This is a genomic window from Providencia sp., from assembly GCF_003533305.1.
Taxonomy (GTDB): Bacteria; Pseudomonadota; Gammaproteobacteria; order Enterobacterales; family Enterobacteriaceae; genus Providencia.
In genome coordinates, this window is the sequence record NZ_DOEH01000023.1 from 164,310 (window position 1) to 279,652 (window position 115,343).

Below are 115,343 nucleotides of genomic sequence, written 5' to 3' on the forward strand. Positions count from 1 at the left end.
CCTTTGTATGCTCCTCGGGATAGGTCTACCTACAATTTGAATTATTAGGGTATAACCCGTCATACAATTTAAATTACATCGGGTAATAATGTTGTAATTATCGGCCTTATGAATGCCAAAAGGCAAAGCATATTGTCAGCTTTTACGCTCAATAATGAAATTAGCTAAAGCTTTCAGCATTTCTATATTATAGCCTTGCGATTGGATAGTCTCTAAAGCTGCAATTGAATTATGATAAAGCTCACGTGCTTTTTGTTGTGCAGATTCAAGGCCTAACAGGGATGGATAAGTACTTTTCTCATGTTCAGCATCTGCACCTTGACGCTTACCTGTCACCGAACTGTCGCCAATAACGTCTAGGATATCGTCTTGAACCTGAAAGGCAAGGCCGATAGATTCAGCATATTTATCTAAAGCCGGTAATAATAAATGACCTTTTTCACCTGCAGAATATGCGCCTAAACGAATTGCTGAGCGAATGAGTGCGCCTGTTTTATGTTGATGAATACGTTCTAGGGCAACAAGATCAACGCGTTTACCTTCTGCATCAAGATCTAAAGCTTGCCCGCCACACATACCCGCGAGGCCACTTGCATAAGATAGCTCTGCAATCATTGCAATTCTGTCTTTGTCGCAAACATCTGGCATTTGTGCTGATGACAATAATTGAAAGGCTAATGTTTGTAGGGCATCACCCGCTAAAACTGCATTACCTTCACCAAACTTGATATGACAAGTCGGTTGACCTCTGCGTAGGTCGTCGTCATCCATAGCAGGTAAATCGTCATGAATTAACGAATAAGCATGAATGCATTCAACGGCAGCAGCGGGCACATCTAAGTTTTCTTGGGATACACCCAGCATTGAACCTACAGCATAGGTTAAAAATGGGCGTAAACGTTTTCCACCCAATAACGTGCCATATTTCATTGCTTGAGCTAAAGGTAAATCAGCAAAAGGTAATGCATCTAAGGCTGTTAATAAATATTGATTAACTCTTTCGTGGGCTTGTTGCTGTTGCTGAACGAAATTATTTAGGTATTTTTCGGACATAATTTATTCTGTATCAGGTGAAAAATCATCAAGGGGTTTATTTTCATCATCACTAAGCAGAATTTGAACACGTTGTTCTGCTTGTTGTAAGACTTTTTGGCCCTGCTTAGCAATTTGAACACCGCGTTCAAACTCATTTAGCGCATCCTCTAATGGAAGATCGCCAGACTCAAGGCGAGCAACGATTTGCTCAAGCTCTTTTAGCGAGTTTTCAAAACTAACAGTTGGAACTTTTTGGGATTTTTCTTTAGCCATCATTCATTAACCAGTAATGTTAAATCACTTGTTCGAAGGTATTTTAATTGTTTAGCAGACTAACGCAGTCTCGGCGTGGTTACAATTTATTATTGGTGTTTTTAGATTCGCCGCGCAAGATAGTGTTATAATGCTTCCCATTATTGACAATCGGTAAAGTGTACGTGTGTCGCGTTTAAAATACGTTCGTTTTTCCCTATAACCTTGAACATGCCGCTATTATGAAGTTTATCATTAAGTTATTCCCAGAAATTACCATTAAAAGCCAGACTGTTAGAATACGATTCATTAAAATCCTAACCAGTAGTATCCGTAATGTCCTTAAACCGTTTGGTGAAGAAATCGCGGTTGTCCGTCATTGGGATAACATTGAAGTGCGTGTAAAAGGGGAAACACAACACGACGAAATTTGCGATATGTTAAGTCGTATTCCTGGTATTCACCATATTCTTGAAGTGGAAGATAAACCCTTCACCAGCTTGCACCATATCTATGAGATGGTGTATGAATATTATGCGCCTTCACTTGAAAATAAAACCTTTTGTGTTCGAGTAAAACGTAGAGGTAAACATGAATTTACCTCGATTGAGGCAGAGCGTTATATTGGCGGTGGGTTAAATCAACACATTGCGACAGCAAAAGTTAAACTGACTGATCCTGATACAACTGTGCATTTAGAAATTGAAGATGAAAATCTTATTTTAGTTAAAGCGCGTATTGAAGGAATTGGTGGCTTCCCCATTGGAACTCAAGAAGATGTTTTATCCTTAATTTCAGGTGGATTTGACTCTGGTGTTTCTAGCTATATGTTGATGCGCCGCGGTTGCCGTGTTCACTACTGCTTCTTTAATCTTGGTGGTGCGGCACATGAAATTGGTGTGAAGCAAATTGCGCACTATTTATGGAATCGTTTTGGTAGCTCGCACAAAGTTCGTTTTATTTCGGTTAACTTTGAACCTGTTGTTGCTGAAATTTTAGAAAAAGTTGATGACGGTCAGATGGGCGTTGTGCTTAAGCGCATGATGGTTCGCGCTGCATCTAAAGTTGCTGAACGTTATGGTGTTCAAGCGATTGTCACCGGTGAAGCGTTAGGGCAAGTTTCTAGCCAAACACTGACTAATTTGCGTCTTATCGATAATGCCTCTGATACCTTGATTTTAAGACCACTTATTTCCCATGATAAAGAGCACATTATTAAAGTAGCTCGCCAGATTGGAACTGAAGAGTTTTCAAGAACGATGCCTGAATATTGTGGCGTTATCTCAAAAAGTCCAACAGTTAAAGCGGTTAAAGCTAAAATTGAAGCGGAAGAAGCTAACTTTGATTTTAGTATTTTAGATGCGGTTGTTCAGCAATCACAAAATATTGATATTCGCCAAATCGCGCAGGAAAGCCTTGAGAAGGTGCCTGAAGTTGAAATGGTTAGTGATTTATCCGCGGCTAATGAAGTCGTCTTAGATATCCGCTCACCGGATGAACATGAAGATAAGCCTTTGGTGATTGACGGTATTGAAGTTAAACACATTCCGTTTTACCGTTTAAGTACGCAGTTCGGTGATTTACCGAAAGAAAAAACCTATTTGTTGTATTGCGATCGTGGGGTCATGAGCCGTTTGCAAGCGCTATACTTGAAAGAACAAGGGTTTGATAATATTAAAGTTTATCGTCCGTAATCGCTTATTTAAAAAGAGCAGGGGAACCAATAAACCTGCTCTTTTTAAGGTACTAATCTTCTAAATAATCATTGATCCCGTTGGGTAAAACCAATTGTGACGCAACCTCGCCAGCAATTTTTCGACCAAGTAATAATTCAATCAGTTTTAATGCAAAATCAAATGAGGTTGCAGGACCTTGGCTGGTTAACAAATTAACGCGCTCATCGAAGTAAACACGTTTATCGACCCATCTATTCGTTGGAATTTTATCTTTCAATGTCGGGAAGGCGGTCATATTACCGAATGGAAATAACTGGTGATATTCTAAAACCACGACTGGAGCTGCACAAATTGCGGCCACAATTTTACCATCAAGATGCATGCGTCGTACTTTTTCAACCACTAAAGGACTATCACGAAAAACCTCAGCACCCGCGAGTCCTCCGGGTAATACGATGGCATCAAAAGGCTCATCCGCCACATTGATTAGTGGGGTATCCGCAATAAACTTCATTCCTCTTGATGCAGTAATTTCAACGGAGCTATCTTCGGTGACGCTAGCTAGCGTCACTTGTATACCAGCTCTGACAAGTAAATCAGCCGTAGTGACTGTTTCTATTTCTTCACTACCATTGGCTACGCATATTAGAACTGAAGCCGTCATATTGTTGTTCTCTGTTTTTAACTAAGTGATATAAACGGTCATTTTCCGGCGTTTGGAGACCATGAGCTCTGGCTTGCTTTATCAAATATCCAGTAATGTAATCAATTTCTGTGCGCCGATGATTACGAATGTCTTGCAGCATTGATGAATAGTTATCTTTTGTATTATCAATGATGCCATAAATGTACTCGGTAAGTTCGGCTTTGTCGGTATGTAATCCTTCAGCGGTCATGACCTGACAAATTTCATCAATAATGCGTTCAACTTGTTTAACGTGATGAATAAGCGCACCATTTTTATCATTATATTCGACAGTGAGCGGATTTATCACGCAGTTTGCAATTAACTTTCGCCAACAGGTCGTTATAATTTGATTGTGCCATGCAACGTCAGGTAAGGCTTCATGTAGGACATCAGCAATAGGGTAATAAAATTCAGCTTGAGAATTGACGGCACCAATATGAGTAATACCATTAGCAACATGAAAGACTTGGTTGTGCTCTTGCCAAGCAGCATGAGTTGTTACCCCACTTAAAAATGGGTGTCGTAAAGCGCCGAGCTCTTCAATTGTCCCCATTCCGTTATGGAGCAGTAAAATGGGGCTAGTTTCAGGAATACTGCTAAGTAGTGGCAGCAATGCATCAGAAACTTGCCACGCTTTTAGACAGACAATCACTAACTCGCTGGTATTAAGGTGATTAATATTATTACAAGGAATGAGTTCGCGAAAAGTACGGCCATCGGGCTCATTGACATCAACAAATAAATCCGGTTGAGCAATACGTAACCAGCCTTGGGTATCATGGCCTTGCAAGGTCAGCGAAGCAAGCCAGAGCTTACCTATCGCACCGCAACCAATAAGGGTTATTTTCATCGGGCCCCTCTAAAATAATACCACTTTGAAATAGGCTATCTAAACTTTACCTTGTAAAGTCTATCAGATAGATATCCAGTATATACTCTAACGAATTCAAGTTGTAGGAAGAGAGTAAATGAATGAGACTCACAGAGCACAGATAAGTGAATAAGCGCAGCTAACAATGCAACAGCTCGCGCAACAACTTGAAGTATGGCAACTAAAAACGTTATTATGCGCACAACATTGATTATCAGGAGGCCTTAATATGCCATCATTTGATATTGTATCTGAAGTTGAAATGAATGAAGTCCGTAATGCGGTAGAAAATGCTCAGCGCGAGCTTACAACCCGTTGGGATTTTAAAAACGTAGAAGCTAGCATTGAATTGAACGAAAAAAATGAATCTATAAAAGTGACCAGTGCGTCAGACTTTCAGGTTCTTCAGTTGATTGATATTCTACGAGAAAAAATGTCAAAACGTGGTATTGATGGCGCGGTACTTAAAGTGCCTGAAGACGTTGTCCATAGTGGCAAAACCTATAGTGTAGAGGTTACTCTACAAGAAGGTATTGATGCTGCGACCGCGAAAAAAATCATTAAACTGATTAAAGACAGTAAATTAAAAGTTCAAGCGCAAATTCAAGGTGAGCAAGTCCGTGTGACTGGGAAAGCGCGCGATGACCTACAAGGGGTTATGGCGTTAGTGCGTTCTGGTGATTTAGGTCAACCGTTCCAATTTAATAATTTCCGCGATTAATTTACACGATTGATTTTCGATTAGCCCACTTTATGTGGGCTAATTTAGTTAAAAATAATGCATTTAAAAAGAATAGGTTGAAGACGAATAAATGTTAATCAGCGTGAATAATTGCTTCGAGTTGTTCTCGCGAAATCACTTTTCTATCAATTTTGACATAAACGCTCATTTCTTCATCAATTATCACGACTTCCATTACCCCTTCTTGAGACTCAAGCTGCTGCTGAAGTCGCGCTATATTTTTAAAGCGATGGGGCAATATTAAGCGAATACTGCTGACATAAGGGGGTTGTTGCATTGTTAGGCTGATAATGAACCACACAATAGTGAGCACTAACCCACTGATAAATACTGTGCTTGCACCATCAAAGTCATATAGCCATCCACCTAAAATTCCACCAATAGCGACACCTAAAAATTGGCTGGTAGAGTAAACACCCATCGCAGTACCTTTATAACCCGCCGGCGCTTCTTTGCTGATGAGCGAAGGTAAAATTGCTTCCATCACATTGAATGCAATGAAAAAGAGTTGAATACCGATAAAAATCACCCATAAATGGCTGGCAGATAACCACAACGTCACTTCCGCAAGTGCCAGAACCACAATGCAAAATAGGAAAACCTGCTTCATTTTGCGGTATTTTTCTGCGTAGATAATAAAAGGCAATACAGTGACAAAGGCGATTAACATGGTGATCAAATAGGCTTTCCAATGATCTTTAGCTAAATAACCTGCGTCGGTCATGATCAACGGAAGTGCAACAAAGCTCGACATCAAGAGTGCGTGCAAACATAAAATACCGATATTAAGCTTAAGTAGTGGCGGATGCATCAGCACGGTTTTTAAGTTACTTTTTACAAAAGCAGACTCACGGTTCACTATATGATGACTGCTATTGGGTACGACAAAAATCGTCACAACGATGGCACCAATGGCCAGTAGCGTAATTCCCCAAAATAGCCCGCTTAATCCAACTATATGCGTGATGATAGGCCCTAATACTAAGGCGATCGCAAAGGTTACCCCAAAGCTAATGCCTAAAAAGGCCATGGCTTTAGTTCGATTCTGTTCACGGGTTAAGTCTGAAAGAAGAGCCATTACGGCAGCTGAAATTGCACCAGCCCCTTGTAATGCGCGACCAATAATAATTCCCCATATAGAATCACTGAGGGCGGCAACAACACTACCAATAATAAAGATGACTAAACCAAAAATAATTAAGGGTTTACGGCCTATTTTGTCAGACATCAAGCCAAAAGGGATTTGGAATAGTGCTTGGCTTAAACCATAAATACCAATAGCAACACCCACTAAAAATTCACTGGCTCCCTGCAAATGTAAGCCATAACTGGTCAAAATAGGTAAGACCATAAACATGCCAAGCATGCGAAGGGAGAAAATAGAACCCAGTCCCCAAGTGGCGCGGAGTTCTAGGGGGGTCATTTTGTTATCATTCATTTTTATTCTTCATATTTCGTGCTGTAGCGGTGTTGGCTTCTCTTGGCTACTTAGGTCACATACTTATTATGCTCCCTAAGGTATCCTCGTTTGCCGCCTTGCTACAACACGAACTATTTTGAATAAACACGTTATGTTGTAGCAAAAATAATTTAAATCAAGCTATTAGCATTTTTAATAGTGCATTTAATATCTAGCTTATAAATAGCAAGCGGCTATTTAACCATAAAATAGATTAATATAGATAGGCAGAATAAGTAAAAGTGAGTTGCAAAAGCAGTTAGAGATAAATAAAAATGGCAGGGAAGCCCCCGCCATTTATATATGCTTATCATTAATGATGAATAAATTATCTAACGAGTGCTATAACAGTATCGCTTGAAACGATAGGGTCGATTGACATCATCACACTTAGCGAAGTTATCGCAACAATTGAGAAGATGAACAATTTTCTTGCCCAAACACGGTCATCATTTTCGGTTTTGAAACCCGAAATAGCCATGCCAAGCCACCATAAGCTCACTGCTGCACCAACTATTAAATATTTATAACCAGCGTACCCGCTGATTGCCAACATTAACGTTGCGACCATAAACGCTAGGATGTACAAGAAGATATGTGTTTTAGCGACAGATATTCCCTTGATAACCGGCAGAACCGGAATGTTAGCTGCCTGATAATCCTTAAAGCGGAAAATGGCAATGGCATAGGAATGCGGCATTTGCCACAAGCTGAAGATTAATAACAGGATAAGAGCACCTGCATCAAATTCATTTGTGACTGCGCAGTAACCGATAACCGGTGGTGCTGCGCCAGAAAGGCTGCCAATTAATGTGCCATATACTGATTTACGTTTCATATAAAGGCTATAAACGCCAACATAAACAATGAAACCAATTATCGCCAACAGCATTGCCAGTGCATTAGCTGCTACGAGTAGCAGCACAACACCCGCAATACCTAACACAGTTGCGTAAATCAGACTAACTTTCGGGTCAATCAGCCCTTTAACTAAAGGGCGATTCTTGGTTCTTTCCATGATACGGTCAATATCACGGTCAATGTAGTTGTTGAAAACACAACCAGAAGCCACGACCAGTGATACACCCAGCAAAGTCGCAATAAACAGCGGATAATCTATCGAGCCTTTTGAGGCAAGGAGAAAACCGCCGATCACAGAAATCAGATTTCCGAAGATAATTCCTGGTTTGGTCACTTGCAGGTATTTCTTAAACATAATGGCAACTCTTTAGTCGAGCATCATATTGATGTTCAGGTTGTACATAATCCACAGAGAGCCAATTACAACGATACCGACGATTAGCATAGTGAACAGGAATGCTACGAGGTTCCATCGCTCATCTGATGATGTGTTCATGTGTAAGAAGCATATAAGGTGAACAAAGATTTGCACAACAGCCATCCCAACAACAGTCCAAAGGATTGCGGCTTGTGATGCAGTACCTTCCATCACCATCCAGAAAGGAATTACTGTCAGGATAATAGACAGAATAAAACCAATCATGTAAGTCTTAACGCTACCGTGGCTTGCTCCGGTATGAGCATCTTTTGCATGACTCATTTAAATTGCCCCCAGCAGATAAACAACGGTAAATACACAGATCCAAACAACATCTAAGAAGTGCCAGAACAGGCTAAGGCAATTTAGACGCGTCTTGTTGACTTCAGTTAGACCACGGCGAGAAACTTGGATCATCATGATGATAATCCAAATCAGACCTGCGGTGACGTGCAGACCATGGGTAGCAACTAAAGCGAAGAATCCAGATAAGAAGCCACTGCGATCAGGACCAAAGCCTTCAGAGATAAGCTCATGGAACTCATAGACTTCCATAAATACGAAGCCAAGACCCAGTAAGAACGTTGCAAACAGCCATAAATTGACGAATGCAATTTTGCCTCTGTGCATGGCAATCATCGCGAAGCCGTAAGTGATACTACTGACTAACAGTAAGAATGTTTCACCTAATACGAACTTCAGACTGAAGATGTCTTTACCTGCAGGACCACCAGCAGTGCCATCAGCCAAAACAACATAGGTTGCAAATAGGCAGGCAAACAGGATCAAGTCACTCATTATGTAGATCCAGAAACCAAAGACTTTAGTTCCGCCTGCATCATGATGCCCATGCTCTGCATGGGCTAAGTTTTGATTAGTCACTGTATTAGTTGACATCGTTCACACCTGCCTTACGTAATTCTTCAAAGTGCTTATTCTCGATTTGCTCGATTTCAGCCACAGGTACGTAGTAATCAACATCTTCGTCGAAGCTTTTTGCAATCCAAGTAACAATCATGCCACCAAAACCAACGATTGCGAGCCACCAGATGTGCCAGATCATTGCGAAACCTAATAACAAGCTAAATGCAGCGATAATTACGCCAGCGCCTGTATTTTTTGGCATATGAATTTCTTCATATGAAGTTGGTTTTTTATGAGCGGTACCTTTCTCTTTCATATCCCACCAAGCATCACGCGTTTGAATATGTGGTTCAACGGCGAAGTTATAGAATGGTGGTGGAGAAGAGGTTGCCCACTCCAGTGTACGTCCACCCCATGGGTCACCGGTTAAATCACGGTTAGCATGGCGGTCACGAATACTGACAATGACTTGAATTACCTGACATGCAATACCAAGTGCAATGACCGCAGCACCAACTGCAGCAGTTACGAGCATTGCGTGGTAAGCAGGATCAATATTCTGGCTTAGGCGACGAGTCATACCCATGAAGCCTAGGATATATAGCGGCATAAATGCTAAGAAGAAACCGATAATCCAGAACCAGAATGCGCGAACACCCCATTTCTCATTTAATGAGAAACCGTATGCTTTCGGGAACCAGTAAGTCATACCAGCAAAACAACCGAATACAACACCACCGATAATTACGTTATGGAAGTGAGCAATTAAGAATAGGCTGTTATGTAGAACGAAGTTTGCACCCGGAACGGCTAATAGAACACCTGTCATACCACCAACTGAGAAGGTGATGATAAAACCGATAGTCCATAACATTGGGGATTTTAATTCGATACGACCTTGGTACATGGTGAACAGCCAGTTGAAAATCTTAACCCCAGTTGGGATTGCGATAATCATGGTTGCAACACCAAAGAAGGCATTGACGTTTGCACCAGACCCCATGGTAAAGAAGTGGTGTAGCCAAACGACGAATGACATCACGGTAATGGCGATTGTTGCCCAAACCAATGAGGTATAACCGAATAGACGTTTTTTGGAGAATGTTGCTGCAACTTCTGAGAATACACCAAATACAGGCAGTACAAGGATATAAACTTCAGGATGTCCCCAAGCCCAAATCAAGTTAATGTACATCATCATGTTGCCACCCATATCATTCGTGAAGAAATGAGTGCCAATATAGCGGTCTAATGTCAGTAACGTGAGGGTAACTGTTAAAATAGGGAAAGCTGCAATAATTAGGATGTTGGTACAAAATGCTGTCCAAGTAAAGACAGGCATTTTCATCATCGACATACCTGGTGCACGCATACGGATAATCGTCGCGAAGAAGTTAACACCTGTCAATAATGTACCTATACCGGATATCTGTAGACTCCAAAGCCAGTAATCGACCCCGACGCCAGGATTGTACTCCAAGCCAGATAGTGGTGGGTAAGCTAACCAACCTGTTTGTGCGAATTCGCCAACCCCTAAAGAGATGTTGATAAGTACAACACCAACAACAAAGAACCAGAAGCTCAATGAGTTTAGGAATGGGAAGGCAACGTCACGAGCACCAATTTGCAGAGGAACTACAAAGTTCATCAAACCAACAACAAATGGAGTTGCCATGAAGAAAATCATGATAACGCCGTGTGCGGTAAAGATTTGGTCATAGTGATGAGGGTTTAAATAACCTTCTTGGCCAGCAGAGGCTAGAACTTGCTGACCACGCATCATGATGGCATCCGCGAAGCCGCGGAATAACATAACCATCGCAACGATGATATACATGATACCAATTTTTTTGTGGTCAACAGTTGTTAGCCACTCTTTCCACAACCATTTCCATTTACCAAAATAGGTAATCACACCCAGTAATGCTAGTCCACCTAGGACAATAGCGATCAGTGTGATAACAATAATTGGCTCATGAAGTGGAATTGCATCTAGTGTTAATTTTCCGAACATGCCCTTATTCCTCAGCGCCTGCATGAGCATTATGGCCCATATGCATAGATTGATCTGTAGATTCTTTAGTCGTTTCTACAGGCGCGTGACCTTGATGGTGTTCATGACCAAACTTGAGAACAATTTCGTCATACAGTTTAGGTTTCACGCTAGAGAAGTAGGTAACAGGAACGTTAATGCTAGGCTTAGCGACTTCATCAAATGCCTGCATTGTATCCATGGTTTTAGGTGAAGTTTTCACCTTTTGTACCCACTCTTCGAAGCCTTGGCGGTCAGGAGTTGCAATTGCATTGAACTTCATATCGGAGAAGCCTTTGCCACTATAGCTTGCAGAGAAGCCTTTATAGGTGCCAGGTTCATTAGCGATTAAGTGAAGTTTAGTTTGCATACCCGCCATCGCGTAGATTTGGCCACCCAAAGATGGAATGAAGAACGAGTTCATCACCGAATCAGACGTGATTTTGAAGTTTACAGGCACACCAGTAGGGAATGCGATTTCGTTAACTGTTGCAATACCTTGCTCTGGATAAATAAATATCCATTTCCAGTCGGCAGAAATAACTTCAATGGTAATAGGTTCCTGATCACTAACTAATGGCTGATACGGATCCAGCTCATGCGTCGTTTTCCAAGTAATGGTACCGAGAATAATGATAATAATGATAGGAACAGTCCAGCAGACTAGCTCAATTTTATTTGAGTGAGCCCAGTTAGGACGATAGGTTGCTGACTTATTGGATTCACGGTATTTCATAGCAAAAATAAATGCCATAAAGATAACAGGGATCACAACAAGGAGCATTAAGCCAACTGCAATAAGAATTAGCTCTTTTTGTTTAACGCCAACGGCGCCTTTTGGGTCCATCAACACCATATCACAACCGCCTAATAGTAAGGCTGCTACAACCAGTGAGATTGCTCCAATACTTTTTTTGTAGTTCATAAGTCTCATCCACGACCCCAAATGACAAAGATTCTAATTGTCGTTTCATCAGTACGGGTATTTTACGGTAAGGTTATGCTAGTGTAAATGATTGTAAGGCAAAGAAACTGAATTGTTAGCTCTTTATGTTAATATGATCACATGTAAAGAACTTATATCAAAACAGTTAAAATTGATGCGGATTATAAGTATATATTGATAAAACGACACTAATAGTAAATTATCTTAGTAATTTTACAAGAAAAAATATATACAAAAGAGAAGAAAAAAAATGAAAACTGATATGAATGTTAAATAAAATGGTAGTGGAAAATACGTTTTTTACTACCGATAAGGAGAAAATCAGTACCTTATCGGTAAAATAGTAAAGTAATATTATTACTTTATTGATAAAAAACAGATTTATTATAATTGAATATAATTTTCTTATGGAAAGTTAGAACGTATACTTTAATGTGTAAACGATCGCATCTTGGTAAAAATTATCACCTAATTTATTATCAGCATAACGATATTGCACACCAGCGGCTAAGTTAGGCGTCGCATTCCACCAAAAAGCTAAAGCACCGTTTATTCCATCTCGACCGCCATTACCATAGCGTTTATGACGAGAAAACTCCATTTCATGCCAGTTGGTAATCATGAAATTCTCTTCAAACATCTTAAAGTTATAGCCCGCAACCCAGCCAACAACATAGCCATTGTTCCCTGAGTAATAAGTTTGATCGACATAATGAAGTGCAATAAAGGGTTTAAACCACAGATCGCCAATGACGGTGTTATAGCCTAGCCCATATAGGGTGTTTACCTCGTGAAAGTTGCCACCATATTTTGCGCCCGGCATCGACCAAGTACCATAAACATGTCCATAAAGGTTGAGTCCGCTATCACCTAAATAAACGCGTCCAGTCGTTTTGATGGTATAGCGCTGATTACGTCCAGGCTCTGTCCGACGCTGATGAAGTGGATTTTCAACATCAAAAAAACCATATAATTCTCCCCATTTAAAATTAGCTCCGCCCTCCAATTCAATATAAGCAAAGTCTTTTTTGCGTGTAGTGTGTTCAGATTTGGTTTCTGTGCGATGTGACCAATCCAAATAGTTAACATTGATATCAGCAAAGCCATTTTGATATCCGAGAAACTCTTCAGAGTTCGCATTACCTGCGAGAGACGCTATGGCAGCAGTGCAGAGTAGTTTTTTTATCATGATATATTATTTTCATTTAATTATTAACGAAGTTTATCATTTTATGACGTTTGTTTTTGACATTCAGCCATCGTCAAATTAACAAGATATTAGACTTTTAAATAACAATTAAAAAACATATTGGTTTGAAAAAGTGAGTTTGATCACGATATTTGAGCGTGGAAGATGGTTTGTATTGATGAGGCTGATTTTCATTGATGAATTAAATTACCTAAACTAATAGCATTGGCTTAGGTAATTAATGTTATGAATAGATAATTTACTGTTTGGCGATTTTACGCACAGCTAAGAAGTCTAAGCTACCACCGATGATCAAACTCAGCGCACCGATAGAAACCCCGATATTGAAAATAATATTTTGGTAGTAAGGTAAATTAAGCCAAAATGATATCTGTGTTGTAAATAAATAAATTTTTACGCCGCTAAATGAACAAACAAGCAGGGTTAGTAGCCATATTGCTAGAAAGCTCACAGCCGTAAGTAAGGTATAGACTGCAATTTTATAGCCGCTTGGATATTGTTCGCGACGTTGGAATAGCCCAGTCGTTTGCGTGTAAACTAAGGATGTTCGGCAAGCCAGAAGTAATAATATTCCTGGCACAGCGACACCAATTGAAATTAAATAAAAGAGTGGCCAACCATAGGTGCTTACAAAAATACTGGCAATAGGACCAATATAGACACGTCCAACAGCAGATAAGGCAGAAAGAAGGGCAAATTGAGTCGCTGACAATGATTTATTACATAAGGTCATTAAAAGGGCAACAAACGCTGCGGTTCCCATTCCAGAAAAAATATTTTCAAGAAAAATGATTGAACCCATACTAATGATATTCGGCGGCGTGACTGCCAGAAACCAATAACCAATATTAGAAACGCCTTGTAAGACCCCAAAGACGAATAGCGCTTTAAATAAGCTCATATTCTTCATTAAGTAACCACCAAGAAGCGCTCCAACAATTGTTGCAGCCATCCCAACTGTTTTATTGACGGTACCAACTTCACTTAAACTAAAACCTAACGCATTCAATAAGAAATTGGTATTTAGCGCCATTACAAAGGCATCACCCATCTTATAAAAAACCAGTAGCAATAAGATTAACCATGCATTGTTACGACTAAAAAATTCGGCGAGAGGCTCATAAATAGCATCTTTGAGTGAGGCGGGGGGCGCGATATTTTCGGTGGGCTCTTTGGCGAGTAATGTTGCAATCACACCGATAAGCATCAGTCCTGCCATCAGCAAGTAAAGTTGTTGCCATGTCAGAAACTTGTCAGCTAGCCAAAGGGAAAGACCACCAGAAACGAGCATGCTGATGCGATAGCCCATTACAGATGTTGCGGCTCCAAGACCACGTTCTTCGGCGCTTAATAAGTCAGTTTTATAAGCATCGAATACGATATCTTGTGATGCGGAACAAAATGCCACAATGACGGCTAATGAAGCAAGCCACCATAAATGTTGTGAAGGGTTCATAAAACCCATTGTTGCAATACTAATAATGAGTAAAATTTGAGTGGTTAGTAACCAACCTCGACGTCGACCTAAAAAGGATGGAGTGTAGCGATCCATCATTGGAGACCACAAAAATTTTAAAACATAAGCTTGACCAACGAGAGAGAAAAAACCAATGGTACGGATATCAACATTCTCAACCGTTAACCACGCTTGTAATGTGCCTGCAGTAAGTGCCAATGGTAAGCCAGAAGCGAATCCCAATAGTATTAATATAATGTTGTTAGGTAGTCTGAAGGTGGTGCGTGGCATATTCTTCCTTTTACCGACACCTGTTTTATTCGCGCTACAGGGGTCTTGGCTTCACTCATTTTCTTTCTACTGGCAACATGAAATTAATTAGAGTAATTCTCGTTATATGTCGTGTTTCAGCATATTGGTATAAAAGGCAGTACAACATTGCGCTACCCAAGTCGCATTCTTATTATATGCTTCTTGGGAGAGCTTATGTTAAACAGCGATATTTGTAATTATTAATAGCGAGAATTTTGTCTGATAAAATCAGTTAATTCTTGGTCATTCGCCATATCGGTAATTAAATCGCTAAGAGCACTGTTTATAGCCGCTTGAATTTTTGCATTCGTCGCGCCTAGCAGTTCTTGCGTATTAAAGTTACGGGTAAATGAACGTGTTTTTGTTGAGCCATTAGGGGCAGTCGCATTGACACTTACACTTGAATTGACGGTGATATTGTGGCGTAGGCTTCCTTCAGTAACTTTGGCATCTAACTTATTCAATTGAACAACTAAGTTAATATTTGCAGGTGATGTGACCATAAAACCACGTGCTGCCATCTGTTTTTCTACTGCTTCTTGCATCAAATAGCGTGGGTCACGAGACGGATTAAGTACAACTAAGCTACCATCGCGGTTAACTTCAGCTAATGATTTTTGAGTACGATTATCAACGCTACTCACACTGATTGATGTTGCATTCAGTGTTGGATTTTTAGCAGGTAAGGTAATCTTGGGTTCAAGCGATAATGTATTATTACTTGCAGTACAACCGGCAAGCAAAAACAAGGCAAAAAGAGGAAAACACAGTTTTCTTAACATAATTTTTTCCAGTTAATCTTTCCTAATTGAAAATGTTCCGCTATGGTGCGGATAGCGGCAATTATAGCAATGCAATTAGAGCAACAGCAATATGGTTTATTTTACTTGAACTGTTAGACAGCAGTTTTTGAAAAAAGTCGTATAAGCTTCGTATAAATGCGAAGCGGTCATAATATAAAGTTGCAATTATCAGATTTTTCTACAATAAAATTGCAAGATTTGGTGTTGCTCATAGTGTGATTCGCAATATAGCTTGCGGTGTAGTTTACTGGATTTATCAATACTAGATAAGCCTCTAAGTAAGGAGTTTTTTATGGTCGCCAATGTATCGCAGGATATGCAATCGCGTGTGAGTCAAAAGTTACACACGGCTTTTGAACCTGCTCATTTGGAAGTGATAAACGAAAGCTATCAACATAATGTATTGCCAGGTTCAGAAAGTCATTTTAAAGTCATTTTAGTCAGTGAAAAGTTCGAAAATAAACGAATGCTTAGTCGTCATCGAGAAATTTATGCTATTTTAGCAGACGAATTAGCGGGCAGTATCCATGCTTTGGCGTTACATACGTATACGCCACAAGAGTGGAATGGGTTAACTAACACCGCATTGAAATCACCTGCATGTCGTGGTGCGGGTAAAGCTAACGGCTAATTCGAGAGTTTATTTTTGAAAACTGATTTTATATGAATACTGAAATTCATCATTTTTAATATAACTTAGTATCAAATTGATGAATGATTTTTCTTCAATTTTGTTGAAGAAATGGAATTTTAGTCAGAAAAGTCACAAAATTAGAGGATTAATCGCTTCTTTTATCGGCTTTTCTCGACTCAGAGCGCATGCATCGGTATAATGTTGCGTCTAATTTTCAGTAAGGTTTCGGGACGCTTCTGATATCAGGGATGAGTGTTGTGAAAACAATGCCCCCGGTTCTGGAAGGGAGAAAGCCACTAATGATTTAATGGCATAACTCTGAAGTAGACCGATCACTAAGATTTTTTTTGAGGTAAGAAGATGCAAGTTTCTGTTGAAACGACTCAAGGCCTTGGGCGTCGTGTAACAATCACCGTTCCTGCCGCTGATATTGAAAAAGCAGTAAATAGCGAGCTAGTTAGCGTTGCTAAGAAAGTACGTGTTGATGGTTTCCGTAAAGGAAAAGTACCAATGACTATCGTTAAACAGCGTTATGGTTCGTCTGTTATGCAAGACGTTCTAGGCGATGTTATGCAACGTAACTTTATCAATGCAATCATTGAACAAAAAATCAATCCAGCGGGTGCTCCTAGCTATAAGCCAGAACAACTCGATGAAGGTAAAGATTTCGTTTATTCGGTTGAATTTGAAGTTTATCCAGAAATCGAACTGAAAGGTTTAGAAACTATTGAAGTTGAAAAGCCAGCTGTCTCAGTAAAAGATGAAGATCTGGAAAACATGCTGGAAACTCTGCGTAAACAACAAGCAGAATGGAAAGAAGTTGAACAAGCGGCAGCTGCTGATTCTCGTGTTACTGTTAATTTTAACGGTTCTATCGATGGTGAAGAGTTCGAAGGCGGTAAAGCTGAAGATTTCGCACTCGTTATGGGCGAAGGCCGTATGATCCCTGGATTTGAAGAGGGTATTGTTGGTCATAAAGCCGGTGAAGAATTCGACATCGAAGTTAACTTCCCAGAAGATTACCACGCTGAAAACCTAAAAGGTAAAGCGGCTAAATTTGCTATCGTTCTTAAGAAAGTTGAACAACGCGAATTACCAGAATTCACTGAAGAATTTATCAAGCGTTTTGGTATTGCAGATGGCTCTTTAGATGGTCTGCGTACAGAAGTGCGTAAAAACATGGAACGTGAACTGAAAAATGCAGTTCGTAACCGTGTTAAAGCACAAGTACTTGATGGCTTGATCGCTGCGAACAATGTTGATGTTCCAGCAGCAGTTGTTGATGGTGAAATCGATGTTCTGCGTCGTCAAGCGGCTCAGCGTTTTGGTGGCAACGAACAACAAGCGATGGAATTACCACGTGAATTGTTCGAAGAACAAGCAAAACGTCGTGTTGTTATCGGTTTGCTGTTAGGCGAAGTGATCAACAAGAACGAGCTGAAAGCTGATGAAGATCGTGTGAAAACATTGATCGAAGAAATGGCATCTGCTTACGAAGATCCATCAGAAGTTATCGAATACTACAGCAAAAATGAAGAGCTGATGAACAGTGTTCGTAACTTAGCTTTAGAAGAGCAAGCAGTTGAAACTATCCTTGCTGCCGCTAAAGTAACTGAAAAAGAAACTAACTTCACTGAACTGATGAATCAAGTTCAAGCTGGTTAATTTTTCTTTTTAGTTGTACAAAATAATAAACCCGTAGTGTTTCGCTGCGGGTTTTTTGTCAATTAAAGCTTTTTAAATTCAGACTTTTTGTGAATTACGATAAAGTCACTTGAAAATCATATTTAAACCCTAATTATAGAGTCAACACATTAGATAAAACGTGACGAGGTAATTTGTCATTTTTCAATATCAAGTAGGGATTTTCCTCGGTATAAATCCGTGTAACCCTACAGAGTTGTGTTAAACTATTTTAATGAGCGTCTTGTTTTCGACAGCAGACTTAGCTGAATTTCTACTAATTTAATTCGTTACCTTGTGCCAATCTGGTTGAAAGTACGAAATAAATGGGTGACTCAAGTAGGTAGACTCAAGAAATTTTTAAAGACAAATTGTTTGTTTGTAGCATGGTTTCTAACCCAAAATGGCGGACAGACAGCAAATTAGGCGCAAGCACCAGAAAGTTTTTAATAGGAGATTTTGATGTCACATTTTGGCGGTCAAGAGCAGCTAGCATCCCAAATGGCACTTGTGCCAATGGTTATTGAGCAAACCTCTCGAGGTGAGCGCTCATACGATATTTATTCACGTTTATTAAAAGAACGTATTATCTTCCTGACAGGTCAAGTGGAAGATCATATGGCGAATTTAATTGTCGCTCAGATGCTATTTCTTGAAGCAGAAAATCCAGAAAAAGATATTCAGCTCTATATAAACTCCCCTGGTGGTGTGATCACAGCAGGTATGTCAATTTATGACACGATGCAGTTTATTAAACCAGACGTTAGTACTATTTGTATGGGACAAGCATGTTCCATGGGGGCATTTTTGCTAACTGCAGGAACTGAAGGTAAGCGTTTTTGTTTACCAAATTCTCGCGTGATGATCCACCAACCGTTAGGTGGCTACCAAGGGCAAGCAACCGATATTGAAATTCATGCTCAAGAAATTTTAAAAGTGAAATCACGAATGAATGAATTGATGGCTCGTCATACAGGTAAATCCATCGAAGAGATTAATCGTGATACTGAGCGTGATCGCTTCTTATCTGCTAGTGAAGCGAAAGAGTATGGTTTAGTCGACCATATCTATACTAGCCGTTAATATGCTTACTTTTTGGTATAAAATATAAGTTTATATCATAAAATTTTTTAGAAATTAGTTGTCTTGTTTTACGGTTAATTAACTGAAACTAGGCGATATGAATAAAAGTGAGGTCAACTGATGACAGATAAACGCAAAGAGGGGGCAGGTAAGCTATTGTACTGTTCTTTCTGCGGAAAAAGTCAGCATGAAGTCCGTAAGCTGATTGCCGGTCCGTCAGTTTATATTTGTGACGAATGCGTAGATTTATGTCTCGATATCATCCGCGAAGAGATCAAAGAACTTGCTCCACAGCGTGAGCGTAGTGAATTGCCAACGCCCCATGAAATTAGACAACATCTTGATGATTACGTAATTGGTCAAGAGAAAGCGAAAAAAGTTTTAGCGGTAGCTGTTTATAATCATTACAAACGTCTACGTAATGGTGATAAAACGAGCGATGGTGTTGAATTAGGCAAGAGTAATATTTTGCTTATCGGCCCAACAGGTAGTGGTAAAACCCTGCTGGCAGAAACACTCGCACGCTATTTGGATGTTCCATTTACAATGGCAGACGCAACGACATTAACCGAAGCCGGTTATGTGGGTGAAGACGTTGAAAATATCATTCAAAAACTGCTACAAAAATGTGATTATGATGTAGAGAAAGCTCAGCGCGGGATTGTTTATATCGATGAAATCGATAAAATTTCACGCAAATCAGATAATCCATCGATTACACGTGATGTATCCGGTGAAGGTGTGCAGCAAGCGTTGCTTAAACTTATCGAAGGCACGGTTGCAGCGGTTCCGCCACAAGGTGGTCGTAAGCATCCTCAACAAGAGTTTTTACAGGTTGATACCTCTAAAATTTTGTTCATTTGTGGTGGTGCTTTTGCGGGTCTCGATAAAGTAATTAGCCAACGTTTAAATATACGTTCAAGTATTGGTTTTGCCGCAGAAGTGAAAGGCGAATCTGATAAAGCGACGGAAGGTGAATTATTAACGCAAGCTGAACCTGAAGATTTGATCAAGTTTGGTCTAATTCCTGAGTTTATAGGTCGTTTGCCAGTTGTGGCAACCTTAACTGAGCTGAGCGAAGAAGCACTGATTCAAATTCTGAAAGAGCCTAAAAATGCATTAACTAAGCAGTATCAAGCTCTGTTTAATCTTGAAGGAACTGAACTTGAGTTCCGTGAAGAAGCACTCAAAGCAATTGCCAAAAAGGCAATGGTGCGTAAAACAGGTGCTCGTGGTCTACGTTCAATCGTAGAAGGCGCGCTGCTAAATACCATGTATGACCTTCCTTCAATGAGTGATGTTGAAAAAGTTGTTGTGGATGAGAATGTGATTAATGAGCAGTCAGAGCCATTGCTTATTTATAGCAAACCGGATGCACAGGCTTCTGGCGATAATTAATCCCCAATGTGTTCAATAAATAATCAGACAAAATGAGGGCTTTCCCTCATTTTGTTTTTTATATTCAACTAGCCATTGAATGCTAAAATCTTGTCCCCATATAGTTTATATTCTGAGGTGTGGTTTCTTTGTTTTGATAGTGTTATATCAAAATAATAGGCTGAAACCCTTAAACTAGCATCAGCTAAACGAAGAGAGAGCTTTATGAATCCAGAGCGTTCCGAACGCATTGAAATACCAGTATTGCCTCTGCGTGATGTAGTGGTATACCCACACATGGTGATCCCACTGTTTGTTGGACGTGAAAAATCCATTCATAGTCTGGAAGCAGCGATGGATCATGACAAACAAGTCATGCTGGTTGCGCAAAAAGAAGCCTCAACGGATGAACCTGGGGTAAACGACCTATTTGCAGTTGGTACTGTCGCTTCTGTTATTCAGATGCTGAAATTACCTGACGGTACCGTTAAAGTTCTCGTTGAAGGTTTACGACGTGCTCGTATCACAAGTCTGACGGACAATGGCGAATACTTCTTAGCGCAAGCTGAATATCTTGCTCAGGAAATTACAGAGCATACTGAAGCTGTTTATGATGAAACAGCAGCTTCAAATGAGTCTAAAACAGCAAGTCTTGTTGATGAAAAAGAGCAAGAAGTTTTATATCGTACTATTGTCAGCCAGTTTGAAAGTTACATTAAACTGAATAAAAAAATTCCACCGGAAGTACTGACTTCTTTGCATTCTATTGAACAAGATCAGTTAGATAAGCTGGCTGATACCATTGCGTCCCATATGCCATTAAAATTGGCAGATAAGCAGCGTGTTCTAGAAATGGCAAATATTGCAGAGCGTGTTGAGTTTTTGATGGCCATGATGGAATCAGAAACCGAGCTGCTGCAAGTGGAAAAACGCATTCGTAATCGTGTCAAAAAACAGATGGAAAAAAGCCAGCGCGAGTACTATTTGAATGAGCAAATGAAAGCGATTCAAAAAGAACTTGGCGAAATGGATGATGCACCTGATGAACACGAATCGCTGAAACGTAAAATCGAAGAAGCGAAAATGCCAAAAGAGGCTCAAGAAAAAGCGGAAGCAGAACTGCAAAAGCTGAAAATGATGTCTCCAATGTCGGCAGAAGCGACGGTTGTTCGTAGCTATATTGATTGGATGATCCAAGTTCCATGGCATGCGCGCAGTAAAGTTAAAAAAGATTTAGTGAAAGCGCAAGAAGTCCTAGATACCGATCATTATGGTTTAGAACGCGTCAAAGATCGTATTTTAGAATATTTGGCAGTGCAGAGCCGCGTCAGTAAAATCAAAGGTCCAATTTTGTGTTTGGTTGGGCCTCCGGGAGTGGGTAAAACTTCTCTTGGGCAGTCAATTGCGAAAGCAACTGGCCGCCAGTATACCCGTATGGCACTTGGTGGCGTACGTGATGAAGCTGAAATTCGTGGTCACCGCCGTACTTATATCGGTTCAATGCCAGGTAAGCTCATTCAGAAAATGGCAAAAGTGGGGGTTAAAAACCCACTCTTCTTGTTGGATGAAATAGATAAGATGTCTTCGGACATGCGTGGAGATCCTGCATCTGCATTACTAGAGGTGTTAGATCCAGAGCAAAATGTGGCATTTAACGATCATTACTTAGAGGTTGATTACGATCTCTCTGATGTAATGTTCGTAGCAACATCTAACTCGATGAATATTCCTGCGCCATTGTTGGATCGTATGGAAGTCATTCGATTGTCTGGTTATACCGAAGACGAAAAACTGAACATTGCTAAAGGTCATTTGTTATCGAAGCAAATTGAACGCAATGCTTTGAAAAAAGGTGAGCTGACTATTGATGATAGTGCCTTAATGAGCATTATTCGTTACTACACGCGTGAAGCTGGTGTTCGTAGTTTAGAGCGTGAAATTTCGAAATTATGTCGTAAAGCAGTTAAAGCATTGTTGATGGATAAAAAGCTTAAACACATTGAAATTAATGCGGAAAACCTAAAAGACTATCTGGGCGTACGTCGCTTTGATTATGGTCAGGCAGATACCGAAAATCGTGTTGGGCAAGTAACAGGATTAGCATGGACCGAAGTTGGTGGTGATTTACTGACTATTGAAACGGCCTGTGTACCAGGTAAAGGTAAATTAACTTATACCGGTTCTCTTGGTGAGGTAATGCAAGAGTCTATTCAAACTGCATTAACCGTTGTTCGTGCTCGTGCTGAAAAACTCGGTATTAATAACGATTTTTATGAAAAACGCGATATCCATGTGCATGTGCCTGAAGGGGCAACGCCAAAAGATGGCCCAAGTGCAGGTATTGCGATGTCTACAGCGTTAGTTTCTTGCCTAACAGGTAACCCTGTAAGAGCTGATGTTGCAATGACAGGTGAAATTACCTTAAGAGGGTTAGTTTTACCGATTGGTGGATTAAAAGAAAAATTATTAGCAGCACACCGCGGAGGGATAAAAACAGTATTAATCCCTGATGAAAACAAACGCGATTTGGAAGAAATTCCACAAAATGTGATTGCAGATCTTGAAATTCATCCAGTAAAAACGATTGAAGAAGTACTCGCTATTGCGTTAGTAAACCCAGTTTTTGGTGCTGAGGTTGTAAAAACTAAAGCGAAAAGAGTGAGCTGAATCAAGAAGTTTGTATAAAACTAAGGCTGACACCTAATTTAGGACTTGTCAGCCTTTTTTTTCATCGTTAACTTAACGATGATTCTGATAATTGTTTGTATGTAATCTGTTCTCTTGCCATTGGTATTCAGGATTGATATAACGACTGCATCATTAGTTGGCTATACTAATATTGCTAACTAAGAGATAGATAGTCATAACTAATATGGGGATGATAAGAGTGAATAAGTCTCAACTGATTGATCAAATTGCTTCTGATTCAAATATTTCTAAAGCTGCAGCTGGCCGTGTTGTTGATGCGTTCGTTGCTTCTGTAACAGGTTCTCTGAGCAAAGGAGACGATGTTGCTCTAGTTGGCTTTGGTACATTTTCTGTTCGTGAGCGTGCAGCTCGCACAGGACGTAACCCGCAAACTGGTAAAGAAATCCAAATTGCTGCGGCTAAAGTACCTGCCTTCCGTCCAGGCAAGGGTCTTAAAGACGCTGTTAATAGCTAATTGATTTTTAGTTTCGTCTTTATTGGGTTTTTGCGAAAACTCAAACTGACGGAATGTTTTTAATCAGCTAATATATAAGCGCACCATGGAAATGGTGCGCTTTTTTTTCTATCTGCGTTAAGATTAGCGTATTATAGGGGCTGTTGATCCTTCTAAGCTTATTTTTTCAGCAATTTTAGATTGAAAATAGTGTAATTTTATCTTTCACGAGTATTGTGATGAATAAAAGCTGCCTGAGGGTTCGATTAAAAGACGTTCGACTCATTTTATGTTGTGTTGAGCGCTTTTTACCTAGGTGACTAGGCGGCAAGCCTCTCACCTCGATTAAAATGCTTTTATTTCGAAAAAATTCACCTTGAAAGATCGACGACCCCTAAGAAATTGAATTCAACAAAGCGGAGTTAAGCCTTTTTATGATGGAAAATTTACGCACGAAGGCGAATAGTCCTTTTCTCAAAATAGTACTAGCGCTGATTATCCTGTCATTCGTTCTGGGTGGCGTGATGATGGGGGGAGGCTTAGGCGGTGGTGGAAATAATGCCGCAGAGGTTAATGGACAACCCATCAGCAGAGAACAATTGCAACAGGCCTTCCAGCAGGAACGTCAGTCTTTACAGGAATATCTGGGAGATAAATTCTCCGAGGTTGCTAGCAATGAAGAAAGCATGAATATGCTGCGCCGCCAAGCACTGGATAGCCTGATTAATAATCAATTGATTAATCAATATGCTAATGAGCTAGGACTCTCTGCGAGCGACAAGCAGATAGAGCAAGCCATCTTTGCCATGCCTATTTTTCAAACCAATGGGCAATTTGATAGTGAAAAATATCGTGATGTATTAAACCGATATAATATCAATGCGGATAATTTTGCTGCACAAATGCGCCAAGATCTCGTTCGTGCACAACTTTCCAAGTCATTTACAGGTACTGATTTTGCGTTACCATCAGAAGTAAAGACTTATGCTGAGCTGTTCATGCAAGAGCGTGAAATTCGTACTGCAACATTATCTTTAGCACAAATTCAAGCTAAGCAAGTTATTTCAGAAGATGAACTGAAGGCTTATTATGATGCTAATCAAAATAGCTTTATTGCGCCTGAGCAAGTACAAGTCAGCTATGTAGAAATGGATGCCGCGGCAATGCCGAAGGCAACGATTACTGACGAAGAAATTAAAGCTTTTTATGAGCAAAACCTGAAAAACTATACTCAGGCAGAGCAAAAGCATTACAGCATGATCCAAGTTGCATCAGAGAAAGAAGCAAATGATATCGTCAATGAACTTAAAAATGGCGCTGACTTTATTGCAATAGCAACTGAAAAATCAACAGATAAATATAGTGCTGCAAATAAAGGTGCAATTGGTTGGATGGAAGCTTCGTCGACGCCAAGTGAACTTATTAGTGCTAATTTAACGGAAAAAGGGCAAGTTTCAGCGCCGATTAAATCACAAGATAGTTATGTGATTTTCCGCTTAGATGATATTAAACCTGAAGTTGTTAAGCCTCTTGATGAAGTTAAAGAAAGTCTTGAAGTTACTTTGCTTCAAGATAAAAGCATCAAACAGTTCTATGATTTACAGCAAAAAGTCAGTGAAGCTGCAACGAATGATAATGAATCATTAATATCTGTTGAAAATGTATCAGGTTTGAAAATTGCTACAACTGATTGGTTTGACCGTAATAATCCACCAGCAGCATTAAATTTCCCGAAAGTAGTTAATGAAATATTCAGTGAGCGTCTTGTTGATAAAAATGGTTCGACAGGCATTAACTCTGATGTAATTAACGTCGAAGGTGACCGTGCATTTGTTGTACGTGTTACTCACTTTAAAGCGGAAATGACAGAGCCATTTGAAAAAGTGAAATCAGATATTGAAGCGCTGGTTAAACGTCAAAAAGCAGATGCCCAGCTGAAAGCTGAAGGTGATAAATTGGTTGCAGAGCTAAAAGCTGGCAAAGGTGAAGAGGCGCTTAACGCGGCAGGTATTAAATTTGCTGATGTTCAGAAGGTTTCTCGTCTAATGCCGCAAACAGCAATAACTAATGCGACCATGGAAATGCCTCAACCGCTTGAAGGTAAGCCAACCTATACAACAGCGCGTGATGAACAAGATAACCTTGTTATTATTCAATTAGATAAAGTTACTTTAGGGCAACCGACTAAAGAAGAGCTAAGTCAACTGACTCGTGAATATCAAGGTGCAATGAGTGCGGCTGTTAATGAAGCACTGATCCTGAATTTACGTTCAAATGCAAAAATTGAAATACAAAATCTTGAATAATTGCGAGCAGTTTCGCAACTAAGATTGTAATCTCTATAATTAAAGGCCACCTTTGGGTGGCCTTTCCCATTCTAAAACTTCCTCAAATGCTTTTTGACTACACTTTTGACATTGTAGCGTCTCTACACATACAGGAGAGTAGCTATGCCATGGATAAAGCAAATTAAAAAAGGGTTGGGTGTGACATTGGTTATTACAATGCTATGTCCTTTTTCTTCATTTGTTTCAGCTAAAAAGATTGAGACGGAGAAGGCGACTGCATTGGTTTCACCGAAAGGAGAGAATAAGTCAGGAGTAAGCATAGACCTATCTGATAAGGTGAATATTAATCAGGCCAGTGTTGATGAGCTCGCACAAAAACTTAATGGTATTGGGGTCCAAAAAGCGAAAGCGATCGTCGAGTACAGAGAAAAATACGGTGCTTTTAATTCTATCGAGAACATTTTAGAGGTACAGGGCATCGGTCCTGCATTTTTGGAAAAAAATAAGGATAAGCTCGTGCTCTAGCTTGTTGTATTCGTCATTTTGTAAGTTGTAGGTTTTTGACCTATGAACCTGACGATATTCGCTGATCATTTGCATGCGTCTTGAATTATTGAGAAGGATAAACACCCATATAAAATTATGGGTGCTTACTTATTTAAATAATGAAAAGTTGAAATGCTGATAGATTTTTAGATTATTTGTTGTACTGAAAATGAATGGACATACATTAATTTGCGAGCTATGTCTTAGAAATGATATTTATTCAGCACATTGGCCTAACATTTGTTATTTTTATGTTATCAAAAACAAACTGGTCGGAGTAGTGATGGCGACGAAAATTAAAATACATGGTTTCCATATTGATGTATTCCAACATGTTAACAATGCGCGTTATCTGGAATTTTATGAAGCAGATAGATGGGATTGGATGAATGAACTCGATTTTATTGATTGGGCAATTAAGAATAAATTTACGATGGCCGCAGTTAATATAAATGTTAATTATTTCCAAGGTGCTGTTCTTGGCGATGAACTTACTGTTGTCACCCGCATGGAAAAATTCGGTGTGAAAAGTGCGCAGTGTTATCAACAAATAATCAGAATTAAAAATGGGCAATCTGAGGTGGTTTCTGATGCCTATGTCACTTTTGTTTTTATTGATACTGTATTAAATAAATCCGTAACCATTGAAAATGAACTCAAGGAACGGCTCGAATCATTTATTTCTCACTCAGATGGTTTCATTGACGTATAGATTTAAGAGACCAGAGAACAATAAGCTCTCTGGTCGCAATTTTGCCTTTTTATTATGGGTAGGTAATAAAAAACTAATTTTGCGATAGGTGTTGCTTTAGAGCATGTATTACCGTTTCTTTATTGGCGAGATAATAACTTAAGCCTTTGCTTCGTAAATGGCATGCAGCACATTCACCACAGCCATCACCTTGAATACCGTTATAACAAGTGAGAGTTTGTTCTCTTATTGTTTGAAGATGTCCGTAAGAGTCTGCAAGAGCCCATGTTTGGGCTTTATCTAGCCACATGAGTGGCGTTTCAAAACGAATATTCTTCGCGAGCCCAAGGTCAACGGCATGATTGAGTGATTTTACAAATTCATCTCGGCAATCTGGGTAGCCTGAAAAATCAGTTTCACAGACGCCGGTAATAACAGCTTCAGCTTGTACTTGGTAAGCGTAAATTGCAGCCAGTGTTAGAAACAGAATATTTCGACCTGGCACAAAAGTACTTGGCAGCCCGCTGTCTTCACTTTCTTGATAATCGGGCACTGGGATGTTATCTCTTGTTAAGCTACTAATTGCGAGCTCATTAAGTAGCTTAACATCTAATACTTTGTGGGCCGTAACGCCAAGTTGTTGACTTAATTGTTGAGCAACTTCAATTTCAACACGATGGCGTTGACCGTAATCAAAGGTGACACAGTGAACCTCATCATAATTTTCTAATGCTTGGATGAGGCACGTTGTTGAGTCTTGACCGCCGCTAAAGACGACAACTGCACGTTTCATAAATATCTCCTTTGTCATAAAAATTGTTTTATCTAAAATATAAGAGGCGCATGAACATTTACAGGTACATGATTATATATAGTAAGACCCACTCTATTTATAGTCGATGAGCTGTGAGCTAAGATTCAAGGCTGATTTATAGGCTTAGTAAATGGTTATGTTAGCGATGCCACTGCTTATTTAATCGTTATTTTAGATTATCATTCATTCGTTGTTGCATTATTTATACCTTAATATGCCTATTTATATAAAATAATTCTATTATACTAGTTATTAGTGACATTTTTTTGTTTTTAAATTATTTAGCCATTAATTAAGCATTATTGAGATCTGGAGAGATAACATGTTAGATAAGATAGATAAAAAATTGCTCAGTTTGCTACAAAATGATAGCAGCTTATCTCTTAATGTTCTCTCCGAAGCGGTTAACTTAACATCAACACCTTGTTGGAAAAGGTTAAAGCGCTTAGAAGACGATGGCTATATTCGTGGTCGAGTGACATTACTTGATGGTGAAAAGCTCGGTTTAGGGTTAACTGTGATAGTGATGATTAAAACTCAACATCATAACAGTGAATGGTATGAGCAATTTGTTTCATTTGTTAGCCTGCTTCCTGAGGTTCTTATGTTTTATCGTATGGCCGGAGAGTATGATTACCTTATGCAAGTTGAAGTTCATGATATGAAGTCTTATGATTTGTTTTATAAGAAATTGGTCAATGGTGTTCATGGGCTAATTGATGTAACCTCAAGTTTTGCAATGGAAAAAATTAAATACACAACAGTATTACCTATTCCTGATTAGCTATTAGATTAGAACTTTTTGAATATTATTTACATTCAAACTAAACGTTGAATGACGACCGCGGAATTAACATGACTCAAGGCAGTATTACGTGCGATTATTTTCACAACTAAGTTGGTATTTTTTAAGTGAATGGCGGCGCTATCTAGGGGCTATTGGCTTCCTTATTATCATTGCTATCTTACAGCTAGTTCCTCCTCGACTGGTTGGTATTGTTGTGGATGGTATTAGCAAAGAAACCATGACAAGAAACCAATTAATTTCATATGTTGTATTGATGCTGTTTATTGCATTGATCGTTTATGGCCTGCGTTATGTGTGGCGACTTTGGTTGTTTGGCGCATCTTATAAATTGGCAGTTCAATTAAGACAAAAATTCTATCGACAATTAAGTCTTCAAAATCAAGCATTTTATCTTAAATATCGCACAGGCGATCTTATTGCTCGTACGACTAATGATGTTGATAGAGTCGTTTTTGCTGCGGGTGAAGGGGTGTTAACTTTAGTTGATTCCCTTGTGATGGGCTGTGCAGTTTTGATTATGATGAGTGTAGAAATCAGTTGGCAGCTTACATTACTTGCACTAATACCTATGCCTATTATGGCACTAGTTATTAAACGTTATGGCGATCAACTACATCATCGTTTTAAACATGCACAAGGTGCATTTTCAACCTTAAATAATCATGCCCAAGAAAGTTTAACCAGTATTCGCATGATCAAGTCTTTCGGTCTTGAAGAAAAGCAATCAAATCAATTTGAGCAGGTAGCAACAGAAGCAGGGCGACGAAACATGCATGTGGCTAAGATAGATGCACGTTTTGATCCAACTATTTTTATTGCTATCGGTATGGCTAACTTGCTTGCGATAGCAGGTGGTAGCTGGATGGTGTTACAGGGAACATTAACACTGGGTGAACTCACCAGTTTTATTATGTATTTAGGGTTGATGATTTGGCCAATGTTAGCACTTGCTTGGATGTTTAATATTGTTGAGCGCGGAAGCGCAGCGTATAGCCGTATTCTGAGTCTGTTAGAAGAACCTTTAGTTATTAAAGACGGTTCTCAGTCTTTACAAGAGGAAAAAGGGATACTTACGGCGAATATAAAAGAATTTAGCTACCCTGAAACTTCCAGAGTGGTGCTCAAAAATGTTGATTTTATTTTAAAACCAGGACGGTTTTTGGGCTTGTGCGGGCCTACTGGTTCTGGAAAATCTACATTAATAACGCTATTACAACGTCAATTTGATGTTACTCAGGGGGATATCTGTTATCAGAACATGCCGTTATCTGAGATTCATTTAGATGAATGGCGTGCTCGCCTTGCAGTTGTTAATCAGACGCCTTTTTTATTTTCTGACACTGTAGGCGGTAATATAGCTCTTGGGCGACCTGATGCATCAATAGAACAAATACATGAAGCCGCACGCATTGCTTGTGTGCATGATGATATTTTACGTTTACCGGAAGGTTATCAAACACAGGTTGGTGAGCGCGGCGTTATGCTTTCAGGTGGACAAAAACAACGAATTTCGATTGCGAGAGCCATACTACAAAATGCCGAAATTCTTATTTTAGATGATGCACTTTCTGCTGTTGATGGACAAACGGAGTTCACTATCTTACAAAATTTGAATCGCTGGCGACAAGGTAGAACACTGATTATTAGTGCCCATCGATTATCTGCACTCGTTGAAGCGGATAATATACTCGTACTTTCACAAGGTAGTATTGCCATTCAAGGGGCACATGAGGGGCTAATTAATCAGCCGGGTTGGTATACGGATATGTATCGTTATCAACAAATTGAAGCGGCTTTGGATGGTGATTTATGAGCCAAAAAAAATCACTATGGCCGGCTTTAAAACGCTTGTTATCTTACGGTAAACCGCATCGCGGCACGATGACTATTGCAATTGCAATGCTGTGGCTTGCTGCTATTGCTGAGGTGAGTGGTCCATTACTCGTTAGCTATTTCATTGACCACATGGTTGCTAAAAAACAGATAATTATGCCATTAGCAATATATATGGCGGTGGGCTTTATCTTGTTACAAGTGATTGCTGCCTTATTACATTATTATCAAATAATATTATTTAATAAAGCATCAGTTGGTGTTGTTCAAACATTACGAGCAGAAGTCATGAATGCTGCACTCAGGCAGCCATTAAGTGCTTTTGATAAACAGCCTGTTGGACAAATTATTTCTCGCGTAACCAATGACACTGAGGTGATTAAAGATCTTTTTGTGATGGTTGTTCCCACTGTGTTTCGTAGCTTAGCTTTGATTTGTGCCATGTTAGTGGCCATGTTCTCATTGGATTGGCGAATGGCATCTGTGGCTGTGATGATTTTTCCAGCTGTATTTATTGTCATGATTGTTTATCAGCGCCTAAGTACACCGATAATTCGACGGGTAAGATCTTATCTTGCAGATATAAATAATGGTTTCAATGAAGTCATTAATGGTATGACGGTTATCCAGCAATTTTTACAGCAGGCAAGGTTTGGCGCTAAACTTCAAGATGTTAGCCAACAGCATTACTTAGCTAGAATGAAAGCATTAAAATTGGATGGATTGTTATTGCGTCCATTACTCAGCTTATTTTCGGCTATGGTTCTGTGTGGATTACTGCTGCTATTTGGTTTTGAAGGTTCCACAACAATCGGTGTTGGTGTCCTCTATGCATTTATTAATTATTTAGGCCGATTGAATGAACCATTAATTGAGCTAACTTCTCAGCAATCTATGTTACAGCAAGCTGTGGTGTCGGGAGAGCGTGTCTTTGAATTGATGGATAGTCCTAAACAGGAATATGGAGAAAGTATTGCGCCATTGCAAAATGGCTCAATAGCAATCAATCATCTGACATTTGCTTATCGTGATGACAAAACGGTTCTTAACGATATTAATCTTAATATTCCTGAAAATAATTTTGTGGCACTAGTTGGTCATACCGGAAGTGGTAAAAGCACCATCGCAAATTTAATTATGGGATATTATCCTTGGCAGCAAGGTGAAATTTTGTTGGGTGGGCGCGATTTGAATTCGTTGTCTCATCAGATCCTACGTAATGATATTGCGATGGTGCAACAAGATCCAGTGGTACTGGCGACATCATTTTTTGACAATGTGGCATTAGGACGAGATGTCACCCAAGAAAAAGTGTGGCAGGTATTAGAAACTGTGCAATTGGCAGAGCATGTTCGCTTACTTCCTGAGGGGCTTGATACGCTACTCGGAGAGCAAGGTAATACACTTTCTGTTGGGCAGAGGCAGTTGTTAGCGATGGCTCGAGTGCTTGTTATTACACCTAAAATTTTAATTTTAGACGAAGCCACTGCAAATATTGATTCAGGTACGGAGCAGGCTATTCAAAAAGCGCTACGAATGATCCGCAAAACGACGACATTGGTAGTGATAGCGCATCGATTATCGACAATTGTAGATGCAGATCAAGTGGTCGTGCTTCATCGTGGTGCAATCGTAGAGCAAGGAAATCATGCTCAACTTTTGCAGCAAAAAGGTCGCTATTATCAAATGTACCAATTACAACAGGTCGGTGAATTGTTGGATTCTCGTGATGAAATTGAACCTGAAATGTTACTAACTTAACTGTTATTGCACTCTAATAATGCATTTTAAAAGGCTATCCAATTGGATAGCCTTTTGTTTTTTTGTTATCCATTGAATTATAAAGATAATTATTCTTGGCATGTTATTTGCTCAATGACTTATGCAGTTAAACAGGGGTAGTGAGTTTATTGGATATCTAAATTATTGGAGAGGAAATGAAATATATCATCGCAATCATTAAACCGTTCAAATTAGATGAAGTTAGGGAGGCACTTTCTGATATTGGTATACAAGGACTCACCATTGCAGAAGTGCGAGGTTTTGGTCGACAAAAAGGGCATTCAGAATTATACCGTGGAGCAGAATATACGGTGGATTTTTTGCCTAAAGTGAGAATGGAAATCGCCGTACCCGATGAGCTTGCTGAAGCCGTTATTGAATCAATAGAAAAAACAGCAAATACGGGGCAAGTGGGGGATGGAAAAATATTCGTCCTACAACTCGAGCAGGCTGTCCGTATTCGGACGGGTGAAAAACAAGACGATGCACTTTAGGAGAATGAAAATGGGTAAATGGTTTCAATACTTATATTTGCTAATATTAGGTAGTTTTCCAATCAATGTGCTTGCATCTGGGGAGAGTCTTGATAAGGCAGATAATGCTTTTATGATGATTTGTACCGCACTAGTTATATTCATGATAATGCCAGGGATCGCACTATTTTATGGTGGGCTACTCAGAAGTAAAAATGTGCTCTCACTTATGGCACAAACTACGGTGATCCTTGCTTTAGTTTCGGTTATTTGGGTTATTTATGGTTACAGCCTAGCCTTTAGTGAAGGTAATAGCATCTTCGGTGGCTTCAACCAATTTATGTTAAAAGATATTACGGTTGATAGCTTGTCTGCGACCATTCCTCAATTTGTTCACGTTGCATTTCAAGGCGCTTTCGCTTGTTTGACTGTTGCGCTTATTGTCGGTGCTTTAGGGGAAAGAGTTAAATTTTCAGCCATATTAGTTTTCACCCTTATTTGGACGACTTTTGCATATATCCCAATGGCTCATATGGTATGGGGCGGTGGGCTACTCGCACAAGATGGCGCGCTTGATTTTGCTGGTGGTACTGTTGTACATATTAATGCTGCGGTAGCTGGTTTAGTTGGTGCTTACTTACTCGGTAAACGTACTGGATTTGGTCGAGAGGCGATTAAACCGCATAATTTGCCGATGGTATTTATGGGAACTTCGATTCTATTCATCGGCTGGTTTGGTTTTAATGCGGGGTCTGCTGGAAGTGCAAATGGTGTTGCTGCATTAGCGTTCGTTAACACGGTGGTAGCGGCTTCTGGTGCAATATTATCATGGACATTAGCAGAATGGATTTTTAGAGATAAGCCTTCTTTATTAGGTGCATGTTCAGGATGCTTAGCGGGCTTAGTTGGCGTAACACCTGCGGCTGGTACTGTCGGTGTTGGTGGGGCACTAATTATTGGGCTACTTTCTGGTTTCGCAGGTTTGTGGGGCGTAGTCATCTTGAAACGTTGGTTAAAAGTTGATGACGTTTGCGATGTATTTGGTGTGCATGGAGTTTGTGGCATCGTAGGTTGTTTGCTTACTGGTGTATTCACCGCGGCATCTCTCGGTGGTACTGGCTTTGCAGAGGGGGTGACAATGATGAAGCAAGTTGGTATACAGGCATTCAGTATATTGGTTTGTATCATATGGACAGCCGTCGTTGCCTATATTGCCTTCACTATTGCCGATAAAATCGCAGGTTTGCGGATCAGTGTAGAACAAGAGAGAGAAGGTTTAGATATCACTTCACATGGTGAAAGCGCTTATAACTAACCTTAGTATATTTAGTTAATCGCACTCAGTTAATGGCCGCAATAGTTTGCGGCTCATTTTTTTTCATTGTACTAAGGTAAGTGATTGCTTACTTTTATTGCGGCGATGTCACATTTGCCTTTCTTTTTCGAATAACACCTTCTTGCACTGCTGTTGCGACTAAATCCCCTTGAGGGTTATAAATCTGTCCTTTTACAAATCCTCGCCCCCCTGAAGCCGAAGGGCTTTCAACTGCATACAGTAACCAGTCATCTATTTTAAATGGGCGATGGAACCACATTGAATGGTCGATAGTGGCAACTTGTAAATCACGTTCCATAAATCCGCGACCATGGGGTTGTAAGGCAGCGGGTAGAAAATTGTAATCAGACGCATAGCCTAATAAATAATGATGCAATGATGGGATGTCAGGTAATTGACCTTTTGCTTTAAACCAAATGTAGCGGAAAGGTTCTTGGGGCGCACTATCAAATGGGCTGTAGAACTCAACCGGGCGAAATTCAAAAGGTGTTGGACGTAAAGCGTATTTTTTGACGGATTCAGGTAGTTTATCCGCTAAACTTTGAATAATGACATCTTGTGAAATCAGTTGTGAAGGAGCAGGAACATCAGGCATCAAATTTTGGTGACTGTAACCTTCTTCTTGTGACTGAAATGAAGCCGTCATAAAAAAGATAGGTTTGCCATGTTGTATTGCACTGATACGTCGAGTGCTAAAACTACCGCCATCACGCAAGATTTCTACATCGTATACAATCGGGCGCATGCTATCGCCAGGACGTAAAAAATAACTGTGAAAAGAGGTGATTACTCTGTCATCAGGAATAGTTTGTTTAGCGGCATACATGGCTTGACCAACAACTTGCCCACCAAAAACCTGAGGTAAACCAAGATCTTCACTTTGTCCTCGAAAAATACCTTCTTCAATTTTTTCAAGTTCAATTAGATTGATTAGATTCTGTAATTCTGGGCTCATAGTGACCTTAGACATGATTAAAAAATATCAGATGGCGGTATTTTCCCATTATTTTCAGGAAATAGGTAGATGCGTTCTATTAAGATAGCTTTAAATTCACTTTTGGTTACAATTTGAAATACTATTTCATTATTTTATTTATATTCGCTATACTTTTTTGATTGTCTTAATGAGATGTTCCATATTAATGTTAAATATTAATAATAATTCTTCACTAATTTATTGTTTTATAGGTGATTATAATGAAACTACATCACTATATTGCTAGCTTACTTATTTTGTTTTTCTTAGCAGGCTGTGAAGGAAATTTAACAAAGCCGAATGAGAAAATGTTACATGGCAAAAGGGATCATGGCACTCAAAAAGTGGATTCTGGTAAAATAGATGGCAAGGTGAACATTGTTAAAAATACTAAGTTACCTGAGAGTGCAGTGTTAACTATTACATTAGCAGATACTTCGATGATGGATTTACCTGCACTGATCTTGTCACAAAAGTATTATACAGAGTTAAATAATCGGCAATCGATACCCTTTGAGCTCACTTATCTGAAAAATGAAGTTCGACCTGATGCTACGATAACGATAAGTGCATCAGTGAGTGCAGATGGTCAGCTTTTATATCTTTCTAATACGGTTATTGAAGTGATTAATAATGGAATAGATAACAATGTCGATGTGCTGGTAGTTCCTGCTAACTAATTAGTTTATAAGCCACTTAGCGATTTCATCATGAGTCATTTCTAGCTACGCTTTACTTGTTGTATAGATTAGGATTATCTGTGCAATAAAACAGCATTCAGTAGGTGCTTCCTTGCTATTTCACTGCCTATCAAGCATAATGCCCATGCTTTGAAAAAAGCACTCAATGGGGACTCTGTTGGTTCTCCCGCAACGCTAACTTGTTAACTTGGTCAGGTCCGGAAGGAAGCAGCCATGGCAGGGGTCGTGTGTGCCGGGATGTCGCTGGCAGAGTTCCCACCCAACTGATAATTGCCTCTTTCATACTAAATTCCCTACTTCTTATATAAAAATTTGCCATCTGGTGTTCACCCACTTAGACTTTATTTCTGCTACCCGCTAAAGACTATCGGTATAAAACAATATTTATATTTATTACACTAAAATTGATTATTTACTTATAATTGAAAGATAAAAGTGAAAGGATATTTATATTTGAATAATCGCATTAAATGTTAAATTAGCATTAAGTAGTTATATATGAGAAATATAATGGTGAGCAGTGATGTAAATTAACATTATGTAATGCTAAATTTTAGGTATAAGGAATTCAGTCGAGCCGATAAGTATGTTACCGGCTATAACTATTTACTAACTGTGTGTGTTTGTAAGATATTATCTAACAAATTTCCAAACGGATGGCGGTATTTTATCGTAAAGTTTATTCATTGTGAGTTCTGCAAGACGGTGGTCTGCTGCTGAATAAAATAACTCTAACTCATCCTCAGATAGTTCGTATTTATTTTTTTCAATGACACGCTCAAGTGTTTCAATTGTTGTGCATTTTCTTAAACGCATCAGATAATCAAATTTGGTCATAACGCCCTTTCTTTTATGAAAAAAAACTTTATAACATATTATGTTATAGTTTGCTTATAGGTAAATGATATCTTTATGTTTTACTGGCTAGACATTTTAAATCATCATCTAGAACAGAGACAATGTTTTGATTCATACTTTCCCAGTCAATAATCTCACTAAGCGTTATTACAGGGCTACCGAATAAATTATATGTCTCATCAAGATATTCTTCAACTAATGATATAACGAGGTTTTCTTTTGGGTATTTGATTTTAAATCGCCAAACAAAAGACGCAATATGTTCAATGAGCTCATTGAGGTTTGCGCTTTGTTGAGAACTGAGATCGTTTATCCAATGGGTATTCGTTTTTTGTAAGCTTAGTATCGCATCTCGATTTAAGCTGTTACACAAATACTTTAACTCTGCTATATCATGTTTTTTGGGTGAATATTCATCCATAATCACCTCCGCTGGCGAATCTGACCTTTGCTATGTGTATTTCTATATCAATAATAATATAATGTTAACTAAATAAAAGCACCAAAGTTCAATATAAAAATATAGGAATTAATATATTGATAAATATAAGATTATTACTATTCAGGTGAATTTTAAAGATTATCAATAAATATATAAGTAATATTCAAATACGGGCCGGCAGCTCAAGCTGTATCGCCTCGCCGAAGATAATAGCATTATTATTGCATAAGTCACCATCCAGTCACTACTTTTTTCTGATTCATTAGTTGCCAATAGACAGTTTTTATTTTTAGTTTTGACTAAACTCAACTTTATGAAAGGTTTAAGTTGCCTTAACCTAATTGTACATTTTAGTACAAAGAAAAAAATTTTTTAAACTAAAGGTGTGGTGAGTAAAAGCTTGTTTGATATTTTAATAATTGATCTTCAACGATGGAATAAAATGAAAATAATTAAAGATTAATAATAAAACGTCCCTGCTGATCTCGTGGGCAGGGACTTTGTTTTGTGATAACACATTTTATAAATATAAGTTTAGGGTGACACCCGGTTTCAAATCAGCCATTTTGACACCAGAGTTCCAATTCATTAAATCATTGAGTTTAATACCATGACGTTTGGCAATGCTGTAATAAGAGTCACCTTTTCTCACTTTATATACTTGTGTTTTACGATTGTTTGCCCTTGGCATCGGACTTTTTACTTTTAGAACTTGTCCTGGAGCAATACGGCTAGCTGTTTTAAGTCCATTGAGCTGTTGAAGATTTTTAACCGTCATATTGTGTTTTTTTGCAATACTGGCTAATGATTCACCTTTGCGGACTTTATAGTTAAGGCTTTTAGCTTGACGAGATGAATTGTTTTGGCTAGCTAAATTGTTTTGATGTGCAGTTCGATTTTGTTGGTTTTGCGCCGCAGCAAGACGAATATTATCGAGTACATCTTGATCAGATAATGAAACTTTAAATTGTTCAGCTTTTGCTGTTGGTAACATTATATAATGCGGACCATTAGGCGAGGTAATTCCCCGTGTATATCCTGAATTATAAGTTTTAATCGATTCCTCAGTAAGGCCTGTTAATTCAGCCGCTTGAGTTAATGTTATTTGTTGCCCAACATCAATTTGAGTTAATGCTCTATTTTTATTACTTGTTGGTAAGGTAACTTGATATTTTTCAGGCTCTCTTAATACTTGGCTTAGTGCTAAGATTTTTGGCACATATTGTTTTGTTTCTTTAGGCAAAGAAAGAGACCAGAAATCAGTAGGCAGTCCTGCCGCTTCATTCTTTTTAATCGCGTTCATAACACAGCCTTCACCACAATTATAAGCGGCTAAAGTCAGTTCCCAGTCATGACCAAACATGACGTTGAGATTTTCGAGTAAATCGAAGGCAGCATTAGTTGAGGTTAGAACATCTCGGCGTTCATCTACCCATTGGGTTTGTTTTAACCCATATGAGCGAGCTGTGATTGGAACGATTTGCCAAAGTCCTGCGGCTTGAGCGGGAGAGGTGGCTTTTGGGTTAAATGAACTTTCTATAATTGGAATTAAGGCTAATTCCATGGGCAAATTGCGTTCATTAATTTCATCTACAATTAAGTACATATAAGGCTCTGCCCTTACAGTTACATCGTAGATGAAATTTTGTTTAGTTGCGTAATTATTTGCCAATTCCCTAATTTGTGGATTATTAGGAACATTCATTTTCAACTCATCGCTAATGTAGCCCCAAAGGTCATAATCAGCCTTTGGTTGCTGTCTACTTGCAGCCTGGTTATGTGATGCAATAGTTTCTACAGTATGATTTGCTGAAGGCTTGCTCTGCTTCACTTTATTCGGTGCAGTTTGGCATCCCGCAAGCAGAACAATGGCGATGAGAGTCGCTATTATCTTCATTATTTTCTATTGTTCTTTATTTTCATGTTTAAAAGTCGAACAATAATACTAATCTCACCCGAAGATGACAATGATTAAACTTCAATATTGATCTTTTAATTGACGTAACAAGGTAAAAACGGCTCTTAATGGTGGATTTGGAATGTTAATCTTTAATTTTTGTTGTAGTTCCGGATTATCACATTGTAGAAAAATATTAATATTTCTCTCTTTTTTCAATAGGCTAGGAAGTGTTGCTTGTTGTTTGGCTCGCGCGGTAGTCACTTCTGTTAAATATTGTGTAATCGCCATATTTTCCGGCCAAATATGATGCGCAAATTTTAGGTTTGATAGCGTATATTCATGGGCACAACATATTAATGTTTCATCAGGTAGGTTGGCAATTTTTTGAATTGATTGGAACATTTGTTCAGGTGTGCCTTCAAAAATACGACCACAACCTGCTGAAAATAAGGTATCACCACAAAATAAATAAGGAGCTTGGTAGAAACCGATATGACCCAGTGTGTGACCTGGTAGTGCGAGAACTTGAAAGTTAAATTGGCCAATTGTAACGGTGTCACCTTCATTAACTTGTTCTGTTATTCCTTTTGCGATAGTTTCTTTTGGACCAAAAACAGGTAATGTAGAAAACACCTTTAAAAGACCTTTTACACCATCAGTATGATCATTATGGTGATGGGTGAGTAAAATAGCGACGGGGGTTAATTTCTTTGAGGTGATGATTTTAAGCACAGGATCTGCTTGTGCTGGATCAACGATGATACACTGATGTTGGTTATCAGCGAGGACCCAAATGTAATTATCGTTTAACGCAGGGACTCGTATTAATTCCATAATAACCTCGACATTCTACTATTAAAGGGGGATTTCATGAAGCCTGCGCGTATTGAGAAACAATTTCAAATGCCAGTTAGTTGGTCTGATATTCCTTTTGGTGAACAATACCGCCAAGCGTTAGAAAACCAACTTCGTCCTTGGTGGCCTAAAATGTTTGGTTTTCATTTGCTTAAATTAGGTCATTTGAGCGCTGAAATCCAGACTAAAGAGTGCATGATCGCCCATCAATTCAATGTTAGCAATAATGATCCTCGTGCGCAGGTGATTGCTAGCGCTTCTGCGTTGCCTTTTGCGGACAGATCCATTGATGCATGTTTGATGTCCCATTGTTTGGCTTATAGTCATGACCCTCACTGGATTCTACGTGAAGTTGATCGGGTGCTAATGGACGATGGTTGGCTAGTGATTTCTGGATTTAATCCCTTTAGCTTAGTGGGAGTGGCTAAATTAATCCCTGTTCTTCGAAAAAAACAACCCTATTGTAGTCGTTTTTTTCCTTCATTAAGGGTTTTTGATTGGCTTGGTTTATTGAATTATGAAGTGTTATATCATCACAATTGCCAAGTTATCCCGTGGATGTCACCTGAACGGCGGCTAAATAAAAATTTGGGGGGAGTAGGCGTGATAAGTACCATTGTTGCAAGAAAACGCACTTATCCTTTGACCCCAACACCGCTAAAATTTAAGCAACCTAAAATGAAAATAGGTTCTGCATTGGGCGCTGCCAAAGAGATAAGTAAACGTTCAGACTTTATCAAATAGTGATTTTAATTTTTAGCAGGTTGATAGCCGGTATCTTCTTTAGTTGGCGAAGATGCCGCTAAGCGTGCGAGCTCATCACATTTCTCATTTTCAGGGTGTCCTGCATGGCCTTTAACCCAACGCCAATCAATGGTATGACGAACAATTGCTTCATCGAGCCGCTTCCATAAATCGACATTTACGACTGGGGATTTATCTGCTTTTCGCCATTGTTTACGTTTCCAGCTATGGATCCATTGGGTGATACCTTGGCGAACGTATTGGCTATCTGTGGTTAAAATAATATCGCAGGGCCTGGATAGAGACTCTAAGGCTACAATTGCCCCTAGCAATTCCATACGATTATTTGTGGTTAGAAAAAAACCTTCACTGAGTGTTTTTTCATGTTGTTGGTAACGTAAAACAACACCATACCCGCCGGGTCCTGGATTGCCCAAACAAGAACCATCAGTGAAAATTTCTACCTGCTTTATCATTTCTGGTAAACTCTACTTTATTCATTAATTATTAATCATAGTGTGACACAAAAAAACATGATGAGCACGGCGATAACAAGACAAATTGTCCTTGATACTGAAACCACAGGTATGAATAAGCTGGGTGTTCACTATGAAGGTCACAACATTATAGAAATTGGTGCTGTCGAGGTGATTAACCGTAGACTGACAGGACGTAATTTCCATGTTTATATCAAACCTGACCGTTTAGTGGATCCTGAAGCTTTTGAAATTCATGGTATTAGTGATGAGTTTTTACAAAGTCAGCCTGTATTTGCTGATATTGCCGATGAATTCATTGAATTTATTCGTGGTGCTGAGCTGGTGATCCATAACGCACCCTTTGATATTGGCTTTATGGATCATGAGTTTCGTAAGCTTAACCGAGGCATTCCACCAACAGCAGAGTTTTGTACGATTACTGATAGCTTAGTTTTAGCACGAAAAATATTCCCGGGTAAACGAAATAACTTAGATGCACTTTGTGATCGTTATTTAATTGATAACTCAAAGCGTCAGTTGCACGGAGCTTTACTCGATGCTGAGATTTTATCTGATGTTTATCTAGCGATGACAGGGGGACAGACCTCCCTCTCTTTTTCTTTGGATGGCGATTCAGCAAATAATAAAACTGAGCAGGGAATTCAGCGAATTACTCGCCCTACAAGTGGTTTATCTGTGATATATGCTTCTGATGAGGAAATTGTCGCTCATGAGGCGCGGCTTGATATTGTCGATAAAAAAGGGGGAAAGCCTTGTTTATGGCGACAACCTGTAGATGAAGATGAAAATATACATTAAACATTGATACTGTATTTTTATTCGATGTTGCTGGTTAAATAAGCGATTAAATCGATAAATCAGAATTAAATTCGTATTGAGGCTGTGTTAAGGCTAAAAACTGTTCAACTACGCGATTTTTCAAGAAAAAGTATTGACTGCAACCCGAAGTATTCGTAATATGCTCGACGTTCCCAGTAGGGAACATTCGGAGCGGTAGTTCAGTTGGTTAGAATACCTGCCTGTCACGCAGGGGGTCGCGGGTTCGAGTCCCGTCCGTTCCGCCACATTATAACGCCATGCTATTTATTAGCATGGCGTTTTTTTTTGCGTTTAGAGCATGGTCTGTTGCGTTTTTATTTGCGCTGCCTTGCCTATTAATTGCGGTTATTAATTGATTGTTTGGATATGAAAAGTTACAACATACCAATCAAGAAAATTATTAGCTGAGCGGCGAGTCATATGTGTTATCTGAGAGTGTCGTAGGCTCAAATAATATGTAAACATAAACATAAACATAAACATAAACATAAACATAAACATAAACATAAACATAAATAATAAGAAAGTCCGTAGTTTTTCAGGTCTATTGGAAATAAAATTATGTGAGTCACATAATGAATGAAATAGACTCATTTATTGTAGGGCTTTAGTGTGGGTAAGAACTATAATATAAGGAATAGATATTTAGTGGTATGAGAGTGATGGTTGAAGATATTGAATAGGAATTTATATTGTTTAATCATTATTTCTATTTTTAAAATAGAAAGTTATTTTTTATTCCAATTTTTTATTTGCTTTGACGTCAACATAAAACTCTAAACAACAGGTTTTCCTATTGTGTCATTTTCCTTTCGCGTCTATACGTATACTTAAGTCATAAAATATAAGGAGTGAAATTCCTCCATCTAAACCATGATGTGAAAATATCGGGTAATAGCCATTTTCTTTTGTTAATTCAGAAATAAATAAAATTTAAAATCAGAGGGTAGTTCATGTTTCAATGAATGACCTTAGGTATTGGATGCTCATAATAAGATTTTAAAATGTAGGAACTATATTATGTTAGATACTGGTTATTATCTTAAGGTAAATTCAGTAGTTGTATTGCTAGTTAGTTTTCTTCTTTAACTTAATAGGAGGAAGTTAGATTTCGACTTAAGTGAGATCAATATATTAAGTTTAGTGTAATGTTTAACCGATGGAAATATTTGAGTCTATTATGATAGGAAATAATTATTTCTCTATCATTATGAAAGTAGTGAGTTTTTTTTGTTTTTTTTAATCTGGATATATATTTAATAAATTAATTTATTTCTACTATTGTTAGAGAGTATGATTGTTTATAAAAAACAGCTTTTTAAGCTTTATTTAAATCGTATTCGTATGGTTTTTGGTGTTAAACGCTATTTTTAATTGATGCTCTCAAGAAGATGTCTGGCCAATGCTGCAATACCACTAGTCTGGTTGGAATTTAATTTACTCTGAATCTGTGTAATTTGAGGTTGTTTTCACAACTGGGCAGAGTGAAATGAGTTTGATTTTAAATATCTACTCAAGTAAATTAATAAGCATTGAGCGAGTGAACATAACGTGAAATTTAATTTAATTGATATGTATAGGTGATTATACATATTCCATATCCGATGGGTTAGTCATTATAAATTTAATTAACGAAGTGATGTTTTATTTTTATTGGCATTATTGAATTGTCTCATTTTTTATCTGGCCAATTTTTTATGCATTAGGTTTTATTAAATAGCTAATTTAATTTATGGGGTGTAATAGTGAATGTAAATACAGTAAAAATATACGAAGGTAAATTAAATAATTCAAGGACTACTTTTACCGAAGCTGTCGGAAAGGAAATACATAAATTGCGTAAGGAGCGATCAATGACGGGTAAGGAATTAGCTATTCTCGTTAACGTTTCTCAGCAGCAAATATCACGCTATGAATGTGGTGTTTGTAACTTAACAGTTGATACATTAATTATTATTTTAAATGTGCTTAATGTGCCATTAACTGATTTTTTTAATCAAGTATTTTTACGTGCATTTGAGACGGAAAAAAAACTTTGTGTAAAATATCACAACGTGTTTACTTCTGTAAATCAATCAGAAGCTTTAAAAAAACAATTAGAAACATTTGGACGATATAACCAAAGTAATTTATGGGGCTAATCGTTTATTTTATATTCTTTAAATATATTAAATTACATTAATGTACATTTTAATGTTTTTTAAATATTTATTTAATATCAGCGTGTTATGAGTTTATATTGTAATTGTTTTTTTTGAAATGAATTAAATATAAAGACTTTATTTTAATTAGACTCATTTTTTAATTATTTATACCTAAATGATTAGGTATGAACACATCTGAATGTTTTTAGCGAACATTCCTTTTATTTAAAGCGCAATTATTTTTATTTTAGAGGCCAATATGAAAAAGATTATTTTAGCAACCCTGATTTCTGGCGTAATGAGTGCATCTGCTTTAGCTGTTGATGCAGGTTCAGGTACTGTGACTTTCAACGGTTCAATCATTACTGCACCATGTTCAATCGCACCAGGCGAAGAAAACCAAACTGTTGAACTGGGTCAAGTTTCTAACGTAACTCTGACTGCTGGTGGCGAATCTTCAGCTCAACCTTTCTCTATCAAGCTGGAAGGCTGTAATTTAGAAAAATCTAACGAAGTGACTATCACTTTCGCTGGTACTGAAGCAACGTCAACTGATGGTGAAGGTAATACCGCAGGAACAGGCTTACTGCAAATCACTGGTGATGCGAAAGGCGCTGCCGTGAAGATCATGAACTCTTCTAGTACACAAATCAAAGTTAACGCAGGTAGTACTCAAAACTACGTTCAAGGCGACAATGAGCTGAAATTCCAAGCTTCGTTGAAAGGTCTAGGAACAACTGTAACTCCAGGTAACTTCCAAGCAGTAACAAACTTTACCTTAGCATACAACTAATTTTTAAAAATTAAGGTATGTACGTCATGGAGTGTTTCGGCACTTCATGGCTTGTTCAGCAATGGAGGTGATCGTGAAGCGAACAGGATTGTTAAATACGGCGCTATTGTTAGTAGGTGTTTTCTGGCTAATACCTGTACAAGCAGCTCTAGGAGTAGTTTGGGGTAAAGTGAGTATGCAAGGTAGCATCGTTGATACGGCTTGTGCTATCGATACTGGTTCTTATGAGCAATCTATTGATATGGGTATTTTGCCGATTGGTTTGTTACGCCAAGTTGGACACGGACCTGTACAACCTTTTTCTATCACCTTAATTGGCTGCCAACTCACCCCCCATGATGGCGACAACTGGCAAACGTTCTCAGTCACTTTTGATGGCCCTGCAAACGGCGAGTGGTTTAGCGTTTCAGGGGCAGCAAAAGGTGTCGCATTATCACTACAAGATGCATCTGGACAAACAGTACGCCCAGGTTTGGCAACTGTAAAACAAGAAATCAAACCAGGTAATTATGTCCTTAATTATGGTTTAAGGCTGGTCTCAGATGAAACCCCACTACGTCCAGGGGAATACCAGACAGCAATTCGCTTCAAACTCGATTATTACTAATAAAAAATGCTGAATTTTTCCTGATACTGATCTTTAGGGATGTTACTTATGTCTTTGTTTAATGCTTACTTACCTAAACCACGTTTATTGAGTGTGGTTATTGCACTGACACTTCACGGTGCAGCACTGCCGGTTTTCGCGGCAGAAGCAATTCAATTTAATACCGATGTATTAGATCTCGAAGACAAAAGTAACATCGATTTAAATCAATTTTCGCGCGCAGGGCATATTATGCCTGGCAATTATTCATTAACGTTAAAAGTGAATGATGAAACATTGCCTGAGATTACGGTTCCTTTTTATGTGCCTGAAAATGATCCCGAGGGGAGTATTGCCTGTTTATCCCTTGAATACATTAATCAATTGGCGCTGACGTCTACCTCATTAAAAGATTTAACGTGGTGGCACGATGGACAATGTTTAAACCCTGAGAGCCTACCGGGTATGCAGATCCGTGGCGATTTAGCGACCTCTTCTTTATATGTCAGTATCCCGCAAGCCTACATGGAATATACAGCACCAAATTGGGATCCTCCTTCACGTTGGGATGATGGGATATCGGCAATTTTGGCCGATTATAATATCAATGCGAATGCTAATAACTCTTACCGAAAAGGGGGAAATGACAGTTATCAAGTTAATGGTAATGGAGTCATGGGTATAAACCTTGGGGTATGGCGTTTTCGTGCAGATTGGCAAGGTCGTTTAAGTCATATGAATGGCCAAAATACGCAGACACAAAAAGATTTTCAGTGGAACCGTTTCTATGCTTATCGCGCGCTGAAATCTTTGCAAGCTAAGTTGACATTAGGTGAAGATTATCTTGAGTCAAATATGTTTGATAGCTTCCGTTTTACGGGGGCAAGTTTGCGTTCAGATAACAGTATGATGCCACCAAGCTTGCGGGGGTACGCGCCTGAAGTGACCGGTATTGCGAAAACTAACGCTACGGTGACGGTAAGTCAGCAAGGTCGTGTGTTATATGAAACTCAGGTCGCGCCAGGACCATTTAGAATTCAGGATTTAAGTGACGCCATCAGCGGTAGGTTAGACGTCACGGTTAAAGAAGAAGATGGCTCGGTTCAAGAATTCCAAGTTGATACGGCGAATCTGCCATATCTGACCCGACCAGGCCAAGTTCAGTACAAGTTAGCACTGGGTCAACCAACTAATTATGAGCGTCATAGTCAAGGTGACAGCTTCTTAACAGGGGAATTATCTTGGGGAGTTAGCAATGGTTGGTCACTATTTGCTGGTAGCTTAATTGGCCAAAATTATAACGCATTATCAGCGGGTATTGGCCGTGACTTGCTCGCCTTTGGTGCGATGTCATTTGACGTCACGCAATCTTTTGCGCGTTTACCTGGTGAAACGACCATCAGTGGTGGTTCATATCGTATTAACTACTCAAAACGATTTGAACAATATGACAGCCAAGTGCAGTTTGCGGGCTACCGCTTCTCTGAGCGTGATTTTATGTCGATGTCAGATTACTTAAATGCGAGGGAATCAGGTCAGCGCTACGGTGGCAGCAAAGAACTCTACACCATTTCATTGAATAAGAACTTCAGTGACATCGGTATTTCATTATATGCGAATTACAACCACCAGACCTATTGGGATCGTCCAAGTAATGACTATTACAGCATCATGATCTCGAAATATATGGATATTGGTTCGATTAAAAATGTCAGTGTGAACCTGTCGGCAAATCGCAGTGTGTACAACGGCGTCAATGATGACAGCGCTTATTTATCGCTGTCATTCCCTTGGGGAAATAGCGGCAGCGTAGGCTATTCATTAAATGCGAACCGCAATGATACCACCAACCGCGCCACTTATTATGACCGCATTGATGACCGAACCTCCTATCAGGTGAGTGCAGGTAGCAGCCGCTACGGAGCCTCAACCAGTGCATTTGTTAGCCATCAAGCGGACAGTGCACGAGTCAGTGCGAATGCCAGCTACCAACATGGTCAATATAGTGCATTCGGACTGTCTGCATCGGGTGGTTTTACCATGACACCAGAAGGCGGCGGATTCCATCGTGTTAATCAAATGGGGGGAACCCGTATGGTGGTAGACACGGATGGTGTAGCAGATGTACCAATTAAAGGATTTGGGGCGCCAGTTCGTTCGAACATGTTCGGTAAAGCTATTGTTGGTGATGTGAATAGTTATTACCGCAGTAAGGCGCAGATTGATTTGAACGCGTTGCCAGATGATGTAGATGCGCAGCAGTCAGTGGTACAAGCCACGATGACTGAAGGTGCCGTGGGCTTCCGTCGTTTCGAAGTGGTGTCGGGACAAAAAGCAATGACAGTGTTGAGTTTAACGGATGGTTCGCATCCTCCGTTTGGCGCGCAAGTGAAAAATGCCAAAGATCAAAATACGGGAATTGTCGGTGATGCAGGTAGTGCCTATATCAGCGGTATTAACCCAGGGGATGTAATGACGGTGACATGGGGAGAAAACAAGGCATGTAAAGTGACCTTCCCAGTACAGTTGGGCACTCTTGAGCGAGCACTATTACTGCCATGTACCCCTGTTGCAAGTACAGCTCTTTAGCCACCAGAAATTACGCAACGTTAAGTGTAATTAATAATTGATTTTTAATGTAAATAGGTTGCTCGGCCGATAGTCGAGCAACAAAAAATAGGTCATTACAGCATGAAAAAGATAACTCAACTCAGTGTTATTGCAAGTTTAACGGGTCTTATTCTGTGTTCCTCTGCTGCAAATGCTGCAGTGTCAATGGATCGTACTCGCGTGATTTATGACGGTGGTCAAAAATCAATTTCTTTAAATATTTCCAATAACAACAAACAGTTGCCTTATTTGGCTCAAGGTTGGATGGAAAGCGCTGAAGGTCAAAAAATAAATTCACCATTGGTGGTACTACCGCCGGTTCAACGCTTAGAACCGGGTAAATCAAGTCAAGTAAAAATCGAAGCACTACCAGCCGTAAACATGCTCCCTAATGACCGTGAAAGCCTGTTCTACTTTAATTTGCGTGAAATTCCGCCAAAAAGCGACAAGCCAAATACATTGCAGATTGCTTTACAAACTCGAGTGAAGTTGTTCTATCGCCCGAAAGCGATTATTCCAGAGAAAAATACAGCACCTGCACAAGATAAGCTGATGTTAGAAAAACAAGGTGAAACGGTGATGTTGAAAAACCCAACGCCTTTTTATGTCACCATTATTAATGCAGCGGCAACCACAAAATCGGATGCAAAAGATTTTACCCCCGTGATGGTTGCGCCTTTTGCCAGTGAAAATATCGGTGTTAGTGCCAGTAAATTGGGTAGCTCACCAGTACTGACTTATATCAATGACTACGGCGGTCGCCCAGAGTTGAATTTCCGTTGTCAGGCTTCGAGCTGTCAGGTTATTCCTGAAACAAAATAATCGATTATCTCAGGCCTGTCGGCATGAATGGAAAGGAGAGAACTATGACTCAACAAAAACTGACTCAGCATATTCGCAATAGCCTTTTGGTTTGCCTATTTGTAGGAGCGAGTAGTTTGTCTGCTTTTGCAGAAGACAATAATCGAGCGTTGTATCGTCCGAGCGATAACTGGAATGTTGATGGTCAACATGGCGTGTTGTATGTGTCAGGTTCACTTACTGAAAGTCCATGTCGATTGGCGATGACTTCAAGTTATCAATCGGTGTTATTAGGCAATACAGAAACGGCAGAATTAAATCGTGTGGGTGGACAAGGTCGCCCAGTTTCATTCCAAATTGAATTACTCGATTGTTTAGAAACCTCGACCTTATTAGAGAATGTGAGGACAGGGCAAACCGCGTGGAGTTCAACTCAACCTGCGGTAAAAGTACGCTTTTTAGCACCCACGGTGCCATTTATGCCTAACTATGCAAAGGTGAATGGCGCGCAAGGTATTGGTTTAGTATTGCGTGATAGTCAAGGGAAAACATTGCCACTGGGTGAAGAAAGTAACCCCGTTTTATTGGTTTCAGGGCAAGAAAAATTAACTTATTACGTCACGCCAGTCAGAACCTCAGGTCCATTAGAGCCGGGCGCTTATTCTGCATTGATTGCGTTTGAAATGATTTATGAGTAATAGAGGGCTGAAAATGAAATCTATGTGCTCAATCACTGTAGGTTTGATTATGGGAAGCTGCTTGCTAGCAAGTACACAAAGCTTAGCGGACGTCTTTAATATTCAAGTTAAAGTAACAGTAGTGGCAAAGACCTGTGACATATATGGCAATGGTGGCTTTGGTCAACCGATTAGTGTGGATATGGGCGATATCATTATTAAGAATATTGACGGTCAAAGCTACGCGAAAACCGATATCCCATACACATTAGATTGTGAAGACTCTGCAGAGAACCCAGCTTTGAAACTGAAGTTTGATGGTACTCGGATGCCAACACAGGCAGCTAATGTATTGAAAACAAGCGAAAACAATATTGGGTTACGTTTGTTGGCTGATGGTACCAATCTGAACTTGGCGACATGGCGCGATTTTAACTACAACACAAAGCCAAGGCTGTCGGTAGTGCCAGTTGCCAGTGGCACTGGCGGGGTCAATGATGGGGTCTTTACGGCGTACGCGACCCTCAGCGTGGAGTATCAATGATGAAACGAGGTACTTTAATCACCGTTTTTAGGCATGGATTGCTTGCTCTGTGTGGAGCGGTCTCATTGGTCTCACAAGCGGTTGAAGTCAATTTTACGGGAAATTTAATTAATAACCCACCTTGTGATGTATCGGGTCCTGATGGACCTAACCAACCGATTAAAGTGACTTTTAATGAACTTGGTATTACGAAAATAGATGGGTTAGGCGATAAAACGGAATATGGTCGCCAAGATTTTACATTAACGTTGAGCTGTGGTGCGGGGTTGGGCAATGCGGTGGCATTGTACTTAGAATATAGGGGCATGAGCGCTCCTTTTGACCCGAGTAACAAGACGTTACAGGCAAGCCAAGCAGGATTGGGTATCCGATTATATCATCAAGGCGTGTTGATAGCGCCCAACTCAGGGACGCCGATGACAATGTCAGATAATGGTGTATTAACGTTACCGCTTTATGCCGTACCAGTGAAAGATACAAGACCCGGCGTAACACTGTATGAGGATGAATTTACGGCGACTGCAAGTGTGGAGATGAACTATCCATGATAAGAAAAACAAGCAAGATAAAGCACAGCTCTGTTCTTATCGCACTCAGTGGGATGTTATTAATTAGCCTCATATCATCGGGCGCTTATGCCGATAGCAGTAATGAAATCCAATACAGTGGGACGTTAATTGCATTGCCATGTACCGTTGATCCTTCGTTTGAGAATATGTGGGTTGATTTTGGGGGCAATATCAATGCGAAGGATTTAGCTAAGGGGCAACGTCGTTATAGTAAAGAAGACATTCTGTTTAATCTAAAGGACTGTGATACGTCGCTCGGAAATACAATTTCAGCCAGATTTACGGGTATTTCAACAACTGATAATGGGTTATTGAATGTGGATGCAGGTAGTCAGGCGAGTGGAATTGTTGTCGGTTTAGAAGCGCCGAGCGGTTTAGCCTTACCTATCAATAATTCGCAAGTGGGTTCAATCATTCCGATAAAGGATGGTGATATGACCATTCGGCTGAGGTCATATGTGCAGGCAGCAGTGGATGAAACGGTAGATTCGATAGTACCGGGCTACTTTACCGCGACCTTAACGTATAGCTTGATGTATGAATGAGTGATGGTGACATCTGTGATGTTTAGCATACGACTGACTTTACCAACGACGGCAGAATTATCACCTAATGCAAATATTTTGGATTGGGATTTCCACTGGTGGTAGATATGAAATACGGAAATGGGATGAAAAATGATGATTAGAGTGATGCGCATGAAATTCTTGGCCGGTATGCTATTGAGCATTCCGCTGTCTGCAGTGGGGGAGGTTTCGGTGACAGTGTTCAATTCGGTTGACGCGTCATCACAGAGTTCTTTTTTGTTGATTAAGGGGGATGGTGTGGCCTGGTGGGATTATTGTGCTGAAGAACCTACTAGTGGTGGTTGGAGTACTTGCTGGGCTCCTGGCTCTGATAGTCGAACACGCGGTGCAGATATGCAACCTACGATTAATTATGTAACAGGGAACGATCCGATATCGAAAATAGAGGGTGCTTGTACTGTGTATTTCCAACCATACTATGAATTTGGGGGGATGCATGTTAAATATAAGTCTGCGCAGCCAGAAGGCTGGAGCTCGTCGCCCGGTGGATTCGGGGGGGCTCTAATGTACTCTCTTAATTTTAGTAATTGTCAGACGGTTGTTGGAGGGGGGCGCTATACATTCCCATACATAAGAGATTATAAGTTTGTCAGTTTCCCACAAAAGGTCAATAGGACAAAGAGTTTATGCTATAACATGTATATAAATGCAAATGGAAAGAATTATCCTCTTATTGATGGATGCAAGCCGATAGATGATGGCACTGCAACACCGACACCCACACCCGTGTCCTGTAGTTTCGATCTGCCTTCGGTTGTTGAGCATGGGGTAGTAAACAAAAATGAACCTTCTCTAGTTACTGTGCCTAGCCATTTTCAATGTAGTAAGACTGCGTCGGTATCATTTCTTTTTAGTGGTTTTCAATCCACATCCGCGAGCGGTGGTGCCGTATATGAATTCGATTCTTCGAAAACAAAGACAACAATGTGTATAAAGAAAAAAGGTAGTACTTCATGTAATGGCGGTAGTAATGCACTGGTTATTAATGCATCATCAGGAGATATCATTATTACCTCCGAACTTGACTCGAGCTTAAGTGAATCGGGTTCTTTTTCATTAAGTGCTCCTTTGATCGTATCATATAATTGACTTATTCTTTGTTCATGGTTAGGAAATTGGATGTCTCTTTTGCACTAATATCCTAACCGCCATCCTCTATGCTGATTACCGATCAGGTTCGCCTATTTTTATTGGCTTATACTCAAGTGTAAATTTTTTATAACAATTTACTCCCAACCTATTTACGCAATGGTCACTTCTCCTTTTCTTCCTTCCTTGCATTACTAAACTGTAAATAAGCTATAAACTTTTATTTCTTAATGCCGATAATCATAAGGTGGCGTTATTTAGAAGATTAGTATTATTAGTTATCAGATAAATCAAGCATGTCTAATATGGAAGATTTATAGCTATATATGGTTTTTGGTGATATCTGTAAAATTTTTCATTTAAATATGAATAAGAAGATTCTCTTTTCGTAGAAAAATTGCTATTTTTAAGATAATTCCTGTAGCTGGCATTCTTTTTTCATTAAATTAATTTTTTCTTTTTTTAATAAAAAAAGTAATGATTTATAGATGTTTGATTTTGATCAAAAAAAAATATTGCGAGGCTTTTAAGTCTGCATTGGTAATATTTTACGGGTAAAAAAACTTTATTACTCCTTTTAGGTGTTGGTGTGGATTTAAATTAATTCTATTTGTGTTCATTTGTAACAAAATGAAAAAATAAGCTAAATTAAGTTTCGAATCATAACGTGATTATCGATAAATGATATTATATGTCACTTATAATTAACATTCTATAAATAATGTTTTTTCCAGTATTTAATTATATTAATCAAATATTTAATATAACTAAAGTCAAATAAGGTACGTACTTTCCCTCATTAAAAACAATGTTATTAACTAAACATTTAGTTATGATAGTTTAATCCTATTAAACTTCATTATTTCCATCTGTTTAAACATTTTTACTCATATTTTAATCTGTCTATATTAAAAAGGAATTAATAATTAATACTATTAGAAAATAATAATTAGATTAAATTTATTTTTTGGGAATTAAGTTTATGGAATCAAATAAGATAAGTTATTACGCTGGTCGTTTTTTACGTAAAGCAAGAAAAGATAAAAATATGACGGGTCAGCAATTAGCAAAATTAATGCATGTTAGCCAACAACAAATATCTCGATATGAAAACGGAAAAACGCCATTAACAATAGATACATTAAGTCAAATTTTAAAGTTATTAGATAAAACTTGGTCTGAGTTAATTTTTTTTGTCCAAGAAGAATCTAAGTTTGATAAAGATGAGGATGAATTTTATTCATTAAGTAAACATTTAATTAACAATCTTTTTAGATAATTAATGATTTTTATATGAATTCATATTTAGTGTTTTTATTGTTTTTTTTTTACTAAAATTTAATTAACGATTATGTTTTATAAAAAACACAAATAAAAGTGTTTTTTGTACCATGTATTTGTTTTTTTTACCCTGTGTTTGTTTTTGAATAATAAATTAGAGAGAATAAAATGTTTAATAAAAAAATAACGGCTGTAGCGCTATCTACAATTATTGCTGCTTCTTTCACTACTATTGCTAATGCAGATACTCGTACCGCTCAAGCAACGGCAACTTGGCAAGCGACAGCAATTAAAGATACAACAAGTATGTTGGTTGTAACGCCATTAAGAAGCTTAACTTTTAATTATGCAGAAGGCCAACAAAGCTTTAATCAACAAAATGGAGCTTTTGATGTTGCTATTCAAGGACAAACTGGTGCAACTGATTTTAAATTAACATCAAAGATTATTGCAAATACATTATCTAGAACTATTGATGATTCAAAATTAATGGTTGGAGTTAAGTGGAATGGCGAAGATTTAGATAAAACAACAGATACTACACTTGTTGATGTTTTAGCGGGTCAAACTTCTGGTCTGGATAACTTAGCGGCAGATGGTGTTTACAATGGCGCTGATCGTGCAACAGATCGTGGTGAATTCACTTTTGTTATTGCAAGCGCTGAATCTGCTGGTGCAGCAGCTGAATTTAAAGATCTTACTGATGGTGTTTGGGATGGCGATGTGAAAGTTCAATTTACTGCAAATTGGGAAGGAACTTTCACTCCAACTCCATAGTTTATTCATGTTAATTAAATAGAAAATTTTATATTACGATAAAGATAATATAAGGAAATAGTGTCTTTATCGTTATCTTATTTGAGTTTTTTTATGAAAAAAATAATACTTGCAGTTATTTTATTATCAGTGGTACCAATAAGAAGTAGTTTAGCGGTAAATGTTGGTAATATAACAGAGATAATGTCTTCAGAAGAGGGGATGCTATCAAAAGAAATAGAAAATACAGTTGATACTGCAAGATTAGTTAATTTAAGTATCGAAAAAATAGATTCTCCGTTAGAGAATGGAAAGTTAATTGAAATTAATGACCCTAATGAAATATTGTCAACACCAGCGAATATTATTCTTCCGGGGAATGCTAAAGATATATTCAAGATAATTTACCAAGGCCCTAAAGATGATAAGGAACGTTACTATAGATTAAATTGGAAAGATGACCCAATTAGTGAAAGTGGAATGACTAAGAGTTCAAAGTCTGCTTCTGCAACAACATCAGCAACAATTAGCACTATACTTGTTGTTGCACCAAGAATTGAAAATTTTAATTATAAATATGAAAAATACCAAGTCGCTAATATGGGAAATACCTCTTTTCGTGTAGTTGCATCTGGGCCTTGCTTGACGGAGAAAATTAAATTCGGAACTGAAGGGATCTGTCGCGAGCGTTATTATCTGATGCCGAAGTTAGCAGTGAAACTTCAATTAGTCGATATAAATAATAAAAAAACAAGCATTGGTATTTGGCACAAAGGAGAGTTCATTGTTGTCAAATAATTAGGAATGGACTTTAATTATGCGCAAGAGTGTTATTGCATTATCAGTAATGAGTATTATTTTTTCAAATGCTGTTCATGCCAAGGACATAAAACGAATCAAAGTGGGTGATTTTATAATTCCACCTGCTTTTGTTATGGCTTTGGAAGAAGGGATGTCTATCCCAGTATTCTTGCGACTAGACAATGAAACACAAAAAAGTCAAAGTAAAGATAAAATAGCTGATGCTACAATTGTTATTGATCAAGGGAAAATTAAACTTGCTAATATCCATTTGTTAGATGCAAATCAAGGGCCTAAATTAAATAATTTATTAATTGAAAAGTTAATAAATAAAAAGGATGCTTTTTTTGATACAAATAATGGTATAACAATTGATAATGACGCTACTTTAAAACTCAATATATCATCTTTTAATTTGTCATTAGATGTTGATAAGACTGCTTTTTCTCCTAAAGAAAAAATTAGAAAATTCTCACTTGGTGACTCTTCTGTAAATACGATTTCAGCGGTGGCAAATTACGATCTTGGCGTTTTTCAAAGCCAGATCAGAAAGGGAAAAAATTCATCAAGTAGTTATTTCAACTTAGATACTTTATTGGCAGTAGCTGAGCATCATATTAACGTTAACGCATCAGCTTACAGTATTGGAAAATCAAATTCTAATATTGAGCTTTACCGTGCGATGTATGAACGTGATTATAATGGATTGCGTTTTGCTTTTGGGTTAATGAGTACGTGGAACCTACAATCTATTGCTAGCTTGACAACATTAAATAGTAGTAAGGTTTATGCTGCTTCTATTGGTAACAATTCATCCAGTATCGTTGTGAATAAGCAACATTCGCTGACACCAATTTATGCATTTTTAAATAGCCCAGGCGAGGTACGAATTTATCGTAATGGGAAGTTATTAAATATTCAAAATTTTCCAATGGGAAGTTATGAAGTTGATACCAGCATTCTACCATTTGGTATTTATGAGGTTACAGTTGAAACTGTTATAGACGGTAAAATTATTACAACACAAAATCAAACTATCAATAAATCCTTTGGTTCTAAAGGTATTAATTTTGAAAAATTGAGCTGGGAAATTTATGGTGGCTATATTGATTTTGACAAGAAAAGATATGTTAGAGGTAAATATAATCAGCGTAACTCGTTAGATAAGAGCTATTTATTTGGTGCTTCAGCTGCAAAAGGTTTTCCTGTGCTATCAGGACTAAATATACAAATGTCTAACTATGGTTATGACAACTTTTTGGTCAATGAAAGTAGCGCAAATCTTTCTTTAAATCAGTATATGTCAGTTTCTTGGCAGGGAATGATTGAGAATCATGGTAGTCATCGAAATATTGCGACGTTATCCGTAAATATACCTGAAGGGTATGGGTCTATATGGGCATCCAAAGAAAAAGCTGTTATTAAAGGTGATTTACCTGTCTATGATGCTGACAGTTATTCTTATGGTGCAACTATGAACTTCGATAAAGTTATTGAGCGTACTGGTACTTTTACTATTAGTAGTACAACAGATAAACGCACTAGAAGCGATTCAATTAACTATGAGTATGCGAATACATTATTTTCAGGTCGTTACGGTACTGTCGGTTTAAGAGCGGGTATTCAGCGTTATCATTATGACGACCAAAAAAGTATGAATGAAAAATTTGTGAGCCTTGACTTTTCACTTCCATTAGCGACATGGCTAAGTACAGGGGTCTCTTCAAGCAATGGTAATGTTAAAGCTAATATTTATGCGAATAAAAATTTTGAAGATTCTGCTATTACTAATATAGGCGGCTCAGTTTCTAAATTAGTCAAAGATAAAAATAATGGAGAATCTGATATTTCCACTATGGCTTATGCATCTTATGACATGAAATATAATTCTGGAATGATAACAATTAACCGGCCTGATAATAATCGACTTAATGGTAATTTTACCTCAAGAGGTGCTGTAGCTTATAGTGATGGAATTGTTATGCCTAGTGGGCAGCAAGGTAAATCAGGCGTCATTATTAATTCAGATATTTATGGAAATGGCAGTATGACTGCTCGCGTTAATGGGCAAAGTTATCCGATTAGTGGGAAAAACACCTTTATTCCATTATCACCTTATTCAAACTATGACATTCAATTAATGAATGATGCAAAGTCTAAAGATAGTTTTGATATTGTTTCAGGACGAAATAAGTTAGTAACTTTATATCCAGGTAATATTGCTATTTATAAACCAGAAGTTAGGCAGCTTGTTACTGTATTCGGTCGACTTAAATCGCCAGATGGTGAGTTTATTAAATATGCATCGATCCGTAATCATATTGGCAGAACTAAAACAGATCAAAATGGTGAGTTTTCCATGGATGTTGATATTCGCTATCCGGTTATTTCTCTTCTACAAGAAGATGAGAAAACAATCTGCGAAGCCGATTTAAATTTAGCAGGCGCGCGTGGTGCATTATGGCTAGGTGATGTGACTTGTGATCCACAAAGAATAGTTGCGCAAAGACAATGAGAATTTCATGATGAATAAGACGATTTCCACTATTTTTTTGACGAGTTTTCTATTAGCTAGCGATATTGCTTTAGCTACAACTGTTACTAACAGTTATGTTTTTATCGAAAATGGTGTGGATAGTGAATATTTTATTACACCGAAAACGACTGATCCCCGATTTTCTGGAGCTAATAAATATACCCGCTATTCTGGTAGCTCACAATTAAGTTTGGGGTATATGGGATACGTTAATACTAGTATTAGAGCGAACCAAAATGTTGATATTTGGTTAGAGAATTCGCCAATAGATGGACCTTTTACAGGAAATAGATGCATGCGCGGCTATTGTGGCGATGATAGCGGCTATTGGCCTGCCCAATATATTGGCAGTGATGGTGCGTATAAAATAGTGCAGAGTGATGTTCGAGGGGAATCAACCTATGCGCGAGGGATATTTAGTGATTCAACCTATCGATATTTCCTATCTGTACCGGTGGGTACTGTAGAAACGTATAGCTATAGAGCTTGTATGACCACAGTCGATTATGATCCTAGTCGGGGAGAGTCTTGTCGAGGTGTTGGTGGCAATATTATTGCATCACATGAGTTTGTAATAACTAAATCAGGCCATATTAAATTAACGGCTACGGGGGCAATACAAGAAGTTTATATTGATACTAACGGTAACCCAAGTTTAGGGCCGGGTGCACAGTTTTGCCGCTTGGGTACAGTTTCTCGAGTAGATGGTTTGATTTGTCAAATGATCAATCATGAAACGACAGGGGATATTTTTACAAATATTCGGTTAGGACTAAAAATAAACTCGACTTTAATTCCGTTCACGCCAACAGGAAGCTCAATAAAAATTGGGCCTGATGACGGAAGTAATAATTGGTATAATTACAATACAACTTATAATGCTAATTATTATTTTACAAACAATAGCAATCATATTGCTATCTTTTTCTCAAACACCTTTTTTAAGCAACTGATAGCTCAAAATGTAGATTTTACGAATAGCCAAGATTTTTTTACATTCTCATTTACTAATACAGCTGCACCCCAATCTGGATTCTATGAGTTTACACCTTCAAACCAATTAGTGATTAAACCACGAGATTATGGAATTAGCATTGTTCCTAGCGATTTCATACCGAATCCATCGAAAACGGGGAAAGTAGGCGCATCAGAGCCGCCTATTGAATTTAATTATATTGTTACGACAAGTGGCCCAAGGCAGGCTGATTCAATTACAGCTCGAGTAGAAGGGCCAAATATTAATGTTAGTGGGCGAAATTATTGTTTGTTCACATCCGATGATGACAGATATCAAGTGCCATTTTCTGCTTATCTTTCATTTAAAAATGCCTCAGGTATTGAGGAGTCGTATCGTTCAAATTGTGATAGTACTGAAATTTCTATGAAAAATGCACTCTGGGTAGAAACACCATGGGATATTCCTAATCAAGATTTAGGGTCATTTTACCGTACAAATTTAGATTTAAGCTTTCCAATGAACGACTCAAATTCACTTTTTACTTTAGATGGTATTGATTGGTTAGGTACTGTTTCTGCGAGTGGAACTGTTGTTGTAAAAGCTATTTGGACTGGGCCAGATGTACATTAGAGGCTTAGTCGTTTCTATAGTAAATGAAAATGGGCTGTTTTAAGAATAGTAGCTATTGGGATATTAAATGAATCAGTTAGTTTTAATCGATAAATTTATACATGATGAAAATAAAAATCCTTTGTAAAAACATATTATTAGTTTTACTCCTTTTGTCTTTTGGGAGAGCTTATGCGTTGTATATTAGCTCTGATATATCGTCATTAGAGGCAAGTAAAACATTTTTTTCAAAATCCTATATTAATGATACTAAAAAGACCAATTTGTATGATTTTAGTGCATATAAAATTGATAAACCGGGAAGTGCAGAAAAAGGGCAGGCTATTATTGATGGGGAGATTATTTTTACACCACTAAAAAAAATCTTACTACCCGGTGAACAGGAGTTTTTTAAAATTTTTTATCGCGGAAATAGCGATGAAAAAGAACGTTATTACAAGATTATTATTAGTGAAACACCACTTGAAATGCAGAGTGAAAATCGACGTGAAAGACAATCTTTGTTTTATCCTACGATGAGCCTAGAAACCTATTTTGTCGTGAGACCAAAAGATATCAATTTTAAATATGAGGTTAATACCAATGAAGGGGTAATAAAAAATATCGGTAATACCTATTTTCGAGTCATCTTACACGATGATTGCAGTTCTGAGGATGAAACGCCGTTAGTATTATATTTGTTACCACAGGAAGAGTATCGAGATTTAAAAGTAAAAAATAAAAGTCGAAAATATATTGTGATTTTTGATAAATATTATCCTATTGGCAATTGTGAAACATTGTAAATAAATGGGTTGAAATTATAGGTTTAATTTATTGATTGTTATGCATAGCGTGGTTGAAATGATGAGCAATCAAGAAGGAGGCTAATTTTAGCCTCTTTTTTTTGAATAATATAAATAATGATAAGAAAAAAATTATGTTTAATATGATGGTTTGGGCAGAATTAAGTACATAAAATAATTAAATTGGTTTAAGTATAGCCCGGTTAATAACTATGAAAATTTACTATAGAGTAACAAATTAGAATTTTGCAAACAATACTTCACTTAAATTTACAAAGTAAGTCGTAAATGGATTTGTTTTATTTTATTAGTATGATTAACTCAATGTAATTGCTTAAAAGATAACCAATCTATTTTTAGATGAATTATTATAAAAAATTTTATAAAACAAATTGTTATATTGAAATTAAATTATTTCATTATGTGACTTTGAGGTTTCCATTAATTTCAATATGTAAAAAAATATTATTTTTGGAATTTAATGTCAATTAACTAGTCATTTTATGATTAAAGCAAGATTATTAACTATTTCAATAGTTCTGTTTGAACATCGTTTATTATAAAAAGAGTATTGTTTTGGTTTTTAACGCTTACTTTACGCTTAGTTTGTGTAATTTAGATGCCGCAGCTAAAAGCCATTGTTAAAGTATGGTTTTTATTTTTTTTATTTGGCATTAGAATTTACTTCCCTTGTAAAACACTGTGATTGTTTGTTTTTACTATACAATTCACTTGTTTTTAGGAGTAAAAAAGCCAAAATGGAATGAATTAGTATGAATAATTTAATATCAACGACTAAAGATCACATAGCAATTGCCATCGGCTATGAGCTTTCAAAGTTAAGAAAATTACGAAACCTATCGGGAAAGAAACTTGCTGAAATGATAGATATTTCACAGCAACAGATTTCTCGATATGAAAGAGGTACTTGTCGTATCAATACCGACACATTAGTTTATTTATTATATAAATTAGGTACCTCTCTTGATGATTTCTTTATTGGTGTATCTTTGAGATTAAAAGAAATAGATCCTGAATTATATAAAAATTATCGATTTCTGTTTTATCCCTTAACTAGAGATAGCTATAAAAAATATTTTAAATTTGATGATACATCTCATTTTGGTTGACGCTATTCTATTGAATTTATTTTTAATTAATTTTATTAATTAATTTAATGGGTTTTTAGCTGCACTTATTTATTATATTTGTGTAGTGATAACCTTATGTTGAATATAAATTAAAATATAAGAAAACAATTCAATATCTAATATTGGGTTGTCTTTGCTGTGTGTTTTATTTAAATATTAGAGAGATTATAGTATGACATTTAAAAAAATTGTTCTCACTACTACATTATTTGCAAGTACTGCTGGTATGAGTTTAAGCGCGAGTGCTTCACCATCAGCAGAAGTTACATTACAAGGTGTTATTACGAGTACAACCTGCGATGTGACGATTAATGGTGGGAAATCTATTTTAAACGTTGGTGTATTTAAGCCAGCAGATTTCGTGGCAAATAAAATGTTAGGTGCCGTCAAGATGCCTGTCACACTAACTAATTGTAAAGCCGATGAAACGGGTGATTTGATTATTCAAGGTTTAACGTCTGTCGCTAATAATGACCAAAATATTTTTGTTAGTAATGATGCAGAAAAAGTTGGTTTCATGATTGCGCAAGATGATGGAAAAACGATTGTTAAAAATGGTCAACGTATTGGTTTGGATGCTAAAGAAGATGGTGTGACTGAGTATGTCTTTACCGTTGGTATGGCTTCTGCTGCCGCAAATCCTGAGCCAAATGCTTACAGCGCTCCTATCTTAATTTCTTATATCGTTAATTAATTTATCGGTAACTAACGCGAGTTAGCAGGAGATATCTTCTGCTAACTCAAATAAAGGTTGTGTGGATGATGCGTATTTATCGTTTTTTGTGGTTGAGTGTGATGAGCCTTTATTTTTTTTGTACTCATGCAATGGCCGGGATATCTCTAGATAGTACTCGAATTATTTTCGCGGAAGGTCGTGAAGCAAAAAGTCAATCGATAGGTGTGACAAGTAGTACCCAGTCAGCAACTGCTTATTTGGTGAAGGCGCAAGTGATGGGAGATGTTCGGGGGATACAAATGCAAACGCCTTTTTCTATAACACCATCACTTTTTCGCTTAGAACCAGGAAGTTCTAATCAGTTGCGGATATTGAAGACAGGAAATCAAGTGTTGCCTCAAGATAGAGAGTCTATCTTTTACCTTCGAGTCATGGCGCTACCATCAGGGCAAGAAAAAGAGTCTACATCGACAATAAAATTAGGTGGTGCTATCACAGTGTCAACTGGAAATGTGATTAAACTTTTCTATCGCCCATCTAAATTATTAATGACCCCACAGCAAGCGATGGCGTCACTGCAATTTTCACGCCACGGGCACGTATTGCAGGTAAATAATCCAACACCTTATTTTGTCACTTTATCATCACTGTCTTCTGGGGGGAAAATCGTTCCAATCAGTGTTCGTGAGCAAAATACAATGATTGAACCTTTTGGAACAATGGCGTACCCGGGTGCAAGTGTGGTGGGAAAAGTGACATGGAAAGCCATTAATGATTATGGCGGAATGGAGGTTTTCCATGGCGTTATTCGATAACTCAATGGTTTTAAAGTTCTTTATAGGAATGAGTGCATTATTTAGCAGTTCGGTAGTGCTTGCCACATCAGCATCTGTCGAATTTAGTGCAAAAATTGCCTATGAGGGAGCTTGTGAGATAGCGGTACCACCAACGGTGATTTTTAATCATGGCGAAGAGATTTTACCGAGCCAAATAGAGGCAAAGGATGCCGCGGCGAAAAAAAACTTTAATTTGATGCTGACTAATTGCAAAGGGGTTGGTGTGACACCGAAGATTAGTATCGTAGGCCCTTCAAATGCTGATTATGGCGATGATTTATTTTTAGACCCTATTGGTACTACATCAATCGGTTACGGTATTTTATTGAAAACTGAAGGGAACGCAACGTTCCAACCAAATGTGAATTTAGCGAGTAATAAAACCATTTCAACGGTTGATCATTGGGACAAAAGTACGAGCTTGGACACTATCAATGGCGCATTACCTATAGTGGCTATTTTAAGCTGTGGGCGTTGTGATGCTAAGGGACGTATTGGTGGTGAGTTGAATGCTACTGTGACTTTTGATTTTCAATACGATTAATTCATGAGGCGAACAATGAAATTACTGACCTTTACTTTTCAATGTATGGGAGGGCTTGTTTTCATGTTTACGATTAATTCGATGGTATTAGCGGCGGATCTTTCCATGATGGCATCAATAGCGAAGAAAGGCGTAGGGTGCGAAATAACCTTACCGCAGAATGTATTGACTTTTGCTCCCCTAAGTATGCGTCAGCTTAAAGGCCCAATTCAAGCTCACCAAATTAAGTCGTTAATTGTGCGCTTATCCTGTGTAAATGAAACTGAATTAATTAAGCCAATGCTGACCTTGCGAGGTATCACACCTTATGCAGAAGATTTGCATCAAACTGTATTTTTAGATGATACGCCTAACGGGGTTGGGTTTATGGTGCGCCAGTCACCGGATGATAAACCAATCGGGTTATTAGATTTTTATCAGCCTGATGCTGCGATTGGTAATGATAACACTGTGCAACCACTTAATGTTCTGAATAACGACAATCAATACAAAAGCGATAACGTATTGTGGGTTGGGATTGTAGGACCGTTGCAAAGTAACATTATTGCAGGGCGTTTTCATGCATCGTTGACCATCAATGTGGCATTTCAATAGTGGATATCGACATGAGGGTGAAACGTTTAATTGTATGTTTTAATTTGATAAATAAGATTGTATTAGGGTTTGTGATTGCCGTTTGGAGTGTAGTGGGTATTGCTGATACCAGTAGTAGTACGTTTAATTTCACTGCAATATTTGTGGGGGGAAGTTGTGAAATTAGCGCACCCACGAGTATTCAGTTTAATGATGGTGAGACGTTACGGCCTTCTGAAATTGAACAAGGAATAGCCGCAACAACGCAGTCATTTAATCTTATTCTCAGTAAATGTAGCGGATGGGGATTAACACCTTCTGTCAAAGTGAATGGTCAGAAAACGTCAGACTTTGGTCCTGCACTTTTTCGCAATACGTTAGGTGCGATGGATTCAAATGGTTATGGAATTTTATTAGCGACAGATGGAAATACCTCGTTTGTTTCAAATCCTAATTTAGCCGCGACAGGGACAATCTTAGCTAAAAATTGGAATCCAGAGTCGCAACTGGATTCGATAGATATCCGCATTCCAATAGTGGCGAAATTGACTTGTGGCAATTGCGATTATGCAGGGCGCCAAAGTGGTGCATTTAAAGCGACGGTTACTTTTGATTTTGTATATGAATAAGGCTAGTGAGTTATCGACATGAACAATATTAGGCTCAAACAAGTTTGTACAACTTTAATTTTTGCTGCTTTGTTTGTTTGGGGATTACTTTTCGCCAAAGAGAGCTATGCAGAAGGCGGGCTTAGCTTGGATCAAACTCGAGTCGTGTTTGATGGAGACGCGAAGAGTACCAAAGTGACATTAAACAACCAAAGTGAGCGTGTGTATTTGATCAATAGTCGAGTATTAATGACACCCGATGGGAATGAGAGATCGACAGCAGTACTGCCATTTATGGTGACGCCTCCTTTGTTCCGGTTAGAGAAAGAAAGCCGCAATACAGTGTTAATTTCTCGCAATAACATTTCGGCCTTACCTACTGATCGTGAATCTTTATTTTATCTGAGCTTTTTAGCAATTCCATCAGTAAAAAAAGGTAGCGAAGAGGTCACGGAAAAAGGATCAACCACGACACAAGTGTCTTTTGGTATCCGTATGTTAATTAAACTATTTTATCGGCCAACTGGTTTTTCGATGCCAGTATTGGCTGCGCCTGAAAAATTGACCTTTGTTCAACAAGGTATGCAATTACAAGTTACTAATCCGACGCCTTATTACCAGACGTTAGCGCAACTGACACTTAATGGGCAGTCTATCAATGTGCGTGAACAAGGTGCGATGATAGCGCCATTTTCAACTCAAACTTATCAAGTGAAAGCGCAAGTGCATGATATTCATTGGTCTGTCATTAATGATTTCGGTGGGTTAAGTGAAACCTTTCATTGGGCGCAATAAGTGAATGAGGAGTAGGACGATGAAGAGCAAGTACACCCTATTTCCGAAAGGTATTCATAGCTTGGTGATTATTTTATTCTTAGCCAATATTTCAGTAGCGAAAGCCGAAATACCGAGTGAGAGTAATGGAATTGTCTTGCAAGGCACAAGGGTAATTTATCCTAGCAATGAAAAGAATGGCATTACTTTTACGGTGACTAATAGAACATCGCAAGTCTATTTATTGCAATCGAGGGTTTTGTCGTGGCCAGTTTTGGCGGCTCAAGATGACTTGCAATTATCGGAAGAAACGAAAGGTGAGGTGACCACTAATGCGCCATTTATTGTGCTGCCGCCGTTAATTCGTTTTGCACCTTTGGATGAAATGACATTACGTATTCGGTTGACAAAAAATACATTACCAGTAGACCGTGAATCAGTATTCATGTTGGCGTTAAAAGCCATTCCAGCACAATCAGACTCTGAAGAGCGGTCTGGCGCAAAGATGGTACTAGCCTTGCAAAATAGCCTCAAATTATTTTATCGCCCTGAAGGTTTACCTTTTATGGACGGTGATGAACGAGCAAAACAATTGCAGTTTTCACATCAGGGTATGCAGCTTGAGGTTAAGAATCCAACACCTTATTACGTGACGATGAGTGATATTTCTGTCGATATGGATTCTGTATCGCTTGAGGGACATTCCATGATTGCGCCTTTTTCGGTTGAGCATTATGGACTCTCTACGTCAGGTGGTCGCTCGGTGAGTTGGCAAATTATCGATGATAATGGGCTTAAATCCACGGTACAAACTCAGAGACTAAATACCGCACTTTAATATTTCCACACAAATTTTTTTACGATGGAACACAGCCATTGGGGGTTAGTGTGCCTGTTGATTAATTGAGATAGATGTATGCAAAGTATTCGAAAACAAAAAATGAATAGAGCGCAGGGGCTGCCAATGCTTTTTCGCTTAAAGTTATTAAGTGTGGGCGTAATATTGAGCGTGTCGCCATTGGTTTACAGTGAAGACTATTTCGATCCGAGCTTTTTGACTTTGAGTGGTGAAAATAGCCAAGTTGATTTGTCGGCATTTAGTCAAGAAGGTGGCATTGCCGAAGGGGATTATACGGTTGCCGTGTTTGTGAACCACCAAGATGCAGGGCAATTTACGCTTCATTTTGAAAAAAACGTGAAACAAGTCATTGTGCCTGAATTAACGCCTGCTCTTTTGGCATCATGGGGGGTGAATGTGACCAATGTGCCAAAGCTTAAATCGTTACCTTTGAAAACCCCAATTGACGATTTAGCGGCTTATATTCCGCAGGCGACCACAAAACTAGATTTGGCGCGTTTGCGTTTAGATATCAGTATTCCGCAAGTGGCGATGAATTCGGTGTTAGCTCGTCAAATGGACCCGGCACTGTGGGAAGATGGTATTCCTGCGTTGATATTAAATTATAGCCTCAGTGCAGGTCGAAACCGTAACCATAGTGCGAGTAACAGAACTTCACAGGCCGATAATCTATTTGCTTCAGTGAGGGGGCGTGTCAACTTTGGGCCGTGGCGCTTAAACAGTACGATGACTCATACCCGTTTTGGCTATAGTGGGCAATCGGAGCAAGGAAATCGAACTCAGCAACAAACACGTTTTTCGAATACTTATTTGTCTCGTGATATTCGTGGGCTACGCTCGACATTATTGGTAGGGGAAGCCAGTACCGGAGGTGAAATATTCGATGGCGTGCCATTTAAAGGAGTACAACTTACCTCAAATGAGCAAATGTTACCGAGTCAGCTGCGTGGTTATGCACCTGTGATTAGTGGTGTTGCCAATACAAGTGCCCGTATTACGGTGCGTCAAAATGGCAATGTGGTGTATGAAACCTATGTGGCACCGGGGCCTTTTTATATAAATGATATTCAACAAGCTGGATTATCTGGCGACTTTGATGTGACCGTGACGGAAACGGATGGTACTGAACGCCGCTTTATTGTGCCTTATTCCGCATTGCCGATGATGTTGCGCCCTGGTAGTTGGAAATATGAATTAACTGCGGGGCGTTATAATGGCTCACAGACTCAAGGATCGAAGCAATCAGATTTCGTGCTCGGTACGGGAGTGTATGGTTCACAAAGTGGGATCACATTATTCGGCGGTGTGCTTGCTGCAAAGGATTACCAATCCATCAGTGCAGGGTCGGGGATCTCATTAGGGGAGATTGGTGCAGTTTCGGCAGATATTACTCAGTCAGTTGCCAAGTTTCAAACAGCTGCGGGGAAATTTGATCGTAAAACGGGTCAATCATATCGGTTACGCTATTCGAAAAGTTTAGTCTCAACGGGTACATCTGTAGATTTAACGGCACTCCGTTATTCGACAGAACATTTTTATAATTTTAGTGAATTTAATAGTCAGGGCTATAGTCTTGAAGAGGGAGTCACCCCATGGACTTTGCAACGTCGTCGTAGCAGCTTCCAAACACAATTAAGTCAACAATTAAACGGATACGGTACGCTACATTTTCGAGCGCATCGAGATGACTATTGGGGGGGAAGTAAAACCTTAACAGGATTATCCTTGGGATATAGCGGAACGGTGAAAAATGTCAGCTTTGGTGTGAATTACAATATTGACCGAATGAAAGATACAAATGGAAATTGGCCTGAAAACCGTCAAATCAGCGTCAATATGAGTATTCCGTTGCGTGTTTTTGGTTATTCAGAGGATTTACAGTCTATCTATGCGACTTCGACGATGACTCAGGATAATCAAGGGCGGACACAAAATCAAATTGGACTGAGTGGTAGTCTAGTTGATAGTGCTATGTCGTACAGTGTCTCACAAAGTTGGGGAAACCAAGGGCAAACAGCGGTTAGTAATGTCAATTTAGGATATCAAGGTAATAAAGGTAGTTTAAGTACGGGGTATAGCTACAGTGGTGATTCTCGTTCCATTAATATGAATGCCAGTGGTGGACTTCTAGTTCATGCCGGTGGGGTGACATTATCTCGCTCAATGGGTGAATCAGTCGCGTTGGTCAGTGCTCCTGGTGCGTCTGGAGCCCACTTGACTAATGGTAATGCGACCGTAGATTGGCAAGGCTATGCTGTTGCGCCTTATTTATCTGATTATATGAAAAACAGCGTGGGAATCGATCCGACAACATTGCCTGAGGGGGTGGATGTAACGCATTCAAATGTAAATGTTTATCCAACCAAAGGGGCGGTAGTTAAGGTGAATATTGCCACCCGCATTGGTTATCAGGTATTAGTGACGTTGAAGCAACCAAATCAGCAATCCGTACCATTCGGTGCCATCGCTACATTAATGAATGCAACGAGTGGGGATGAGGTCAGCAGTATTGTTGGAGATATGGGGCAAGTATACCTAGCCGGTCTTCCTGAAGAGGGTGAATTATTAGTTAAATGGGGCGAGACACCAGACCGCCAATGTCGAGTGAAATTTGCACTTACGCATTTGAACATAAATTCAGATAACCCAATACGCCAAGTGACTTATACCTGCAACAGTGTAATTGATAAAAAAATTATGTTAGCAGAGCCTAAACCAGTAGAAATGAGTTCTATTCTACTCACGTTAGAACATGAAAAAAATAATGAAAAACGTATATTTTTACGTTGAGTTCATATTAATTGAGATGTTGGATTTCTGAAGGTGAAAATAAAATGCCAATAAATTTATTAAATAAATAATCACTTATATTTCGTAGTGATGGAATAAATTTCAATTTAATATAATGTAATGAAAAGGGCGAGCTTAATGATATTTAAATTAAAAAATAGTTATTATCGATGGATAGTCACTATATTAATTGGAATTGGGTACTTTTTGGTAGGAATGAATAATTCTTATGCGGCTAGAATTAATGCTTCAATTAATGAAGGTTTTATACCAGTAGGCTCTTTTTCAGGTTCAGTCACTGTTCCTGCGAATACATATTTAAATGAAAGTGACTCCTTATATTCAGGCTTTGCATTTGCACTTACAAGTATGGGAGGGGGTATTTGTTCCAGTAACCAAAGCAATTGGAAAACAATTGATGGTTATTATGGATATGAATTAGAGACTGGCATTTTATTAATTATATATGATACAAATATTACAGGAAGTGTAATTTCTTCTTCGCATGGGACAGTAGCAGTTAATGGTACATTTAATCGTTATGGCGTTTTATCTGGATCGATACCACCAAAAACAAATTCAGAAAATTGTTACTCTTATTTAACTGAAAGTTTTAGAACACCAAGCAAAACGACAATACAAATAAATGGTCAATATGGTTACTATATTTCATCTCGTGCAGTTGCCGGTTCTTTTTCATTACAAAGAATTGGGTTGCGACGGGCTCAAGGTCAGGGAACAAATGGTGATTACATTAATATTAATGCTTCTGATTTACTAACGGTCACCTATATTCCCCCATTGAATTGTTCTATATCCGCGCCACCAACTATTAATTTTGGCATAATTAATGGCTTTAATACGAAAAGTGACGAATATTTAGCGCAACAAACTGGCGATTTGAATATTAATTGTTTTAGTGATGATCCAAATAGAGTTGCGAATGTAAAAATTCAAGTGATTGGAAAAGCAGAAAATTGGCCTAATATTCTCACGTTACGAAATGAGGAGAATAACATTTCGGCAGGTGAGATTCGAGGATGGATAAGGCCTCAAGGGGATCTTTCTTGTTCAGGTTCATCAGGAACTAATACAATGTATTTCTCTTCACCCGATCGTTGGATCGATGGCGGCAAAATTAAGAATGGAATAAATTTGATCCCCTATGTTTTTTATTTGTGTGGCAGTGGTAACAATAAAGCCAATAATTTGGGGCGCGCAAGTGCTACTGCGACCATTAATCTTTTGTGGAATTAAATTGAGTGATGAGTTTAAGTGTAAGACTTAAGGGTTCCACTTAAGATAAACATTGATGATAAATACCGATAAAAATGATAGCTCACAACTAACTATAATCATTTTACTTTGACGATTAGGCAGAAATTGATTTGGTTTTCATTTGGTTAAGGAAATTGAAACGCACTTATTTTAATCGTTTTTTTTCAAGAAACGTTGTCAGTTATCACTAAATTTACGACTAATTGCTTCAGAATCACAAATCACCTTGATCCCTGATAGTGAACTCAGGTTTAATAAGGGTAATGTTTTGCGCAATAAGGGCGCCTTAAAGTGAAATTTTGCGCAATAGAATGGATTCAGCACTGCGATAGCCTATTTTATTAACAGTTGGCTGTCAGGAGCGTAGCAAATAAGATCAAATTGCGTTAGTTTCATGGTCTGGCTGTGAAATTAGTCATAATTTTGAAATGTGAAAACTGGCTTAAGTACGTTTTTATCCTACCTGGAGTATACTGATGACGACTCGTAAAACCCTTGCTAATGCTATCCGCTTTCTAAGTATGGATGCGGTTCAAAAAGCAAAATCAGGGCATCCTGGCGCGCCTATGGGCATGGCTGATATTGCTGAAGTGCTTTGGCGCTCCCACATGAACCATAACCCAGCAGATCCACACTGGGCAAATCGTGACCGTTTTGTATTGTCAAACGGACATGGTTCTATGTTGATTTATAGCTTGCTACACCTTACAGGCTATGACTTATCAATCGAAGAGTTAAAAAACTTCCGTCAACTACATTCTAAAACACCGGGCCATCCAGAATATGGTTATACACCGGGTGTTGAAACGACTACCGGTCCATTAGGACAAGGTATTGCAAATGCTGTCGGTTTTGCAATCGCAGAGCGTACATTAGCGGCACAATTTAACCGTCCAGGTCATGATGTTGTTGATCACCATAGCTATGTATTTATGGGTGACGGCTGCATGATGGAAGGTATCTCACACGAAGCTTGTTCTTTAGCGGGTACCCTGAAATTAAATAAACTGATCGCATTCTATGATGACAACGGTATTTCTATCGATGGTGAAGTAGAAGGTTGGTTTACAGACGATACCGCAGCACGTTTCGAAGCTTACAATTGGCATGTGATCCGTGATATTGATGGCCATGATGCAGATCAAATTAATGCGGCAATTAATGAAGCGAAAAACCAAGCAGATAAACCAACACTTATCATCTGTAAAACAGTGATTGGTTTTGGTTCACCTAACAAAGCGGGTTCAGAATCTGTTCACGGTGCGCCATTAGGTGATGCAGAAATCGCGGCAACACGTGAAGCGTTGGGCTGGCATTATGCGCCATTCGAAATTCCACAAGAAATTTATCAAGCTTGGGATGCTCGCTCTGCTGGCAAAGAAAAAGAAAGCGCTTGGGATGTTAAATTTGCGGCTTATGCAAGTGCATTCCCTGAGCTAGCAAAAGAATTTACACGTCGTATGGCGGGTGAGTTACCTGCAAGCTTTGATGCTGATGCGAAGAAGTTTGTTGAACAACTGCAACAAAATCCAGCGAATATCGCGAGCCGTAAAGCTTCACAAAATGCATTGGAAGCTTTTGGTAAAGTATTACCTGAATTTATGGGCGGTTCTGCTGACTTAGCACCTAGTAATTTAACTATGTGGTCAGGTTCTAAAGCACTGAACGTAGATGTTGCAGGTAACTACATCCATTACGGTGTTCGTGAATTTGGTATGTCAGCTATTATGAACGGTATTGCGTTGCATGGTGGCTTCATTCCTTACGGTGCAACTTTCCTCATGTTTGTTGAATACGCGCGTAATGCGGTTCGTATGGCAGCATTGATGAAAATTCGTAGCATCTTCGTTTACACACATGACTCTATCGGTCTAGGTGAAGATGGCCCAACGCATCAGCCAGTAGAACAACTTGCAAGCCTGCGTGTGACACCAAATGTCAGCACATGGCGTCCTTGTGACCAAGTCGAATCTGCGGTTGCATGGAAATATGCTGTTGAGCGTAAAGATGGTCCAAGTGCACTGATTTTCTCTCGTCAAAATCTGGAACAGCAACCTCGTACCGCTGAGCAATTAGCGAATATCGAAAAAGGTGCTTATATCCTGAAAGATTGCGCGGGCACACCAGAGCTTATCTTTATCGCAACTGGTTCTGAAGTTGAATTAGCCGTGAAAGCGGCTGACCAACTGTCTGCTGAAGGTCGTAAAGTTCGTGTGGTTTCAATGCCATCAACAGATGCATTTGATAAACAAGATGCGGCATACCGTGAAGCGGTTCTACCTGCAAATGTTAGCGCTCGTGTGGCTATCGAAGCGGGTATTGCAGATTACTGGTTCAAATATACAGGTCTGAATGGTGCAATTATTGGTATGCATTCATTTGGTGAATCAGCTCCGGCGGAACTTCTGTACAAAGAGTTCGGTATTACGGTTGAAAATGCAGTTGCATCAGCAAAAGCATTATTGAAATAGCGCCCAAATTAATTGCTGGTAAGTGACGGCAATAGAGCTAAAAAGCGCTCTTGTATCAATTTAGGTACAAGGGCGTTGTTTTTTTGTGCATTCGTACCTGTTTTGCTATTGCGTTCTGTAAATTTATCCCTTAATCTAATTCTAGATAAGCTGAACCGTTTCAGTTTTAGTTAATCCAATGAAAAAAATATCAAAAATGTCGAGTGAAGCACACTTTTGATGTTTGACAGCTAAAATGAGCAGTAGAGTTTGTGTGAGTCAGTTATCCTAAGCAACCGTGTGATTTTGCTCAGATATAAGGTATTCAATGGCAATCAGGGTAGCAATTAATGGCTTTGGTCGGATTGGTCGAAGTGTTTTAAGAGCTTTATATGAATCTAGCCGCCGAGCGGAAATCGTGGTGGTGGCAATCAATGAGCTGGCCGAGCCTGAAGGCATTGCGCACTTGTTGAAATATGATTCAAGCCATGGGCGCTTTGCTTGGGATGTGCGTCTCAATGGTGAGCTTCTACAGGTTGGTGATGACAATATCCGTATATTTCATCAATCTGAGATAAACCAATTGCCTTGGAAAGAGTTGGGAATCGACATTGTACTCGATTGCAGTGGGGCTTATGGCTCCCGTGAAGATGGCTTACAGCATCTTGCATCTGGCGCAAAAAAAGTGTTGTTCTCTCATCCGGGTACTGACGATCTTGATGCGACCGTTGTGTATGGCGTTAATCATGATAGCCTTAGACAAGAAGATAAAATTGTCTCTAACGCATCTTGCACCACAAACTGTATTATTCCTATTATCAAATTATTGGATGACGCGTTCGGCATTGAATCAGGCACGGTGACAACGATCCACGCATCAATGAATGACCAACCAGTTATCGATGCTTATCATAAAGACTTGAGGAGAACGCGTGCGGCAAGCCAATCTATTATCCCTGTTGATACTAAGCTAGCTGCCGGAATTACCCGTATTTTTCCGAAGTTTGAAGGTCGCTTTGAGGCTATTTCGGTGCGTGTGCCAACCATCAATGTGACGGCAATAGACTTGAGCGTTACTGTGCATGAAAACGTCTGTGTCGAAAAAGTGAACTCACTATTGCACGGCGCCGCACAAGCACATTTTCGTGGTATAATAGACTATACTGAATTACCACTTGTCTCGACGGATTTTAATCATGATCCCCACAGTGCCATTGTTGATGGAACTCAAACGAGAGTAAGTGGTCAGCATTTAATTAAAACCCTAGTCTGGTGTGATAACGAATGGGGTTTTGCTAACCGGATGCTAGATACAACGCTAGCGATGGCAAAAACAGGTTTCAACTAATTGACTACTGATAATCAGCTATTGATATACAAAAAAGTTTGGTATGCCTGATTATTTACATAGGGTCGATAAAAATTTTATAGAGAATCAACAAGAGGATTCACCATGTCTGTAATTAAGATGACCGATTTGGACCTAGCGGGTAAACGCGTTTTTATTCGTTCTGACCTAAACGTTCCTGTAAAAGATGGCAAAGTTACTTCTGATGCGCGTATTCGTGCTTCATTACCAACAATTGAAAATGCTCTCAAGCAAGGTGCTAAAGTCATGGTCACTTCTCACCTCGGTCGCCCGACTGAAGGTGAATACAACGAAGAGTTTTCTTTACAACCTGTTGTTGACTATCTGGCAGCAAAAATTGATTACCCAGTTCGTTTGGTTAAAGACTATTTGAATGGCGTTGATATTGCTGATGGTGAGTTAGTTGTTCTAGAAAACGTTCGCTTTAATAAAGGCGAGAAAAAAGATGATGAAACCCTATCTAAACAATATGCTGCACTATGTGATGTTTATGTGATGGATGCATTTGGTACGGCTCACCGTGCTCAAGCGTCAACGCATGGTGTTGCAAAATTCGCTCCTGTTGCTTGTGCAGGTCCATTGCTGAGCAATGAACTGGAAGCATTAGGTAAAGCGCTGGGTAACCCTGCGCGCCCAATGGTAGCGATTGTTGGTGGTTCTAAAGTTTCAACTAAACTGACTGTTTTAGATTCACTGTCTAAAATTGCTGATCAACTGATTGTTGGTGGTGGTATCGCAAATACCTTTATCGCTGCGCAGGGTAATAATGTGGGTCGCTCATTGTATGAAGCAGACCTAATCCCTGAAGCGAAAAAATTACTGGCTAACTGCCAAATTCCAGTACCAACAGATGTTCGTGTTGCAACTGAGTTCTCTGAAACTGCGGCTGCCACTTTGAAACCAAGCACTGAAATCAAAGATGACGAACAAATTTTGGACTTAGGTGACGAATCCGCAGAACGTTTGGCTGAGATTCTGAAAAATGCAAAAACCATTCTGTGGAATGGCCCAGTTGGCGTATTTGAATTCCCTAACTTCCGTAAGGGAACAGAAATCGTTGCTCGTGCAATTGCCGAAAGTGACGCATTTTCTATCGCTGGTGGTGGTGACACCCTAGCAGCTATCGATTTATTTAATATCGCTGATAAAATTTCCTATATCTCTACCGGCGGTGGTGCTTTCCTTGAATTTGTTGAAGGTAAAAAGCTCCCAGCTGTTGTGATGCTAGAAGAACGTGCTAAAGCGTAATTAATTTGTTCATACACAATAGGCGGCATTGACCGCCTATTCACCACAGGACCTTTTCACATGTCTAAAATTTTTGATTTTGTTAAACCGGGTGTTATCACGGGTGATGATGTACAGAAAGTTTTCGCAGTTGCCAAAGAAAATAACTTTGCATTGCCAGCGGTGAACTGTGTTGGTACTGATTCAATTAACGCCGTACTTGAAGCGGCAGCAAAAGTACGTGCTCCTGTTATTGTTCAGTTCTCAAACGGTGGCGCTGCATTTATCGCAGGTAAAGGCTTGAAAGCGGAAGGCCAACAAGCGGCTATCTTAGGTGCAATCTCTGGCGCTCATCATGTGCATCAAATGGCAGAACATTACGGTGTTCCTGTTATTTTGCATACTGACCACTGTGCACGTAAATTACTGCCATGGATTGATGGCCTGTTAGATGCGGGTGAAAAACACTACGCGAAAACAGGTAAACCATTATTCTCTTCACATATGATTGATTTATCTGAAGAATCATTAGAAGAAAATATTGAAATCTGTGCTAAATACTTAGCGCGTATGGCAAAAATCGACATGACTCTAGAAATCGAGCTAGGTTGTACTGGCGGCGAAGAAGACGGTGTTGATAACACAGGAATGGATAGCTCTGAGCTATACACTCAACCAGAAGATGTTGCTTATGCTTATGAGAAACTGAACGCAGTTAGTCCACGTTTCACTATCGCAGCATCATTCGGTAACGTTCATGGTGTTTATAAACCAGGTAACGTGCAATTGACGCCAAAAATTCTGCGTAATTCACAAGATTTCGTTTCTGAGAAATTTAACTTGCCACACAATAGCTTAGATTTCGTTTTCCACGGCGGTTCAGGTTCAAGCGCTGAAGAAATCAAAGAAGCTGTCGGTTACGGTGTTATCAAAATGAACATCGATACTGACACTCAGTGGGCAACTTGGGACGGTATCCTGCAATATTACAAAAAGAACGAAGGCTATTTGCAAGCTCAGTTAGGTAATCCAGAAGGTGCGGATAAACCTAATAAAAAATACTATGACCCTCGTGTATGGTTACGTAAATCACAAGAGTCAATGGTTGTTCGTTTAGAGCAAGCATTCAAAGAATTGAATTGCGTTGACGTTCTGTAATTAACTAACTCGTTAATTTAGAAAGTTTAATCCCTCCGTAAGGCGACTTGCGGGGGGATTTTTTATGTTAGTGTATTTTAATAATACTTTAACATTTATTGTTTTTTTTGAATTTAGTTACTTAATAAATGGATAGTTGCCTTTATATTCAAATTATTTTCAGAACAACTTTATAAAGTTTTTTACTACTAATGAAGTTAAAGTTGGAGCGAAAAAAGAGAAATTGTGTCGATTAAAATATAACCAGTTGTTGCGCGATACGCAACGGCAGTGATACAATCTTATTGAACCTATGGATAAGACGATGATAAAAGATTTTAAACATAAGGGATTAAAACAATTTTTTCTTTACGGTTCAGTGGCCGGAATAAATATAGAGCATAGTAATAAAATTCGTTTACGATTGGCTGTTATTGATTCGGCAGCACAAGTTAATGATATCAATAGACCCGGTTATAATTTGCACCAATTGAAAGGAAATAAGCTTGGATACTGGTCTATCGTTGTCACTGGTAATTGGCGTATCACCTTTCGCTTTGAAAACGGCAATGCTTATATAGTTAATTATGAGGACTATCATTAATGAATATGTTCAATCCCCCCCATGCAGGTGAACTGATAATAGAAACTTTGGATGAGTTAAATATAAGTGCGCGAGATTTAGCGAAAGCTTTGCATGTAGCACCTTCTACTGTCCACCGTATACTTAAAGGCACTGCAATTGTCACCCCTGAAATGGCAATTAAACTATCTAAAGTTCTTGGGAGTTCACCAAAATTTTGGCTCAATATTCAAGATAATTACAGCCTTTATATCGCAGCAGGGAAAGTTGATGTTACACATTTAGAGAGTCTCGTTACCACGGCTTAATTTCTTTATTAATAAGCACTTATAAAGCCTCGGTTTTATAAGGTGTACCTTGATGAAATCTTAACTGCCATTGATTGGCTGGATTTCTTAACCAAAGAGATGAACGATTGGTGTGTTTTATTTCTAACCTTTCCTCAAGTTCAAAACTATGGTAATTGATAAGAACGGAATCATCACCTATCGTTGAAATACTTAGACTTGTTCTGTTAATCATGAGTGCTATAATCAGACCTAATAACAGGTCTTATGGAGTAATAAGATGCCTCATATTATATTGAGTGATGTGACTGCAAGTATCAGTGAATTAAAAAAAAATCCGATGGCAACCGTAGATTCTGGTGAAGGTTTTCCTGTGGCTATTTTGAATAGGAATAAACCGGCATTTTACTGTGTTCCTGCTGATGTTTATGAAAACTTACTAGAACAAATTGAAGATCAGGCTCTTATTGAGATTGTTAAAGAGAGGCAAAATCAAAAATTAGTCGATATCGATTTGGATAGTTATCTATGACTGATGTGTATAAGGTCAAATTTAGAGAAGAAGCAGCCAAAGAATGGAAAAAGCTTGGGGCGACAATCCAAAAGCAATTCGCTAAAAAATTAAAATCACTAATAGAAAACCCTCACATTCCATCAGCAAAACTTAGTGGGATAGCGAATTGTTATAAAATAAAATTGAAGGCATCTGGTTATCGATTAGTTTATGAAGTCATTGATAATGAATTAATTATTATTGTTGTGACCATTGGAAAAAGAAATCGTAATGAAGTGTATGATATCGCTAAAAAACGCTTATAAAGCCTCGGTTTTATAAGGCGTACCTTGATGAAATCTTAACTGCCATTGATTGGCTGGATTTCGTAACCAAAGAGATGAACGATTGGTGTGTTTTATTTCTAACCCTTCCTCAAGTTCAAAACTATGGTAATTGATAAGAACGGAATCGTCACCTAGCATAGAACAAGTATAATTTTCTGAGTAGATTTGTTTTGGCTCTTCTTCGCTCAAGCTTGCTAGCGTATCGAGTTTATTGGTCGATACACCTGAGCGGCAAAATTCAAAAAAATCCTCATGTAATATTTCAGCTAAAAAATCTGAATTATGCCTATTGGTTGACGAATGTAGTTTTTTCTCTAGTTCAATCAACAACTCAAAAATTTCATTCATAGTTATAACCGCCCAAGCTGGCGAGCGAGTTGTTGTGCAAGTGCATTTAATGTGTCAGAACCCGTATGAAAATGCATCGCAATTTCCATTTCTTGTGCTGTGGGGAAGCCGTCTTCTTCCGTTAAAATACGATGTTGAGGGAGTTTCGCTCGCACAGGTAGCAAACTCACCCCAAGCCCATCAGTGATGGCGCTTTGGATACCCGCGAGACTAGAACAGGTGTAGGTGATGTGCCAAGGACGTTGTTCAATATCGAGTAACTTGAACATATCATTGCGATATAGACCATTTTCGGGAAACACAATTAAAGGGACAGAATCGGTGTTTAAATGTTCTCGTCTATTGGTCGTCAACCAACAAAGCGGTTCTGGCCAATGATAGTGACTTTTGAATTCACCTTTTCGTTGTTTTACGATAATTAAGTCTAGTTCACCATGTTGATAACGTTGATGGAGCTGGCGACTTAACCCACTTGTTACTTCAAGGCGGATATTGGGATTATCTTGCATAAAAATCGCCAGTGTTGGCGTGACTTGGCCGGAGGCTAAATCTTCAGGAAACCCAAGTCTAATGGTCTGAATAATGGCATTACCCGTCATTTTCATAAAGAAAGTATCATTTAGCGCTAAGATTTTTTTTGCGTAACTTAATAATACTTCGCCAGTTTCAGTTAAAGCCAATATGCGATGTCCTCGGATAAACAGTGGTTGTCCTACTAATGCTTCTAGGCGTTGGATCTGTTGGCTCAACGTTGATTGTGTTGAGTTTAAATGTTGAGAAGCCACCGTAAAATTACCCGTCTCAGCAACAGCCACGAATGTTTTTAACAAAACAAAATTGAGTAATGAATTCATTTTATTAATACCTGAGATTTAATTATTTAATTTCTAAATAGTATATATTTTAAGTAGATTAAAGAGTCCCCAATAAGGAGACAAGTGATGAATGTACTATTTTTAAAGATTAAATGGTTTTTAACAACTAAATGGGCTATTTATTCCTTTGGAATATTCAGTATTTCATTGATACTTATGGTTAAATCTATGGCAAATTCAAACCCTGAACAATTAACGATACTCGCTGAAAAAGGTCAACTTAGTGCGGTGCAACAACGCATTGAACAAGGGGCTGATATCGAACAGCGTGATCCTCGCTTACGCACGCCATTAATGGCGGCCACTCATGCTAATCAAATTGATGTCGCCCGTTATCTTATTGAGCAGGGCGCAGATGTTAATGCGGTAGATGCAATGCAAGACACCCCTTATTTATATGCAGGTGCGCGAGGTTTGCAAGAAATTCTTGAGATGACGCTCAGTCATGGTGCAAATTTAAAAAGTACCAATCGTTATGGCGGTACAGCGTTGATCCCTGCGGCCGAACGCGGACATGTTAAAACCGTGAAAACACTGATTGATGCGGGTGTTGATGTTAATCATGTTAACCGATTAGGTTGGACTGCATTAATCGAAGCGATCATTCTAGGTGATGGCAGTGATAAATATGCCACAATCGTGACGATGCTGATTGAAGGGGGCGCTGATGTTAATCTCGCAGATGCGTCAGGTAATACGCCATTAGTCCTCGCAAAAGATAAGGGTTATCGCCATCTTATCGCGATCCTCGAACGTTCAGGCGCTAAATAAGGCGAGATAAACAGTTTTGTAGCAGAACATTAGCAGTAGGAATAAGTGGGTTAATGAATAAACCAATTGCATCATCGTTAGGCTTAGTCGCCACTATTATCTTAGTTGGCATTAACTTACGACCTTTTATGACAGGGCCGGGGCCAGTTATTGACGATATCATCCGAACGACAGGGATGAGCTATCAAGATATTTCGTTATTGACCTTATTACCAATGCTACTTATGGGCGTTGGTGCGCTGATTGTGCCCGCACTGAATCGGCGTTTGGGCGAGCGCCTTGGTATCAGTATAGCGATGCTATTACTGCTATTGGGATCATTTACGCGACTCTTTGTCACGACAGGCTCTGCGCTATTATTGACGGCTTTTTTGTGTGGCCTTGGCGCGGCTTATATACAGGCTGTATTTCCGGGGATGATTAAGTCTCGATTTCCCAAAAAAATGGCCACAATGACCGGGCTCTATTCTGCAACCTTGATGGTGGGCGGGGCAATTGGCGTACAGTTAACGCCAATATTGTCGAAAACATCAGGACATTGGCAGCAGGCATTGGCTTGGCTTGCTCTTCCTGCATTGATTGCGCTTATCGCTGTGTTGATAAATATTCGGTCCACTAGCGCGATGTCTGATACTGGGCAAAACTCGATATGGATTTTTCTCACTAAACCGCGAGCATGGCTGTTAATGATAGGGTTTGGTTTAGTGAATGCAGGTTATGGCACGGTAGTGACTTGGTTGGCGCCTTTTTTCCAAGAGCAGGGGATGAGCGCACAAAAAAGTGGTTCTTTTGTTGCGATGTTAACTGTTTTTCAAGCGGCAGCTGCATTGATGATCCCGGTCTTGGCTTCCCATAATATTGATCGCCGCTTTTGGTTAATGATGACGCTAATCAGTCAAGTGTTAGGATTTGCCGGGTTGATGCTATTGCCTAATTTTGTGCCACTTGTCTGGGTCGGTTTATTGGGCTGTGGGCTTGGGGGTAGTTTTGCCTTGACGATTATTACGTCACTCGATCATTTACCCCATCCGGCAAGCGCTGGGGTATTAACCTCATTGATGCAGGCGGGTGGCTTTATTATTGCGGGTTTTGGCCCTTTATTAGCGGCTTGGGTGCATCAAGTTAGCCAAGGTTTTGGCTGGGTATGGGCAATACATATCGTGATGGTGTTAATAACATTATTATTGTTTTTGCGTTTGAATCCACAAGGCTACAGCCGGATTTTTAGCGTAAAGTGAATAATTTCATAGTACATGATGCAAATGATAATCATTGTTATTTTCTTGTTTCTTTGTCAAGTTAGCTGCAAATTTGTTCATCTTTTAAAGAGCCATTATGCAGCAACGCATCGAAGAAAAACTCAGTCTTGCCCACTCAAATCGTGAAGAACGACAAATAGGACAACATATCCGTATCTGTCGTGGCGAATTTTTAATCGCAAATGACCTTAGTATTGATGAAGAGCAAAATGCAGGACTTAAAATTGTCGCGATTCACCAAGGTGGAATGGGCTGTCGCAGTAGCGAGAACATGGTAAAAAGGCCTTTATGGTATGGGGCGCATCAAAGTTATTGAACCTGTAACCGTGATCGTCTATGCCCGTGATAGCTGGTGGGATGTGAAAACGCCAACTGCGAAATTTACCGAAGATGGACGAATCACCCCCTATGGTGGCGTGATTTGGGACTTTGCACAAGACTGGTCGCTGTATGGTAGCTATTCGACGGTTTATCAGCCACAAACTGGCAGAACGTTGAGCGGTAAAATGCTCAAGCCGGTAGAAGGTCAAACCCTTGAAGGTGGGGTGAAAGCTGGTTTGCTAAATGGCAGTCTGAATTTATCCGGTGTGATTTATCAAATCGATATAAAAAATAATCCACAAATCGACCCTGAACATCCATCAGGCGGATTTAATAATTATTTTGTCAGTGGCGGCAAAGTACGTAGTCAAGGTTTTGAACTTGAAGGTGTTGGTTTTATCACGTCGTTTTGGGATGTATCAGTCGGTTATACCTATACTGACACCAAATATCTTGATGATAGCCTTTGTCGCATTATTAGTGACATTGTCCCATTATCGTTATATGCAACGGTTACAGATAAAAGAAGTTTAAATTTTGTATTAACATTATATTTAAAAACTGACTTCAGCTATATACTGAAGTCAGTTTTAGTTAGTGGCTGAATATGAAATATTTAGCACTATGGTGATAATTTAAAAGAAATTTCCTTTTGTAAGTCACTTTCTTGGCCTCGTTGTTCAAGAAAATAATTTAAATCACATTGCAAAACATTGGCAAAGATACAAAGGCGATAAATAGTGAAGTTTTGTGTTCCACGTTCATAACGCGAAATTTGTTGTTGACTCAATCCTGTATTTTGACCAAGTGTACTCGCACTCCAACCTAACGTTAGGCGTCTTTTGCGAATAAGTTGGCCAATATGGTCATTTTTAATGTTACTATTATATTTTTTCATGGTTTTTCTCTTATTTATATAGCGTTATTGCTATTAGTTATATTTATAGGAAGCGAGCTTCCATTATTATTTTGTGTAATTTTATTTGTACTTAATTTTATTTCTTGATTAAGGTCGTTTTCATAAATAGATTGTTCTCTATTGAGTATAAATAGACCGATAATAAAAATGGCTAGTGCAATAAAGGAAACAACAAAACCAAATAGATGCGATAGTTTTCTATTGATATAAAATAATGATTGTGTCTTTAATGGGAATGCCACATCAGAAAAAGACAAAAATAATATAATCATTCCCCAATGTAATGCGGATAAAAGGAATGGATATTTTATATTGCTATAAATAATCATAGGAGTTATTGATAGGATTATAGCTAAAGAATAACCATTCCCGTTTTCTTTGTATTTTATAAACGATTGAAAAGCTATGTAAACTCCTCCAGTTAGAACGAGGGACATAAAAATAAGGTTAATATACCCCCCCGTCATAATCCAAAGAAATATTTCATTGTGTGAGCGTGGAGTGATAAAATATTGTATATTTAAAAAAGGTAATGTTATTTTGTTATGATTGCTTTCCTGTAATAATATATCGCTCCATAACTCATAAGGTTGTTCAAAAAATAAAGTCATAGAAAAACGTAATATTTGATTAAGATAAAATTGATTAACAAGAAAATCATCTATACTTTCAATGCGTTCATTTATGAGATAAGCGCTCATCAATAACGCAAAAAAAATAATCAAATAACTGCCAATGAACCTAGCCTTGTTTTTTTTGTAAAAAAGAAAAGTGAAAATAAACATGCAAATGATAAAAATAAGTATAGATGTTATCGCTTGAAATAAAATAATCATTAAAGTGAAAATAAATATTAAAATGCCAATGGCAGTAATGCGGAATTGTTCATTTCGTTTGGATGATAGCCTAAATTGCGATAATATTAATGTTGTTAATGATAATAAACAGGCGGTAGATATGTTGATTGATAGCACATTAATATGCTGAGACAAACCATTTGAACGCATTTCCTCTGCAAAATAAAAAGCATCAGATTCAAATAAATATTGGTAAAAGGCTAATATTGCCTGTATGCCAACTACTGCAATGTAACCGTAGATACAGAAAAACTGTATTGACCATTTATTCTTAAGTTGTAAGCCCACAATATAAAATAATACGCCACCAGTAATACCTGACCAATACCAAAGGTCAAGTTCCTGATTAGCTTTTTTTGAAAATATTAAACTCACTACTAAAATAATTAAGGCTAAACAATAACAAAGAGCAGGTAAGGTAATCACAATTCTACTTTTTCGATAGGCAACACTAAAGGCTACGCTGGCGATGATTAAAATAATCGCCAGCCAACTAATGATGTTTTGTAGTAACGCTTGGCGTAAACTACTTAAACTATCGATGTAAATTATATTGGCTATATTCCAAATGATATATATACCAATAAAAATTGCACGTGAGAATTTAACCATTTTATTATTTATTCATTTGTCGTTAAGATTATAAATAAGTCGCAATTAGCCAAGCGTTTCCTTTATACTTTCCTGGCTTAGCATTGGAGCCTGAAATACGACTTTCAATTTGAATTGTTTTGATTTTATTGATATTAGCAACGAAGCTTTTTCCACGCTGATTACTTTCTGCATCATATAATGTTAATTCAGAGTAAATGGTATTACTACCTGACTTTAATGGAACACGTTTTTGAGGGTCATTATCGGTAGCGTAATCTAAGCTGAATTTAGCTTTTACTGCTTTATCATTATTGCACTGATAAGTTATAGTTCGGATTGCTTTACTCCCGAATTCAGCCGCATCCAAGATCTTATGGTCAATATTTAAATTATCAATACTTGATTTACAGTCTGAAGGGAAATTAATCATTGAGCTTGTTAACTCTATTTTTATTGTTGCACTATTTTCTGATATTGGACTCATATTAGGCTTATAAGTATCTTGGAACATCACTGAATAGCCTGCAATCGTTGCTTGTGGAATTATTATTTTACCATCAATAGGAATGGTTTTAACAAAAACTCTAATTTCAAAAGGGAAAAGAGTTTTGAAATTAGAGGGATCTAAAGGACCTGTATTAGAAATAGAACAACCAATAGAAGGTATATTTACCCATTGAGTTGTTAAAGATTTGCTGGAGTACATCGTAACATAAGTATTAGAATTTATTTTGTATACGTCGTATCCATTAATAGTGAAGCCTGCTTTTGGTATATATGAAAATATACGATGATAAGCATATTTTGCATCTAAATAGCCGGGGCCTAAAACATAGTCTGTACGACAATTAACCGTACCAGTAGCTTGTGATGTATTTTCATTAACGATAATTCCTTCTTGATTGGGTGGCGTTATAGAATAATATTTTTCTCCATTACTTCCTGTTATTAAAGAATTATTAATTTTAGCATTGTAAGAGGATAAATTTATTATATAGCTACCACCAGTATTAGTGTAACGAGTTAGAGCATGAGATAAATTACTATAGAAAAATAGCAATATGAGTATCGAAATTAAGGGAGTTATTTTTACCTTTTTCACTGTTCCAGCCCTATATTAAATATAATCAATCATGAGAGAGATAGCGGCTCGAAATGGGCCGCCTTGCAAATCTTCAATTTTTTTATCTGTGACGAGTTGTGCTTCTATCGCGAAGAAACCTTTTGAATCATTAGTTGTTGGTATGATTTTTTTCCATTCATAAAAAGGAAGAGAGGAGACTTGGCCCTCTTGGACGAAACGAATTCCTAGTCCGTCAATGTTGGTTGTAAGTACAGGTATACCGTTAATCAAGGCGGTGTCACCATCTTTAGGTGAGAGATACATTTGTAAGCCTTTTTTTACATCGCATTTTTCGATTACAAGCTGGAATGTTTTTTTTGTTTCTGGAATTCTTTCAGCATTGACATCTGAAAAATTTACTGTCAGTTCTTTTTCACCATTAGTACTTGTCACGACACAAGCAGGACTAATAAGTGTTGCCTCTAAGGTAATGTAAACGTCGCTGTAGGTGATTGCGGGGAAAAATAGCAAAAATAGTGCAAAGTTACGTATTATATTCATTGGGATTTTCCTTATATATAGTCTAGGTTAAAAGTCACCAATGCTGAAAAATCACCCGGTTTTAGACGATCAATCCAAGGTTTTTTTGCATATACACCGAGAAGCAAGGTATTAACTGAATCTTTACCGACTTGAGTGATTTTACTGATATCAATAGGTACATTAAATTTGAGTTCTTTACCCTCATTATCAGTTAATGCTAATAAAATGTTGGTAACACCATTTGTCATTACATAACTGATCCCATTATTAGTTATTATTTTTTCAGAGCTTAGTGTAATTTTAATCGTTTTATTCATAGCCATCGTAGTGCAGTTAACAATATCCAATTGAAAAGGTTGAATATCTGAGCGTCCTAGGTTTTCCAACGTAGAGAATCGTAAGTTAGGGAGGGTAATTTCTTTTTTAAGTGCGTCGTCGGATAATTTGCAGCCGTTAGTGAGTAAATTACCCTCAAAATTAACTACTAAACCATTTGCTAAACTATTATTTCCTACCAACAATAGTAGGTAAGCACCTAGTATTAACGACAAAAATTTAGTCATAATGCATCTCCAAACGATAATTAAAATTGTTGGCGATAACTGAGAATGAAAAAATATTATCTAAAGGTGGTGCTGATAGCACATGCTTCGTTTTCTCTGAAACAAGAGAAAATGGAAGCCAAAGGTGCTTTTTTTGCGTTATCGAGATGCAATGAGTAAAATTTGTACTGATTCGATAAATCGGTTCGCCGCTCAGATTAATACCAAGCTGCGTTGCGACTCGTGGTAGGCACGGAGACATCGCAAAATGATACATAACCGGGGTATTTTGTGGCGTAATTGCAGGTGCCGTTGTGGGTATTATCAGCATCCATAACCCTAATTGATGTATTTTCATGCTAACGCTCCTTTTCATTTTATGTGAATTATTTGGTCACACTGCATTGTGTGGCTTGGCATTTAAATGCGAGCGTTGGTTTACCGCCGTAATCATTGATATAGGTTAAATGAGGTGTCGTCAGTTTCGCTGATTTAAATGTATGTGTTGATTTTGGTGCGATCATCACCGCTTCAAAGTCGGTTTCTTCAGAGAATTTTTTGCTGTTACCAAAGCCAATGACAGTGATATGAAAAGGTGTTGAATTATTTAATTGGTAGCCTTGTGCGGATTGCGTCAGTGTTAATTGATTGGTCCACTCTTTCTTGCTTTCGGCCACAATTGCTTCCGGGCGATAAAACAGTTTAACTCGGCTTTGTAAGGCGATCTGCAATACGCCAGCCTCTGTTGATGTAGGCGGAATTTCCCTTAAGTTATAATAAAATAGTGACTCTCTATCCTGAGGTAATTTTGCAATTTCAGGGCTCGTACTTAAACGAACAATACTGCTTGATTGTGGTTCCATTCTTTGGATAGGTGGCGTAGTAACAATAGGACCCGTGACTAATTTTTTGCCTGCTGCATTTTCCAACCAAGATTGGGCAAGATAAGGTTGTTCTGCATTATCATTACGGATAGTAATATTGGTAGATTGCTGATTACCATCAAAAATAATACGGGTACGATCAAGAGTGACCGCGGCTTGTGCAATACTAATTGCACCAATAATTGTTATTAAGCCTGTGGCACGAATTAAAAAAGGTAAATTAAATTTCATCTTAGTTCTCTTGTTTAACGACAAATTAAGGTTGGGTAAATTTCTGCGGTATCGGCTAAATTTGGTACTTCAGCACTACAACGTTGTTTATTTCCCCAGTAAATATTTAATATTTCTTGTGGTGTTACACCAACAATCCAGGTTATGCCTTGCTCACCAACGATGCCTAGTTCAATATTATTTTTATTGCGAACGCTGGCACCAAATGGTGGATAGGAGTCATCGGCTAATTTTAAGCGTGCAAAGGTTTTTTTCCCTGTAATGACATTTAAACGGCGATAGCCAATTGCACCTTGCGTTAATGTGACATCGGTCATGGTGTCTAAGGCTTCAACGTTTGCGGGTAACTTGCTGGTATTAATTGATGCAGTTGTTTTTCTATAGCCGCCAACATTGGGTAATACAGCTAATCCAAAGTAGTTAGTTTTGTATACTCCACCATTTAAAGGTACGCCGGATGCACCAGGGGTTTCGACGACTAAGCGGGTACCACCATAGGCGGCTTGATGCATGGCAATACCATCTGGTATTAAGGTGATCCCCCCATTTATTGAACCGCCGACACTGTGATATTCGTTCGGAACATAACTGGCATTGGCGGATACTGACGCATAAGGTAAGTTTTGATTCATGTAACCACTAAAACTGCTTTGGGCTTTTTGCGATTGCGTTGTTTGATAGCCAACATTTAAACTGTAATTACGCTGGTCGTCATAGCCGCTATATCCGACGTTGTGTGTAGAACTTCTTTGCCCATTTTGCGACTGAGAGTAACCTTCAGAAAAACTGAGACTACTTGATTGGCTTAACGGAACACTAAGATATAGACTTAACGCATCATCATTGTAGCCAGCACGTTTAGAACGTGTTGCAGATGCAGTTAAACTGAGGTTTTTTAAACCCACTGAGGGCAAATCAAATGACGTAGTTAAATAGGCGCTATATTGTTCTTCAGCTTGGCTATTCCAGTAAGTGTTGTAGTTATAATTCCCACCAAGGGAGAAGTTATCAAAATATTTATTGATATTAATCTGATAGCTTTCTTTTTGTGCTTGAATACTCGTATCAGAGCGGCGCTCTTCTAAACTCTGTTGTAATGTACGATAGGTTTCATCTGAAAATCGATACCCTGCGAAGGTAATATCGGTACGCGCTTCATCAAAGGACTTGGAATAACTTAATCGATAGCTGCGCCCTGATAATATTTTATTTATTAATTGAGAATGTGACTGAGTGACATCAAGAGACAAACTTCCAAAAGTAAATAAATCACGCCCAAACCCGATTGATAGTGCTTGGTAGTTTTTAGAAAGAACTGAGCCGCTATATATTGACCAAAGGTTATTTAGTCCATACGAAAACTCTCCAGATGCAGTTAAATCGCCTTCAAGTTGACGGCCTTCATAGCGTGGCTTTCCGATTGCAAATTTATATCGAATTTGGCCTGGGCGCGTTAAATAAGGCAGTGCTGCTGTCGTCATAGTGAATTTTTGTTCTTCACCATTTTCTTCACGCACGGTGACATCAAGCGTGCCTCGAATTGAACTGTCTAGCGTTTGTATTTGAAAAGGGCCAGCGGGTACGGTAGTTTCAAATACAATACGATCACGACTTCTCACGGTTACGGTAGCATTAGTTTTTGCGATACCAATAATTTCCGGCGCATAGCCCGTTAATTTTGGTGGCATCATATTTTCATCGGTTTCTATTGAAAGACCAAGATATTGCCAAGACTCAAGCATTGGAGAATAAAAGTAGTTCTCTCCAAGTGTTAAAATAGCCGCAATTGTTTTTAACGAGCGATAAGCATATATACGACTGAGTACGGCATCACTTGTTTTACTATTATAATCCCCAGTTGTTTCTCGGTAATTAGCTTGATAATCTGCTCGTGCTCGCCAAGCACCAGCGTTAATTCCGGTTGTGCCATTAGCGGAAACATAGGTTTCCTTTAAACCGATATTTCGGCGAGTTAAAGAACCGGTTATATTGTAATCAAATAAAAATCCCATGACGCCATCTTCCCAGCGTGATGGTGGTACCCAGCTTGGGTCGCTATATTCTAAATAACTTTGTGGTATCGTTATTGATAGCGTTAGCGTCGATAATTCAACGCTTAAAACTGCACCTTCTAGTGCTGATAAATCAAGACATTGGCCGTTATTGTTGTATTTAACTAAATTAATAACGTCTGGTTTTAATCCGAGTGCAGTTAAAGTATCTGCAGGTATACAAACAGCATTAAATAAAGATTCTTCTGGAGACTGAAGAGGGCCAATCTTAATATCTTGAGCATTCCCAAGTCGCTCATTGTTTACTTTTATCGTTAGATGGTAAGTGCCAGGCATAACGAAGCCGGCCTGAGAAAACTGGCTAAAATCGATATTCTGTGCATCTTCAGTGTCTAACATATCGGTATTGAATTCGACGGAATAAGCAACCGTAGGAATTGCTGATATGAACGAAGCAAGAATTAAATAAGGAATTATATTAAATTTAGCCATATTTTTTTATTAAGTTATTAAATTGTTTTTTATTTGCGATTAATTATATTAATGTGTTTTCTTTTTCATTGTTATTAATTTTAAAAGATTTTTTGCTTGTTAATTTGTTAGTTGTTTTTTAATTTTAAAAGATTTTTAATTATTCTTTTAGTTATGTTGCAATTATATACATTTTTTTTTGTTTGGTTGGCTTCTGGTTGTGTATATTTAGTATTGCCTGATTTAAAATTGTTAATCATATGGTTTATGTTGTTTGGTATATGACATAATAATATTATTGACCATAATAAATATATTATTTTCATTATTAACCTTTTTATAGGGAGGGATAATACTCCTCCCTAGTGAATAGTTAATTAAAACTTACTCGTAAGCAATTTTGAAGTCAGCGATAGAACTGAAGTCACCTTCTGTAACTGGTGCGGCACTATCGACAATTTTAGTTTGTGCAGTAAATTCAAGCACGTTTTCGCCTTTCTGATTACGAATTTGGTTCATAATTGATTTTGCTTCATCGAATTTGAAGTTTTTAATTTGGATACCTATGTTACTTGCTGTACCACTAACATCTAAAAATTCTTTATCTTTGCCTGCGTATTGTTTGCCACCAAAAGTGATCTTCATGTCTTTAACCGCAACCCATTTGTCTTCACCATCTTTACTAAATTCATTAAAGTTACAGTCTTTTAACTTAATAGTGATGTCTTTTTCTGAAGCTGCACCTGCTTCTAAAGCTGCACGAGATAGTTGACCGAATGAAATTTCTTGTTTCAGGCTATCCGCTTCAATATTACAAGGAGAGTTAACTACTTGACCAGTGAAACGGATTTCACCATTGTCATCAGACATAGCAAAAGTAGATAACGCTGATGTAGCAACTAAAGTTGCAACGGTTAGGGCAATTTTATTTAATTTCATTTTGTATAATCCTTAAAATATTTATCTTAGTAACACCCTATAAATAAGGGGGCCTCAGTTATAGGTGTAAATCTAAATGTCCAAAGTGGACTTCAATTACTTAATTTCAATTACACAATGCTAGTACTTATCGAGTACGGTAGCGTTACGTGTTATTAGTCATTTTCGACGAAGAGAAGTTTATACACTTAATGAGTGAATTGGAATATTATTTCGTTATTTCAATGTAACTAAGTGTATTATGCTTATTTTTATTTTTTAAATGATTATTTTAATGTTTTAATTCTGATTTAATGTATGAATAAATATTAAAAAATTGCATTTCTAAGGTGATTTAAGGTTGTTTAATATGAATTGAGGCGCGTTTTTTGAAATAAAATGATAAACGCATCAAATTAAGGGTATTTGATGCGCTTTTTTGAATTTATAGGAAGGAATTAAATGGCACAAATAAAAAGAGGGGTCAGGTTTTCTTCAAAAATATAGTAGTTATCACTGAGTTTTTTAATTTCAACTAAAAAAACTTGGTTTAGTTGAGGAACACCTAATAGGCTAATTTTATTGTTGAGTTGATCGCTAGGTGCAATGGCTATGTCTTTTACCCGTGCAAAAATTTTTTCATCTTGTTTTTTATAGTTTATTAAAAATTTACGTGAAATAAAATATTTTTGATTATCGTAGTCCATTTCACCTGTTATTAATAGATACACATAGTTGGAATCATTTACATTGGGTATTAGGCTAAACAAATAAGAACCATTAACATTTTTGTTATTATCTAAATATTGTATTTTTACTGCTGAATGACAATCAGGTATGGGATAATTATTGTATTTTTGATACAAAATAAGTGAAATTAACATTATTGTAGTAAAAAACAATACAATGATTTTAGTCGTTTTTTTATTTAACATAGATATTATCACAACTTATAGTTGTACTGTTTTTGTCGGGAGTCGGACAATATGATAAAAATAATGAATTATTATTTTTAGTTTTATCGTCAGTGCTAGTTCCTATATTATAGTAAAAAAGCGTAGCCGGTATTGTACAATCAATGTTTAACTTAAGTAGTTGCTCTTGTAAGGTGGTGAAATTGATTATCTTTGTATCGGGTTTATGATAGCTATTAATATAGCGGATGCTACATTGATCTATCTTTCCTACCTCAGGATATTCTGTACGGCTAACAAAAAAGTAACTTTTAAATAAGTAGAGTAAGCAAAAAATGATAATCACAATAAGTGTAACTTCGAGGTATCGATTATTGAGGATATAGGATTTTTTTGTGTTGCTAGGTTTAGATTGAGTTTCTACAGAGGGTAAATCTTGGGTTTCTGTAGTGAAACTTAATGTATTTTCATTAATGCTTTCCTTTATATTTCCTTCTACCTCATTTTCCTCATTTTTTTCTGTATCTTCAAATTTCAGTGAAGCTGAAAATTTGATACCTACTTTAGGAATAGTAGTAATAATTTCCTCATCAAGAAAGGAGGATAAATGGCGACGCAAAACAGAGACACTACTGTTTAAGTTATTATCAGAAACAACTTGATTATAGTCGTCCCAGACGCGTTGAAGTAGCGTTTCCCTATCGAGGACTTCATCATTATTTTGAACGAGTACTAATAATAAGCGATTTAAGGTCGTCGTTAATTTTATGGCGTTATTAACGTCGTCAGTGTACAACAGCCCCTGATGGCTATCATAGATAATGTGGTTATTAATAAAATATTTCATTTTAGGATTGGTTTTTTTATAGTAATAAACAACTGTATGGAGTTAGTTTATACCTGAAATTTGAGATGTGTCAATAAAACCAAATAGGTGTAAATCTTTAACTTATTTTAAATCAATAAGTTATTTTTTATTTATATAATTTAAAAGTTTTATTTATGAAGTTAATTTTTCAATAATGGCATTTAGATGAAATAAAAAACCTCTTTAAAAAAGAGGTTTCTTTGTAACTCAATAACTTAGTAAATTATTTTATTAACGTTAAGTTAATTTGTTGTTTCTAAAATCTGGTGCATAACCGGATGAAATTTACGTTTGAAGTAAACTAAGCCATGACCTTCATCATTGACGATGATTTGTTTCATTTCAACCATGTAGACGGAATGCGTACCGATATCTTGTACTTGCGTTATCTCGCCTTCTAAATTGGCTAGGGCATTTCTTAATTGTGGTTGCTGTAAAATGCCTTTATCCCAAACGTTCCAGCCGAAACGTTCTTCCATTGTAGAACCTTTCATGCCGGCGAAATGACACGCCATATCTTCTTGTTCATGACTAAGCACGTTAACACACAGGCGGCCATTCTTTTGAAAGACCGCATTCATTGCACTGTTGCGGTTAACACAAACCATCAAAGTCGGTGGCGTATCGGTAACCGAACAGACAGCAGTTGCTGTAATACCGCAACAGCCTTCAGTACCATCAGTGGTGATGACGTTAACTGCGGCACCGAGACTTGCCATCGCATCTCTGAAACGTAGGCGATGTTCATTTTCTAAAGACATATTGACCTCCTGTGTTGCCGATTATTTCAGCAACAAATCTAACTGATTAATATCGTTGTTGTTATGTAAATGAGGGCGTTTCCAACCGTGCTGATCGTAATCAGATAGGCAACGGTCAACCATATCAGTCATCGCTTTCATGTTGCCAGAACCTTGTGCATGACGCAGACATTGCAGACGAATTTCATCTTGGCTACCTGCATAGTTAATTTCATACAGTTCATGACGACCACCGAATTCACTACCGATAGCATCCCACATTAATTTTAAAATTTTGATACGTTCCACGTGATCCATACCATTAGAACCGCGAACATATTTAGCCAGATATTTATCTATCTCTGGATTATTCATATCCCGAACACTTGATGGCAGGTAAATCAAGCCGCTCGTGACGTTACTTTCTATTATATTCTTGATTTTCGTGTAGGCCATTGGTGCCATTACGCGATAAGTTTGAATTGCTTGGGTATCTGGTAAGTATGCTCCACCTTCCCAAGCCTTGGCTTCAGAGGTCATGGCATCGGTTAATGACCAGAATAAATTACGCCATGCAACAACTTCACCTAAGTCTGCTTGAACACCGCGGAAATCAAGTACCCCAGTACATTCAAGGCTTTTTTGTAGTAAGCCAGTAATGAAATCTAATTTAACGGCTAAACGAACGCAAGCTTGTAATGGAAATAGGCGTGCGAATCCGCCTTGTACTGCCCAGTTACGCGCGCGGTCGAAATCACGGTAAATTAAAACGTTTTCCCATGGAATCAAAACATGATCCATAATCAAGATGGCATCGTTTTCATCAAAACGGCTTGATAGGGGATAATCAAATGGAGAACCTGTTGCACCAGCGACTAATTCATAAGACGCTCGTGAAATTAATTTCACTCCATCAGCATCCATTGGCGCGACAAACATCAGTGCAAAATCAGGGTTATCGCCCATAACTTGTGCTGAGCCAAAACCGATAAAATTATAATGTGTTAACGCTGAGTTAGTGGCGACCACTTTTGCACCGCTGACGATAATACCTGCATCAGTTTCTTTTTCTAGTTTTATATACACATCTTTAACTTCATCGGCAGGTTTATGGCGGTCGATCGGTGGGTTAACAATGGCATGGTTAAAATATAAGCCACTTTCTTGAATACGCTGATACCAAGTTCGTGCATTGTCTGCGAACTGGCCATAATATTCAGGATTTGCCCCTAAACAACTGGCGAATGCCGCCTTATAGTCTGGAGTGCGTCCCATCCATCCATAGCTTTGGCGTGACCAGTCTGCAATGGCGTCGCGCTGTTGGCGTAGTTCGTCAGCACTTTTGGCGAAGCGGAAGAATTTATGAGTATATCCGCCGTTGCCTGTGTCGGTGTTCCAGCAAAGCTTGTCATGAGTCGTACTATCATGGAGTGCATCATATAATTGTCCTATGGAAGCTGCGGAATTACGAAATGCTGGGTGAGTAGTCACATCCTTAACACGTTCACCGTAGATATAAATTTCACGGCCATCTTGGAGACTTTTTAGGTACTCTTGACTGTTAAAAGGGCGTTTAGCATCGGAACGAAAATCTTCGGGTTTCATGTTTACCTCGTTATCTCACATAGAGGGCTTGCGGCTGTAGGGTAAAGGTTGCAAGCGATAATGTTAATTTTATGTTTATTTTGTGTTTCTTAATTGAATCGCTTTTTGAGGTGATTTTAAAGAGACTTTCGAAAGGTTTACGGGTACTTTTCGTTGAAATAGATGATTTGTGATAGAACTGTGATCATGACGATGTTTCTATATTAATGTAATTGTTGTTTTTAAATAAATGTTGTTATTTATTAGCGTATTACTGATTTTTTTATATTAATGAATAGGGTTTTTTCATATTTTTATAGTATATTTTTTGTGCTTTATCTTCATTTTTAGTCGGTGGGTAATCAAGATAAATGATATTTAAAAATAATTACATAAAACATCAAAAATGTTTTTAATATGTAAAATTATTTGATGGAAAATAGAAGATGGCATAGATAAGTGTTAAATCGGGGGTGTTAATGAATATTTTGCTCACGCCATTGGCTTGGGGAGCTACCTACTAAGCGGTTAAAGAATCGAGCAAAATAAGCGGGATCTTTGAATCCAAGTTGATAAGCAATCTCTGAAACTGGACTATCCGAAAAGATTAGCATGCGTTTGGCTTCTCGCAATATTCTATCAAATATCAATCGCTTAGGTGGCCTGTTTGCAAATCGGCGACACATATCTTTAAGCCTTGATTCTGTGACTCCCAATTTTTGAGCATACTCAGGAACAGTAAGGTGTTGCTTATAATATTGGTCAATAAACTGGTTAAAACGTTGAAATAGACGGTGTTCACCTCGAACTCCCGTGATGTGGTGGTCATCAAGGGGAATCGATCTTAACAAAAAAGTAAATAAGGCTTGAGCTAAGGATGAAAGGACTTGATCTCGGCCTTTATCAGTATTAGCCGATTCTCGTGCCATTAATGCCCAGTAATGACTAAACGTATGAATATCATCGGGTTTATCAGCAACAGATAAACAAATAGCAGGAACCTCAACAAGATCACGATTGGTGGGATAAAGGGACTCAAGTAAAGGTGATATTAAGTCTTGGCGCACTGTTAAAACATGGCCATCAGTATCTTCTTGAGTAAAAAAGGCATGAGCCACAGAAGGGGGAGTTAAAATAAATAATGGCGCCTGCACTGAATAACGGGACTCATCAAGCTGCAAAGTGATATGGCCAGTTTCAAGATAATGAAGCTGGAAAAAACCATCGTGGCGATGTGCCTGCATATCACGACCAAAAAAAGCGGCCATGTTGCCGAAGGTTTGGTAGTGGACGTCGTCGTTGCCTTGGGTTTCGTCGTAGTCTGTGCCTAAATCGATATTCGCTATTATACCCTTCATTCTTCTTCCTGTAGCGTTGTTGGCTGCGTTCAGTTACTCGGGTCACATACTTTTGTATGCTCCTCGAGGTAACTTCGCTTGCCGCCTAGCTACAACTCGAATTGTTCTTCATTCTTCAAGTCGCAGTGTTGTTGGCTGCACAAGATAACCCTAGTCACATACTCGTGTATGCTCCTAGGGATTAGCTTGCTTGCCGCCTAGCTGCAACTTGAATTATTTTGAACAACATTTAGGGAGGGCTAAATAAATTCAATTTTTTCAAATTATTGCAGCATTCAGTTTTTAAAATTCGACCGTTACTATTTTACGGTGTTGCTCTTGGGCGTGATTTTTTCATTGGGATAGCGATGACGATCAGTGCGCCGATAACCAGTAAACCGGCCACAAAGTAGAGGCCAGAGTTGAAGCTACCTGTTTGATCTTTCAGCCAACCAATCAATAGTGGACTCACGGCTGAACCTATATTACCTGTTGCATTGATAACCGCAATACCGATTGCGCGAGCGCGGAAACTGATCGACTGGTCAGGTGTGGTCCAAAAAACAGCCATGGCCGTAAACGACCCGGTTGATGCCATAATGATCCCAAGTAATTGGATCATCGGGTGGCTCGTCATAGCCGCTAAGATCCAACCTGCGGCGGCAAATAAGAACGGCAAGGCAGTATGCATCTTTCGTTCTTGCAGACGGTCAGAACGCCGACTCCAATAAATCATACCGAGAATAGTACAAAATTGCGGAATAGCCGTAAGTAAGCCGATCATGGCATTGCTGCTACCTTGATTAAAGCTTTGCATAATTTGCGGCGTCCAAATATTAATGGCGCTTAGGGTATTGGTTAAGCAGAAATAAGCGACGGTATACATCAATATTACTGGGGTGAAAATTTCTTTCCACAAACTCGTGTTTTGCAGTGCCGTTTGGCTTTTAGAACCATGGGGTTGTACAAGCTCAAGCTGATCTTTATCCATCATCTCTTGTAACGTGTCTTTATCTTCTTGAGTTAACCATTTGGCTTTTTTAGGTGAATCATCTAAATAGAACCAAACTAGCCCACCAAGGATCACAGAAGGGAAACCTTCAAGTAAGAACAACCACTGCCAGCCCTTAAGATTTAGAACCCCATCCAAACCTAGAATATAACCGGACGCGATAGAACCAAATGCCATAGTTACTGGCATCGCAATCATAAATAAGGCATTGGCACGAGCGCGGAAATAGGCTGGAAACCAATAGGTTAAATACACTAAGATACCTGGTAAGAAACCCGCTTCAGCAATACCGACCAACATGCGTAATACATATAAACTGGTCGGCCCCGTAGCAAACATGGTGGCAGTTGAGGCGATGCCCCAAAGTACCATAATGGTGGCTATCCAGCGGCGTGCGCCGACAATACCCAGCATAATATTGCTAGGAATACCAAAAATAACGTAAGTGACATAAAACAGTGTTGCGGCTAAGCCAAACATAGTGGACGACAGTCCAATATCTTTGCCCATAGTGAGACCCGCAAAGCCAATATTAATGCGGTCTAAGAATGAAAAAACAAATAATACAAATAAAAAGACGATGAGACGTTTAAATAATTTATTAATGACCCGTTGTTGTGGCTCAGTTAAATTTTTATGTTGCTGAGCGGGATTATCGCCAGCGGTATGTTGTGAATGACTCATTGTAGACCCTCAATTTTATGCATTGAAAGCAATATCCATTTTTATTCAACATACTGTTATATCAGTGGTATTTAGTATTTTCTAATCCTGTTTTTTATCGGTGACTAGTAAAATATATTGACCGCCTGACGATAACTTAAATGATAACTTGAATTAATTTGGCTATATTAAGGGCGCAGAAAAACCCCTAGGCTGCGATAAAGCGCCTGCTTTGCATTGTTGAATGTTGTTTTTTTCTAATCTTCTAAATAAACCGTTTGTAGGGTTGGGTTATTTAAAAGTTCTCACTACTGCCTCATGTCCTATTTGTTAATAAACGCTAGGAGAACTTGAGGTAATTCCTGATACTGTTTTACCAAATTTAGCGGCAAGTGCTTCTGCTGAACGAGCTAGCAATGTGGTGTCAACGCCGACGGCAACAAAAAGTGCACCGAGTTTAATATAGTGTTCAGCAATATCGGGCGCAGCCATGAGAATGCCCGGCGCAATACCTGCTGCGCGAATTTGTGTTATCGCTTTTTCAATCGCCGCTTTAACTTCCGGGTGATTTGGATTACCGGAAAAACCCATATCAGCACTGAGATCTGCCGGACCAATAAAGACGCCATCAACCCCTTCAACTTGTAATATTTCAGGTAAATTTTTAATAGCTTCACGGGTTTCTACCTGCACAATCACACACATCTCATCATTGGCGCGTTGCAGGTAATCAGGTACACGATTCCAGCGTGATGCACGCGCTAATGCGCTGCCAACACCACGAATACCGGCTGGTGGATAACGCGTCGCACGTACTGCTTGTTGGGCTTGTTCTGCATTTTGTACCATAGGTAGCAATAATGTTTGCGCACCGATATCTAACAGTTGTTTGATAATAACAGGGTCATTCCACGGTGGACGTACAACGGGTTGAGAAGGGTAGGCAGCGATAGCTTGTAACTGAGATAATGTTGTTTGGATATTATTAGGCGCATGTTCGCCATCAATTAATAACCAATCAAACCCCGCCCCTGCCACTAATTCAGCGCTGTATGGGCTACATAATCCAAGCCATAAGCCGATTTGTGGCTGACCGCTTTTTAGTGCCGCTTTGAATTTATTGTGTAAGATATCCATGGCAATTTCCTTAAACGAAACGGCAGCTAATTGAGCCCATTACGCCGTAGTCAACGTGGAAAACATCTCCTCGACGGGCAGGAACAGGGCGCGTAAATGAACCACCAAGAATGATTTGGCCGGGTTCAAGTTCAACATTGTGTGGTGCCAGTTTGTTGGCTAACCATGCAACCCCATTAGCGGGATGGTTAAGCACTGCTGCTGCTACACCAGACTCTTCAATGACACCGTTGCGATACAGTAATGCACTGATCCAACGCATATCGAGATCGCGCGGTTTAATCGGTCTTCCACCTAAAATAACCGCAGCATTTGCAGCGTTATCGGAGATAGTGTCGAAGACTTTACGTGGGCGATTTGTTTCTGGATCGACATTATGACAACGGGCATCGATCAACTCTAACGCAGGGATCACGTAATCGGTCGCGTTATAGACATCAAATATTGTACAGTTAGGACCACGTAGGGGTTTCGCTAATACGAATGCCAATTCAACCTCGATGCGCGGAACAATAAAGCGGTCAATGGGAATATCACAACCATCATTAAAAAACATATCGTCGAGAAGCGCGCCGTAATCAGGCTCATCAATTTGCGAGCTAGCCTGCATGGCTTTTGAGGTTAAACCAATTTTATGACCTTTTACGACGCGTCCTTCTGAAAGTTTCAATCCAACCCATTCACGTTGAATTGCATAGGCGTCTTCAATGGTTATCTCTGGGTGGTCCAGTGAGATTTGACGGATTTGCTCACGGGTTTTTTCAGCCTGGTTTAGGCGGTGGGCAATCTGTGAAATCATTTCTTTCTGTAACATTGTTAAGGCTCCAGGCTACTCTTCATACTTCGCATTACAGCGTTGTTGGCTGCGCGCCTTAACCCTAGTCACATACTTATGTATGCTCCTAGGGATTAACGCGTTTGCCGCCTAGCTGTAATACGAATTATTTTGAGTAACATAATTTAGAGAGCGATTTTTTAATTAGCTCTAAGTTGAAATTATGTATATTTCTAACTGTATACTTGTATTTCTTCAAAAATAGCCCATAACTTCACTAGTGGGATAGCCCACCAAAGCAGAGATATTTCACTTCCAGATAATCTTCAATTCCGTAGCGTGAACCTTCACGGCCTAGTCCTGATTGCTTGATGCCGCCGAATGGAGCGACTTCGTTTGAAATAATGCCTTCATTAATACCGACCATGCCGCTTTCTAATGCCTCTGCAACGCGGTAGATTCTGCCGATATCTCTTGAATAAAAGTATGAGGCCAAACCAAATTCAGTGTCATTGGCAAGAGAAATGGCTTCTTGTTCGTCACGGAATTTAAACAGCGGTGCTAACGGACCAAAAGTTTCTTCTTTTGCAACTTTCATTGATTTGGTGACGCCAACTAAAACTGTCGGCTCAAAAAATAATCCACCTAAACTGGCGGGTTTTCCACCTGCAATAACTTTTGCACCGTGGGAAACCGCATCAGCGATATGTTCACTAACTTTATCAATTGCAGCTTGGTTAATCAGAGGGCCTTGTTCTGAATCTGCTTGAGTGGCAGGGCCAATTTTTAGGGCGCTCACGGCTTTAGCTAGACGAGCTGCGAATTCATCGTAGACACCTTCTTGCACTAAAATTCGGTTAGCACAAACGCAGGTTTGTCCGCTGTTACGAAACTTAGCCGCTAATGCGCCTTGAACTGCTGAATCTAAATCTGCATCGTCAAAGACGATAAATGGCGCATTGCCGCCTAGTTCGAGAGACATTTTCTTTACGGTATCAGCACATTGCGCCATCAATAATTTACCGACGCGCGTCGAACCGGTGAAAGTTAATTTGCGGACAATTGGGCTAGAGGTAAGCACGCCACCAATGGCTTGTGCATCAGTACCTGGCACAATATTGAATACGCCTGCAGGGATCCCAGCTTCTTCGCCTAGGGCAGCTAAAGCCAGTGCAGATAACGGTGTTTCGGCCGCAGGTTTGAGTACCATAGTACAACCGGCAGCAAGGGCTGGACCGACTTTACGGGTGATCATTGCATTTGGAAAATTCCAAGGTGTGATAGCCGCAACTACACCAACGGGCTGTTTGATGGTGACTAAGCGACGACCGGGTAGGGGAGATGGAATCGTTTCTCCATAGGTGCGCTTGCCTTCTTCGGCGAACCACTCGATGAAACTTGCGCCATAAGCAATTTCACCCATTGATTCAGTGATGGACTTGCCTTGCTCGGTACTAAGTAATTGCGCTAATTCTTTTTGGTTATCCATCATTAAACGGAACCATTTATTCAGGATTTGGCTACGTTCTTTAGCACTTTTAGCCCGCCAAGCGGGGAGTGCCTTTTGCGCCGCATCAATAGCATTTTGTGTTTCTAATGCGCCCACATTACTGACTTTGGCAATGATTTCGCCGTTGGCTGGATTGGTGACATCAAAAACAGCTTTATCGTTCGCATCAACCCATTGGCCGTTTATATAAGCCTGTTGACGGAATAATGTTGAATTAGTATTTATGCTCATTTTTCGTTTTTCTCCGAAGACACCGAGTGAATTTGTGCGTGAACATTTTTAGCTGACAAGCGTTGGCTTGTGAAACTCAGTCCGGCACAAATTGCCATAACGAGTGCCATAGCAAATGGGGATTTATCCTGTAATACAGAAACTGCAACACTGGCAAGTGCCGCCAATGCAAATTGAATTGAAATTGCTAACGCACTGGCGCTACCGGCGATTTTTCCGCGATGTTGCAGTAACAATGATAAGCTGTTGGTGCCGATGGCATTAACCATTGATAGGAACAGCACAACTAGGATAACAATAATAGACAGGCTTTGTTGGTAGAAAATGAGCAATAACACGCCAAAAAGTAATTGAATCCCACTTTGCATACCGAGTATGCGATTTAAGCTATACACCTTGAGCAACCTGACATTGAGCAATAGCATCACAATCATACCTAATATATTGCAGCCAAAAAGCAGGCCATAATACTGCTCAGAAACACCAAAATAGTTAATATAAACAAATGGAGAGCCACTGATAAAAGCAAACATACCGGCGAAAGAGAACGCCATCGTGCCAATAATGCTCATGGCCTCTTTATCGGTGATAATTTGGCTGTAATTGCGAAAGGCCACTGCAATTAAATTTTGCTTTCCTTGTTCATGCACTAAGGTTTCAGGAAGGAGTAAAAAAATCGTGCATACAGACGTTAAACCAATCAGTGCAAGAAGATAGAAAATCACTTGCCACTGAAAATGGATCAATAAAAAACCGCCAAGCAACGGTGCGAGTAAAGGCGCAATCATGGTGACTAACGTCATTAATGATAAAACCCTAGGCAGTTCGTTAGATGGATAAACATCTCGAGCAATTGCCCTTGCCATTACAATAGCTGCGCCACTTCCAAAAGCTTGTAACGCTCTGAAAATAATTAGTGAATTAGCATCAGTCGCTTGCGCGCACAACAGGCTTGCGATGGTAAAAATAGCCAATCCACTTAATAACATTTTTCGGCGGCCTAATAAGTCACTTAAGGGACCATAAAACAGCATGCCGACACAAAAACCTGCAAAGAAAGCCCCAAGGGTATATTGCATTTGGTCTTGTGTTGCTTGTAAAGCTAATCCCATTTGCGGAAGAGCCGGAAGGTACATATCAATCGATAAGGGGCCAAAAGCGACAAGGGAACCGAGTAGCGGAATAAGCCATTTAGGTATTTGCTGATCGAATTTAGTCACCATAACCGCCCCTTATTACTGATGTTATTTATAACGTTTTACGCCATCATGATTTAAACAATGCATGAACATTGTTTTGCTTATAATTCAGTACAGGATCTAACTCTTCCATGGTGAAAGATAGGGCAAGGTAGCGTTTCGTCATCAAATCAGCAAAATGCGCTTTAATCAGTGTGAACAGCATTTCACCTGTTTTTTGTCTATCTTCAAGGGAACGGCCTGCCCCAATTTTTAGCGTCATATGGACAAAAGCATAATCTTGCTTGCCGTCTGCCATTTGCCAAGTATCTAACCAAATAGCGCGGCTACGAATACCGGCTAATGGAAAAATACCCGTGCCTGCTAATGCTTCATTGATTTTAGCAAATAGCGTTGGTAGCGCCGCTTCATCACGAATATTATCAGTACATTCAGCGTAAAAATGAGGCATGTTAATTCCTTAAGCGTTAGTGACTTGTTTATCAGTAATATAGCTAGGCAGTGGGAAAATGGCATTTAATTGCCCTGTGCCTGAACTTGCAAATAAGTCGGTTAAAATCTCAACTTGTTCTGCATATTTATCCCAACCTAACAGACCTAATAACATAACTGTGTCATGCATGTGGCCTTCGCCATAACAATAATCCGCATATTCAGGTAGCATTTTGCAGAATTCTTCAAAGCGGCCTTCACGCCATAATTTCACGACACGTTTATCCATTTGCTCGTCAAATTCACGGGTGTAGCTGTTCATACCATCTTCTGCTTTTTGGTCATCAATAAAGCGGTGAGACAATGAGCCACTCGCGAGAACAGCGACAGTACCATCATATTTGTCAATGGCGGTGAGTACAGCTTCACCGAGTTTACGGCTATCTTCAAAACTATGAGAAGTACAAAAAGCAGAGATAGAAATCACTTTAAAATGGCGATCACTATTCATATAACGCATTGGAACGAGTGTCGCATATTCAAGAGTGAGACTTGGAATTTCATGAGATTGAGCACGAACGCCCAGCTTGCGCGCCTCTTCACCAATCATACGACCTAGTTCTGAATTACCCAGATAGTCATATTCCATATCACGAATAAAGTGAGGGAGTTCATTACTGGTGTAAATACCTTTGAAGTGATCGGCACAGTTGATGTGATACGCACTATTGACCAGCCAGTGAGTATCAAAAACAATAATAGTATCGACGCCAAGTTCACGACAGCGACGGCTGATTTCTTTGTGTCCATCAATGGCAGATTGGCGGCAACCGAAGTTTTTCCCCGGAATTTCCGACAGGTACATTGATGGGACGTGTGTTACTTTGGCTGCAAGTACTAATTTACCCATTTTATTCCCCTTTATTCGTCATACTTCACGTTGTAGCTGTGTTGGCTTCACTCTGCCACTCGAGTCACATACTAATGTATGCTCCCCGAGATACCATCGTTTGCCGCCTTGCTACACCGCGAACTATTTAGAATAAACAATGGTGTAGCTGTGTTGGCTTCATTCTGCTCGAATCACATACTTATGTATGCTCCGCGAGATGTCATCGTTTGCCGCCTTGCTACAACTCAAACTATTTAGGGTAAGGAACGAGTTTACCCATGTTTAGGGTAAGGAACGAGTTTACCCATAATTTGTTGTAGCTATTACTTGTTGTTAATTATTTACAGTTCAAATTTTTATAGGTATCTAATTGATAAATATTATAAAAATAACTTGATAAATCATACACCCCAGCGTGGAATGTTGTGATCACCGAAAGAGATACAAACGTTCTTCATTTCGGCAAAGACATCAAAGCTGTACTCGCCACCTTCACGACCGACACCAGAGGCTTTTACACCACCAAATGGTTGACGTAGGTCGCGGACATTTTGGGTATTTACAAAAACCATCCCGGCTTCGATACTGCGCGATAAACGCAGAACTTTGCTGACATCTTGTGTCCAAATGTAAGAAGCAAGGCCATATTCAATGTCATTTGCCATACGCAGGCCATCTTCTTCTGTTTTGAAAGGGATCAGACAAGCGACAGGGCCAAATATTTCTTCTTGAGCTACACGCATACGGTTGTCTACATCCGCTAAAACGGTTGGACGTAAGAAATGACCATTACGTAGATGAGCGGGGAGATCGCTTGGTTTGTCTGGCCCACCCGCTAGCAGCGTTGCGCCTTCTTCCATGCCGATACGAATATAGCCTGAGACTTTGTCCCAATGTTGTTGGCTGATAAGTGCGCCGACTTGTGTTTTCGGGTCGGTAGGGTCGCCCACGATCAGGCGGTTTGCGCGTTCTGCAAAACGTTTGACGAATTCAGGGTAAATACTTTCTTGAATGAAGATACGAGAACCTGCGGTGCAACGTTCACCATTAATTGAGAAAATAGTGAACAAGGCAGCATCGAGGGCACGCTCAATATCCGCATCTTCAAACACCAGAACCGGCGATTTGCCGCCAAGTTCCATCGAATATTTTTTCAGACCTGCATTTTGCATGATCATGCGGCCCGTCGAAGTACCACCGGTAAAGGAAACGGCACGAACATCGTGATGCTTAACTAATGCATCTCCGGCAGTGCTGCCATAGCCCTGAACGACGTTAAGTACGCCAGCTGGAATACCCGCTTCAAGGGCAAGTTCACCTAAACGATTGGCAGAAAGTGGCGATAATTCAGACATTTTTAGTACGGCGGTATTACCCAGAGCCAAACAAGGAGCCGTTTTCCATGTCGCTGTCATAAACGGCACGTTCCATGGGGAAATTAGCGCACAAACACCTACTGGCTGAACTAAAGTATAGTTCATCATTTTGTCGTCTACAGGATAAGTACGACCATTCATCTGCTGACAAATTTCGGCGAAAAACTCAAAGTTATGAGATGCTCTTGGGATCAACACATTTTTGGTTTGATGGATAGGTAAACCGGTATCGTTGGTTTCCATTTCCGCAATTTGTGGTACGTTTTCATCTATTAGCTCACCGAGACGGCGCATCAGGCGAGCACGTTCTTTCATCGGTGTATTAGCCCATTTAGGGAAAGCGTCTTTTGCTGCTGCAACTGCTTGATTGATTTCGTCTTGTCCACCTGAGGCAACTTCGGCTAATACTTCACCTGTAGCGGGGTTCGTGGTTTCAAAATATGCTTTGCTGGCAACGTTTTTACCGTTGATCCAATGGTTAATCTGCGTCATTACACTATTTCCTCATAATCTTTTTCACTGATAATGGTATTTATCAGCCTGCCGACACCTTCGACTTCGACAATAACTTCATCCCCAGGAACGACATCAGAAAGCCCTTTAGGTGTACCAGTCGCAATCATGTCTCCTGGTTGTAATGTCATAAAATCGCTGAGGTAGGCAATTAAAAATGGGATATTAAAAATGAGATCCGCAGTGGTACCTTTTTGGCGCAATTCACCGTTGACATAGGTATATAAAGCCAAATTGTGAGGATCTTTAATATCAGACTTATCGATAATCCAAGGCCCGATTGGCGTGAGGGTATCACGGCTTTTTACTCGCAGGTTTGGACGATAATAATTCTCTAAATAATCGCGAATAGCATAGTCATTACAAACGGTATAGCCTGCGACATAATCCATCGCATCTTCTTGCGAAACTTTATGAGCCGTTTTGCCCATGACTACCACAAGCTCAGATTCATAATGCATGTATTCAACATTATCAGGGCGAACAGAGACTTGTCGGTGACCTGTTAGACTATTTTCTGCTTTGATAAAAATTAACGGCTCTTCAGGGGCTTTAAATTCTAATTCAGCGGCATGATCCGCATAGTTCAATCCTAGTGCGAACAAGGTACCTTGAGCGGGGGGTAACCAAGTAACATCAGATGAGTCACCTGAAATAACATCACCATTAGGTAATTTAATGGCTTCATTATCTTCGGCAGTAACTGAATATTCAGTTCCTTTATAAAGGATTTTTGCATGTTTCATCTTATTGTCCTCCTGCCGCAATAACTGTATTTTTCAGACTTGGAAAACCTTTCGCTTGAATGACAACCTCATCACCGGGCTTAATGGTGACTCGTTGATGTGGCGTGCCAAGTAAAATCACATCACCTTCTTTGAGCGTAGCAAAGTCACTTAATGCTGCGACTAATTCACAGGCATTGCGGATGAGATCTTTTGTTGACCAGCGATCAACTTCTTTACCGTTAACTTGAGTGATTATCTCAATGGGGGCGGATAACGTCGTTTTTATCATTTCGCCAATAGGGCAGAAGCTATCGCGACACTTTGCTTTAATAGCCGGACGATAAAAGGTTTCCTCTGGCAGGCTAACTTCATTGGCAAGAGCAAAACCCGCAATAAAGTCGAGTGCATTTTCTGAACTTACTTTTCTTGCATTTTTGCTGATGACCAGTGCCAGTGTCGCGCCACTTTGCACTTCTTCACCCACTGGGTGCAAAATAGTGTCACCTGAATTGATTCGCGTATTACGCGGCTTAATAAACCACACGGGCGTTTTAGGTGGGGTTTGATAAGGGGCTTGCTGGAATGCCTTGAGCCAATGGCTAAGTTGGCTTTGATGATTGAGGGCAACAGCGAAAACGGTGCCTTTCATTGACAACTCCTCATTAAAAAATACGAGTGACTAAATAATTATTAACATATTAATAAAGTATAATTTTGAAATAGGCAATAGTTTTATAAAATGTTAATTTTAATTGTGATCTCATTAACATAATTCATTGGAACAAACATAAGCCTTTATTATTTAATGTTTTATTATTTCTCAATGATTTATTTTGTTACAATTATTTAACTCGATGTTATTTTTTTGTGTTGTTTACTCATTAATATTTTAGGGTTTTCTTTGAGATTGTTATTTTCCCGTGCTAGTCTTAATTTCAATCTAGTTGGTATTGTTGGTATCACAATAAATAACGCTGAGATGAAAAAAACAGCGCATGAGTAATACCCGCTATTGGTATTAAATAACCTTCATTAAGTGGTGAGTTTTAAGCGTATGCATGAATCATTGACAATTGCACTTTTGCAGGCAAGAGAGACGGCGATGGGGTTTTTCAGACCGATATTAAAGTCTTTCAATTTGACTGAGCAGCAATGGCGTATCATTCGAGTTTTAGCTGATAATCGTTCAATTGATTTTCATGAGCTATCAGTTAAAACCTGTATTCTAAGACCTAGTCTTACTGGGATTTTGACGCGTATGGAGCGTGAAGGGCTGATTTTTCGTTTAAAGCCGTTGAACGATCAACGTAAACTTTATGTTTCACTGACTCCCGCAGGGCAAGATTTATACGATCAAGCGCGTCAGGAAGTCGAAGAAGGCTATCAAAAAATAGAGCAGGCGTTTTCACCCGAAAAAATGAAACGTTTGACGGCTTTATTGGATGAGTTGATTGCGTTAGAGAGTCCAGATTATAGCCATATAGCCGCCGAACGACGCATACCCGTCATTCTTTGAGCCGCAGCGTTGTTGGCTGCATTCCCCAATTCTAGTCACATACTTATGTATGCTCCTAGATTTAGGTTCATTTGCCGCCTAGCTGCAACTCAAATTATTTAGGGTATGAATATTTGTTTATTCAGGGTATGAATATCAGTCATACTTTGAGCCACAGCGTTGTTGGCTACGCTCAGTTACTCGGGTCGCATACTTGTTGTATGCTTCTCGAGCTATCTTCTCTTGCCGCCTCTACTCGTCATATTTCAAGCCACAGCATTGTTGGCTGCATTCCCTAATTCTAGTCATATTCCTTTTTTGCAATTGTGAGATTGCATGTAGGGCTATTTGTGACAAATTCTTTAGTAAACCATTCAATTAAAATCAATCGATTGATTATTAATATATAACATTGATTTTTACCGTTAACTAATAACTTATTGAAGTAATAAAATTAAAAAACATAAAAAAACATATTAAATATAAAAAAATCAATTTTTATTCATGGCATCTTTTTTTTATCTAAAAACATTTAATGAGAATGAGTTACATTACGATAAATTTACCATTTGTGACATAAACTCAAACAACATGACAATTTATCAAGCTTTGTGGCGTTTTTTATATTTATTACTATTCATTATCTCTCCTAATGGTTACTCAGAAAATCAATTACTGCCCTCCACACAGGAAAGTATTCAATTTGAACAAAAACAACGCTTAGAGTCAGAGTTGAATCAACGTAATCTATTGGAAAAACAAAATACAATCACCCTTGATAGTGCTGCTTCCAAACACCCTCAAGATGAAAGCTGTTTCCCTGTCGATAACATCCAATTTGTCGGCGCCACATACCTCACCACCACAATTCAGACCCAATTAGCCTCAACTTATCTCAAACACTGCCTCACCCTAAGCGAAATACACGAACTCACCAAGCGTGTCACTAATTATTATATCGAACAGGGTTTTATTACCTCTCAAGCGATAGTCCCTGAGCAAAACCTATCTTCACATCAATTAATATTACAAATTATTGAAGGGCGAATTGAAACTATCGAGATTGAGGATTCCCCTGAGCGTCTAGTTCATCAAATTTATCCCCATCAACAGGGGAAAATATTAAATCTACGGGATATTGAACAAGGGTTGGAGCAACTCAATCGATTATCATCGGCTAAATATACTATCGATATCCAGCCAGGAACCCAAACCGGCTACTCACGGATTATTATTCATAAGCAAGGAAAAAAATGGCCCATTACGAGCCAACTGAACCTCGATAATTCAGGTATGAAGGCAACGGGAAAACAACTGTTTACGGGCAGTTTAACAGTGGACTCCGCTTTGGGATTGGGTGAACAGTGGTCTGCCTCGGCTAATACCGATATGGCTGGAAGTTCGTCCTCTCATAGTCGCTATATTGTGGCGAGCTTGAATGTGCCTTATGGCTATTGGTCTTACCGCTACCAATTTTACCGCAACAATACGTTACAACCGTTTCATACATCTGGTCAGCAATACCGTTATGAAGTGAAAAATACCAATCAGCAATTTGATGTAAGCCGCTTAATATATCGCGATGGCAAGCAGCGTTTCACATTACAAGGCAGTTTAAAACATAAAAATGCCAATACTCAGTTGGCCTCCCAGACTTTAACGATTAGCAGCCCAACGTTAACCTCACTCTCGTTTACTCCACAGTACAGTACCACGCTCGGACAAGGTTACTTCACGTTTAACCCTGCCGCTGAATGGGGAATATCCGCCTTTGGTGCATCACCTGACAGACTTGCGAAAGACTCACCTCGCAGCCATTACCGAAAGTTTAGCTTAAGTAGCAGCTATCAATATTATTTTACCAATGGCATGACCTATTTAACCTCATTTTATGGTCAATATTCACCCGATAATTTATATGGTATTGAACGCATGAGTATTGGCGGGCAGTATTCTGTTCGCGGTTACCATGAACAATCATTGAGCGGTAATCGGGGTCTATATTGGCGTAATGAAATCAACAAAGACATTGCCAATACTGCCATTGGACAACTTCGTTTTATCAGTGCTTTAGATTACGGTTTTATCGCCTCAGATAGATACCACGTTGAACATGACACCTTAGCAGGTGGAGCCGTAGGTCTCTCTTTTACAGGCAATAGCCTGTTTTATTCACAGTTCCTAGTCAGTAAACCTTTGCATTATCCCTCACAACTTAAACCAGACAATTGGTCGGCCTACTGGTCGGTCTCATTATCTTTGTAACTTTACGTTTTTAAAGGATTAATTATGCTAAATGAACCATTACCCTCACGCCCTAAGCGGATATTAAGTTACATTATTATTTTCTTAACCGCAGTCTATCCTTTACATCCCGCTTGGGGTGCAGCCATAACGGTGGCGGATAAAAACACCCAAATCAGCCAACAAAATAATATTCCGATTATTAATATCGCCACGCCAAATGGGGCGGGGATATCGCACAATAAATTCCAAGACTTCAACGTGGATAAACAAGGTGCGGTACTCAATAACGCCACCACCAATGTAAATTCCCAAATTGCAGGGCAAATTAAAGCCAATGCGAATTTAAAGGGGAATGCCGCCAATCTGATTATCAATGAAGTTACAGGCAGTAGCCGCTCAGAATTACAAGGCAAGCTGGAAGTGGCAGGCAAAGGCGCCAATGTCTTAATTGCCAATCCGAATGGAATTACCTGCAATGGCTGTAGTTTTGTGAACACCCCTGCTATTACCTTGACCACGGGGAAACCCATTCTGGATAACAAGGGCGCATTGTCTGCGATTGAGGTGAAAAAAGGCAGTGTGGTTATTGGAGCAAATGGCATGAATGCTGAAGCACAAAGCTATGCCGATATTATCAGCCGTGCAACTGAATTGAATGGTCAAATCAAAGCAAAAAATTTGACCCTGATGCAAGGTACCAATCGTGTCGATTTTCAAAAAGGGACGGTCACCCCCATTGCGGGAGAGGGCGCTAAACCGAGTATTTCCGTCGATACTAAAGCTTTGGGGGGAATGTATGCCAACCAAGTCAAATTGGTGAGCACCGAAGCCGGCGTTGGTGTCAACCTCAGCAATATACAAACCAGCCAAGGCGATTTGACGCTAACTGTGGATGGTAAAATTACCCTTGCTGGCAATATCCAAGCGAAAAACGACATCAATGTCAGCACCAAAAATCTGCAAATTAACGCCAATGCGAAAGTGAACGCGGCAAAAGAGATTACATTGGCGACAAATGCCTTAACGAATAATGGGCAAGTTATTGCAGGTAAGGACATGCGTGTATTTGCCGAGACAGTGAGTAATACTGGCAATGGCGCGCTCATTCAAGCACAAGACAATCTGTGGATGCAGAAAAATGCCAAAGGGGATTTAAGTACATTAATAGAAAACAAATCAGGAACGATAAAAACCAATGCGGGGGATTTGGTTGTTAGGAGTCAAAAATTATTGAATAGCACGGATTCGAATGGATACAAAGAAAATATTACTCCCCCTAATTCTACTCATAAAAATTTATTAGTGTCTCGCGTTCGAGAACATGGTGGTTCATATGATGTTGTAATGAATGCAGTTCTTGTTAATCCACTACCCCAAAAATGGTTTGGAGTTGCTGATTTTTCCAATGCTTTTGAAAAGGAAAATATCTTTGTTAACTCAGCTCAGAGTATTTTCGTTTATGATAAATCGGCACATACCGGTGAAATCACAAGCGGTAAAAATGCCTATATTAATGGTAATGATATTATTAATAATGGTGGGTTAATTTCATCAGTTCAAAACCTTATAATGACAGGCCGACAACTGGATAATAAATCCTACTATGATGCGCAAAAACTTAATTATCATATTTACGAATTTGATAATAGTAAAGATAATGGTACGACTTTCAATCTTTATGGGAACTTTAAAGAGCTGATTATCAATTTGCATTATAAGCTCAAAAATGAAGTATCTTACCTAACTTTAGAAACGAAAAATAATAAAAAAAACGGACTTCATTCTGGAAATAATTTAGTTCTTGATTTCAAAAATACGGTTAACATCGAAAACATATTACCTACGAATGTAAATTCTATTCAAAAAATAATCCAAGAGAAAATACCTCTTTCTACAATAACCGCAAAAAACATTATCTTAAATTCCAATAATGTAAACATTTCCTCGAATTTACAATCAACCAATGACCTTTCTATTATAGCGGGTCAAAACATCAATATTAACAACGCTCAGCTCGTTGCCAATCAATCGCAAAGCCTGATTGCCAACAACGACCTTAATCTAAAACAAGTCAACTTAACCGCTAAAGACAGTACCTTAATAGCCAAAAATGGCAGTATTCAATACAGCTTAAATCCTGTATCCGCCTTTAAAGATAATGTGTTATCTCCTCCCGTGATTAACGCCGCAAATTCTTTACATGTACAAGCCGGCAAGAACATCACTTTTGATAATGCGCAATTAGCAAAAACGAATAAACTCACCCTCAGTGCCAATGACAATATCCTCATTCGTCGCGATGAGTCAGCTTTAATTAAACTGGCGGCTTCAGAGCCTGCTGCAAATATCAATGCTTTACTCACGAAAATAGGAAGTTGGGCAAGTTCGGGGGAGATAAGCCTCACCGCCGGTAAAAATATTGAAGCCCGAGGTATAACTTTTAACAGTGGTCAAGCTCTCACTTTGAATACAGGACAAGATATCCTTTTGGGTTCTAAAGCCATTAAAGATGTCGATAATCTGTTTAAAACTAACCGCTACCCAGAGTTACGCTCTCAACTCATTGCTAATGGCAATATGACGTTAAACGCAGCTCGGGATATTGATTTGCAAGCGGCAAGCGTGCAGTCCAAAGGCACAATTACCGCGCTTTCAGGTCGTAATATTGGCCTATTAGCCAGTACTTATTCGGCTATCCCTAACCCGAATGAAGATTACCAAGATGTTCGATATGTTGCAGCTCAACTGTCAGGTGATAAGGGCGTCACGCTGGCTTCCAATGGCGCACTCACCGCGCAAGGCAGCACAATAAAATCCTTGGGTGATATTACGATTTCCAGTGGCGGAAATGTTCGGTTAGAGTCTGTCAAAACCCATTATCGTAAACAAGAAGGGAAACGGTTAGAGGATCTATACCGTCAAATTGGTACTGAAATTAACAGTGGTAAAACTCTGACTATTTTGTCTGAAGGGAGCATTCTTTTCCAAGCTTCTCGTCTCGTTGCCAAAGGTACTATGGATATCGCGGCAAAAGGCGGATATCTCTATGCGCAAGCCATGGAAGAAACCAGTCACTATGAAGAGCAAAGTAAAAAATGCAATAAATGGACACTTTGCATCACTAAAAAAGAAGTTAAAAAAACACGCAGTGAAACCACCAATAAAGTGACTGAATTCACCGCAGGCGGCGATATTAATCTTTATGCCAAGGACGATGTCACTTTAGAAGCCACGAAAATTAATGCAGGCAAGAATGCCAAAATCATCAGCCAAACCGGTAAGGTGAATTTCAAAGCGGTGAAAAACACCACCTTTGAGGAAGTGATTTCCAATTCGAAAGGGTTTTACATCACTCAACGCAATAAAGGTTATACAGAAGATAAATGGATACTGCCTGCCCTGCATATTGGTGGAAAACTAACCATTGATGCCGCAAAAGGGATTACGGCAGATATCAAAACCAAAAATAATCAAAGTTTACAAAATGCCTTAAATTCACTCGGACAAACTGAAGGAACAAAGTGGTTAGCAGGGTTAAAAGAGCGTAAAGATGTCCAATGGAATTTAGTTCAAGATGCTTACGATGGCTGGGATTATAAAAGCCAAAGCTTAAATCCAGTTGCTTCTGCGTTAATTATGATAGCAGTCACGGCGATGACATCCGGTTATGGCCTCGCTTCTTGGGCTGCAGATGGCGCAGTGGCAGCAACAGGTGCAACTGGTACAACCGCTGCGGTAATTTCAGGCGCAGCTTACTCTGGTATGACCGCACTTACCTCTCAAGCCGCTGTCGCTCTGGTTGAAAATCAAGGCAACTTATCCAAAACACTAAATTCACTGGGTAAAAGCGATACCGTCAAATCCATTATTACTCAAATGGTCATTTCAGGGGCATTAAATGGCCTTGATATCAAAATGGAGTGGACTAAAGGTAACCCCGCTGATGCCAAATTACCGTTACTTGCCAATGGCGATTGGAGCAAAGTCGCCCAACGAGTTGCAGCACAATCCGTTATCAGTTCAACGGTAAATACCACGATACAAGGTGGTAGCTTTACCGATAATTTTAAAAATGCCTTATTGAGTAATATCGGCAGCCAAATCAATGCCGAAGGCGCAAAACTGATTGGCGACAATGGTGAAATTTTAGGCCGCCCCGGGAAAATGATTAGTCATGCGGCACTTTCGGGGTTATCTGCAGAAATTAAACAAGCCAATTCACGCGGTGCGATTGTTGGTGCATTAGCGGCTGAATTAGCCGCTATTTCCTTAGGGGACAACACCATAAAAGCAGAGGAATGGCAAAATAAATCTGAAGCTCAAGCGCAGTTTGCTCGGGCATTTGGTGGGTTTGCTGGTGCGATATTCACAGGTAATGCCGGAGGGGTATACAGTGGTGCAGACGCCGCAGAAACCACATTTCGTTATAATTACCTATCGCATCATCAAGATGAATTAAAGAATAAAGAACTTGCAGCAGAAACTAATGATTTCAAAAAGACACTCGTTGCAATGAAATGGCTTTATATCGATATTGACCAAGATGCTGCATTTGGTGCAGGAATGATAGGTGGTATCCCAGCAGGGTTATATGAAACAATTAATGGTTTGGCCAACTTAGCAAGTAACCCTAAAGAAACGTATACAGCTCTAAGAGCTGTTTTGATGAGTGATGATACATTAAGTATTATGACTGACTCGCTCAGACAGTCATATATTTCACGACTTAACAATATGGAAGCTGAGTATCAAAAAGCAGGAACTGAGGGAGCATTCAAAGCAGGGGTTGAAAGTGGTAAATTAATTTTTGATATAGCAGGTACGTTTGCTGGCGGTGTCGGGGTTGCAAAAGGAGGCGTAAATTTAGTCGAGAAAGTTTCAATAAAAATAACATCAAGAGGACTTATAGGTACGACATCCAATGGCTATAGAGTTTATAATGGCTCTAATACCATGGTTCCTAAATCTAGTTTAGAGCATCCTATTGTTCAATCTCGTATTAATGTAAAAATTGGAGATAATAAATCTGGTTGGAATCATGTA

At 38.9% G+C, this 115,343-nt stretch carries 107 protein-coding genes, 1 tRNA gene and 1 other RNA gene (1 of these 109 only partly in view); 62 read left to right on the forward strand and 47 right to left on the reverse strand.

Annotation, left to right across the window (positions count from 1 at the left end; all coding sequences use genetic code 11):
* Positions 1-135: 135 nt before the first annotated feature.
* Both ispA and xseB read right to left on the reverse strand, forming a co-directional pair.
* The gene (gene ispA, locus DD649_RS15135; RefSeq protein WP_336430914.1) at positions 136-1,053 is read right to left on the reverse strand and encodes a (2E,6E)-farnesyl diphosphate synthase; all 918 of its coding nucleotides are present in this window, start codon (positions 1,051-1,053) and stop codon (positions 136-138) included.
* 3 nt (positions 1,054-1,056) lie between these two features.
* Positions 1,057-1,308, reverse strand: coding sequence for an exodeoxyribonuclease VII small subunit (xseB, locus tag DD649_RS15140; protein WP_294109109.1), 252 nt, complete (start codon positions 1,306-1,308; stop codon positions 1,057-1,059).
* Positions 1,309-1,529: 221 nt separating this feature from the next.
* On the opposite strand from xseB, the gene thiI reads away from it, so the two are divergent.
* Positions 1,530-2,981, forward strand: a complete 1,452-nt coding sequence (gene thiI / locus DD649_RS15145) for a tRNA uracil 4-sulfurtransferase ThiI (protein WP_294108430.1) — start codon at positions 1,530-1,532, stop codon at positions 2,979-2,981.
* 52 nt (positions 2,982-3,033) lie between these two features.
* Here thiI and yajL read toward each other — a convergent pair whose 3' ends face one another.
* Complete coding sequence (yajL, locus tag DD649_RS15150) at positions 3,034-3,627, reverse strand: protein deglycase YajL (protein WP_294108432.1); 594 nt, start codon at positions 3,625-3,627, stop codon at positions 3,034-3,036.
* Positions 3,590-4,501 carry a 2-dehydropantoate 2-reductase gene (gene panE / locus DD649_RS15155; protein ID WP_294108434.1) on the reverse strand — a complete coding sequence of 304 codons (912 nt, stop codon included), beginning with the start codon at positions 4,499-4,501 and terminating at the stop codon, positions 3,590-3,592. Before panE ends, yajL begins: the two co-directional genes overlap by 38 nt.
* A 250-nt stretch (positions 4,502-4,751) precedes the next feature.
* Here panE and DD649_RS15160 point away from each other — a divergent pair, with 250 nt between their 5' ends.
* Positions 4,752-5,243, forward strand: a complete 492-nt coding sequence (locus tag DD649_RS15160; RefSeq protein ID WP_294109116.1) for a YajQ family cyclic di-GMP-binding protein — start codon at positions 4,752-4,754, stop codon at positions 5,241-5,243.
* A 94-nt stretch (positions 5,244-5,337) separates the two neighbouring features.
* Here DD649_RS15160 and DD649_RS15165 read toward each other — a convergent pair whose 3' ends face one another.
* From DD649_RS15165 to DD649_RS15205, 9 genes are all read right to left on the reverse strand, one after another.
* Positions 5,338-6,702 (reverse strand): MFS transporter, encoded by a 1,365-nt coding sequence (locus DD649_RS15165; protein ID WP_294108436.1) that lies wholly within the window; start codon positions 6,700-6,702, stop codon positions 5,338-5,340.
* A 349-nt stretch (positions 6,703-7,051) separates the two neighbouring features.
* A complete protein-coding gene (cyoE, locus tag DD649_RS15170; RefSeq protein ID WP_294108437.1) occupies positions 7,052-7,939 on the reverse strand; it encodes a heme o synthase in 888 nt (295 codons plus the stop codon).
* A gap of 12 nt (positions 7,940-7,951) precedes the next feature.
* Positions 7,952-8,284 carry a cytochrome o ubiquinol oxidase subunit IV gene (locus DD649_RS15175; protein ID WP_294108439.1) on the reverse strand — a complete coding sequence of 111 codons (333 nt, stop codon included), beginning with the start codon at positions 8,282-8,284 and terminating at the stop codon, positions 7,952-7,954.
* Complete coding sequence (locus tag DD649_RS15180; protein ID WP_294108441.1) at positions 8,285-8,899, reverse strand: cytochrome o ubiquinol oxidase subunit III; 615 nt, start codon at positions 8,897-8,899, stop codon at positions 8,285-8,287.
* Positions 8,889-10,880: a cytochrome o ubiquinol oxidase subunit I gene (gene cyoB, locus DD649_RS15185; RefSeq protein ID WP_294108443.1), complete on the reverse strand. Its 1,992-nt coding sequence runs from the start codon at positions 10,878-10,880 to the stop codon at positions 8,889-8,891. Before cyoB ends, DD649_RS15180 begins: the two co-directional genes overlap by 11 nt.
* A 4-nt stretch (positions 10,881-10,884) precedes the next feature.
* Entirely contained in the window at positions 10,885-11,832 is a 948-nt protein-coding gene (gene cyoA / locus DD649_RS15190; RefSeq protein ID WP_294108447.1) for a cytochrome o ubiquinol oxidase subunit II, read from the reverse strand.
* 427 nt (positions 11,833-12,259) lie between these two features.
* Positions 12,260-13,033 carry an outer membrane protein OmpK gene (locus DD649_RS15195; RefSeq protein WP_294108449.1) on the reverse strand — a complete coding sequence of 258 codons (774 nt, stop codon included), beginning with the start codon at positions 13,031-13,033 and terminating at the stop codon, positions 12,260-12,262.
* Positions 13,034-13,292: 259 nt separating this feature from the next.
* Positions 13,293-14,801, reverse strand: coding sequence for a muropeptide MFS transporter AmpG (gene ampG / locus DD649_RS15200; RefSeq protein ID WP_294108451.1), 1,509 nt, complete (start codon positions 14,799-14,801; stop codon positions 13,293-13,295).
* 221 nt (positions 14,802-15,022) lie between these two features.
* A complete protein-coding gene (locus DD649_RS15205; RefSeq protein WP_294108453.1) occupies positions 15,023-15,604 on the reverse strand; it encodes a YajG family lipoprotein in 582 nt (193 codons plus the stop codon).
* Between the two features lie 313 nt (positions 15,605-15,917).
* On the opposite strand from DD649_RS15205, the gene bolA reads away from it, so the two are divergent.
* The 9 genes from bolA (at position 15,918) to DD649_RS15250 (ending at position 27,090) form a co-directional block, all read left to right on the forward strand.
* Positions 15,918-16,256 (forward strand): transcriptional regulator BolA, encoded by a 339-nt coding sequence (bolA, locus tag DD649_RS15210; protein ID WP_294108455.1) that lies wholly within the window; start codon positions 15,918-15,920, stop codon positions 16,254-16,256.
* A gap of 363 nt (positions 16,257-16,619) precedes the next feature.
* Entirely contained in the window at positions 16,620-17,924 is a 1,305-nt protein-coding gene (gene tig / locus DD649_RS15215; protein ID WP_294108458.1) for a trigger factor, read from the forward strand.
* 480 nt (positions 17,925-18,404) lie between these two features.
* A complete protein-coding gene (gene clpP / locus DD649_RS15220) occupies positions 18,405-19,025 on the forward strand; it encodes an ATP-dependent Clp endopeptidase proteolytic subunit ClpP (protein ID WP_294108460.1) in 621 nt (206 codons plus the stop codon).
* A 120-nt stretch (positions 19,026-19,145) separates the two neighbouring features.
* Entirely contained in the window at positions 19,146-20,423 is a 1,278-nt protein-coding gene (gene clpX, locus DD649_RS15225; protein ID WP_294108462.1) for an ATP-dependent protease ATP-binding subunit ClpX, read from the forward strand.
* 204 nt (positions 20,424-20,627) lie between these two features.
* Positions 20,628-23,069, forward strand: coding sequence for an endopeptidase La (gene lon, locus DD649_RS15230; RefSeq protein ID WP_336430916.1), 2,442 nt, complete (start codon positions 20,628-20,630; stop codon positions 23,067-23,069).
* Positions 23,070-23,289: 220 nt separating this feature from the next.
* The gene (gene hupB, locus DD649_RS15235; RefSeq protein ID WP_294108466.1) at positions 23,290-23,565 is read left to right on the forward strand and encodes a nucleoid-associated protein HU-beta; all 276 of its coding nucleotides are present in this window, start codon (positions 23,290-23,292) and stop codon (positions 23,563-23,565) included.
* Positions 23,566-23,978: 413 nt separating this feature from the next.
* Positions 23,979-25,850: a peptidylprolyl isomerase gene (ppiD, locus tag DD649_RS15240; RefSeq protein WP_294108468.1), complete on the forward strand. Its 1,872-nt coding sequence runs from the start codon at positions 23,979-23,981 to the stop codon at positions 25,848-25,850.
* Between the two features lie 144 nt (positions 25,851-25,994).
* On the forward strand, positions 25,995-26,357 hold the full coding sequence (locus tag DD649_RS15245) for a ComEA family DNA-binding protein (RefSeq protein ID WP_294108470.1): 363 nt from the start codon (positions 25,995-25,997) through the stop codon (positions 26,355-26,357).
* Positions 26,358-26,661: 304 nt separating this feature from the next.
* On the forward strand, positions 26,662-27,090 hold the full coding sequence (locus DD649_RS15250) for a thioesterase family protein (protein WP_294108472.1): 429 nt from the start codon (positions 26,662-26,664) through the stop codon (positions 27,088-27,090).
* A gap of 73 nt (positions 27,091-27,163) precedes the next feature.
* Here the strand turns inward: DD649_RS15250 and queC are convergent, their stop codons facing one another.
* Positions 27,164-27,862, reverse strand: a complete 699-nt coding sequence (gene queC, locus DD649_RS15255; protein ID WP_294108474.1) for a 7-cyano-7-deazaguanine synthase QueC — start codon at positions 27,860-27,862, stop codon at positions 27,164-27,166.
* A gap of 343 nt (positions 27,863-28,205) precedes the next feature.
* Here queC and DD649_RS15260 point away from each other — a divergent pair, with 343 nt between their 5' ends.
* From DD649_RS15260 to amtB, 5 genes are all read left to right on the forward strand, one after another.
* Positions 28,206-28,667, forward strand: a complete 462-nt coding sequence (locus DD649_RS15260; RefSeq protein ID WP_294108475.1) for an Lrp/AsnC family transcriptional regulator — start codon at positions 28,206-28,208, stop codon at positions 28,665-28,667.
* Between the two features lie 91 nt (positions 28,668-28,758).
* Positions 28,759-30,504 (forward strand): SmdA family multidrug ABC transporter permease/ATP-binding protein, encoded by a 1,746-nt coding sequence (locus DD649_RS15265; RefSeq protein ID WP_336430918.1) that lies wholly within the window; start codon positions 28,759-28,761, stop codon positions 30,502-30,504.
* Positions 30,501-32,285 (forward strand): SmdB family multidrug efflux ABC transporter permease/ATP-binding protein, encoded by a 1,785-nt coding sequence (locus DD649_RS15270; protein WP_294108479.1) that lies wholly within the window; start codon positions 30,501-30,503, stop codon positions 32,283-32,285. Before DD649_RS15265 ends, DD649_RS15270 begins: the two co-directional genes overlap by 4 nt.
* Before the next feature lie 176 nt (positions 32,286-32,461).
* Positions 32,462-32,800: a P-II family nitrogen regulator gene (locus DD649_RS15275; RefSeq protein WP_294108480.1), complete on the forward strand. Its 339-nt coding sequence runs from the start codon at positions 32,462-32,464 to the stop codon at positions 32,798-32,800.
* A 4-nt stretch (positions 32,801-32,804) separates the two neighbouring features.
* A complete protein-coding gene (gene amtB / locus DD649_RS15280) occupies positions 32,805-34,094 on the forward strand; it encodes an ammonium transporter AmtB (RefSeq protein ID WP_336430919.1) in 1,290 nt (429 codons plus the stop codon).
* 94 nt (positions 34,095-34,188) lie between these two features.
* Here amtB and tesB read toward each other — a convergent pair whose 3' ends face one another.
* The gene (tesB, locus tag DD649_RS15285; RefSeq protein WP_294109124.1) at positions 34,189-35,070 is read right to left on the reverse strand and encodes an acyl-CoA thioesterase II; all 882 of its coding nucleotides are present in this window, start codon (positions 35,068-35,070) and stop codon (positions 34,189-34,191) included.
* 242 nt (positions 35,071-35,312) lie between these two features.
* Here tesB and DD649_RS15290 point away from each other — a divergent pair, with 242 nt between their 5' ends.
* Both DD649_RS15290 and ffs read left to right on the forward strand, forming a co-directional pair.
* Positions 35,313-35,771, forward strand: a complete 459-nt coding sequence (locus DD649_RS15290; RefSeq protein WP_294108484.1) for a YbaY family lipoprotein — start codon at positions 35,313-35,315, stop codon at positions 35,769-35,771.
* A 176-nt stretch (positions 35,772-35,947) separates the two neighbouring features.
* An RNA gene (gene ffs, locus DD649_RS15295) (signal recognition particle sRNA small type) lies at positions 35,948-36,044 on the forward strand.
* A gap of 381 nt (positions 36,045-36,425) precedes the next feature.
* Here the strand turns inward: ffs and DD649_RS15300 are convergent.
* The 4 genes from DD649_RS15300 to gloB form a co-directional block, all read right to left on the reverse strand.
* Positions 36,426-36,629: an HHA domain-containing protein gene (locus DD649_RS15300; protein WP_068439370.1), complete on the reverse strand. Its 204-nt coding sequence runs from the start codon at positions 36,627-36,629 to the stop codon at positions 36,426-36,428.
* A gap of 73 nt (positions 36,630-36,702) precedes the next feature.
* Entirely contained in the window at positions 36,703-37,071 is a 369-nt protein-coding gene (gene tomB / locus DD649_RS15305) for an Hha toxicity modulator TomB (RefSeq protein WP_294108494.1), read from the reverse strand.
* A 541-nt stretch (positions 37,072-37,612) separates the two neighbouring features.
* A complete protein-coding gene (gene mltD / locus DD649_RS15310) occupies positions 37,613-38,989 on the reverse strand; it encodes a murein transglycosylase D (RefSeq protein ID WP_294108496.1) in 1,377 nt (458 codons plus the stop codon).
* An 81-nt stretch (positions 38,990-39,070) separates the two neighbouring features.
* Positions 39,071-39,826: a hydroxyacylglutathione hydrolase gene (gloB, locus tag DD649_RS15315; protein ID WP_336430921.1), complete on the reverse strand. Its 756-nt coding sequence runs from the start codon at positions 39,824-39,826 to the stop codon at positions 39,071-39,073.
* Between the two features lie 36 nt (positions 39,827-39,862).
* On the opposite strand from gloB, the gene DD649_RS15320 reads away from it, so the two are divergent.
* On the forward strand, positions 39,863-40,591 hold the full coding sequence (locus DD649_RS15320; RefSeq protein WP_294108500.1) for a class I SAM-dependent methyltransferase: 729 nt from the start codon (positions 39,863-39,865) through the stop codon (positions 40,589-40,591).
* A 5-nt stretch (positions 40,592-40,596) separates the two neighbouring features.
* Here the strand turns inward: DD649_RS15320 and rnhA are convergent, their stop codons facing one another.
* Positions 40,597-41,067, reverse strand: a complete 471-nt coding sequence (gene rnhA / locus DD649_RS15325; RefSeq protein WP_294108502.1) for a ribonuclease HI — start codon at positions 41,065-41,067, stop codon at positions 40,597-40,599.
* A 60-nt stretch (positions 41,068-41,127) separates the two neighbouring features.
* On the opposite strand from rnhA, the gene dnaQ reads away from it, so the two are divergent.
* The 11 genes from dnaQ (at position 41,128) to DD649_RS15380 (ending at position 51,179) form a co-directional block, all read left to right on the forward strand.
* Positions 41,128-41,889: a DNA polymerase III subunit epsilon gene (gene dnaQ, locus DD649_RS15330; RefSeq protein WP_294108504.1), complete on the forward strand. Its 762-nt coding sequence runs from the start codon at positions 41,128-41,130 to the stop codon at positions 41,887-41,889.
* Between the two features lie 189 nt (positions 41,890-42,078).
* A tRNA-Asp gene (locus DD649_RS15335) sits at positions 42,079-42,155 on the forward strand.
* A 1,500-nt stretch (positions 42,156-43,655) separates the two neighbouring features.
* A complete protein-coding gene (locus DD649_RS15340; protein WP_294108506.1) occupies positions 43,656-44,051 on the forward strand; it encodes a helix-turn-helix transcriptional regulator in 396 nt (131 codons plus the stop codon).
* Positions 44,052-44,313: 262 nt separating this feature from the next.
* Positions 44,314-44,847 carry a fimbrial protein gene (locus DD649_RS15345; RefSeq protein WP_294108508.1) on the forward strand — a complete coding sequence of 178 codons (534 nt, stop codon included), beginning with the start codon at positions 44,314-44,316 and terminating at the stop codon, positions 44,845-44,847.
* A gap of 73 nt (positions 44,848-44,920) precedes the next feature.
* Entirely contained in the window at positions 44,921-45,454 is a 534-nt protein-coding gene (locus DD649_RS15350) for a fimbrial protein (protein WP_336430923.1), read from the forward strand.
* 39 nt (positions 45,455-45,493) lie between these two features.
* Positions 45,494-48,022 (forward strand): outer membrane usher protein, encoded by a 2,529-nt coding sequence (locus DD649_RS15355; protein WP_294108511.1) that lies wholly within the window; start codon positions 45,494-45,496, stop codon positions 48,020-48,022.
* A 102-nt stretch (positions 48,023-48,124) separates the two neighbouring features.
* Entirely contained in the window at positions 48,125-48,865 is a 741-nt protein-coding gene (locus DD649_RS15360; protein ID WP_294108513.1) for a fimbria/pilus periplasmic chaperone, read from the forward strand.
* A gap of 44 nt (positions 48,866-48,909) precedes the next feature.
* The gene (locus DD649_RS15365) at positions 48,910-49,542 is read left to right on the forward strand and encodes a fimbrial protein (protein ID WP_294108515.1); all 633 of its coding nucleotides are present in this window, start codon (positions 48,910-48,912) and stop codon (positions 49,540-49,542) included.
* 13 nt (positions 49,543-49,555) lie between these two features.
* The gene (locus DD649_RS15370) at positions 49,556-50,065 is read left to right on the forward strand and encodes a fimbrial protein (protein WP_336430924.1); all 510 of its coding nucleotides are present in this window, start codon (positions 49,556-49,558) and stop codon (positions 50,063-50,065) included.
* The gene (locus DD649_RS15375; RefSeq protein WP_336430925.1) at positions 50,062-50,613 is read left to right on the forward strand and encodes a fimbrial protein; all 552 of its coding nucleotides are present in this window, start codon (positions 50,062-50,064) and stop codon (positions 50,611-50,613) included. The genes DD649_RS15370 and DD649_RS15375 overlap by 4 nt, the downstream gene beginning before the upstream one ends.
* Positions 50,610-51,179, forward strand: coding sequence for a fimbrial protein (locus tag DD649_RS15380; RefSeq protein WP_336430926.1), 570 nt, complete (start codon positions 50,610-50,612; stop codon positions 51,177-51,179). Before DD649_RS15375 ends, DD649_RS15380 begins: the two co-directional genes overlap by 4 nt.
* 902 nt (positions 51,180-52,081) lie before the next feature.
* On the opposite strand, the gene DD649_RS20145 is transcribed toward DD649_RS15380, so the two are convergent.
* Positions 52,082-52,228, reverse strand: coding sequence for a hypothetical protein (locus DD649_RS20145; protein ID WP_336430927.1), 147 nt, complete (start codon positions 52,226-52,228; stop codon positions 52,082-52,084).
* A 1,064-nt stretch (positions 52,229-53,292) separates the two neighbouring features.
* Between DD649_RS20145 and DD649_RS15390 the strand changes: the two genes are divergently transcribed.
* The 24 genes from DD649_RS15390 to DD649_RS15505 all read left to right on the forward strand — a co-directional run bounded on the left by DD649_RS15390 (position 53,293) and on the right by DD649_RS15505 (position 78,018).
* Positions 53,293-53,589, forward strand: a complete 297-nt coding sequence (locus DD649_RS15390; protein WP_294108525.1) for a helix-turn-helix transcriptional regulator — start codon at positions 53,293-53,295, stop codon at positions 53,587-53,589.
* A 170-nt stretch (positions 53,590-53,759) separates the two neighbouring features.
* Positions 53,760-54,368 (forward strand): common pilus major fimbrillin subunit EcpA, encoded by a 609-nt coding sequence (locus tag DD649_RS15395; RefSeq protein ID WP_294108526.1) that lies wholly within the window; start codon positions 53,760-53,762, stop codon positions 54,366-54,368.
* Between the two features lie 93 nt (positions 54,369-54,461).
* The gene (locus tag DD649_RS15400; RefSeq protein WP_294109141.1) at positions 54,462-55,145 is read left to right on the forward strand and encodes a hypothetical protein; all 684 of its coding nucleotides are present in this window, start codon (positions 54,462-54,464) and stop codon (positions 55,143-55,145) included.
* 19 nt (positions 55,146-55,164) lie between these two features.
* Complete coding sequence (locus DD649_RS15405; protein ID WP_336430928.1) at positions 55,165-57,663, forward strand: CS1-pili formation C-terminal domain-containing protein; 2,499 nt, start codon at positions 55,165-55,167, stop codon at positions 57,661-57,663.
* Between the two features lie 7 nt (positions 57,664-57,670).
* Positions 57,671-59,272 (forward strand): fimbrial protein, encoded by a 1,602-nt coding sequence (locus tag DD649_RS15410; RefSeq protein ID WP_294108530.1) that lies wholly within the window; start codon positions 57,671-57,673, stop codon positions 59,270-59,272.
* 101 nt (positions 59,273-59,373) lie between these two features.
* Complete coding sequence (locus DD649_RS15415; protein ID WP_294108532.1) at positions 59,374-60,057, forward strand: fimbrial protein; 684 nt, start codon at positions 59,374-59,376, stop codon at positions 60,055-60,057.
* A gap of 773 nt (positions 60,058-60,830) precedes the next feature.
* The gene (locus DD649_RS15420; protein ID WP_336430929.1) at positions 60,831-61,187 is read left to right on the forward strand and encodes a helix-turn-helix transcriptional regulator; all 357 of its coding nucleotides are present in this window, start codon (positions 60,831-60,833) and stop codon (positions 61,185-61,187) included.
* A gap of 193 nt (positions 61,188-61,380) precedes the next feature.
* Positions 61,381-61,902 (forward strand): type 1 fimbrial protein, encoded by a 522-nt coding sequence (locus DD649_RS15425; RefSeq protein WP_294108537.1) that lies wholly within the window; start codon positions 61,381-61,383, stop codon positions 61,900-61,902.
* Between the two features lie 65 nt (positions 61,903-61,967).
* Positions 61,968-62,699 (forward strand): molecular chaperone, encoded by a 732-nt coding sequence (locus DD649_RS15430; RefSeq protein ID WP_294108539.1) that lies wholly within the window; start codon positions 61,968-61,970, stop codon positions 62,697-62,699.
* A complete protein-coding gene (locus DD649_RS15435) occupies positions 62,683-63,264 on the forward strand; it encodes a fimbrial-like protein (protein WP_294108541.1) in 582 nt (193 codons plus the stop codon). Before DD649_RS15430 ends, DD649_RS15435 begins: the two co-directional genes overlap by 17 nt.
* A gap of 15 nt (positions 63,265-63,279) precedes the next feature.
* A complete protein-coding gene (locus DD649_RS15440; protein ID WP_294108543.1) occupies positions 63,280-63,858 on the forward strand; it encodes a hypothetical protein in 579 nt (192 codons plus the stop codon).
* Positions 63,859-63,869: 11 nt separating this feature from the next.
* A complete protein-coding gene (locus DD649_RS15445; protein ID WP_294108545.1) occupies positions 63,870-64,466 on the forward strand; it encodes a fimbrial protein in 597 nt (198 codons plus the stop codon).
* Positions 64,467-64,484: 18 nt separating this feature from the next.
* The gene (locus tag DD649_RS15450) at positions 64,485-65,240 is read left to right on the forward strand and encodes a molecular chaperone (protein ID WP_294108546.1); all 756 of its coding nucleotides are present in this window, start codon (positions 64,485-64,487) and stop codon (positions 65,238-65,240) included.
* A 19-nt stretch (positions 65,241-65,259) separates the two neighbouring features.
* Positions 65,260-66,057 (forward strand): molecular chaperone, encoded by a 798-nt coding sequence (locus tag DD649_RS15455; RefSeq protein WP_294108548.1) that lies wholly within the window; start codon positions 65,260-65,262, stop codon positions 66,055-66,057.
* A 126-nt stretch (positions 66,058-66,183) separates the two neighbouring features.
* A complete protein-coding gene (locus tag DD649_RS15460; protein WP_336430930.1) occupies positions 66,184-68,868 on the forward strand; it encodes a fimbria/pilus outer membrane usher protein in 2,685 nt (894 codons plus the stop codon).
* 138 nt (positions 68,869-69,006) lie between these two features.
* On the forward strand, positions 69,007-70,125 hold the full coding sequence (locus DD649_RS15465; protein WP_294108552.1) for a hypothetical protein: 1,119 nt from the start codon (positions 69,007-69,009) through the stop codon (positions 70,123-70,125).
* Positions 70,126-70,622: 497 nt separating this feature from the next.
* Entirely contained in the window at positions 70,623-72,617 is a 1,995-nt protein-coding gene (tkt, locus tag DD649_RS15470) for a transketolase (RefSeq protein WP_294108554.1), read from the forward strand.
* A gap of 307 nt (positions 72,618-72,924) precedes the next feature.
* Positions 72,925-73,944: an erythrose-4-phosphate dehydrogenase gene (epd, locus tag DD649_RS15475; protein WP_294108555.1), complete on the forward strand. Its 1,020-nt coding sequence runs from the start codon at positions 72,925-72,927 to the stop codon at positions 73,942-73,944.
* A 105-nt stretch (positions 73,945-74,049) separates the two neighbouring features.
* Positions 74,050-75,213, forward strand: a complete 1,164-nt coding sequence (pgk, locus tag DD649_RS15480) for a phosphoglycerate kinase (protein ID WP_294108559.1) — start codon at positions 74,050-74,052, stop codon at positions 75,211-75,213.
* A gap of 60 nt (positions 75,214-75,273) precedes the next feature.
* The gene (gene fbaA, locus DD649_RS15485; RefSeq protein ID WP_294108562.1) at positions 75,274-76,350 is read left to right on the forward strand and encodes a class II fructose-bisphosphate aldolase; all 1,077 of its coding nucleotides are present in this window, start codon (positions 75,274-75,276) and stop codon (positions 76,348-76,350) included.
* Between the two features lie 304 nt (positions 76,351-76,654).
* Positions 76,655-76,933, forward strand: a complete 279-nt coding sequence (locus tag DD649_RS15490) for a type II toxin-antitoxin system RelE/ParE family toxin (protein ID WP_294108564.1) — start codon at positions 76,655-76,657, stop codon at positions 76,931-76,933.
* Complete coding sequence (locus DD649_RS15495) at positions 76,933-77,220, forward strand: HigA family addiction module antitoxin (RefSeq protein WP_294108566.1); 288 nt, start codon at positions 76,933-76,935, stop codon at positions 77,218-77,220. The genes DD649_RS15490 and DD649_RS15495 overlap by 1 nt, the downstream gene beginning before the upstream one ends.
* 259 nt (positions 77,221-77,479) lie before the next feature.
* Positions 77,480-77,731 carry a type II toxin-antitoxin system Phd/YefM family antitoxin gene (locus DD649_RS15500; RefSeq protein ID WP_336430932.1) on the forward strand — a complete coding sequence of 84 codons (252 nt, stop codon included), beginning with the start codon at positions 77,480-77,482 and terminating at the stop codon, positions 77,729-77,731.
* Positions 77,728-78,018: a type II toxin-antitoxin system RelE/ParE family toxin gene (locus tag DD649_RS15505; RefSeq protein WP_294108569.1), complete on the forward strand. Its 291-nt coding sequence runs from the start codon at positions 77,728-77,730 to the stop codon at positions 78,016-78,018. The genes DD649_RS15500 and DD649_RS15505 overlap by 4 nt, the downstream gene beginning before the upstream one ends.
* On the opposite strand, the gene DD649_RS15510 is transcribed toward DD649_RS15505, so the two are convergent.
* Together DD649_RS15510 and DD649_RS15515 are read right to left on the reverse strand one after the other, a co-directional pair.
* A complete protein-coding gene (locus DD649_RS15510; protein ID WP_294108571.1) occupies positions 78,013-78,387 on the reverse strand; it encodes a DUF4440 domain-containing protein in 375 nt (124 codons plus the stop codon). The genes DD649_RS15505 and DD649_RS15510 overlap by 6 nt on opposite strands.
* A 2-nt stretch (positions 78,388-78,389) precedes the next feature.
* Positions 78,390-79,241 (reverse strand): LysR substrate-binding domain-containing protein, encoded by an 852-nt coding sequence (locus DD649_RS15515; RefSeq protein ID WP_294108572.1) that lies wholly within the window; start codon positions 79,239-79,241, stop codon positions 78,390-78,392.
* A gap of 87 nt (positions 79,242-79,328) precedes the next feature.
* On the opposite strand from DD649_RS15515, the gene DD649_RS15520 reads away from it, so the two are divergent.
* The 4 genes from DD649_RS15520 (at position 79,329) to DD649_RS15535 (ending at position 82,218) form a co-directional block, all read left to right on the forward strand.
* Positions 79,329-80,033, forward strand: a complete 705-nt coding sequence (locus DD649_RS15520; protein WP_336430933.1) for an ankyrin repeat domain-containing protein — start codon at positions 79,329-79,331, stop codon at positions 80,031-80,033.
* A gap of 53 nt (positions 80,034-80,086) precedes the next feature.
* Positions 80,087-81,271 carry a cyanate transporter gene (locus tag DD649_RS15525; protein WP_336430934.1) on the forward strand — a complete coding sequence of 395 codons (1,185 nt, stop codon included), beginning with the start codon at positions 80,087-80,089 and terminating at the stop codon, positions 81,269-81,271.
* A 97-nt stretch (positions 81,272-81,368) separates the two neighbouring features.
* Positions 81,369-81,608 (forward strand): hypothetical protein, encoded by a 240-nt coding sequence (locus tag DD649_RS15530; RefSeq protein ID WP_336430935.1) that lies wholly within the window; start codon positions 81,369-81,371, stop codon positions 81,606-81,608.
* Complete coding sequence (locus DD649_RS15535; protein WP_336430936.1) at positions 81,586-82,218, forward strand: TonB-dependent receptor; 633 nt, start codon at positions 81,586-81,588, stop codon at positions 82,216-82,218. Before DD649_RS15530 ends, DD649_RS15535 begins: the two co-directional genes overlap by 23 nt.
* A 17-nt stretch (positions 82,219-82,235) precedes the next feature.
* Here the strand turns inward: DD649_RS15535 and DD649_RS15540 are convergent, their stop codons facing one another.
* The 24 genes from DD649_RS15540 to DD649_RS15655 all read right to left on the reverse strand — a co-directional run bounded on the left by DD649_RS15540 (position 82,236) and on the right by DD649_RS15655 (position 107,207).
* Positions 82,236-82,511: a helix-turn-helix transcriptional regulator gene (locus tag DD649_RS15540; RefSeq protein WP_294108583.1), complete on the reverse strand. Its 276-nt coding sequence runs from the start codon at positions 82,509-82,511 to the stop codon at positions 82,236-82,238.
* Positions 82,512-82,525: 14 nt separating this feature from the next.
* Positions 82,526-84,001 (reverse strand): O-antigen ligase domain-containing protein, encoded by a 1,476-nt coding sequence (locus DD649_RS15545; protein WP_294108585.1) that lies wholly within the window; start codon positions 83,999-84,001, stop codon positions 82,526-82,528.
* A 28-nt stretch (positions 84,002-84,029) separates the two neighbouring features.
* A complete protein-coding gene (locus tag DD649_RS15550) occupies positions 84,030-85,085 on the reverse strand; it encodes an adhesin (RefSeq protein WP_294108586.1) in 1,056 nt (351 codons plus the stop codon).
* A gap of 15 nt (positions 85,086-85,100) precedes the next feature.
* The gene (locus DD649_RS15555) at positions 85,101-85,607 is read right to left on the reverse strand and encodes a type 1 fimbrial protein (protein ID WP_294108588.1); all 507 of its coding nucleotides are present in this window, start codon (positions 85,605-85,607) and stop codon (positions 85,101-85,103) included.
* Positions 85,608-85,618: 11 nt separating this feature from the next.
* Positions 85,619-86,152: a fimbrial protein gene (locus DD649_RS15560; protein WP_294108590.1), complete on the reverse strand. Its 534-nt coding sequence runs from the start codon at positions 86,150-86,152 to the stop codon at positions 85,619-85,621.
* Positions 86,145-86,489, reverse strand: a complete 345-nt coding sequence (locus DD649_RS15565; RefSeq protein ID WP_294108593.1) for a hypothetical protein — start codon at positions 86,487-86,489, stop codon at positions 86,145-86,147. Before DD649_RS15565 ends, DD649_RS15560 begins: the two co-directional genes overlap by 8 nt.
* A gap of 28 nt (positions 86,490-86,517) precedes the next feature.
* Positions 86,518-87,246, reverse strand: coding sequence for a fimbria/pilus periplasmic chaperone (locus DD649_RS15570; RefSeq protein WP_294108595.1), 729 nt, complete (start codon positions 87,244-87,246; stop codon positions 86,518-86,520).
* 14 nt (positions 87,247-87,260) lie between these two features.
* A complete protein-coding gene (locus DD649_RS15575) occupies positions 87,261-89,750 on the reverse strand; it encodes a fimbria/pilus outer membrane usher protein (protein ID WP_294108597.1) in 2,490 nt (829 codons plus the stop codon).
* 363 nt (positions 89,751-90,113) lie between these two features.
* Positions 90,114-90,668: a fimbrial protein gene (locus DD649_RS15580; protein ID WP_294108599.1), complete on the reverse strand. Its 555-nt coding sequence runs from the start codon at positions 90,666-90,668 to the stop codon at positions 90,114-90,116.
* A 437-nt stretch (positions 90,669-91,105) separates the two neighbouring features.
* A complete protein-coding gene (locus tag DD649_RS15585) occupies positions 91,106-91,582 on the reverse strand; it encodes a hypothetical protein (protein WP_294108601.1) in 477 nt (158 codons plus the stop codon).
* Entirely contained in the window at positions 91,572-92,357 is a 786-nt protein-coding gene (locus DD649_RS15590) for a helix-turn-helix domain-containing protein (protein ID WP_294108603.1), read from the reverse strand. The genes DD649_RS15585 and DD649_RS15590 overlap by 11 nt, the downstream gene beginning before the upstream one ends.
* 314 nt (positions 92,358-92,671) lie before the next feature.
* Positions 92,672-93,190 carry a 4-hydroxyphenylacetate 3-monooxygenase, reductase component gene (gene hpaC / locus DD649_RS15595; RefSeq protein WP_294108605.1) on the reverse strand — a complete coding sequence of 173 codons (519 nt, stop codon included), beginning with the start codon at positions 93,188-93,190 and terminating at the stop codon, positions 92,672-92,674.
* 21 nt (positions 93,191-93,211) lie between these two features.
* Positions 93,212-94,774, reverse strand: coding sequence for a 4-hydroxyphenylacetate 3-monooxygenase, oxygenase component (gene hpaB / locus DD649_RS15600; protein ID WP_294108607.1), 1,563 nt, complete (start codon positions 94,772-94,774; stop codon positions 93,212-93,214).
* Between the two features lie 455 nt (positions 94,775-95,229).
* Positions 95,230-96,111, reverse strand: coding sequence for a 4-hydroxyphenylacetate catabolism regulatory protein HpaA (hpaA, locus tag DD649_RS15605; protein WP_294108609.1), 882 nt, complete (start codon positions 96,109-96,111; stop codon positions 95,230-95,232).
* 304 nt (positions 96,112-96,415) lie between these two features.
* Entirely contained in the window at positions 96,416-97,786 is a 1,371-nt protein-coding gene (hpaX, locus tag DD649_RS15610; protein WP_294108611.1) for a 4-hydroxyphenylacetate permease, read from the reverse strand.
* Positions 97,787-98,095: 309 nt separating this feature from the next.
* Positions 98,096-98,902, reverse strand: coding sequence for a 4-hydroxy-2-oxoheptanedioate aldolase (gene hpaI, locus DD649_RS15615; RefSeq protein ID WP_294108613.1), 807 nt, complete (start codon positions 98,900-98,902; stop codon positions 98,096-98,098).
* 10 nt (positions 98,903-98,912) lie between these two features.
* Positions 98,913-99,716 (reverse strand): 2-oxo-hept-4-ene-1,7-dioate hydratase, encoded by an 804-nt coding sequence (hpaH, locus tag DD649_RS15620; protein ID WP_294108615.1) that lies wholly within the window; start codon positions 99,714-99,716, stop codon positions 98,913-98,915.
* Positions 99,717-99,954: 238 nt separating this feature from the next.
* A complete protein-coding gene (locus DD649_RS15625; RefSeq protein ID WP_294108619.1) occupies positions 99,955-101,418 on the reverse strand; it encodes an NAD-dependent succinate-semialdehyde dehydrogenase in 1,464 nt (487 codons plus the stop codon).
* Positions 101,415-102,641, reverse strand: coding sequence for a Bcr/CflA family multidrug efflux MFS transporter (locus DD649_RS15630; RefSeq protein WP_336430939.1), 1,227 nt, complete (start codon positions 102,639-102,641; stop codon positions 101,415-101,417). The genes DD649_RS15625 and DD649_RS15630 overlap by 4 nt, the downstream gene beginning before the upstream one ends.
* Before the next feature lie 43 nt (positions 102,642-102,684).
* A complete protein-coding gene (locus DD649_RS15635) occupies positions 102,685-103,068 on the reverse strand; it encodes a 5-carboxymethyl-2-hydroxymuconate Delta-isomerase (RefSeq protein WP_336430940.1) in 384 nt (127 codons plus the stop codon).
* 9 nt (positions 103,069-103,077) lie between these two features.
* The gene (gene hpaD, locus DD649_RS15640) at positions 103,078-103,959 is read right to left on the reverse strand and encodes a 3,4-dihydroxyphenylacetate 2,3-dioxygenase (RefSeq protein ID WP_294108625.1); all 882 of its coding nucleotides are present in this window, start codon (positions 103,957-103,959) and stop codon (positions 103,078-103,080) included.
* A 383-nt stretch (positions 103,960-104,342) separates the two neighbouring features.
* Entirely contained in the window at positions 104,343-105,809 is a 1,467-nt protein-coding gene (hpaE, locus tag DD649_RS15645; RefSeq protein ID WP_336430941.1) for a 5-carboxymethyl-2-hydroxymuconate semialdehyde dehydrogenase, read from the reverse strand.
* Positions 105,809-106,576 carry a fumarylacetoacetate hydrolase family protein gene (locus DD649_RS15650; protein WP_294108633.1) on the reverse strand — a complete coding sequence of 256 codons (768 nt, stop codon included), beginning with the start codon at positions 106,574-106,576 and terminating at the stop codon, positions 105,809-105,811. The genes hpaE and DD649_RS15650 overlap by 1 nt, the downstream gene beginning before the upstream one ends.
* Position 106,577: 1 nt before the next feature.
* Positions 106,578-107,207 carry a fumarylacetoacetate hydrolase family protein gene (locus tag DD649_RS15655; protein WP_294108635.1) on the reverse strand — a complete coding sequence of 210 codons (630 nt, stop codon included), beginning with the start codon at positions 107,205-107,207 and terminating at the stop codon, positions 106,578-106,580.
* Between the two features lie 405 nt (positions 107,208-107,612).
* Here DD649_RS15655 and hpaR point away from each other — a divergent pair, with 405 nt between their 5' ends.
* The 4 genes from hpaR to DD649_RS15675 form a co-directional block, all read left to right on the forward strand.
* Positions 107,613-108,074, forward strand: a complete 462-nt coding sequence (gene hpaR, locus DD649_RS15660) for a homoprotocatechuate degradation operon regulator HpaR (protein WP_336430942.1) — start codon at positions 107,613-107,615, stop codon at positions 108,072-108,074.
* Positions 108,075-108,187: 113 nt separating this feature from the next.
* A complete protein-coding gene (locus DD649_RS15665) occupies positions 108,188-108,352 on the forward strand; it encodes a hypothetical protein (RefSeq protein ID WP_294350107.1) in 165 nt (54 codons plus the stop codon).
* A gap of 292 nt (positions 108,353-108,644) precedes the next feature.
* Complete coding sequence (locus tag DD649_RS15670; RefSeq protein ID WP_294108638.1) at positions 108,645-110,318, forward strand: ShlB/FhaC/HecB family hemolysin secretion/activation protein; 1,674 nt, start codon at positions 108,645-108,647, stop codon at positions 110,316-110,318.
* A gap of 24 nt (positions 110,319-110,342) precedes the next feature.
* Positions 110,343-115,343: the 5' portion of a DUF637 domain-containing protein gene (locus DD649_RS15675; RefSeq protein ID WP_336430943.1), read on the forward strand. It continues 270 nt past the right edge of the window; 5,001 of the gene's 5,271 nt are visible here — the first part of the coding sequence; it begins with the start codon at positions 110,343-110,345; the stop codon falls past the right edge of the window.

Bases quoted from the DNA above. Each gene is read 5' to 3' on its own strand.
- ispA (WP_336430914.1), bottom strand. From the start codon at position 1,053: ATGTCCGAAAAATACCTAAATAATTTCGTTCAGCAACAGCAACAAGCC.
- xseB (WP_294109109.1), bottom strand. From the start codon at position 1,308: ATGGCTAAAGAAAAATCCCAAAAAGTTCCAACTGTTAGTTTTGAAAAC.
- thiI (WP_294108430.1), top strand. From the start codon at position 1,530: ATGAAGTTTATCATTAAGTTATTCCCAGAAATTACCATTAAAAGCCAG.
- yajL (WP_294108432.1), bottom strand. From the start codon at position 3,627: ATGACGGCTTCAGTTCTAATATGCGTAGCCAATGGTAGTGAAGAAATA.
- panE (WP_294108434.1), bottom strand. From the start codon at position 4,501: ATGAAAATAACCCTTATTGGTTGCGGTGCGATAGGTAAGCTCTGGCTT.
- DD649_RS15160 (WP_294109116.1), top strand. From the start codon at position 4,752: ATGCCATCATTTGATATTGTATCTGAAGTTGAAATGAATGAAGTCCGT.
- DD649_RS15165 (WP_294108436.1), bottom strand. From the start codon at position 6,702: ATGAATGATAACAAAATGACCCCCCTAGAACTCCGCGCCACTTGGGGA.
- cyoE (WP_294108437.1), bottom strand. From the start codon at position 7,939: ATGTTTAAGAAATACCTGCAAGTGACCAAACCAGGAATTATCTTCGGA.
- DD649_RS15175 (WP_294108439.1), bottom strand. From the start codon at position 8,284: ATGAGTCATGCAAAAGATGCTCATACCGGAGCAAGCCACGGTAGCGTT.
- DD649_RS15180 (WP_294108441.1), bottom strand. From the start codon at position 8,899: ATGTCAACTAATACAGTGACTAATCAAAACTTAGCCCATGCAGAGCAT.
- cyoB (WP_294108443.1), bottom strand. From the start codon at position 10,880: ATGTTCGGAAAATTAACACTAGATGCAATTCCACTTCATGAGCCAATT.
- cyoA (WP_294108447.1), bottom strand. From the start codon at position 11,832: ATGAGACTTATGAACTACAAAAAAAGTATTGGAGCAATCTCACTGGTT.
- DD649_RS15195 (WP_294108449.1), bottom strand. From the start codon at position 13,033: ATGATAAAAAAACTACTCTGCACTGCTGCCATAGCGTCTCTCGCAGGT.
- ampG (WP_294108451.1), bottom strand. From the start codon at position 14,801: ATGCCACGCACCACCTTCAGACTACCTAACAACATTATATTAATACTA.
- DD649_RS15205 (WP_294108453.1), bottom strand. From the start codon at position 15,604: ATGTTAAGAAAACTGTGTTTTCCTCTTTTTGCCTTGTTTTTGCTTGCC.
- bolA (WP_294108455.1), top strand. From the start codon at position 15,918: ATGGTCGCCAATGTATCGCAGGATATGCAATCGCGTGTGAGTCAAAAG.
- tig (WP_294108458.1), top strand. From the start codon at position 16,620: ATGCAAGTTTCTGTTGAAACGACTCAAGGCCTTGGGCGTCGTGTAACA.
- clpP (WP_294108460.1), top strand. From the start codon at position 18,405: ATGTCACATTTTGGCGGTCAAGAGCAGCTAGCATCCCAAATGGCACTT.
- clpX (WP_294108462.1), top strand. From the start codon at position 19,146: ATGACAGATAAACGCAAAGAGGGGGCAGGTAAGCTATTGTACTGTTCT.
- lon (WP_336430916.1), top strand. From the start codon at position 20,628: ATGAATCCAGAGCGTTCCGAACGCATTGAAATACCAGTATTGCCTCTG.
- ppiD (WP_294108468.1), top strand. From the start codon at position 23,979: ATGATGGAAAATTTACGCACGAAGGCGAATAGTCCTTTTCTCAAAATA.
- DD649_RS15245 (WP_294108470.1), top strand. From the start codon at position 25,995: ATGCCATGGATAAAGCAAATTAAAAAAGGGTTGGGTGTGACATTGGTT.
- DD649_RS15250 (WP_294108472.1), top strand. From the start codon at position 26,662: ATGGCGACGAAAATTAAAATACATGGTTTCCATATTGATGTATTCCAA.
- queC (WP_294108474.1), bottom strand. From the start codon at position 27,862: ATGAAACGTGCAGTTGTCGTCTTTAGCGGCGGTCAAGACTCAACAACG.
- DD649_RS15260 (WP_294108475.1), top strand. From the start codon at position 28,206: ATGTTAGATAAGATAGATAAAAAATTGCTCAGTTTGCTACAAAATGAT.
- DD649_RS15270 (WP_294108479.1), top strand. From the start codon at position 30,501: ATGAGCCAAAAAAAATCACTATGGCCGGCTTTAAAACGCTTGTTATCT.
- DD649_RS15275 (WP_294108480.1), top strand. From the start codon at position 32,462: ATGAAATATATCATCGCAATCATTAAACCGTTCAAATTAGATGAAGTT.
- amtB (WP_336430919.1), top strand. From the start codon at position 32,805: ATGAAAATGGGTAAATGGTTTCAATACTTATATTTGCTAATATTAGGT.
- tesB (WP_294109124.1), bottom strand. From the start codon at position 35,070: ATGAGCCCAGAATTACAGAATCTAATCAATCTAATTGAACTTGAAAAA.
- DD649_RS15290 (WP_294108484.1), top strand. From the start codon at position 35,313: ATGAAACTACATCACTATATTGCTAGCTTACTTATTTTGTTTTTCTTA.
- DD649_RS15300 (WP_068439370.1), bottom strand. From the start codon at position 36,629: ATGACCAAATTTGATTATCTGATGCGTTTAAGAAAATGCACAACAATT.
- tomB (WP_294108494.1), bottom strand. From the start codon at position 37,071: ATGGATGAATATTCACCCAAAAAACATGATATAGCAGAGTTAAAGTAT.
- mltD (WP_294108496.1), bottom strand. From the start codon at position 38,989: ATGAAGATAATAGCGACTCTCATCGCCATTGTTCTGCTTGCGGGATGC.
- gloB (WP_336430921.1), bottom strand. From the start codon at position 39,826: ATGGAATTAATACGAGTCCCTGCGTTAAACGATAATTACATTTGGGTC.
- DD649_RS15320 (WP_294108500.1), top strand. From the start codon at position 39,863: ATGAAGCCTGCGCGTATTGAGAAACAATTTCAAATGCCAGTTAGTTGG.
- rnhA (WP_294108502.1), bottom strand. From the start codon at position 41,067: ATGATAAAGCAGGTAGAAATTTTCACTGATGGTTCTTGTTTGGGCAAT.
- dnaQ (WP_294108504.1), top strand. From the start codon at position 41,128: ATGAGCACGGCGATAACAAGACAAATTGTCCTTGATACTGAAACCACA.
- DD649_RS15345 (WP_294108508.1), top strand. From the start codon at position 44,314: ATGAAAAAGATTATTTTAGCAACCCTGATTTCTGGCGTAATGAGTGCA.
- DD649_RS15355 (WP_294108511.1), top strand. From the start codon at position 45,494: ATGTTACTTATGTCTTTGTTTAATGCTTACTTACCTAAACCACGTTTA.
- DD649_RS15360 (WP_294108513.1), top strand. From the start codon at position 48,125: ATGAAAAAGATAACTCAACTCAGTGTTATTGCAAGTTTAACGGGTCTT.
- DD649_RS15365 (WP_294108515.1), top strand. From the start codon at position 48,910: ATGACTCAACAAAAACTGACTCAGCATATTCGCAATAGCCTTTTGGTT.
- DD649_RS15370 (WP_336430924.1), top strand. From the start codon at position 49,556: ATGAAATCTATGTGCTCAATCACTGTAGGTTTGATTATGGGAAGCTGC.
- DD649_RS15375 (WP_336430925.1), top strand. From the start codon at position 50,062: ATGATGAAACGAGGTACTTTAATCACCGTTTTTAGGCATGGATTGCTT.
- DD649_RS15380 (WP_336430926.1), top strand. From the start codon at position 50,610: ATGATAAGAAAAACAAGCAAGATAAAGCACAGCTCTGTTCTTATCGCA.
- DD649_RS20145 (WP_336430927.1), bottom strand. From the start codon at position 52,228: ATGATATCTCCTGATGATGCATTAATAACCAGTGCATTACTACCGCCA.
- DD649_RS15390 (WP_294108525.1), top strand. From the start codon at position 53,293: ATGGAATCAAATAAGATAAGTTATTACGCTGGTCGTTTTTTACGTAAA.
- DD649_RS15395 (WP_294108526.1), top strand. From the start codon at position 53,760: ATGTTTAATAAAAAAATAACGGCTGTAGCGCTATCTACAATTATTGCT.
- DD649_RS15400 (WP_294109141.1), top strand. From the start codon at position 54,462: ATGAAAAAAATAATACTTGCAGTTATTTTATTATCAGTGGTACCAATA.
- DD649_RS15405 (WP_336430928.1), top strand. From the start codon at position 55,165: ATGCGCAAGAGTGTTATTGCATTATCAGTAATGAGTATTATTTTTTCA.
- DD649_RS15410 (WP_294108530.1), top strand. From the start codon at position 57,671: ATGATGAATAAGACGATTTCCACTATTTTTTTGACGAGTTTTCTATTA.
- DD649_RS15415 (WP_294108532.1), top strand. From the start codon at position 59,374: ATGATGAAAATAAAAATCCTTTGTAAAAACATATTATTAGTTTTACTC.
- DD649_RS15420 (WP_336430929.1), top strand. From the start codon at position 60,831: ATGAATAATTTAATATCAACGACTAAAGATCACATAGCAATTGCCATC.
- DD649_RS15425 (WP_294108537.1), top strand. From the start codon at position 61,381: ATGACATTTAAAAAAATTGTTCTCACTACTACATTATTTGCAAGTACT.
- DD649_RS15430 (WP_294108539.1), top strand. From the start codon at position 61,968: ATGATGCGTATTTATCGTTTTTTGTGGTTGAGTGTGATGAGCCTTTAT.
- DD649_RS15435 (WP_294108541.1), top strand. From the start codon at position 62,683: ATGGCGTTATTCGATAACTCAATGGTTTTAAAGTTCTTTATAGGAATG.
- DD649_RS15440 (WP_294108543.1), top strand. From the start codon at position 63,280: ATGAAATTACTGACCTTTACTTTTCAATGTATGGGAGGGCTTGTTTTC.
- DD649_RS15445 (WP_294108545.1), top strand. From the start codon at position 63,870: ATGAGGGTGAAACGTTTAATTGTATGTTTTAATTTGATAAATAAGATT.
- DD649_RS15450 (WP_294108546.1), top strand. From the start codon at position 64,485: ATGAACAATATTAGGCTCAAACAAGTTTGTACAACTTTAATTTTTGCT.
- DD649_RS15455 (WP_294108548.1), top strand. From the start codon at position 65,260: ATGAAGAGCAAGTACACCCTATTTCCGAAAGGTATTCATAGCTTGGTG.
- DD649_RS15460 (WP_336430930.1), top strand. From the start codon at position 66,184: ATGCTTTTTCGCTTAAAGTTATTAAGTGTGGGCGTAATATTGAGCGTG.
- DD649_RS15465 (WP_294108552.1), top strand. From the start codon at position 69,007: ATGATATTTAAATTAAAAAATAGTTATTATCGATGGATAGTCACTATA.
- tkt (WP_294108554.1), top strand. From the start codon at position 70,623: ATGACGACTCGTAAAACCCTTGCTAATGCTATCCGCTTTCTAAGTATG.
- epd (WP_294108555.1), top strand. From the start codon at position 72,925: ATGGCAATCAGGGTAGCAATTAATGGCTTTGGTCGGATTGGTCGAAGT.
- pgk (WP_294108559.1), top strand. From the start codon at position 74,050: ATGTCTGTAATTAAGATGACCGATTTGGACCTAGCGGGTAAACGCGTT.
- fbaA (WP_294108562.1), top strand. From the start codon at position 75,274: ATGTCTAAAATTTTTGATTTTGTTAAACCGGGTGTTATCACGGGTGAT.
- DD649_RS15490 (WP_294108564.1), top strand. From the start codon at position 76,655: ATGATAAAAGATTTTAAACATAAGGGATTAAAACAATTTTTTCTTTAC.
- DD649_RS15495 (WP_294108566.1), top strand. From the start codon at position 76,933: ATGAATATGTTCAATCCCCCCCATGCAGGTGAACTGATAATAGAAACT.
- DD649_RS15500 (WP_336430932.1), top strand. From the start codon at position 77,480: ATGCCTCATATTATATTGAGTGATGTGACTGCAAGTATCAGTGAATTA.
- DD649_RS15505 (WP_294108569.1), top strand. From the start codon at position 77,728: ATGACTGATGTGTATAAGGTCAAATTTAGAGAAGAAGCAGCCAAAGAA.
- DD649_RS15510 (WP_294108571.1), bottom strand. From the start codon at position 78,387: ATGAATGAAATTTTTGAGTTGTTGATTGAACTAGAGAAAAAACTACAT.
- DD649_RS15515 (WP_294108572.1), bottom strand. From the start codon at position 79,241: ATGAATTCATTACTCAATTTTGTTTTGTTAAAAACATTCGTGGCTGTT.
- DD649_RS15520 (WP_336430933.1), top strand. From the start codon at position 79,329: ATGAATGTACTATTTTTAAAGATTAAATGGTTTTTAACAACTAAATGG.
- DD649_RS15525 (WP_336430934.1), top strand. From the start codon at position 80,087: ATGAATAAACCAATTGCATCATCGTTAGGCTTAGTCGCCACTATTATC.
- DD649_RS15530 (WP_336430935.1), top strand. From the start codon at position 81,369: ATGCAGCAACGCATCGAAGAAAAACTCAGTCTTGCCCACTCAAATCGT.
- DD649_RS15535 (WP_336430936.1), top strand. From the start codon at position 81,586: ATGGGGCGCATCAAAGTTATTGAACCTGTAACCGTGATCGTCTATGCC.
- DD649_RS15540 (WP_294108583.1), bottom strand. From the start codon at position 82,511: ATGAAAAAATATAATAGTAACATTAAAAATGACCATATTGGCCAACTT.
- DD649_RS15545 (WP_294108585.1), bottom strand. From the start codon at position 84,001: ATGGTTAAATTCTCACGTGCAATTTTTATTGGTATATATATCATTTGG.
- DD649_RS15555 (WP_294108588.1), bottom strand. From the start codon at position 85,607: ATGAATATAATACGTAACTTTGCACTATTTTTGCTATTTTTCCCCGCA.
- DD649_RS15560 (WP_294108590.1), bottom strand. From the start codon at position 86,152: ATGACTAAATTTTTGTCGTTAATACTAGGTGCTTACCTACTATTGTTG.
- DD649_RS15565 (WP_294108593.1), bottom strand. From the start codon at position 86,489: ATGAAAATACATCAATTAGGGTTATGGATGCTGATAATACCCACAACG.
- DD649_RS15570 (WP_294108595.1), bottom strand. From the start codon at position 87,246: ATGAAATTTAATTTACCTTTTTTAATTCGTGCCACAGGCTTAATAACA.
- DD649_RS15575 (WP_294108597.1), bottom strand. From the start codon at position 89,750: ATGGCTAAATTTAATATAATTCCTTATTTAATTCTTGCTTCGTTCATA.
- DD649_RS15580 (WP_294108599.1), bottom strand. From the start codon at position 90,668: ATGAAATTAAATAAAATTGCCCTAACCGTTGCAACTTTAGTTGCTACA.
- DD649_RS15585 (WP_294108601.1), bottom strand. From the start codon at position 91,582: ATGTTAAATAAAAAAACGACTAAAATCATTGTATTGTTTTTTACTACA.
- hpaC (WP_294108605.1), bottom strand. From the start codon at position 93,190: ATGTCTTTAGAAAATGAACATCGCCTACGTTTCAGAGATGCGATGGCA.
- hpaB (WP_294108607.1), bottom strand. From the start codon at position 94,774: ATGAAACCCGAAGATTTTCGTTCCGATGCTAAACGCCCTTTTAACAGT.
- hpaA (WP_294108609.1), bottom strand. From the start codon at position 96,111: ATGAAGGGTATAATAGCGAATATCGATTTAGGCACAGACTACGACGAA.
- hpaX (WP_294108611.1), bottom strand. From the start codon at position 97,786: ATGAGTCATTCACAACATACCGCTGGCGATAATCCCGCTCAGCAACAT.
- hpaI (WP_294108613.1), bottom strand. From the start codon at position 98,902: ATGGATATCTTACACAATAAATTCAAAGCGGCACTAAAAAGCGGTCAG.
- hpaH (WP_294108615.1), bottom strand. From the start codon at position 99,716: ATGTTACAGAAAGAAATGATTTCACAGATTGCCCACCGCCTAAACCAG.
- DD649_RS15625 (WP_294108619.1), bottom strand. From the start codon at position 101,418: ATGAGCATAAATACTAATTCAACATTATTCCGTCAACAGGCTTATATA.
- DD649_RS15630 (WP_336430939.1), bottom strand. From the start codon at position 102,641: ATGGTGACTAAATTCGATCAGCAAATACCTAAATGGCTTATTCCGCTA.
- DD649_RS15635 (WP_336430940.1), bottom strand. From the start codon at position 103,068: ATGCCTCATTTTTACGCTGAATGTACTGATAATATTCGTGATGAAGCG.
- hpaD (WP_294108625.1), bottom strand. From the start codon at position 103,959: ATGGGTAAATTAGTACTTGCAGCCAAAGTAACACACGTCCCATCAATG.
- hpaE (WP_336430941.1), bottom strand. From the start codon at position 105,809: ATGACGCAGATTAACCATTGGATCAACGGTAAAAACGTTGCCAGCAAA.
- DD649_RS15650 (WP_294108633.1), bottom strand. From the start codon at position 106,576: ATGAAACATGCAAAAATCCTTTATAAAGGAACTGAATATTCAGTTACT.
- DD649_RS15655 (WP_294108635.1), bottom strand. From the start codon at position 107,207: ATGAAAGGCACCGTTTTCGCTGTTGCCCTCAATCATCAAAGCCAACTT.
- hpaR (WP_336430942.1), top strand. From the start codon at position 107,613: ATGCATGAATCATTGACAATTGCACTTTTGCAGGCAAGAGAGACGGCG.
- DD649_RS15670 (WP_294108638.1), top strand. From the start codon at position 108,645: ATGACAATTTATCAAGCTTTGTGGCGTTTTTTATATTTATTACTATTC.